Origin of the sequence: Streptomyces sp. NPDC058469 (genome assembly GCF_042721125.1) — a bacterium.
Classification (GTDB): Bacteria; Actinomycetota; Actinomycetes; order Streptomycetales; family Streptomycetaceae; genus Streptomyces.
In genome coordinates this window covers 1-98,769 of sequence record NZ_JBHXME010000014.1, presented here as the reverse complement: position 1 = coordinate 98,769, position 98,769 = coordinate 1, and the positions used below count along the sequence as shown (strand labels likewise).

80 protein-coding genes and 2 pseudogenes are annotated in these 98,769 nt (G+C 71.1%); 32 read left to right on the top strand and 50 right to left on the bottom strand.

Going from position 1 to position 98,769, the window contains the following annotated elements; genetic code table 11:
* The 4 genes from pgi to ACFWP5_RS10490 form a co-directional block, all read left to right on the top strand.
* Positions 1-1,365: glucose-6-phosphate isomerase (pgi, locus tag ACFWP5_RS10505; protein WP_384153366.1), on the top strand; the 1,365-nt coding region annotated here is incomplete at its 5' end.
* Between the two features lies 1 nt (position 1,366).
* Positions 1,367-2,242, top strand: coding sequence for a phosphogluconate dehydrogenase (NAD(+)-dependent, decarboxylating) (gnd, locus tag ACFWP5_RS10500; RefSeq protein ID WP_384153363.1), 876 nt, complete (start codon positions 1,367-1,369; stop codon positions 2,240-2,242).
* Between the two features lie 7 nt (positions 2,243-2,249).
* Entirely contained in the window at positions 2,250-2,837 is a 588-nt protein-coding gene (locus ACFWP5_RS10495; RefSeq protein WP_384153361.1) for a histidine phosphatase family protein, read from the top strand.
* Positions 2,838-2,934: 97 nt separating this feature from the next.
* Entirely contained in the window at positions 2,935-4,398 is a 1,464-nt protein-coding gene (locus tag ACFWP5_RS10490) for a membrane-associated oxidoreductase (RefSeq protein ID WP_384153358.1), read from the top strand.
* Here the strand turns inward: ACFWP5_RS10490 and ACFWP5_RS10485 are convergent.
* Both ACFWP5_RS10485 and ACFWP5_RS10480 read right to left on the bottom strand, forming a co-directional pair.
* A complete protein-coding gene (locus tag ACFWP5_RS10485; protein ID WP_384153355.1) occupies positions 4,385-6,214 on the bottom strand; it encodes a bifunctional sugar phosphate isomerase/epimerase/4-hydroxyphenylpyruvate dioxygenase family protein in 1,830 nt (609 codons plus the stop codon). The two genes, ACFWP5_RS10490 and ACFWP5_RS10485, sit on opposite strands and share 14 nt — an antisense overlap.
* A 34-nt stretch (positions 6,215-6,248) precedes the next feature.
* The gene (locus ACFWP5_RS10480) at positions 6,249-7,136 is read right to left on the bottom strand and encodes a shikimate dehydrogenase (protein ID WP_384153352.1); all 888 of its coding nucleotides are present in this window, start codon (positions 7,134-7,136) and stop codon (positions 6,249-6,251) included.
* Between the two features lie 168 nt (positions 7,137-7,304).
* Between ACFWP5_RS10480 and ACFWP5_RS10475 the strand changes: the two genes are divergently transcribed.
* Together ACFWP5_RS10475 and ACFWP5_RS10470 are read left to right on the top strand one after the other, a co-directional pair.
* A complete protein-coding gene (locus ACFWP5_RS10475) occupies positions 7,305-7,970 on the top strand; it encodes a TetR/AcrR family transcriptional regulator (protein ID WP_384153349.1) in 666 nt (221 codons plus the stop codon).
* Positions 7,971-8,143: 173 nt separating this feature from the next.
* On the top strand, positions 8,144-9,484 hold the full coding sequence (locus tag ACFWP5_RS10470) for an MFS transporter (protein ID WP_384153346.1): 1,341 nt from the start codon (positions 8,144-8,146) through the stop codon (positions 9,482-9,484).
* Positions 9,485-9,548: 64 nt separating this feature from the next.
* On the opposite strand, the gene ACFWP5_RS10465 is transcribed toward ACFWP5_RS10470, so the two are convergent.
* On the bottom strand, positions 9,549-10,877 hold the full coding sequence (locus ACFWP5_RS10465) for an FAD-dependent oxidoreductase (RefSeq protein WP_384153343.1): 1,329 nt from the start codon (positions 10,875-10,877) through the stop codon (positions 9,549-9,551).
* 283 nt (positions 10,878-11,160) lie between these two features.
* Here ACFWP5_RS10465 and ACFWP5_RS10460 point away from each other — a divergent pair, with 283 nt between their 5' ends.
* Together ACFWP5_RS10460 and ACFWP5_RS10455 are read left to right on the top strand one after the other, a co-directional pair.
* The gene (locus tag ACFWP5_RS10460) at positions 11,161-13,191 is read left to right on the top strand and encodes a glycoside hydrolase family 31 protein (RefSeq protein ID WP_384153378.1); all 2,031 of its coding nucleotides are present in this window, start codon (positions 11,161-11,163) and stop codon (positions 13,189-13,191) included.
* A gap of 102 nt (positions 13,192-13,293) precedes the next feature.
* Positions 13,294-15,021, top strand: a complete 1,728-nt coding sequence (locus tag ACFWP5_RS10455; protein ID WP_384153340.1) for a hypothetical protein — start codon at positions 13,294-13,296, stop codon at positions 15,019-15,021.
* On the opposite strand, the gene ACFWP5_RS10450 is transcribed toward ACFWP5_RS10455, so the two are convergent.
* Positions 15,018-17,108 carry a tetratricopeptide repeat protein gene (locus tag ACFWP5_RS10450; protein WP_384153375.1) on the bottom strand — a complete coding sequence of 697 codons (2,091 nt, stop codon included), beginning with the start codon at positions 17,106-17,108 and terminating at the stop codon, positions 15,018-15,020. The genes ACFWP5_RS10455 and ACFWP5_RS10450 overlap by 4 nt on opposite strands.
* Before the next feature lie 98 nt (positions 17,109-17,206).
* On the bottom strand, positions 17,207-17,656 hold the full coding sequence (locus ACFWP5_RS10445) for a PPOX class F420-dependent oxidoreductase (RefSeq protein WP_384153337.1): 450 nt from the start codon (positions 17,654-17,656) through the stop codon (positions 17,207-17,209).
* A 98-nt stretch (positions 17,657-17,754) separates the two neighbouring features.
* Between ACFWP5_RS10445 and ACFWP5_RS10440 the strand changes: the two genes are divergently transcribed.
* The 3 genes from ACFWP5_RS10440 (at position 17,755) to ACFWP5_RS10430 (ending at position 21,004) form a co-directional block, all read left to right on the top strand.
* Positions 17,755-18,336, top strand: a complete 582-nt coding sequence (locus ACFWP5_RS10440) for a TetR/AcrR family transcriptional regulator (protein WP_384153334.1) — start codon at positions 17,755-17,757, stop codon at positions 18,334-18,336.
* Positions 18,333-19,709: an MFS transporter gene (locus ACFWP5_RS10435; RefSeq protein ID WP_384153331.1), complete on the top strand. Its 1,377-nt coding sequence runs from the start codon at positions 18,333-18,335 to the stop codon at positions 19,707-19,709. Before ACFWP5_RS10440 ends, ACFWP5_RS10435 begins: the two co-directional genes overlap by 4 nt.
* 65 nt (positions 19,710-19,774) lie before the next feature.
* Positions 19,775-21,004, top strand: coding sequence for a serine hydrolase domain-containing protein (locus ACFWP5_RS10430; protein WP_384153328.1), 1,230 nt, complete (start codon positions 19,775-19,777; stop codon positions 21,002-21,004).
* A 17-nt stretch (positions 21,005-21,021) separates the two neighbouring features.
* Here ACFWP5_RS10430 and ACFWP5_RS10425 read toward each other — a convergent pair whose 3' ends face one another.
* The 5 genes from ACFWP5_RS10425 to ribA are packed head-to-tail and all read right to left on the bottom strand — an operon-like array spanning position 21,022 to position 26,036.
* Entirely contained in the window at positions 21,022-22,170 is a 1,149-nt protein-coding gene (locus ACFWP5_RS10425; protein ID WP_384153325.1) for a saccharopine dehydrogenase family protein, read from the bottom strand.
* Positions 22,163-23,230, bottom strand: a complete 1,068-nt coding sequence (locus ACFWP5_RS10420; RefSeq protein WP_384153322.1) for a saccharopine dehydrogenase — start codon at positions 23,228-23,230, stop codon at positions 22,163-22,165. Before ACFWP5_RS10420 ends, ACFWP5_RS10425 begins: the two co-directional genes overlap by 8 nt.
* Positions 23,227-24,372 carry an NAD(P)/FAD-dependent oxidoreductase gene (locus tag ACFWP5_RS10415; RefSeq protein ID WP_384153320.1) on the bottom strand — a complete coding sequence of 382 codons (1,146 nt, stop codon included), beginning with the start codon at positions 24,370-24,372 and terminating at the stop codon, positions 23,227-23,229. Before ACFWP5_RS10415 ends, ACFWP5_RS10420 begins: the two co-directional genes overlap by 4 nt.
* Positions 24,369-25,340, bottom strand: a complete 972-nt coding sequence (locus ACFWP5_RS10410; RefSeq protein WP_384153317.1) for an ornithine cyclodeaminase family protein — start codon at positions 25,338-25,340, stop codon at positions 24,369-24,371. Before ACFWP5_RS10410 ends, ACFWP5_RS10415 begins: the two co-directional genes overlap by 4 nt.
* 33 nt (positions 25,341-25,373) lie before the next feature.
* Entirely contained in the window at positions 25,374-26,036 is a 663-nt protein-coding gene (ribA, locus tag ACFWP5_RS10405) for a GTP cyclohydrolase II (RefSeq protein ID WP_384153314.1), read from the bottom strand.
* 38 nt (positions 26,037-26,074) lie between these two features.
* On the opposite strand from ribA, the gene ACFWP5_RS10400 reads away from it, so the two are divergent.
* Positions 26,075-26,830 (top strand): creatininase family protein, encoded by a 756-nt coding sequence (locus ACFWP5_RS10400; RefSeq protein WP_384153311.1) that lies wholly within the window; start codon positions 26,075-26,077, stop codon positions 26,828-26,830.
* Positions 26,831-26,922: 92 nt separating this feature from the next.
* On the opposite strand, the pseudogene ACFWP5_RS10395 reads toward ACFWP5_RS10400, so the two are convergent.
* The 5 genes and pseudogenes from ACFWP5_RS10395 to ACFWP5_RS10375 form a co-directional block, all read right to left on the bottom strand.
* Positions 26,923-28,044: pseudogene (locus tag ACFWP5_RS10395) on the bottom strand (YbhN family protein); the annotation flags it as partial.
* Positions 28,045-28,055: 11 nt separating this feature from the next.
* Complete coding sequence (locus ACFWP5_RS10390; protein ID WP_384153372.1) at positions 28,056-29,081, bottom strand: trans-aconitate methyltransferase; 1,026 nt, start codon at positions 29,079-29,081, stop codon at positions 28,056-28,058.
* A 98-nt stretch (positions 29,082-29,179) separates the two neighbouring features.
* A complete protein-coding gene (locus ACFWP5_RS10385; protein ID WP_384153308.1) occupies positions 29,180-30,364 on the bottom strand; it encodes a glycosyltransferase family 4 protein in 1,185 nt (394 codons plus the stop codon).
* Complete coding sequence (locus ACFWP5_RS10380; RefSeq protein WP_019059043.1) at positions 30,361-30,759, bottom strand: 6-carboxytetrahydropterin synthase; 399 nt, start codon at positions 30,757-30,759, stop codon at positions 30,361-30,363. The genes ACFWP5_RS10385 and ACFWP5_RS10380 overlap by 4 nt, the downstream gene beginning before the upstream one ends.
* A gap of 151 nt (positions 30,760-30,910) precedes the next feature.
* Positions 30,911-31,891 (bottom strand): zinc-binding alcohol dehydrogenase, encoded by a 981-nt coding sequence (locus ACFWP5_RS10375; protein WP_384153304.1) that lies wholly within the window; start codon positions 31,889-31,891, stop codon positions 30,911-30,913.
* Positions 31,892-31,996: 105 nt separating this feature from the next.
* Between ACFWP5_RS10375 and ACFWP5_RS10370 the strand changes: the two genes are divergently transcribed.
* Entirely contained in the window at positions 31,997-32,767 is a 771-nt protein-coding gene (locus ACFWP5_RS10370) for a CDP-alcohol phosphatidyltransferase family protein (protein WP_384153301.1), read from the top strand.
* A 96-nt stretch (positions 32,768-32,863) separates the two neighbouring features.
* Here the strand turns inward: ACFWP5_RS10370 and ACFWP5_RS10365 are convergent, their stop codons facing one another.
* From ACFWP5_RS10365 to ACFWP5_RS10340, 6 genes are all read right to left on the bottom strand, one after another.
* Complete coding sequence (locus ACFWP5_RS10365) at positions 32,864-33,601, bottom strand: YcnI family protein (RefSeq protein ID WP_384153298.1); 738 nt, start codon at positions 33,599-33,601, stop codon at positions 32,864-32,866.
* Positions 33,602-33,639: 38 nt separating this feature from the next.
* Positions 33,640-34,245: a hypothetical protein gene (locus ACFWP5_RS10360; RefSeq protein WP_384153295.1), complete on the bottom strand. Its 606-nt coding sequence runs from the start codon at positions 34,243-34,245 to the stop codon at positions 33,640-33,642.
* Positions 34,246-34,589: 344 nt separating this feature from the next.
* Positions 34,590-35,798 (bottom strand): MFS transporter, encoded by a 1,209-nt coding sequence (locus ACFWP5_RS10355; protein ID WP_384153292.1) that lies wholly within the window; start codon positions 35,796-35,798, stop codon positions 34,590-34,592.
* Complete coding sequence (locus ACFWP5_RS10350; RefSeq protein WP_384153290.1) at positions 35,795-37,900, bottom strand: ABC transporter permease subunit; 2,106 nt, start codon at positions 37,898-37,900, stop codon at positions 35,795-35,797. Before ACFWP5_RS10350 ends, ACFWP5_RS10355 begins: the two co-directional genes overlap by 4 nt.
* 15 nt (positions 37,901-37,915) lie before the next feature.
* Complete coding sequence (locus ACFWP5_RS10345; protein ID WP_384153287.1) at positions 37,916-39,433, bottom strand: ABC transporter substrate-binding protein; 1,518 nt, start codon at positions 39,431-39,433, stop codon at positions 37,916-37,918.
* Positions 39,434-39,486: 53 nt separating this feature from the next.
* Positions 39,487-40,023, bottom strand: a complete 537-nt coding sequence (locus ACFWP5_RS10340) for a GNAT family N-acetyltransferase (protein WP_384153284.1) — start codon at positions 40,021-40,023, stop codon at positions 39,487-39,489.
* A 145-nt stretch (positions 40,024-40,168) separates the two neighbouring features.
* Between ACFWP5_RS10340 and ACFWP5_RS10335 the strand changes: the two genes are divergently transcribed.
* Both ACFWP5_RS10335 and ACFWP5_RS10330 read left to right on the top strand, forming a co-directional pair.
* Complete coding sequence (locus tag ACFWP5_RS10335; protein WP_384153281.1) at positions 40,169-41,125, top strand: ATP-binding protein; 957 nt, start codon at positions 40,169-40,171, stop codon at positions 41,123-41,125.
* Between the two features lie 49 nt (positions 41,126-41,174).
* The gene (locus ACFWP5_RS10330; RefSeq protein WP_384153278.1) at positions 41,175-41,567 is read left to right on the top strand and encodes an SCO5389 family protein; all 393 of its coding nucleotides are present in this window, start codon (positions 41,175-41,177) and stop codon (positions 41,565-41,567) included.
* 50 nt (positions 41,568-41,617) lie between these two features.
* Here ACFWP5_RS10330 and ACFWP5_RS10325 read toward each other — a convergent pair whose 3' ends face one another.
* From ACFWP5_RS10325 to ACFWP5_RS10305, 5 genes are all read right to left on the bottom strand, one after another.
* The gene (locus ACFWP5_RS10325; protein ID WP_384153275.1) at positions 41,618-43,483 is read right to left on the bottom strand and encodes a discoidin domain-containing protein; all 1,866 of its coding nucleotides are present in this window, start codon (positions 43,481-43,483) and stop codon (positions 41,618-41,620) included.
* A 137-nt stretch (positions 43,484-43,620) separates the two neighbouring features.
* A complete protein-coding gene (locus ACFWP5_RS10320) occupies positions 43,621-44,979 on the bottom strand; it encodes a GH1 family beta-glucosidase (protein WP_384153272.1) in 1,359 nt (452 codons plus the stop codon).
* 38 nt (positions 44,980-45,017) lie between these two features.
* Positions 45,018-45,857 carry a carbohydrate ABC transporter permease gene (locus ACFWP5_RS10315; protein WP_384153369.1) on the bottom strand — a complete coding sequence of 280 codons (840 nt, stop codon included), beginning with the start codon at positions 45,855-45,857 and terminating at the stop codon, positions 45,018-45,020.
* 10 nt (positions 45,858-45,867) lie between these two features.
* Positions 45,868-46,863 (bottom strand): carbohydrate ABC transporter permease, encoded by a 996-nt coding sequence (locus ACFWP5_RS10310; protein WP_384153269.1) that lies wholly within the window; start codon positions 46,861-46,863, stop codon positions 45,868-45,870.
* Between the two features lie 8 nt (positions 46,864-46,871).
* Positions 46,872-48,185: an ABC transporter substrate-binding protein gene (locus ACFWP5_RS10305; RefSeq protein WP_384153266.1), complete on the bottom strand. Its 1,314-nt coding sequence runs from the start codon at positions 48,183-48,185 to the stop codon at positions 46,872-46,874.
* A gap of 210 nt (positions 48,186-48,395) precedes the next feature.
* On the opposite strand from ACFWP5_RS10305, the gene ACFWP5_RS10300 reads away from it, so the two are divergent.
* Entirely contained in the window at positions 48,396-50,165 is a 1,770-nt protein-coding gene (locus ACFWP5_RS10300; protein ID WP_384153263.1) for a coagulation factor 5/8 type domain-containing protein, read from the top strand.
* 87 nt (positions 50,166-50,252) lie between these two features.
* Here the strand turns inward: ACFWP5_RS10300 and fusA are convergent, their stop codons facing one another.
* The 11 genes and pseudogenes from fusA to ACFWP5_RS10245 form a co-directional block, all read right to left on the bottom strand.
* The gene (gene fusA / locus ACFWP5_RS10295; RefSeq protein ID WP_384153260.1) at positions 50,253-52,307 is read right to left on the bottom strand and encodes an elongation factor G; all 2,055 of its coding nucleotides are present in this window, start codon (positions 52,305-52,307) and stop codon (positions 50,253-50,255) included.
* 269 nt (positions 52,308-52,576) lie between these two features.
* Positions 52,577-53,428, bottom strand: a complete 852-nt coding sequence (locus tag ACFWP5_RS10290; RefSeq protein ID WP_384153257.1) for an NlpC/P60 family protein — start codon at positions 53,426-53,428, stop codon at positions 52,577-52,579.
* 155 nt (positions 53,429-53,583) lie between these two features.
* Positions 53,584-57,447: a helix-turn-helix domain-containing protein gene (locus tag ACFWP5_RS10285; RefSeq protein WP_384153254.1), complete on the bottom strand. Its 3,864-nt coding sequence runs from the start codon at positions 57,445-57,447 to the stop codon at positions 53,584-53,586.
* 167 nt (positions 57,448-57,614) lie between these two features.
* On the bottom strand, positions 57,615-57,992 hold the full coding sequence (locus tag ACFWP5_RS10280; RefSeq protein WP_384153251.1) for a hypothetical protein: 378 nt from the start codon (positions 57,990-57,992) through the stop codon (positions 57,615-57,617).
* A 159-nt stretch (positions 57,993-58,151) separates the two neighbouring features.
* The gene (locus ACFWP5_RS10275) at positions 58,152-58,706 is read right to left on the bottom strand and encodes an ABC transporter permease (protein WP_384153248.1); all 555 of its coding nucleotides are present in this window, start codon (positions 58,704-58,706) and stop codon (positions 58,152-58,154) included.
* Positions 58,706-58,828: a hypothetical protein gene (locus ACFWP5_RS10270; RefSeq protein WP_384153245.1), complete on the bottom strand. Its 123-nt coding sequence runs from the start codon at positions 58,826-58,828 to the stop codon at positions 58,706-58,708. Before ACFWP5_RS10270 ends, ACFWP5_RS10275 begins: the two co-directional genes overlap by 1 nt.
* A gap of 11 nt (positions 58,829-58,839) precedes the next feature.
* Positions 58,840-59,597 (bottom strand): annotated as a pseudogene (locus tag ACFWP5_RS10265) (lactonase family protein).
* 153 nt (positions 59,598-59,750) lie between these two features.
* Positions 59,751-60,443, bottom strand: a complete 693-nt coding sequence (locus ACFWP5_RS10260) for a response regulator (protein WP_384153242.1) — start codon at positions 60,441-60,443, stop codon at positions 59,751-59,753.
* The gene (locus tag ACFWP5_RS10255) at positions 60,440-61,756 is read right to left on the bottom strand and encodes a sensor histidine kinase (RefSeq protein ID WP_384153239.1); all 1,317 of its coding nucleotides are present in this window, start codon (positions 61,754-61,756) and stop codon (positions 60,440-60,442) included. Before ACFWP5_RS10255 ends, ACFWP5_RS10260 begins: the two co-directional genes overlap by 4 nt.
* 93 nt (positions 61,757-61,849) lie before the next feature.
* Positions 61,850-62,701: an ABC transporter permease gene (locus ACFWP5_RS10250; RefSeq protein WP_384153236.1), complete on the bottom strand. Its 852-nt coding sequence runs from the start codon at positions 62,699-62,701 to the stop codon at positions 61,850-61,852.
* Positions 62,698-63,633, bottom strand: a complete 936-nt coding sequence (locus tag ACFWP5_RS10245) for an ATP-binding cassette domain-containing protein (protein ID WP_384153233.1) — start codon at positions 63,631-63,633, stop codon at positions 62,698-62,700. Before ACFWP5_RS10245 ends, ACFWP5_RS10250 begins: the two co-directional genes overlap by 4 nt.
* A 304-nt stretch (positions 63,634-63,937) precedes the next feature.
* On the opposite strand from ACFWP5_RS10245, the gene ACFWP5_RS10240 reads away from it, so the two are divergent.
* Positions 63,938-65,050, top strand: a complete 1,113-nt coding sequence (locus ACFWP5_RS10240; protein ID WP_384153230.1) for an arabinogalactan endo-beta-1,4-galactanase — start codon at positions 63,938-63,940, stop codon at positions 65,048-65,050.
* A gap of 64 nt (positions 65,051-65,114) precedes the next feature.
* On the opposite strand, the gene ACFWP5_RS10235 is transcribed toward ACFWP5_RS10240, so the two are convergent.
* Complete coding sequence (locus tag ACFWP5_RS10235) at positions 65,115-66,128, bottom strand: glycoside hydrolase family 26 protein (protein WP_384153227.1); 1,014 nt, start codon at positions 66,126-66,128, stop codon at positions 65,115-65,117.
* A gap of 287 nt (positions 66,129-66,415) precedes the next feature.
* On the opposite strand from ACFWP5_RS10235, the gene ACFWP5_RS10230 reads away from it, so the two are divergent.
* Together ACFWP5_RS10230 and ACFWP5_RS10225 are read left to right on the top strand one after the other, a co-directional pair.
* On the top strand, positions 66,416-67,117 hold the full coding sequence (locus ACFWP5_RS10230; protein WP_384153224.1) for an alpha/beta fold hydrolase: 702 nt from the start codon (positions 66,416-66,418) through the stop codon (positions 67,115-67,117).
* A gap of 136 nt (positions 67,118-67,253) precedes the next feature.
* A complete protein-coding gene (locus ACFWP5_RS10225; protein WP_384153221.1) occupies positions 67,254-68,255 on the top strand; it encodes a phosphotriesterase in 1,002 nt (333 codons plus the stop codon).
* Here the strand turns inward: ACFWP5_RS10225 and ACFWP5_RS10220 are convergent.
* On the bottom strand, positions 68,252-69,181 hold the full coding sequence (locus ACFWP5_RS10220) for an AraC family transcriptional regulator (protein WP_384153218.1): 930 nt from the start codon (positions 69,179-69,181) through the stop codon (positions 68,252-68,254). The two genes, ACFWP5_RS10225 and ACFWP5_RS10220, sit on opposite strands and share 4 nt — an antisense overlap.
* A gap of 157 nt (positions 69,182-69,338) precedes the next feature.
* On the opposite strand from ACFWP5_RS10220, the gene ACFWP5_RS10215 reads away from it, so the two are divergent.
* Together ACFWP5_RS10215 and ACFWP5_RS10210 are read left to right on the top strand one after the other, a co-directional pair.
* Positions 69,339-70,655, top strand: coding sequence for an amidohydrolase family protein (locus ACFWP5_RS10215; protein WP_384153215.1), 1,317 nt, complete (start codon positions 69,339-69,341; stop codon positions 70,653-70,655).
* Positions 70,656-70,711: 56 nt separating this feature from the next.
* On the top strand, positions 70,712-73,528 hold the full coding sequence (locus ACFWP5_RS10210; RefSeq protein ID WP_384153212.1) for an AAA family ATPase: 2,817 nt from the start codon (positions 70,712-70,714) through the stop codon (positions 73,526-73,528).
* 10 nt (positions 73,529-73,538) lie between these two features.
* On the opposite strand, the gene ACFWP5_RS10205 is transcribed toward ACFWP5_RS10210, so the two are convergent.
* The 6 genes from ACFWP5_RS10205 to ACFWP5_RS10180 form a co-directional block, all read right to left on the bottom strand.
* A complete protein-coding gene (locus ACFWP5_RS10205; RefSeq protein ID WP_384153210.1) occupies positions 73,539-74,390 on the bottom strand; it encodes a GNAT family N-acetyltransferase in 852 nt (283 codons plus the stop codon).
* A 135-nt stretch (positions 74,391-74,525) separates the two neighbouring features.
* Entirely contained in the window at positions 74,526-75,215 is a 690-nt protein-coding gene (locus ACFWP5_RS10200) for an alpha/beta fold hydrolase (protein WP_384153207.1), read from the bottom strand.
* An 83-nt stretch (positions 75,216-75,298) separates the two neighbouring features.
* Entirely contained in the window at positions 75,299-76,243 is a 945-nt protein-coding gene (locus ACFWP5_RS10195; protein WP_384153204.1) for an alpha/beta fold hydrolase, read from the bottom strand.
* A gap of 85 nt (positions 76,244-76,328) precedes the next feature.
* The gene (locus ACFWP5_RS10190) at positions 76,329-77,297 is read right to left on the bottom strand and encodes an RNA polymerase sigma factor (RefSeq protein WP_384153201.1); all 969 of its coding nucleotides are present in this window, start codon (positions 77,295-77,297) and stop codon (positions 76,329-76,331) included.
* Between the two features lie 243 nt (positions 77,298-77,540).
* Positions 77,541-78,935 carry an MATE family efflux transporter gene (locus ACFWP5_RS10185; protein WP_384153198.1) on the bottom strand — a complete coding sequence of 465 codons (1,395 nt, stop codon included), beginning with the start codon at positions 78,933-78,935 and terminating at the stop codon, positions 77,541-77,543.
* Positions 78,936-78,981: 46 nt separating this feature from the next.
* Complete coding sequence (locus ACFWP5_RS10180) at positions 78,982-79,995, bottom strand: LacI family DNA-binding transcriptional regulator (protein WP_384153195.1); 1,014 nt, start codon at positions 79,993-79,995, stop codon at positions 78,982-78,984.
* Between the two features lie 137 nt (positions 79,996-80,132).
* Here ACFWP5_RS10180 and ACFWP5_RS10175 point away from each other — a divergent pair, with 137 nt between their 5' ends.
* A complete protein-coding gene (locus ACFWP5_RS10175; RefSeq protein ID WP_384153192.1) occupies positions 80,133-81,287 on the top strand; it encodes a Gfo/Idh/MocA family protein in 1,155 nt (384 codons plus the stop codon).
* Between the two features lie 142 nt (positions 81,288-81,429).
* Positions 81,430-83,751 (top strand): LuxR C-terminal-related transcriptional regulator, encoded by a 2,322-nt coding sequence (locus tag ACFWP5_RS10170; RefSeq protein WP_384153189.1) that lies wholly within the window; start codon positions 81,430-81,432, stop codon positions 83,749-83,751.
* Positions 83,752-84,020: 269 nt separating this feature from the next.
* Here the strand turns inward: ACFWP5_RS10170 and ACFWP5_RS10165 are convergent, their stop codons facing one another.
* From ACFWP5_RS10165 to ACFWP5_RS10145, 5 genes are all read right to left on the bottom strand, one after another.
* The gene (locus ACFWP5_RS10165; protein ID WP_384153186.1) at positions 84,021-84,944 is read right to left on the bottom strand and encodes a trypsin-like serine peptidase; all 924 of its coding nucleotides are present in this window, start codon (positions 84,942-84,944) and stop codon (positions 84,021-84,023) included.
* A 75-nt stretch (positions 84,945-85,019) separates the two neighbouring features.
* Positions 85,020-85,409 (bottom strand): hypothetical protein, encoded by a 390-nt coding sequence (locus ACFWP5_RS10160; protein WP_384153183.1) that lies wholly within the window; start codon positions 85,407-85,409, stop codon positions 85,020-85,022.
* Between the two features lie 27 nt (positions 85,410-85,436).
* A complete protein-coding gene (locus ACFWP5_RS10155) occupies positions 85,437-86,171 on the bottom strand; it encodes a DUF4232 domain-containing protein (protein WP_384153180.1) in 735 nt (244 codons plus the stop codon).
* A 238-nt stretch (positions 86,172-86,409) separates the two neighbouring features.
* Positions 86,410-87,297, bottom strand: a complete 888-nt coding sequence (locus ACFWP5_RS10150; protein WP_384153177.1) for a glycoside hydrolase family 19 protein — start codon at positions 87,295-87,297, stop codon at positions 86,410-86,412.
* A 228-nt stretch (positions 87,298-87,525) separates the two neighbouring features.
* Positions 87,526-89,874 carry a penicillin acylase family protein gene (locus ACFWP5_RS10145; RefSeq protein WP_384153174.1) on the bottom strand — a complete coding sequence of 783 codons (2,349 nt, stop codon included), beginning with the start codon at positions 89,872-89,874 and terminating at the stop codon, positions 87,526-87,528.
* Between the two features lie 52 nt (positions 89,875-89,926).
* Between ACFWP5_RS10145 and ACFWP5_RS10140 the strand changes: the two genes are divergently transcribed.
* The 9 genes from ACFWP5_RS10140 (at position 89,927) to ACFWP5_RS10100 (ending at position 98,704) form a co-directional block, all read left to right on the top strand.
* Complete coding sequence (locus tag ACFWP5_RS10140) at positions 89,927-90,217, top strand: hypothetical protein (RefSeq protein ID WP_384153171.1); 291 nt, start codon at positions 89,927-89,929, stop codon at positions 90,215-90,217.
* Positions 90,214-90,813, top strand: a complete 600-nt coding sequence (locus tag ACFWP5_RS10135) for an acyltransferase (RefSeq protein ID WP_384153169.1) — start codon at positions 90,214-90,216, stop codon at positions 90,811-90,813. Before ACFWP5_RS10140 ends, ACFWP5_RS10135 begins: the two co-directional genes overlap by 4 nt.
* Positions 90,814-91,074: 261 nt before the next feature.
* Positions 91,075-92,247: a hypothetical protein gene (locus tag ACFWP5_RS10130; RefSeq protein ID WP_384153166.1), complete on the top strand. Its 1,173-nt coding sequence runs from the start codon at positions 91,075-91,077 to the stop codon at positions 92,245-92,247.
* Entirely contained in the window at positions 92,244-93,014 is a 771-nt protein-coding gene (locus ACFWP5_RS10125) for a WecB/TagA/CpsF family glycosyltransferase (RefSeq protein WP_384153163.1), read from the top strand. Before ACFWP5_RS10130 ends, ACFWP5_RS10125 begins: the two co-directional genes overlap by 4 nt.
* Positions 93,014-94,273 carry a nucleotide sugar dehydrogenase gene (locus tag ACFWP5_RS10120; protein ID WP_384153160.1) on the top strand — a complete coding sequence of 420 codons (1,260 nt, stop codon included), beginning with the start codon at positions 93,014-93,016 and terminating at the stop codon, positions 94,271-94,273. The genes ACFWP5_RS10125 and ACFWP5_RS10120 overlap by 1 nt, the downstream gene beginning before the upstream one ends.
* Positions 94,274-94,276: 3 nt before the next feature.
* Positions 94,277-95,410: a non-hydrolyzing UDP-N-acetylglucosamine 2-epimerase gene (gene wecB / locus ACFWP5_RS10115; protein WP_384153157.1), complete on the top strand. Its 1,134-nt coding sequence runs from the start codon at positions 94,277-94,279 to the stop codon at positions 95,408-95,410.
* A gap of 51 nt (positions 95,411-95,461) precedes the next feature.
* Positions 95,462-96,307 carry a chain length determinant protein gene (locus tag ACFWP5_RS10110; RefSeq protein ID WP_384153154.1) on the top strand — a complete coding sequence of 282 codons (846 nt, stop codon included), beginning with the start codon at positions 95,462-95,464 and terminating at the stop codon, positions 96,305-96,307.
* Positions 96,270-97,763 (top strand): oligosaccharide flippase family protein, encoded by a 1,494-nt coding sequence (locus tag ACFWP5_RS10105; protein WP_384153151.1) that lies wholly within the window; start codon positions 96,270-96,272, stop codon positions 97,761-97,763. Before ACFWP5_RS10110 ends, ACFWP5_RS10105 begins: the two co-directional genes overlap by 38 nt.
* Positions 97,760-98,704, top strand: coding sequence for a hypothetical protein (locus tag ACFWP5_RS10100; RefSeq protein ID WP_384153148.1), 945 nt, complete (start codon positions 97,760-97,762; stop codon positions 98,702-98,704). Before ACFWP5_RS10105 ends, ACFWP5_RS10100 begins: the two co-directional genes overlap by 4 nt.
* Positions 98,705-98,769 lie beyond the last annotated feature (65 nt).

The following is a 98,769-nucleotide window of genomic DNA, read 5'->3' as shown; positions in this document are numbered from 1 at the left end:
CGCGCCCCGCGTGACGCGGTGATCGAGGTCGACGGCGAGAACGTCGTCCCGCAAGTCCACGCCGTTCTCGACAAGATGGCCGGCTTCGCGGACCGGGTCCGCTCCGGCGAGTGGACCGGGCACACGGGCCGTCGTATCCGCAACGTCGTCAACATCGGCATCGGCGGCTCCGACCTCGGTCCGGCGATGGCCTACGAGGCGCTCCGCGCGTTCACCGACCGCTCGTTGACGGTCCGGTTCGTGTCGAACGTGGACGGCGCCGACCTGCACGAGGCGACCCACGACCTGGACCCGGCGGAGACGCTGTTCATCGTCGCGTCCAAGACGTTCACCACGATCGAGACGATCACCAACGCGACGTCCGCACGGACGTGGCTCCTTGAGGGCCTCGGCGGAGACGACAAGGCCGTGGCGAAGCACTTCGTGGCGCTGTCGACGAACGCCGGGAAGGTGTCGGACTTCGGCATCGACACGGACAACATGTTCGAGTTCTGGGACTGGGTCGGCGGCCGCTACTCGTTCGACTCGGCCATCGGCCTGTCGCTGATGATCGCCATCGGCCCGGACCGTTTCCGCGAGATGCTCGACGGCTTCCACCTCGTCGACGAGCACTTCCGCACCGCGCCCGCCGAGTCCAACGCGCCTCTTCTCCTTGGCCTGTTGGGCGTCTGGTACGGCAACTTCCACGATGCCCAGTCGCACGCGGTGCTGCCGTACTCGCACTATCTGTCCAAGTTCACCGCCTACTTGCAGCAGCTGGACATGGAGTCCAACGGCAAGTCGGTTGACCGGGACGGGGATCCGGTGGAGTGGCAGACCGGCCCGGTGGTGTGGGGCACGCCCGGCACGAACGGGCAGCACGCGTACTACCAACTCATCCACCAGGGCACGAAGTTGATCCCGGCGGACTTCATCGGCTTCGTCAACCCGGTGGACGGGCTGAGCGAGGGACTCAAGGCGCAGCACGACCTGCTGATGGCCAACTTCTTCGCGCAGACACAGGCGTTGGGCTTCGGCAAGACGCCGGACGAGGTGCGTGCCGAGGGCGTGCCCGAGGAACTGGTGCCGCACAAGACGTTCAAGGGCAACCACCCCACGACCACGATCCTGGCCCGCGAGCTCACCCCGTCCGTGCTCGGCCAGCTCATCGCGCTCTACGAGCACAAGGTGTTCGTGCAGGGCGCGGTCTGGAACATCGACTCCTTCGACCAGTGGGGCGTCGAGCTGGGCAAGGTCCTCGCCAAGCGCGTCGAACCCGCCCTGACCGAGGGCGCGGACGTGCCGGGGCTCGACCCCTCCACCGCCGCTCTCGTGGCCACCTACCGGACGCTCCGTAATTCCCAGGATTCTCAGGAAGTGAACTGACATGCAGCTCGGACTGATCGGCCTCGGCAAGATGGGCGGCAACATGCGCGAGCGGATCCGCCGCGCAGGCCACACCGTCATCGGCTACGACCGCAACCCCGAGGTCTCCGACGTGAGCGACCTGGCCGAACTGGTCAGCAAGCTCGAAGCGCCGCGCACGGTCTGGGTGATGGTCCCGGCCGGTGCCCCGACCCAGTCGGTCGTCGACGAGCTGGGCGACCTGCTCCAGCCCGGCGACACGGTGATCGACGGCGGCAACTCCCGTTGGACGGACGACGAGAAGCACGCGGAGGAGCTGGGCGCCAAGGGCATCGGTTTCGTCGACGCGGGTGTCTCCGGCGGTGTGTGGGGCCTGAAGAACGGCTACGCCCTGATGGTCGGGGGCGACGCCGAGAACATCGCGAAGGTCCAGCCGATCTTCGACGCGCTCAAGCCCGAGGGCGAGTTCGGCTTCGTGCACGCCGGCAAGGTGGGCGCCGGGCACTTCTCGAAGATGGTTCACAACGGCATCGAGTACGCCATGATGCAGGCGTACGCCGAGGGTTGGGAGCTGCTGGAGAAGGTCCACTCCGTCACGGACGTGCGTGAGGTGTTCCGCTCCTGGCAGGAGGGCACCGTCATCCGCTCATGGCTGCTCGACCTCGCGGTCAACGCCCTTGACGGCGATGAGCACTTGGACAAGCTGCGGGGCTTCGCGGAGGACTCCGGCGAGGGCCGGTGGACCGTCGAGGCGGCCATCGACAACGCGGTGCCGCTGCCCGCGATCACGGCGTCCCTCTTCGCGCGGTTCGCCTCGCGTCAGGACGACTCGCCGCAGATGAAGATGGTCGCCGCCCTGCGCAACCAGTTCGGCGGTCACGCCGTCGAGTCCAAGTAGGCGCGCCGTGGGGGATCTTCTGCTGGTCCGCCACGGCGAGACGGAGTGGAGCGTGTCGGGCCAGCACACCAGCTGGACCGACCTGCCCCTCACCCAGCACGGCGAGGAACAGGCCAAGTCCCTCGCTCCGCTCCTCTCGGGCCGGGCCTTCGCATCCGCACTCACCAGCCCGCTCGGCCGCGCGATACGCACCGCCGAACTCGCGGGCATCACCGGGGCCGTACCCGACCCCGACCTGCACGAGTGGGACTACGGCGCCTACGAGGGCGTCACCACCGTCGACATCCACCGCACCCGCCCCGACTGGTACTTGTGGACCGACGGGGTGCCGCCGGGCCCGGCCGGACACCCCGGCGAGTCCCCGGACCAGATCAGCGCCCGGGCCGACCGGGTGCTGAAGCGGGTGGACTCGGCACTCGCGGACGGTGACGTGGTCCTCGTGGCCCACGCCCACTTCCTGCGCGTCCTCACGGCCCGCCGCCTGGGCCTGTCTGCGGCGGACGGCCGCCTGTTCCAACTGGCCACCGGCACGGTCAGCCGCCTCTCCACCGAGCACGACCGCCCGGTGATCGCGGAGTGGAACACCCGACCGTAACGGCACAACTCCAAGGCCCGGACCACGCGTTGACGTGCGGTCCGGGCCGTTGTCGTCCCCTGTGCCCGCGGCCTCCGCGCGGCTAGAGTCCCGCTTGATGGAGATCAACGATCTGACACCGGCCGAGGAGCAGGTGTGGCGGGCCTTCCCGCTCGGCGAGTCCGTGGACTTCCGTACGGCGGAGGACGAGGACGTCACCCTCGGCGAGACCTGGGACCCCGAACGGACCGTCCGCGCCGAGGTGTTGCGGGCCCTGTTGCTCAACGGGCCGCAGGAGGCGGGCGAGATAGCGTCGCTGAGCCTGGCGGGCGCCCGGATCAGCGGCAGGCTCGATCTGCAGTACGCGACGATCGACCACCCCGTCCGGCTGCGGTACTGCCACTTCGACGAGGTGCCCCGCTTCTACGCCTGCCGACTGCGCGAACTCAACCTCGGCGACTCGGTGTTGCCGGGTCTCACCGCCCATGCGATGCGGGTGGACGGCGTGCTGCGGATGACGCGGTCGCGGTTCCGCGGAGTGGTGCGGCTCGCCGGGGCGAAGATCGCCGGGAGCCTGTACATGGAGAGCGCGGAGATCATCGCTCCGGACGCGGAGCAGCCGGTGCTCCAGCTCAATCAGGCGGCCGTCGGCGACGATCTCCGGGCGGCCGGACTGCGCACCCGAGGCCAGATACGGCTCAGCGGCGCGAGTGTCGCCGGGTCGATCGACCTGAACACGGCGCACCTCTCCAACCCCGGCGACTCCGCCATCGACGCCGAGATCCTCACCGTCGAGGGCAACGTCCTCGTGCGGGAAGCCCGCGTGGACGGCTGGATCGGCCTGCGCGGAGCCCGGATCGCGGGCCGGCTGGACCTGTCGTACACGACCCTGTCGAACCCCGGCGGCCCCGCGCTGCTGGCGAGCAGCACCACGATGGGGGAACTCTGGCTACGCCAGAGCCCGCCCGCCCAAGGCGGTGTCGTGCTGCGCAGCGCCCAGATCGACGTCCTGCTGCTGGAGCCGGAGGTGCTGCCGGACCAGGTCTTCCTCACCAGCCTCGCCTACACCTCGCTCATCCCCCACGAGCCCGCCGAGCGCCGTCTGGCCATGCTGGAACGCGACGGCGACGGCTATGTCCCGCACGCCTACGAGGAGTTGGCCGCCGCCTACCGCCGCATCGGCGACGACCAGGCCGCCCGCCTCGTCCAACTCGCCAAGCAGCGCCGCCTGCGCGCCACCCGCCCCTGGTACGGGCGCATTTGGGGCTACGTCCAGGACGCCACCGTCGGCTACGGCTTCCGCCCGCTGCGCGCCTGCGCCTGGTTGCTGTCGCTGCTGGCGATCGGCTCCCTCGCCTACGGCCTGCACCACCCCCACGCCCTCAAGGCGTCCGAGGCCCCGCACTTCAACCCGGTCTTCTACACCCTCGACCTGCTGCTCCCGGTGATCTCCTTCGGCCAGGAGGAGGCGTTCGCGCCGGACGGCTGGTACCAGTGCCTCGGCTACGCCCTGATCATCACCGGCTGGATCCTGGCCACGACGGTCGTCACCGGCGTGACCAGAACCGTCAGCCGCCAGTGAGACGCTTCGCCGTGTGCTGGGCGGCCAGGCGCACCGGCGCGTTCTGGGCGCCGTAACCCCGGTAGTCCGGCTCGCGCTGGACCAGTTCGAAGAAGACCCGCCCGACCGTCCGCGTGTAGCAGTGCCTGAACTCGCCGCCCGCGTCCCGGTCGTAGAGGATGCCGAGGTCCTGGTACGTCTCCAACTCGCCCTCGGCGAAGTCGAATCGGGCCGCGAGGTCGTCGTAGTAGTTCGCGGGCATGCGCAGCAGTTGACCGCCGGACTCGCGGAAGCGGCGGGCCGCGGCGACCACGTCCTCGGTCGCGAGGGCGATGTGCTGGGCGTGGGCGCCGTCCTCGGTCGGGGCCGCGCCGACGCTCAGGGCGATACGGACGCTGCCGTCGGGGTTGGTGACGGCGCGGCTGCGCAGCAGGCCGTAGGGGTCGGCGACGTCGACGCTCTCCTGCGCTTGCAGACCGAGGACGCTGCGGTGGAAGAGGGTCGCCTCGTCGAAGTGGTGCCAGGGCTGGGTGAGGGCGAGGTGGTCGATGCGTTGAATGCCTGTGCCTGTGCCTGTCCTTGTGCCTGTCCTTGTGCCTGTGGGCAGTTGACTGGCGGTGTCCGTGAAGTCGGCCCGCCAGCCCGGGAGTTCGGGGGTGGTGCGGGCGCAGAAGAAGAGTTCGGTGCCGTCCGGTGCGGCGACCGCATCGAGCGGGGCGTCCTTGGGGGCGCGACGGCGGGGCAGGACCGGCGCGAGGAGTGCCTCGGCGCGGCGGGCGGCGCCCTCGGGGTCGGGTGACTCCAGGCCGATCGCTGCGAGGGCGGTGCCGTCCCGTCGTAGGGCGGGGCCGGTGTTGACCAGGATGCGGGCGTCGCCCTGCTGCCACAGGTCCACCGGTTTGCCGTGGTGACGGGCCGTGCGGGTGAAGCCGAGGGCGCCGAGCAGGGCCGAGACGGGTTCCGCGTCGGGCGTGACGAGTTCGGCGAAGGCGATGCCCGTGGGGACGACGGGGGCGGGCGGACGCGACAGACCGACGGACTCCTGGAGGACCAGCAGCGAGCGTTGGGCATCGACCGCCGTGGGGCCCGCTTCCGCTTGCCGGAACACGTCGTTGAAGATCTCCAACGAGAGCGGGCCGTCGTAGCCGGCGGTCAGGGCGTGCCGTACGAGTCCGGCGACGTCGAAGCCACCCTGACCGGGGAAGCAGCGGTAGTGGCGGCTCCACTGCAGGACGTCCATCGCGAGGAGCGGGGCGTCGGCGAGTTGGAGGAAGAAGATCTTCTCGCCGGGGATGTCCGCGATGCCCTTGGGATCGGAGCCGCGCGACAGAATGTGGAAGCTGTCGAGGCAGGTGCCGAGTGCCGGGTGGTCGGCCCTCTCGACGATGCGCCAGGCGTGGTCGTACGTGCTGACGTGACGTCCCCAGGCGAGCGCCTCGTAGGCGACGCGGACGCCGAACTCCTGCGCGAGGTCGGCCAGTTGGCTCAGCTGAGCTGCGGCGAGCGCGTCGTCGTCCTCGGCGAGGGGGGAGACGCTGGAGCAGACGAGGACGGTGTCGGTGCCGAGCCTGCGCATCAGCTCGAACTTGTGCCGGGCGCGGCGCAGATTGCGGGCGAACTCGGCCTCGGGCACCGCCTCGATGTCCCGCATCGGCTGGTAGAGATCGATGGTCAGCCCGAGGTCGGCGCACCTGGCGCGGATCTCCTCCGGTGTGAGGGGGCTGGCGAGCAGGTCGTTCTCGAAGATCTCGACGCCGTCGAAGCCGGCCCGGGAGGCGGCGGTGAGTTTCTCGGTGAGGGAGCCGCTGAGGGAGACGGTGGCGATGGATGTCCGCATGTCGGTACCTCTCTTCACTGCTCGGCGCGGCTCTTCACCGCGGGGTCGGTACGGCGTCGGCCAACTCGGCGATGTCCGCGAGCATCCGCGCGCTGTCGGGTTCCCGGCCGGTGAACAGCCGGAACGCGTCCGCCGCCTGGAAAACCGCCATGCCACCGCCGTCGAGAGTGGCGCAGCCCAACGCACGGGCGGTGCACAGCAATTGGGTCTCCAGCGGGCGGTAGACCACTTCGGCGACCCAAAGTCCCGAGTGCAACAGCCGTGCGGGGAAGGGCAGTCCGGGGTGGGCGGCCATCCCGGTGGGCGTGGCATGGACGATGCCGTCCGCGGTGGCGAGCAGTTCGGGCAGCCGCTCGGGCGTGGCGCCGGCCGCGCGGCCCGGGCCGAAGTGACGGTTCAGGGAGTCGGCGAGGGCGGTGGCGCGTTCGGGCAGCGCGTCGACCACGGTGACGCGCTCGGCGCCGAGGGTGAGCGTGGCGTGCGCTACGGCCGCGCCCGCGCCGCCCGCGCCCAACTGGACGACGCGCTCCATGGGCGCGTCGGGCAGTCCGCGCGCAAAGGAGGCGGCGAAGCCGGTGACGTCCGTGTTGTGGCCGATCGCGCGACCGTCCACCCCGAAGACGACGGTGTTGACCGCGCCCAGCGCCTCGGCCTGCGGGGCGAGCCCGTCGAGGTGCTCGATGACGAGCTGCTTGCACGGGTGGGTGATGTTGAGCCCGTCGAAGCCCAGGTCACGGGCGGCCCGCACCAGCTCGCCCACCGCCTCCGGGCCGACGCCGAGCACGTCGATGTCGATGAGCCGGTACACATAGCGCAGCCCCTGCCGGTCCGCCTCGCGCTCGTGCAGGGCCGGGCTGAGGGAGGGACCGATGCCGGAACCGATCAGCCCGACGAGATACGAGTCCTTGAAGACGTCGGCCACAGTGGCCCTCCTGAGTGGCTCGCTAATGTACGAACTAGTACGTTAGCTATATCAGCATCGCCCTGCTGCGGGAAGCCCCCGGCCGGAAACTCGATCACCCACCACCGGCCCCTGCTTCTACAATCGGCCGCACACCGCGCCCGCGCCCGAAGGAAGCCAAGGAACCCGATGACCAGCGTCGAAGAACCGGCACGACCGAACGGGCGCATCCGTGACGCGGCCCGCACCAAGGCCGAGATCCTCGACGTGGCGACCCACGAGTTCGCCCGGGCCGGCTACGACGGCGCCCGCGTCGACGAGATCGCCGCCCGCACCCGCACCACCAAGCGGATGATCTACTACTACTTCGGCGGCAAGGAGCAGCTCTTCACGGCCGTCCTGGAACGGTCCTACGGCGTGATCCGCGAGGCCGAACGAGGCCTGGACGTCGAGCACCTGGACCCGGTCGCGGCCATCCGCCGACTCGCGGAACTGACCTTCGACCACCACGAGCAGCACCCGGACTTCATCCGCCTGGTGTCCATCGAGAACATCCACGGCGCCGAGCACATCGCCGCCTCCGAGAAGCTCGGGAAGATCGGCTCGCCCGCCCTGGACGTGATCCGCCGCATCCTGGAGGCGGGGCAGAGGTCCGGCCTGTTCACGGCCGACGTGGACGCCGTCGACCTGCACGCGATGATCAGTTCCTTCTGCTTCTTCCGGGTCGCCAACCGGCACACCTTCGGCGCCCTGTTCGGCCGCGACCTGGTCGCGCCGGAGCAGCGCGAGCACTACCGGACCATGCTGGGCGACATGGTGATCGCCTATCTGACGGCGGAGCGGGCAACGCACTGAGGTCGCTCGGCGACCCCCCTTGACACCCGGGAAACGCGAGCGCAACATCCCTACCCACCGAGACTAACTATCCAGTGGGTTAATTAGCCGCGATCCGGCAGCGCCTCCCCGTGACCCCCGTATCCGTCTCCGCTCACTCCGCCTGCGGTGGAGTTTCCCCGAAGGAGCAAGCCGTGTCCGTCCCCGCCAAAGCCGTCGGGCAACCGAAAAAGGCCGCCACTGCCGCCTGGATCGGCAGCGCCCTGGAGTACTACGACTTCTTCGTCTACGGCAGCGCCGCCGCGCTGATCTTCCCCAAGGTCTTCTTCGACGACTCGGACCCGGCCACGGCGACCCTGCTCTCCCTCGCCACCTTCGGTGTCGCCTACGCGGCCCGGCCGGTCGGCGCGCTGTTCCTCGGGCACTTCGGCGACCGGGTCGGCCGTAAGAAGGTCATGATCTTCACGCTGCTGCTGATGGGGCTCTCGACGTTCCTCATCGGCTGTCTGCCCACGCGGGGCCAAGTCGGCACGCTCGCCCCGGTGTTGCTCGTGCTGTGCCGGGTCCTCCAGGGCATCTCCGCGGCGGGCGAGCAGGCCAGCGCCAGTTCCATGACACTGGAGCACGCGCCGCCCGACCGGCGCGGCTTCTTCACCAGCTTCACGCTGAGCGGCACCCAGGGCGGTCAGCTCATCGCCACGCTCGTGTTCCTCGCCGTTGCCCAACTCCCCGACAAGCAGCTGCTGTCCTGGGGTTGGCGCGTTCCGTTCTGGGCGAGCGTGCTGGTCGCGGTCGCGGGGTACTTCATCCGTCGCACCCTCCAGGAGACCCCGGCCTTCGCCGAGCAGGCGGCGACCGAGGGCGTCGTGAAACTGCCGCTCGTGGTGCTGCTGCGCGAGCACTGGGCGGACGTCCTGCGGGTGATCGCGGGCGCGCTCATCGCCTCCGTCTCCACGATCTTCACTGTGTGGGCGCTGGCCTACGCGACCAGCGACTCCGTCGGCATGTCCCGCTCGTCGATGCTGTGGGTGGGTGCACTCGCCAACCTCGTCGCCCTCGCCGCGATCCCCCTGTGGGCGACCCTGTCCGACCGTATCGGCCGCCGCCCGGTGTTTCTGATCGGTGCGGTCGGCAGCGCGATCACGATGTTCCTCTACCTCTGGGCGATATCGACGGGCTCCTACGCGCTCACCCTCATCCTCGGCATCGTCGCCTTCGGCATCGTCTACAGCGCCGCGAACGGCGTGTGGCCCTCCTTCTACGGCGAGATGTTCTCGACCCGGGTCCGGCTGTCGGGCATGGCCGTCGGCACCCAGATCGGCTTCGCCGTGGCCGGGTTCGCGGTCACGTTCGCCGCGCGGATCGCGGGTCCCGACGGCACGGACTGGTCGTCGGTGGCGCTGTTCACGGCGGCCCTGTGCGTCCCGCCGGTGATCGCCGCGCTGTCCGCCCGCGAGACCCACACGGTCCCGACGGAACTGCTCGGCACCCGGTCACCCCGGGAGACGTCCCGGCCGGAGACGGTGACGGCCTGATCGTCGCTCGCCAAGTACCGTACCCCCGGGCTCCGTTGACCGGGGGTTTCGGCTTCGGGGTCACTCAGGCCGTGTCGGAGCCGCGGTACGCGTACATGTCGGCCAGGAACTTGCGGCGCAACGCGGGGACTTTGCTGCTCACGCTGAAGTAGCTGCGGGCCGCGAAGAGCGCGAGGCGGCCGGTGACGGGACGGTAGAGGGGGTCGTCGCCGCTGGTGCCGTTGTTGTCGAGGGACTCGGCGACGCGGGTGAAGCCGTAGGGGATCATCTCGGTCTCGTAGTCGCCGATCGCGGTCAGCAGCGGCTTGGACTTCCGGGCGGCGGCGGTCAGTTCGCGGCACAGGAGGGAGGCGTCGCGCAGTGCGGTGTTGGCGCCGACGCCCTGGCCGGGGGTCATCGTGTGGATGGCGTCGCCGAGCAGGGTGACGGTGGTGGTCGGCCACGGGTCGACGGGGACCGAGGTGGCGATCCGCAGCGGGAACGCGGCCTCGGGGTCGGAGAGTTCGAGGATTCGGCGCAAGTCGGGATGCCAGGTGCGGGTCGACTCCAGGACGGTGTCGACGAGTTGCCTGCCGCGCTGCCGATGCGTGCCCTCGGGGAAGTGGTCGTGGGCGCTCCAGACCGACAGGTTGATGTAGTCGCGCGTGTCGTCGAACCGCAGGCCGGACCAGCTGTCCAACAGGGCTTTGTCGGCGGGATTCTTGGGCCGCCCCTGGTCGTCCCACTTGAATTCCATGACGTGGAGCATGCCGATCAGGCCCTTCGTAGCGAAGATCAGCGAGAGGCCGTTGAGTACCTCGTCCGACAGCAGCGCACGGGTCTCGGGCGTGAGGGCGGTCTTGGTGGCGATGGCCGTGATGCCGGCGTCCTTGATCTCCGCGTGCGGCAGGAACTGGCGTCGCACGGCCGAGCGCGTACCGTCCGCGGCGACCAGGACGTCGCCGGTGGCGGTGGTGCCGTCGGTGAAGTGGGCGGTGACCGTGCCGTCGGGGTGCTGCTCGTAGCGGGTGAACTCCTTGCCGTAGTGCACGACTTCGTCCATGCCGGTGAACAGCACCTGCCGCAGGGTCGACCGGGAGACGGAACGTTCGCTGTCGACCGCGTCGCGCGCTTCGGGCAGTTCGAAGGTGGCGGTGGTGCGCAGGGACTGGGTGAGCACGTTGAGGTGGCGCGGGTCCCGTGCGCAGGTGGCGACGAAGGTGTCGAAGAGGTCGGGTGGCAGGCACTCCTTGAGGGCCCGGTTGCCGGTGGGGTCGATGCCGACGCGGTAGCCGTAGAGGCCGTCGCGGCGGGAGCCGTAGCGCTCGTACACGGCGACCGAGACGCCGGCCTTCTTCAGTCCGTGCGCCAGGCACATCCCGCCGGTACCGCCGCCGATGATCAGAACGTGCACGAGAACCACTTTCCTTGATGGTCATACATCTTGATTATCAAGCCATTTATAGCCTGCAAGGAAATGTCTCGACTGTCAAGGGAAAGGGCGGCGCGAACCCTCCCCGCATGAGGGCGCCCCCGTTGACAGATGACGTTTCGCGCAAGAACATCGGCCGGAACGAGCAGAAAAGAACAGCGCTGCTGCACGGCAACCCCATGGCTCTCCCGTCTCCCGCAGAAGGACATGAGTGGTGCGCATCTTTTCCCGCAGGTTCGGCTGCCTCCTCGCGACCGCCCTGACCATGGCGTTCCTGCCGTCGACGGCCCACGGCACCCCGGCGACCGTGCCGGACCGCGCGACGGTCTCCGAGTCCCCGGCCGGGGTGTCGCTGAAGGTCCCGCCGGCACCAGGCTCCCCCGGCTACTCCGTCACGGTGCCGACCACCGGCCAACTCGCCCTGACCACAAGGAGATCGGGCCACACCGTGCTCGCGACGGCCGCGGACGCCCTGCGCTTCAGGGCCGGTTCGGACTCCGACTGGCAGCACGCGACGACGCTCACCGGGTGGAGCTGGCGCGACGGCGTGCTCACGCTCACGGCGGATACGACGCTCACCGGCACGGAGATCGAGGCACGGCTCACCCCGGCCGCCGACCGCTATCAACTCGACTGGGACGTCAGGGGAGTTGCGGCGACGGAACTCGGCCTCACCTACGGCCTCTCCCCCTCCGGCCACTGGTACGGCCACGGCGAGACCAGCACCCCCTCCGGCGGCCCGTACACCGACCAGCCATGGCCGCTGGACGCCGGGCAGGTCGAGCAGCCGGACTTCGGCCCGGCGTCGTACCAGATGGTGGATCCCTTCTGGTACACGGAGAGTTCGGCCGGTCTGTACGTCGACACCGGCGACACGATGGACGTCTCCCTGAACGCCGGCGAGGACGGTCTGGGCCGCTTCGGCGTCGACTCGGGCAGCACCTACCAGGCCACGGTGTTCGTCGAGTCGACACCGCGTGCGGTCTACGACGACTACATCGGCATCGTCGGCACACCGCGCCAGAGCGACGCGACGTACGAGCAGTACGAGAAGCCGCTGTGGAACTCGTGGGCGCAGTTCTACACGGGCGTCAACCAGGAGAAGCTCCTCGCCTACGCAACCGCCCTGCACGACAAGGGACTTGGCGGGCACACCGTCCAACTGGACGACAAGTGGGAGTCCAACTACGGCAACATGACCTTCGACCCGAAGGCATACCCCGACCCCAAGGCGATGTCGGACCGGATCCACGCCCTGGGCTACGACTTCGGCCTCTGGGTCACCCTCTGGATCAACCTCGACTCCACCAACTACCAGTACGCGGCGGACCACGACTACCTCCTCCACGACGCGGCCGACCCGACGAAACCGTGCACGGTGACCTGGTGGAACGGCACCGCGGGGATCGTCGACCTCGGCAACCCGGCGGCGAAGGCCTGGTACCAGGGCAACTTGAAGACCCTGACGGCCACTTACGGCGTCGACGGCCTCAAGTTCGACACCCGCTTCTTCGACGACCAGTGCGCCCCGCGCGCCGGGTACACCGGCACCGACTACCAGCGCCTCGGCTCCGAACTCGCCGACTCCTACGACCTCCAGGGCGCCGGCATCCGCGTCCACTGGGGCAGCGCCGCGCACCAGGCCGGCTTCGTCGTCCGCCAGATCGACAAGGGCACCGGCTGGAACTCCCTCCAGGCGTCCGTCTCCCAGAACCTCGCGCTGTCCACCATCGGCTACCCCTTCGTCGAGACCGACATGATCGGCGGCTCCATGGGTCAACCCGCCCCGACGAAAGAGGTGTTGGTGCGCTGGGCACAGTCGGCGTCGTACATGCCGCTGATGTACGCGTCGACGTCCCCCGCGGGTACCACGGATGTGACGACCGGTCAGCAGGTGCCCTACGACGGGCAGACCGTCGCCCTGTACCGCGAGGCGATCGCCCGCCACGAGCGGCTCGCGCCGTACATCTGGGACCAGGTGCGGCACACGCTCAAGACCGGCGACCCGATCGTGCGGCCACTGTTCTTCGACTTCCCTCAGGACAGGGCGAGTTACACGATCACCGACGAGTGGATGCTGGGCCCGGCGGTCCTCGCGGCACCGAACCTCACCGCGTCGGCCACGCGGGACATCCACCTCCCGGCGGGCACGTGGTACGACGTCAACCGGGGTAGGACGGTCAAGGGACCGGTGACGCTGACGTCGTACGCGACGCCGCTGACGGTGACACCGGCCTTCGTGAACCTGCGTGCGCGGGGCGCCGCCAAGGCGCTCGCCGCCCTGCGCCGCCAGTAAGGGCCTCCGCGTGCCCCGGCCGATTTCAGGGGCGGCCGGTGCACGCGGGCCCGGGGCTGACTATCGTTGCCCGATCACACGTGCGAAAGGTGGTCGAGGGGCGTGACGGGGGCCGAGGAGTGGATACGGGTGCCGGTCGGCGACGACGCCGGGCGGTGGGCGACGCGGGGGCGCGGCCGCAAGGTGCTGTTCGTCGTGCACAACGTGACGTCCGCGACTCGGCTGCTCGACGTACTGCCGCTCTTCCACGACGACTTCCGGGTGCAGTTGCTGGTGACCTGCACGGGGTCGTCGGCGTTCCGGGCCGGGGTCGCGGAGTTGCTGGCGGAAACGGGGGTGCCGGTGGTGCCCTGGGACCAGGCTGTTCAGACATCGGTCGATTTGGCGGTGTCGGCGAGCTTCGGCGGTCAACTCCGGGCATTTTCAGGTGTATTGGCCGTGTTGTCACACGGTGTCGGATATACTAAGAGGCTAGGGACACCCAACACCCAACACCCAACACCCGGCGGCGAGGCGGCGGAAGTCGCGGCTCCGGTTTTCGGGTTGTCGCCCGAGTGGTTGCTCGACGAAAGCGGACGGCCCGTCGCGGACGCGCTGGTGCTGTCGCACCCCGAGCAGTTGGAGCGGTTGCGTGCCGTCTGCCCCGAGGCCGCGCCCACGGCCGTACTGGCCGGTGATCCCTGCTGGGACCGCATGCTCGCGGCCCGCCCGTACCGGGAGCGCTACCGGCGGGCGCTCGGTGTCGGGCGCGGTCAGCGGCTGGTGGTGCTCAACTCCACCTGGAACCCGGAATCCCTGTTCGGCGACGACATACTGCCCTCCCTGCTCCCCCGTCTGACCTCCGAACTTCCCGTCGACGAGTACCGTCTCGCCGCCGTCCTGCACCCCAACATCTGGCACGGTCACGGCCCCGGCCAGATCCGCGCCTGGCTCGACCGCGCCCGCCGCGCCGGTCTCACCCTCGTCGACCCGCTGCACGGCTGGCGCCAGGCGCTACTGGCCGCAGACGCGGTCATCGGCGACCACGGCTCGGCGACCTACTACGCCGCCGCACTCGGCACGCCCGTCCTCCTCGGCGCCGCCCCCCTCGCGGGCCTCGCCCCCGACGCCCCGGTGCACGCCTTCGTCCGTACGGCCCCCCGCCTGGACCCCACCCTCCCGCTCCGCCCCCAACTGGCCCAACTCATCGGCAGGCATAGCCCGTTGGCCGACCCCGCGGCTTTCACCAGCTCCGTACCTGGCGAGTCGGCGACCCGCCTCCGGCGCCTCTTCTACGACATCATCGGCATCCCCGAACCGGACGCGCCCGCGCTGCTCGAACCGCTCCCGCTCCCGCCGTTCGAGCCCGCGGCGCACACGGTCCCGCTCCAGGTGCTGACCGAGTTGCTGGGCTCGGGCGAGGTCTCGGTCGTCCGGCACGCGGGCCCGCACCCGGCGCCCGACAACACGGGCGAGGCTCATACGGCGGTGCACGAGGACACCCGTGAGCAGTCCCAACTCTCCCTGGCCGACGTGGTGTTCCGGCACGGCACGGCCGAGGATCCGCGCTTCGGATCACCCGCGCTCTGGACCACGGAGACACTCGCCCGGCACCCGCAGTGCGCCCTCGCCGCGTACATCACCGGCCCCGGCACCTGTACGGTCCGCACCTCGGACGACACCCTGCTGCATCTGCGCGCCGAGCCGGGCGCGGACGCGGACCCGGCGGCCTACGCCTCGGCCCTGTACGCCTGGCTCGCGTCCGGCAAGTCACTGCACGAGGTCGTCGCGCGGGGGCTGACCGTGCACACGGGAGAGGCCGTGCACCGGGTCCGGGTCACCCGTGGCTAGCCGTCGCAGCGCTCGCGCAGCCTGCGGAGATACTCCAGGTGCTGTTCGGCCTTCTCGTCGCGGAGGGCGGCGGCGGCCTCGTCGATCAGGGCGCGGGCGGCCGTGAACTCGCCGCCGTTCAGGCGGGTTTCGGCGAGGTCGGTGAGGGTGCGGGCCGTGTTGTAGGCCTCGCCGCTGGCGCGGAAGAAGGCCAGGGCGCGGTCCAGTCGCTCGACGGCCTCGGCTCGGCGGCCGAGTCCGCGCAGGGCCCGGCCGCGGTGGCGTTCCAACAGGGCGCGGGCGCGCGGCAGATCGGCGGCGCCCTCGTCGGCGGGACCGATGCCGTCGAGGACGCGGTACGCCTCGTCGAAAGCCGCGTACGCCTCGTCGAAGCGCCACTGGCGCAGTCGCAGCAGGCCGAGGAACTCGACGGCGGAGGCATGTCCGCGCACATGCCCTCCGGCCCGTTCGTCCCGTGCCGCCGCGAGCGCCTCGGGTTCCGCCTCGTCCCAGCGCCGCAACTCCATGAGGCTGTGGGCGAGTTGGGCGTGCAGGGCGCCGGCGATGCGGGTGCCGGGGAAGTGGGAGTCCGCCGTACGGACTCCTGCTCGCAGGGCGGGCAGCAGTATGTCGTGCTGGCCGGCCTTGAGTTGGAGCGGCCACAGGGCCTGGCCCAGCAGGACGACGGTGTCCCAGTCACCGAACTCCTCGGCGGCGTGCACCGCTTGGACCAGGTTGGGCGCCTCGGCGACCAGTGCGGCGACGCCCGCGCCCCGGTTCTCGTACGAAAGCGGTGTGGCTGCGGCCGGGACGCGCCAGCTCTCGGGCAACGCGGCCTGTGCCGCGGCGAGTGCGAGCTGCAGATAGCCCTCGACGGTGCGGGACACGGCGGCGGAGCACGCGGCGATGCCGTCCGTGGCGGCGGCCGTGCGCGCGGCGTGCGCGCGGACGGCGGGCCGGTAGCGGTAACGGCCGTCGTCCGTCAGCTCGATGAGCAGGGCACCGGTCAACTCGTCGAGAAGCCGGGCGGCTTCGACCTCGTCGATACCGGCGGCCCGCGCGGCTGCGGCGGCATCGAGAGCGGGCCAGTCGTACAGGCCGGCCAGGCGGTAGAGGCGGGCGGCGTCGGGGGTCAGCAGACGGTACGAGTCCTCGACGGCGGAACTCACCGGGTCGCTCTCGGACCCGGCGGGCGTCTCCGGTGGTAGGGGCGGTGCGGTCAGCCGGGGTGCGGCGGCGCGCAGCGCGTAGGGCGAGCCGGCGCAGCGGTCCAGTACAGCGGGCAGCGTGGCGCGGGCGGCGCTGACCGCAGGTTTGCCGACCAGCTCGGTGAGCAGCCGTTTCGCGTCCCGGCGGCCCAGCGGGCCGACCGGGATCCGCAGGGCGTCGAGGCCGATGAGCGGATTCCGGGCCACGACGAGGGTGACCACGTCCGGAGCCGGTGCCAGCAGCGGCTGCACCTGGGCGGAGGAACGCGCGTGGTCGAGCACCACGAGAGCGCGGCGGGCGGCCAGGGAGCGCCGGAACAGGGCGGCCCGGTCGGCGACCGAGGGCGGTATGTCCTCGTCGGGCAGGCCGAGTTGGCGCAACAGCGTGGCCAGGACCGGTTCGGGGCCGAGGGCGCGCAGGTCGGCGTAGAGCTGCCCGTCGGGGAAGCGGGCCGCCTGCCGTGCGCCCCAGTGGAAGGCGAGGGTGCTGGTGCCGATGCCCTCGGGGCCGTGGAGGAGCGCCAGTCGTGGACGGGCGTCGAAGGCGCGGGTCGCCTCCTTGTCCAGGAGTTTCAGGGCATCCTGACGGTCCGTGAAGGAACGGGGTGCCGGTGGGAGGCAGTGGCGTCCCGGACCGGTGAGAGGCTCCGGGATGCGTACGCCTCGTGCGAACCGGGCCCAGACGAGGGCGAGTTCGGGGTCGCTGTGGACACGGTCGTGGACCATGCGCGCGACGGCGTTCACCTCGTCGGGGGTCGCCGGCGCCGTCACCTCGCGTCCGGCGAGGCGACGGACCATTCCGCCGGCCGACTCCCAGGCCAACTTGCCCGCCTCGCTCGCCATCCCGGAGCCGACGGCCCCGAACACCGCACCGATGGCGCTCGTGGACAGCAGATCCATCACCTCGTGCACTCCCCCGTCGTCCGCTCTCCGCACAGCGGATCAACCTTAGCGCCGGTGAAGGACGGTGACGATGGGTCACCTCTTTCCGGGATGGCTCAACCCCGGTTGGCTCCCGCCGGAATCCCGTACGCCCGCTCCACCCGCAACCGCAGCACCAGCCGCCGGTCCCGCACCATCGCCGCCCGATAGTCGTCCCAGTCCGGATGCTCGCCGAGGACATCGCGGTAGAGCTTGATGAGTTCCTCGACCGTGTCGTCGTGCGGGTCGGCGGCGACCGGGGTGAGGTCGGCCGTGCCCTCGGCGACCGTGTAGGCCCATCGGTCGGGGCTGGTCACGTGGTAGGAGGCGCGGGGGTCCCGGCGCAGGTTGCGGGTCTTGGCGCGGTCGTCGGTGATCGACACGCGGATGATCCGCTCGTCGGGGTAGTAGGCGTGGCTGACGTTCGACAGCTGGGGTCGGCCGTCGCTCTTGAGGGTGACCAGTACCCCGCCGTGGCCCTCGGAGAGCAACTGGAGCAGTGCGTCCTGCGTCGCGTCGTGAGTCATGCGTCCATCAACCGTGTGAAGCGGGTCACGCATTCCCCGAGCTGGACGCCAGGGAGTAGACATTGTCTACGGATCACCGGTAGACAGTGTCTATGAGCATGAGCGAACCGGAAGCAGGACTACGGGGCCGCCTGGTCGACGTAGGTGTGGAGCTGGTGGCCCAGGAGGGTGCGCAGGCGTTGACCCTGCGCGAGATCGCCCGCCGGGCCGGCGTCTCGCACGGCGCGCCCCGCCGTCACTTCCCCACCCATCTGGAGCTGCTGTCCGCGATCGCGCGGCGGGGCTTCGCCGATCTCGCGGAGCGGGCGACGGCCGCGCTCGGCGACGGTACGGCACCTCCGCGCGCCCAACTGGACACGCTGGGCCGGGTCTATCTGGAGTTCGCACTCGACAACCCCGGCATGTACGAGCTGATGTTCCGTCACGATCTGCTGGAGAGCGGTCACTTGGGTCTGCGGGACACCAGCCTGCCGCTGTTCGGCGTCCTGGTGGACCTGGTCGGCCGGGCCCGTCCCGACGTGGACGCCCGCCTCGTCGCGGGCGCGTTGTGGGCGAACCTGCACGGCGTCGCCCAGCTCTGGCGCTGGGGCAGCCTCCAACTCGCCACCGGCGCCGATGACTTCGTACCCCTGCTGCGGTCGGCCCTCGACGCGCACCTCGGTCCGGAGGCAGCCGTATGACGGTGTATCAGACGAAGCCAACGCACCGGCGGCTCGTGCTGGCGAGCAGTGTGGCGGGAGCGGCGATCGTCGCGCTGGACGGGACCGTGCTCACCGTCGTACAGCCCACGCTCCAGCGGGAGTTGGGGGCGTCGCCGGCGCAGGTCCAGTGGACGAGCACCGCGTTTCTGGTGGCCGTGGCAAGCCTGTTGGTGTCGGCCGGGCGGATCGGGGACCGGTACGGGCATCAGCGGGTGTTCGGGCTCGGCATGCTCGGCTTCGGTGTCGCCTCGGCCGGAATCGCTCTGGCGCCCGGTGTCGGCTGGGTGATCGGACTCCGTGTCGTCCAGGGGGTGTTCGGGGCACTGCTCCAGCCGGCCACGCTCGGCATGCTGCGTGCCGCGTTCCCACCCGACCGGCTCGGCATGCCGATCGCCGTACGGACGAGTGTGATCGGGGTGGCGGCCGCCGCCGGGCCGTTGGTGGGCGGGGCGTTGGTGACCGCGGTGGGCTGGCGGGCCGTGTTCTTCCTCAACGTCGTGCCCTCGCTCGTGTTCGGCGTGCTCGCCCTCACCGTGCGGGAGTCGCACCGCGGACAGGCGTCCGCCATCCGGTTCGATCTGCCCGGCGCCCTGCTGCTCGCGCTCTCCCTCGCCTCTCTCATCCAGGCGCTGGTGGATCTGCCCGGCTCGGCCGCCGGGTTGGCCGTGTCCGTGCTGGCCGGTGTCGCCTTCGTACGGCATGAGCGTCGTACGGCGCATCCGCTGCTGCCGCCTGACGTCATCGGCTCGGCGGCGATCCGCGGGGCGCTCGGGATGCTGCTCGCCGCGTCGGCCGCCTTCTCCGGAACCCTGTTCGTCGTCACCTATTTCCTGCAGGACACGGTGGGGCTCAGCCCCTTCCAAAGTGCCCTCCGGGGGCTGCCGTTGGCCGCCGCGATGGTCCTCTCCGCACCCGCGACCGCGGTGGTGCTGCGCCGGGTCGGGGCCCGTCGTACGGCCGGAGTGGCGATGGTGGTCGTGGCGCTGGCCGTTCTCGTGCTGTCCCGGGCCTCGGACACGGTCACGGTATGTGGGGGATTCGCCCTGTTGGGGGCCGGGTTCGGGGCGGTGATGGTGGCGGCGACCCAAGTGGTGGTGCGGGAAGCCGCCGTGGAGTCGGCCGGGGTGGCGGGCGGGCTCAAGCAGACCGCGGTGAACGTGGGTCCGACGCTCGGGGTCGCCGCTGGAAGTGCGCTGATGGCCGCGAACGGCCGCGGGTTGGCGCTCGGAATGCTCGCCGCGGTGGCCCTGACCGGCGCTCCCGCCTGCCTCGTGCTGCCCGGACGGACAGTCGCGTCGCTCACACATCCCCCCGTTACAGGAGACCGCGCAGGTGTTCCTGCGCGACGATGAGTTCCGAGGTGTCCGGGGCCGGGTATGCGGGACCCCACCTCGTGAACGCAATTCGGAGGAGAGCCATGGCACAGCTGCGACAAGAGGTCGACCCGGACGAGGTCGGACTGGATCACAAGGCGTTGGACCGCCTGGACCAGCACTTCGCCCACTACGTCGACGTGGAGCGCCTGCCGGGCTTCCTGGTGTCCGTGGCCCGCGGCGGTCGCGTCGCCCACCTCACCGCCCACGGGCACCGCGATGTCGCGGACCGACTCCCCGTCACGCCGGACACGTTGTACCGGATCTACTCCATGACCAAGCCGGTCACCGCGGTCGCCGCGCTGATCCTGATGGAGGAGGGCAAGCTCTCCCTGGACGACCCGGTCAGCCGTCATCTGCCGGCCTTCGCCGACATGCGGGTCTACGACAGCGGCTCCGGCGCCGACGTGAAGACGCGGCCGGTGGAGCAGCCGATGCTGATCAGGCACCTGATGACCCACACCTCGGGCCTGACCTTCGCCTTCTACCACTCGCACCCCGTCGACGCCCTCTACCGGGAGGCGCGCCTGGAGTCGTCCGTGCCGCCGGGCGCGAATCTCGCCGAGGCGATCGACGTGTACGCGAGCCTGCCGCTCCAGTTCGAGCCGGGCACACAGTGGAACTACTCCGTCGCCTCCAATGTGCTGGGCCGGGTCGTCGAGGTGGTGTCCGGGCAGCGGCTCGACGAGTTCTTCGCCGAGCGGATCTTCCGGCCGCTCGGCATGCCGGACGCCGGCTTCCAGGTCCCGGGCGAGAAGGCCGACCGGCTCTCCGAGTTGTACGGCGACGCCGACGGCGGCGGTATCGTGCCGATCGCCGGGCTGCCGCTGCGGGGCGGCCGGCCGCGGTTCCTGTCGGGGAGCGGCGGGATGGCCGCGAGCCCGTACGACGTGCACCGGTTCGCGGAGTTCCTGCGGCGCCGGGGCGAACTCGACGGCACACGGCTGCTCGCGCCCGAGACGGTCGACCTCATGGCCAGCAACCACCTTCCCGGCGGCGCCGACATGCGCGCCTTCGGCAGCCCCGCCCACCAGGAACCCGGCAACGACGGCATGGGCTTCGGCCTCAGCGTCTCCGTCGTCATCGACCCCGAGCGCACCCAGTCCCCCACGGGACTCGGCACGTTCGGGTGGAGCGGCGCGGCGACGACGACGTTCTGGGTGGACCCGGGCCGTGACCTCACCGTGCAGTTCATGACGCAACTCCGGCCGAAGCACTCACTGAAGATCATCCCGGAGCTGAAGCAACTGGTGCACGAGGCGGTCACGGACTGAGGCTCAGCCACTCACCGCTACTGATCCACCCGCAAGGTGAACTCCAGCCCCTCCCCCGCCAGTTCACTCAGCCACTCCCGTGACCGTTCCGCCGTCTCCGCCGCCCGGTTCAAGCCGGACGGCAGGTCGTCGGACAGGATGTGGCGGACGGCGAGGGAGAGCGGGCGCGAGACACAGCGGGCCATCGCGCTCTCCTCCTCGTCGCCGACCAGGTCGAGGAGGTAGCTGCCGGACCAGGTCTCGCCCGCGTCGCCCCGGACGTCCAGGGACACCGCGAGGACGACCCGGTCGTGATCGGCGTCCGTGGTGGGGTAGGTCGCCGCCAACTCCCTTGCCAGCGCGGCGATCCGGGTGTCGTCGCCCGCCTTCAGTTCCTCGAAGACCGCGTCCCAGGCGCGCAGCCAGCCATCGAGGCGCAGGGTGCCGCGCACGAACGTCCGCGGCGTCCAGCCCGCCGGCAGCCCGTACTGCTCGATGAACGGCACGCTGTCCCGGTTCGGATAGACCTCGAAGGTCTCGCCGTCGACGACATGCGGCCGGGTCACCTCCCAGGGGCGGTCGGCCGTGGTCTCTTCGCCGTCCTCCAGGTAGCGTGCCGGCGAGCGCAGCGCGCCCAGCACTCCGGCCGGCGCCCAACTGAAGCGGTACCGGAAGTCGTTGGGCACCGCGGGTACACCACCGCAGTACGAGGTGAGGCTGTACGAGGCCTCGTCGCCGATCGCCTCCCGGGCGCGGGCGACGAGGCTGTGGGCGAAGAGGTGGTCGATGCCGGGGTCGAGACCGGCCTCGGTGAGGACGACGGTCCCCGCCTTCTCGGCCGCCGGCACCTGTTCGAGGACGGCGTCCGAGACATAGCTGGAGCAGGCGAAGTGTGCCTGCCGTCGCACGCAGGCGGCCAGCAGCGCGGCGTGTTCGGGCGCGGGCAGCATGGAGACCACGACGTCTCCGGGCGCCAGTTCGGCCGTGAGCGCTGCCAGGGTGAACGCACGTGGTTCGGCGCGTCCCGTCAGGCCCAGGTGGTCCAGGGCCTGCGCGGCACGCTCCTCGGTGCGGTGCCACAGCCGTACCCGCTCGGCGGCGCCGCACAGCAGGGCGAGCCCGCTGCCCGTGGACAGCCCGGCGCCGATCCAGTGGACGGTCCCGCTCGCGCGCACCACGTCAGACATGGCCCAACTTCCCTTCCGCGACGGCGATTCCGAGTTCACGGGACTTCGTACGGAAGAGGTCCAGGCAGCGTGCCCACGCCCCGTTCGTCTCGAAGTCCAGCAGGTGGGGCAGCAGTGCCGCCGAGAAGTCGGTGCTGGACTCCCTCGGCAGGAGCGACGGCAGGTTGTCGATGGCGATGAGGTCGAGCGGGGGACGCTCGTGCAACTGCCGTACCGGGGCGTCCCATTCGGTTGTGCGGTCGTAGACCGGCAGGACGTTGAGGGGTGAGCCCACGTCGCAGGTGACGTCGGAGACGGTGCGGAGCCGGCGGGTCGGATCGTCCAGGTCAGGCTCGCGGAGGAAGGGCGGGACGGGGGTCGTCGCCAGGACGCAGTTGACCAGCACGTCGTGGGCCAACAGGGCCGGGCGGTCCAGGTTCTGGGTCTCGGGCAGGTCCCAACAGGTCGGTTCGATCCCGGCCGTGGAGAACGCGACCCGCGCTCCCCGTCCGCTGCGGCCCAGCGCGCCGATCACCAGTGCGCTGAACTCCGTGTCCCCGGTGGCTGGTCGGAGCGTCTTGTCCAGCTCCTCCTTCGAGGTGGGCGTCAGCGGTGCGACCAGCCGGCCGCGATGCTGGAGGACGGCCAGGGCCGCGCCCAGGTAGCCGGCCCAGAAACCGAACGCGGCGAGGCGGCGTCCGTCGTCGTCCACCAGGTATTCGAGGTCGAGCAGCGCTCCTCCCCCGGCCGCGAACCGCCTCAGCAGGTCGGTCGCCCCCGGCTGGCCCTTGTAGGCGTGGCCGAAGAAAATGTGACGGTGGGTCAACTCGGTGGGCTTGTCCGGGAGTTCCTTGAGGCCGAGGATCACCGTGCCCTGCGGCGCCGACACCCAGGAGTCCGCGGGCGCGACGCGGGCGCCGATCGCCTCGTACTCCTCGATCGGGAAGATCCGCTGCGGGGACTCCTCGACCGTGAGGGTCACCCCGCTCTCGACGAGTCGGCGGGCGTCGGAGGGGACGACCGGGGTGCGGCGTTCGGTCGTTCGGGGCTCGTGGCGCAGCCACAGATGGAGCTCGGTCATACCAGGTTGACCTCCGGGCGCGGGGCGTCGGCCGCGAACCGGCCGGCGCTCAGGGGGCTGACGTCCACGAAGGGTACGTGGCCGAGGTACAGGTCGCGGACGACCTCGCCGACGGCCGGTCCCTGGAGGAAACCGTGGCCGGAGAAGCCGGTGGCGTAGAGGAAGCGGGAGACCGAAGTCGCCTCGCCGATCAGGGCGTTGTGGTCCGGCGTGTTCTCGTACAGACCCGCCCAGCCGCCGGTGCGGCGCAGGTCGAGGAGGTCGGGGGCGCGGCGGCGCATGGCCTCGGCGAGGCGGGGGATCCAGCGGTCGTGGGTGTCGGTGGCGAAGCCGGGACGCTCGTCGGGGTCGGACATGCCGACGAGGAGGCCGGGGCCCTCGGTGTGGAAGTAGAGGCTGGTGGTGAAGTCGATCGTCATGGGGAGGTTCGGCGGCAGTCCCGTCACCGGTTCCGTGACCGCGATCTGGCGGCGCAGCGGTTGCACCGGGAGGTCCACGCCCGCCATCGCGCCGATCGCCTTGGACCAGGCGCCGGCCGCGCAGATCACCGTGCGGGTGTCGATGCGGCCGAGGGTCGTCACCACCGCGGTGATCGTGTCGCCGTGTGTCTCGATGCCGGTGACGTCGGTGTGGCGCAGGATCGTCGCGCCGTGACCGCGGGCGGCGGCCGCGTAGCCGTGGACGACGGCCTCGGGGGTGCAGTGGCCGTCGTCGGGCGAGTAGGCGGCGGCGAGCAGGCCCTCGGTGCTGATCAGCGGGGAGAGGCGGCGGGCCTCGGCGGGGTCGATCACGCGGCTGGGCACGTTGAGGGAGTTCTGCAGCCGGACGCCCGCCTCGAAGGACGCGACGTCCTCGGGCGTCGACAGGAGGAACAGGTAGCCGACGCGACGTAACCCGATGTCGTAGCCGGTGTCCTCCTCGAAGCGTTCGAAGGCCTCCAGACTGCGCGCGCCCAGCTGCACGTTGAGGCCGTCGGAGAACTGCGCGCGCACTCCGCCGGCCGCCTTGGAGGTGGACCCGGCGGCGAGTTCGTCCCGTTCGACCAGGACGACGTCCCGGACCCCGGCGCGGGCCAGGTGGTAGGCGATGCTGGTGCCGATGACCCCGCCGCCGATGACGACGACCTCAGCCTGACGCTTCACGGGCGCTCCTTCTTGGCCGCGTGGATGACGGCCCAGGCCGCGGCCGCGTCCTGGATGCCGAGTCCGACGCTGTTGTAGTAGACGATGTCGTCGGGTCCGGTGCGGGCGGTGCGGCGGCCGGTGAGTACGGCGCCGAGCGGGATCAGGTCGTCGGGGGCGAGCAGGCTGTCGCGCAGGGCGTCGACGATCGGTCCGGCGTGCTCGGCGGCCGTCTCCGGGTCGTCGACGACGACGGCCGCCGACCGCCGTAGGACGTCCAGGTCGACCTCGCTGCGGGTGGGTTCGAACGAGCCGACACTGACGACCGTGCAGCTGGGCGTGAGCCAGGCGCCGTGCACCACGGGGGTGGTGCTGAGCGTGCAGGCCGCGACGACGGACGCGCCGGTCACGGCCTCCTCAGCGGTGGCCACCGCCTCGACGGGGAAAGGCAGGTCGGCGGCCAGGGTCTCGGCGGCGCGGGTGCGGCGCTCGGGGTTCGGGCTCCACAGGCGTACGGACTTCAGGTCCCGGACCCGGGCGATCGCGCGGACGTGGGCGAGGGCCTGGGTGCCGGAGCCGAGGACGGCGAGGTGCGCGGCGTCGGGGGCGGCCAGGGTGTCGACGGCGACGGCGCTGCCCGCGGCCGTGCGCTGGGTCGTCACCGCCGTGCCGTCCATGACCGCGACCAGCTGCCCGGTGACCGGGTCGAGGGCGCTGATCACCGCGTGGATCGTGGGCAGTCCGGCGTGCGCGTTGGCGGGGTTGACGCTGCCGAACTTCGCCACCGCCCCGGTGTCCGCCGACAGCCGGGAGACGTAGGCGAAGACGACGCTGTCGTCGAAGCGGCTCGGGTGCATGATCTTGCCGGGCAGGTCGGCTTCGCCGTCACCGAGCGCGGTGAAGGCCGCGCGCTGCGAGGCGATGGCCGCATCGGCGTCGAGCAGGTCCGTGACCCGGTCGCCGGAGAGGAAGAGGACGTCGTCGGTCATTCCCTCTTCCTGTCCGGACCGCGCTCACCCGAATCAGGACCAGTGCGCCACCGCGTCCAAATGGGGCAGGTGGTGGTCGAGACGCTCCCGCTTGGTGCGGAGGTAGGTGATGTTGTTCTCGCAGGGCGGGATCAACAGCGGTACCTCTTCGGAGACTTTGATGCCGTGTTCCAGCAACGCCTCGCGTTTGCGCGGGTTGTTGGAGAGCAGGCGGACGCTCGCCACGCCCAGGTCGTGCAGGATCTCGGCGGCGACGCCGTAGTCGCGGGCGTCGACCGGGAGGCCGAGGGCGAGGTTCGCCTCGACGGTGTCCAGGCCCTCCGCCTGCAGGGCCATCGCGCGCAACTTGGCGAGCAGGCCTATGCCGCGGCCCTCGTGCCCTCTCAAGTAGACGACTATGCCCCGGCCTTCGGCGACGACGGCACGCATCGCGGCGTCCAACTGGTCGCCGCACTCGCAGTGCTGGGACCCGAAGGCGTCGCCCGTCAGGCACTCCGAGTGCAGCCGGGTGAGTACGTCGTCCGTGCCGATGTCGCCGTAGACCAGGGCCACTTGCTCGTCACCGCGGTCGTGGTCCAGGTAGCCGATCGCCTGGAATTTGCCGTACACGGTGGGCAAGGGAGCATTCACGACGCGTTCCACGCCCGTGGACTGTGGAGACTTCTTCTTGCCGAGTACGCCAATGTTTTCTGTCATGATCTGGTTCCTAAGCAGAGACGAAAGGCCGTGAAAAAATGAATGGTTCGGGCTCACGGACGGCGGCATACGGACTGGTGCCGGCGGACACCACGGAGGACGTGAGGTCTAGGGGGGCAGAAGTATCAACACAGGTCGCCGTCCTTCCGGTCGGCAGTTTCGAGCAGCACGGCCCGTATCTTCCGCTGGCGACCGACACGTTGGTCGCCTGTGCCGTGGCCCGGGAGATCGCCGCGGCGTACCCGGTGCATCTCCTCCCTCCGGTGACCATGGCCTGCTCGCACGAGCACGCGGCCTGGCCGGGGACCGTCAGCATCTCTTCCGTGACCCTTCATGCGGTGGTGCGGGACATCGCCGACTCGCTCCGCCGCTCGGGGGTGGAGACCCTGGTAGTGGTCAACGGTCACGGCGGAAACTACGTGCTGGGCAACGTCGTTCAGGAGTCCTCCGCGCGCGGTGAGCGGATGGCGCTGTTCCCCGCCGCCGAGGACTGGGAGACGGCGCTGGAGCGGGCCGGGGTGCTGACCTCGTTGCTCACCGATATGCATGCGGGGGAAATCGAGACCTCCATTCTTCTGCACGCTCATCCCGAATTGATCCGTCCCGGTTATGAGACCTCCGATTTCGTCGCCGACGACCGTCGCCATCTCCTGACGCTCGGTATGTCCGGCTATACCGAGTCGGGCGTCATCGGGCGCCCGTCCCTCGGCTCGGCGGAAAAGGGGAAGGCACTGCTGGCGAGCCTCGCCGATTCCTTCGGCGCGTATTTCTCGATGCTGACCGCGGACGCCTGAGCGGGCACCGGGTCCGGTACGGCACCGCCGGGCCCGGCGATGCGCAGGCCCGCGCCCCAGCGGGCGACCAGGACCAGCAGGCCCGGCAGGGCGGCGACGAAGCTGAGCACGCCGTAGATCACGGAGACGGACAGGCCGCTGGTCGCGCCGAGGCCCGCGGCGCCGAACGCCCAGGCGGTGACGCCCTCGCGGGGGCCCCAGCCGCCGACGTTCAGCGGCAGGCCCATGGCGACCAGCGCGAGGATCGCGATCGGCAGCAGCTGGGCGACGGTGGCGGCGGAGCCGGCGGCCCGGGCGGCGACCACGAACATCGCGAGGTGGCCGGCCAGGATGACGAGCGAGGAGAAGGTGACGCCGGGCCAGTTGGCGCGGGAGAACAGTCCGGCGCGCACCTCGCCGAGGGTGGTGCGCAGGGCGCGGCCCCGGCGGGTGGCGGTGGCCGGACGGTTCATCCGTACGGCGGCCACGACGGCCAGTGCTCCGACGGCGGCGAGCAGTACGAGCGGGGCGATGCCGCGGACGTCGGCCATCACCGGGGAGTCGAGGCCCAGCAGGATCGTCACCCCCACGACGGCCAGCGCGATCTGGCCCGCGACGCGTTCCAGGACGACGGCGCGTACGGCGCGGCCCATGTCGCCGGCGCTCTGTCCGTGGCGTACCGCCCGGTGCACGTCGCCGAGGATGCCGCCGGGCAGGGCCGCGTTGAGGAACAGGGCGCGGTAGTAGTCGGCGACGGCCGGGCCGAGCGGCAGCTTGATGCGCAGGCCGCGCGCCACGAGGGCCCAGCGCCAGGCGCTGAACACCGTAGTGACCACACCGATCGCGAGCCCGATCAGGAGCGTCGGCGCGTCGATGCGGCGCAGCCCGTCCAGGAAGACGCCGGTGCCGAGGCGCCAGAGGAGGACGCCGAGGATGGTGACGCCGGCGACCGTGCCGAAGTGGGTGCGTACCGCGCGGGAGTTCACCCGGTTCAGGATCGCGCGGAGGACGCGGCGGGCGCCGGAGGCGCGGTCGGTGCCGGGGCGCGGGGCGGCGACGATCACCCCGATGCGGTCGCCGGAGACGGCCGAACTGTGCAGTGGCGGGGTGTGCTTGGGCCGTAGGCGCACCGCCTCCACGGCGGTCTCGGCGCGCACTTCGAGGGCGACCGGCACGGACCGGTCGACGCGGACCCTGCGCGTCCTGGTGCCCGGTCGCGGTGCGACCGTCCGCATCGTCTCGACGCTCATGAGGTGCCCCCCGTCGGCCGGGCCAGTGCCAGCAGGTCGCTGTGGTGGACGAGCACGGTCAACTCCCCTGCCGCGCAGGCCGCGAGGCGCCGTTCCAGATAGCGGTCGGCGCGTTCCTTCAGCTCGGGGCGTTCCTCGACGGCCGCGCCGACCCAGCCGCGCAGCCACTCGGCGGTGAGCGCGGCCTCGTCCGGACCGAGCCGCCAGGCGCTCGGGTGGACGCGGACCGTCGCGCCGTGCGCGGCGAAGGCCTCGCAGGTGACGGTGACGGCGTCCGGACCGAGGAGGCCGTCGCGCCGCTGGTGGGCGTTGAACGCATCGGCGATCTCGGCGTCCACCGGGTCGGCCGGGGTGAGTTCGACCTTGCCCGCCACCGACAGCGTGAGCAGCGCCGGACAGCCGGCGCCGACACACGCGGCGACGAGGGCGTCGACCTCCTCGCGGGTGAGGACGTCCAGGAGCGCGGAGGCCGTCACCAGCGAGGCGCCGACCAGCGCGTCCGGGGTCAGCCGGGCCACGTCACCGCGCCGGGTCTCCACCGTGACGCGGCTGCCGTCGGCGGCGGCGCGGGGTGAGGCGACGGCTGCGAAGTGCAGAAGATAGGGATCACGGTCGTGCAGGATCCAGTGCTGGGCGCCGTCGAGGCGGGGCGCGAGCCACCGTCCCATCGAGCCGGTGCCGCAGCCCAGGTCGTGGATGACGACCCCGGAGCGCCCGGGCAGGTTGGCCAGCCGGATGCGCAGCGGGTCGAGCAGTTCGGGCGCCCGCGCCACGGCGTCGGCACCCTCCCGCAGCTCCAGCCACTCGGGCGCGTAGCGCGGCGGATCGTCGGGCCCGACGTCCCGCAGCCGTACGGTGGCCCGCTCGCCGGGGCGATTCGCGGGCCCGGCGCCGGGAATCACGGAACCGGGCCCCGTCTGCTCGTCGGCATCCACTGAAACCGTCCCCGCCATCACGTCCTCCGGCCCCGGCTGTCCAGCCGTCGCGTCGTTCGCTTCGGACTGCACCGGGGCGACCAGCATGCCCAGCGGTACGCCCCTGGGCCCCGGCTGCGCCGGAATCCGTGCGGCCTGGCCGCCCTGTGCCGCGGCCCGTGTGGACTGCGTGGACTGCGTATTCCTCATGCCGCCCTCCGGGGTTCGCTGGGGAGCCGGGTGAGTACGCCGGCCAGGCTGCGGGCCGTGGTGGCCCACCCGTCGAGGGCCGCGCGCCGGCCGCGGGCCGCCGCCTTGAGACGCCGGCGTACGTCGGCCTCGCCGAACCAGCCGCGCAGTTCGGCGGCGAGGGCGGCGGGGGCCTCCGGCGGGACGAGGATGCCGGGCACCCCACCGTCGGGGGCGCGGCCGACCGCCTCGGGCAGACCGCCGACATCCGTGGCCAGCACGGGGATGCCCCGCGCGAGGGCCTCGGTGACGGCCATGCCGTACGTCTCGGCGTACGACATGAGGACCATGAGGTCGGCGGAGGCGTAGCTGGCGTCGAGTTCGGCGCCGGCCTGCGGGCCCGCGAGGTGCAGCCGGTCCTGGAGGCCGTACCGCTCGATGAGGTCGCGCAGGTGGTCGACGTACTCCGGGTCGTTGCCGAAGCCGCCGACGCAGACGCAGGTCCACGGCAGGTCGGCCGCGGCGGCCAGGGACTCGATCAGCCGGTGCTGGCCCTTGCGCGGAGTCAGCGTGGCCACGCACAGCAGCCGCGAGACACCGTCGGTGCCGGAGGCGAGGGGGGCGATGTCGGCGCCGGGGGTGGCGACGTGGACGCGCTCGGGGGCCAGGCCGTGGTGGGAGACGAGGCGGCGGACCGCCCACTCGCTGGTGCCGATGACGGCCGGCACCGCGCGCAGGACCGTACGTTCCCTCTCGTCCAGCTCCGCGGCGACGGCGGCCTCCAGGCCGGTCTCGTCGCCGAGCGGGAGGTGCACGAGGACGGCCAGGCTCAGCCGGTCGGCCTCCGGGACGACGACCTCGGGGACCCCGCAGGCCACGATCCCGTCCATGAGTACGGCGGCCCCGTCCGGCAACTCGCGCAGCGTACGGGCGAGTTCGGCGCGGGCAGCCGCTCCGGGCCGGGGCCACTCGCCGTCCACGGCGTGCTTGTGGACCTGCCAGCCGAAGCCGGGCAGGTCCAGGCTGACGCGCCTGTCGTAGGCGTTGCCGCCGCTCGGCGCGGCCGGGTCGTCGACACCGCCCGGCATCACGAAGTGCACGGTGCGCAGGGACATGGGGATGATCTCGGCATTCCGGGAGGCCGCGCGCTGTGCGGGCAGGAATCCCAGCGCGGGGGCGCGGTCGATGGTCACGTCGTTCACAGGGCACGCTCGTAACTCGCCCAGGCGACGTGCGACTCGTGCAGGGTGACCTGGAGTCCGGTGAGGCCGCGGGCGCCCTCGCCGAGCGCGCCCTTCTCGATCCGCTCGGCGAGCCGGTCGGCGATGACCTTCGCGAGGAACTCCGTCGAGGTGTTGACCCCGGCGAAGTCGGGCTCGTTGTCGAGGTTTCTGTAGTTCAACTCGCTCACGACGGCTCCCAGTTCCTGGGTGGCCAGTCCGATGTCGACGACGATGTTGTCGTCGTCCAGCTGCTCGCGCCGGAAGGTGGCGTCCACCAGGAACGTGGCTCCGTGCAACCGCTGTGCGGGCCCGAACACTTCGCCGTGGAAGCTGTGGGCGATCATGATGTGATCGCGAACGGTGATGCTGAACAACGGACGACCCTCCAGGTGCGGCGCGTCTGGTCCCGCGGCTGATCCCTGCCGGGGGATGCCGTGTAGTACGGCTCCACGCCTCCCCCTGTTCAGCCGTCTCTCACTCTTTTCTCAGGTCAGACGCTCTTGCTCGTACGGAATTGAACGATTCTCAGCCGATGTCGGCGTAACCGACCCGGTGACACAGCGCCGGGATCTCCCCCGAGGCGAGCCTGGGCAGCAGGTCCGGCAGCTCCTCGAAGTCGCTCTCCCCGGTGACCAGCGCGTCCAGCGCCGGGTCCGCGAGCAGGTCGAGGGCGAGGGCGAGCCGGTCGGCGTAGCTGCGGTTGGCGCGGGCCGGGGAGACGGTGCCGACCTGGCTGCTGCGGATGACGAGGCGGCGGGAGTGGAAGGCCTCGCCGAGCGGGAGGCTCACTTTCCGGTCGCCGTACCAGCTCAGTTCGAGGACGGTGCCCTCGGCGGTGAGGAGTTCCAGCGCGCGGGTGAGGCCCTGTTCGGTGGCGCTGGCGTGGACGACGAGATCGCAGTCGCCGAGCGCGTCCGCCGGCAGCGCGAAGCCGACACCGAGCGCCTCGGCGGTCTTGGCGCGCGCGGGATCGGCGTCCACCAACTGCACACGCACGCCCGGGAAACGGCCCAGCAGCGCGGCCACCGAGCAGCCGACCATGCCTCCCCCGACCACCGCGATCCGGTCGCCGACCAGCGGCGCCGCGTCCCACAGCGCGTTGACGGCGGTCTCCACGGTCCCGGCGAGGACGGCCCGCCCGGCGGGCACGGACTCCGGCACGGGTGTCACGGCGCTCGCGGGGACGACGTAGCGCGTCTGATGCGGATAGAGGCAGAAGACGGTACGGCCGACCAGCGAGGCCGGGCCCTCCTCGACCACGCCGACGTTGAGGTAGCCGTACTTGACCGGACCTGGGAAGTCGCCCTCCTGGAAGGGGGCCCGCATGGTCGCGTACTGGTTCTCGGGGACGCCCCCGCGGAAGACCAGGGTCTCGGTGCCGCGGCTCACGCCCGACCACAGCGAGCGGACGAGCACCTCACCCTCGGCGGGGTCCGGCAGGACGACGTCGCGTATCTCGCCGTGACCCGGCGCGCCGATCCAAAACGCCCGCGCGGTGCGCTTCATCGGAATCCTCCTGAACGATCGGGAAGCTGTTCACGTACGGGTAACCACAGGCCGCGCACAGTACGCGGCGTTGATCGACTCTGTCATACGGCCGGAGGGTGTGCGGTGGCCCTGAACAACACATACGAAGCAAGGCTGGTCCAGCAGGAGACCGCTGTGGGAGCGGGCGTTCAGATCCTGTTGCTGGCGTTGCTCGGCACGGCGATCGGAATGGGGCCGGCCGGCTGGCTGACCGGCCTGGCATTCGCGATCGCCACCTGGGCCGTGCTCTCCAAAGCGCTGCACCGAACCCGGACCCGTTCCTTCGGCCCGGCCAACCGGGTCACCCTCGGCCGGGCGATCCTGGTCGGCGGGGTGACCGCGCTGGTCGCGGACTCCTTCGAGAGCTCGCCGCCGGTCACGCTGCTGGTCGGACTGACGGCGGTGGCCCTGATCCTGGACGGCGTCGACGGCCAGGTCGCCCGGCGCACGGGCACCTCCACCGCGCTGGGCGCGCGCTTCGACATGGAGGTCGACGCGTTCCTGATCCTGGTGCTCAGCGTGTACGTCGCGACGCAGATGGGCCCGTGGGTCCTGCTGATCGGGGGCATGCGCTACGCGTTCGTCGCCGCCGCCCGCGTCTGGCTGTGGCTGAACACCCCGCTGCCGCCGAGCACGGCCCGCAAGACCGTGGCCGCCACGCAGGGCATCCTTCTGCTGCTGGCCGGCGCGAACCTGCTGCCCCACGCGGCCAACATCGGCGTGGTGGCGCTCGCACTGGGCACGCTGGTGTGGTCCTTCGGCCGCGACATCCTGTGGCTCCGGCGCACCTCGCGCACCTCCCGCGTCGAGGAGGTTCCGGTGGAGGAGAAGCTGCTGGAACTGGTCTCGCAGTAGGGACGGTTGCGCCGAAGGGCCCGGATCACTGGTGATCCGGGCCCTTCGGCGTGCTACGACGTCCGTCCTGCAACCTCTGCTTCCACGACGTCCGTTCTACGGCCGCGGGGCCCGGCTGCGCACGACCGCGAAGGCGCCTGCCGCGAGGCCGAGCACGCCCACGATCAGCCCGGCGATGCCGAGCCCGCGGGCGGTCGAGTCGCTGCTCGACGAGGAGGCGGAGGTGGACTTCGTGGAGGTGGCCTCCGCCGTGGTCGAGGCGGCCGGGGTCTCGTCGCCCTCCTCGCTCCCCTTCGCGGTGAGCTTCAGGACGGGCGCCGGGTTCTCCGGCTCGCCGTCGCCGGCCGCGGCCTCCTCGATCCAGCGGACGACATCGCCGTCCGAGTAGGTCTGAAGCGTCTTGAAGGACAACTGGTCGGTGTCGTCGGGCAGTTGGCCGAAGGCGACGTCGAAGTCCTCGTACTGCCCGGCCGTGATCTTCCCGCCGGTCCAGGTGATCTCGGAGACGGCGTCGGTGATGGTGCCGTCGTCGGTCTTGACCGGCGTCTTGAGCTTGCTGGTGGTGACCTTCGCGGTCCAGCCGTTCTGCGGGGTGACCAGTACACCGAGGACGGGGTGGTCGGTGGGCAGATAGACCTGGACCTTGGTGGTGCTCGCCTTGTCCTCCTCGTTGGGGACGCGGAAGGTCAGCACGCCGTCCGTGGCGCCCTTGGCGTAGCTCTCGGGGTGGACGGTGACGTGCGCCGAGGCGACCCCGGCGGCGGCCAGGACTCCGGCGGTGGCGAGCGCGGCGACGGTGCCTGCGCGGCGCAGGGTGGTGCGGTGTGCGGACATGGTGAGGTGATCTCCGTACGGGAAAAGGAAGTTGGGGGTCAGACCGGGTACGGGATCGGAGTTGGTGGTCCTCTTCGGCTGACCGCGTGCCGCAGGAGGAGTTGGCGCAGGGGGGCCGCGTCGGCGGCGGCGCGTCCGGGGCGGCCGACGGTGCGGGCGGGCTGTGGTGCGGGGGCGTCCCGCCACCAGGCGACCAGGCCCGGCACGAAGGCGACGGCCCAGCGCAGCAGCGACCACAGCGCGGCCTCGCCGCGCCTCAGCCACCAGGCCGCGAGGAGCGCGGCGACGACGTGGGCGGCCACGGCGTGCGGGGTCATCGCCTCCGTCTGCCGCATGGGACCCATGGCGTGCCCCGACATGTGCGCCATACCGGCCATCGCCATGCCGGTACGGGGCCGCGCGACATCGAAACCGAGGTGAAGCCCGGCCTGAGTGGCGAGCATGGCGGCACCGATGCCGGGCAACGACCGCTCCCGCCCGCCGAGCAGCCACCCCATGACGAACACGACGAGGAATCCGGCGCCGTCCGCCCACAGCGGGGGCGTAGCGCCGGTGGCGAGCCCGTGCCCGGCGGCAGCCAGGAGCACACACACCGCGGCGAACACCGCGGCGCGCAGACTCCGAACCGCCCGGGAAGCGCTCATGGTGACGGATCCTCCCACGCGCCGCTGCCGCCGCAGCCGTCGATGGCGGTTTAGGGGGCAGCTCATATCTGGTTCATGGCTTGGTACGGCGGTGGCCCGTGGGGCGTTCAGACCGGGTGGGGAGACTCGTGCGGGCATTCGTTGATTTACCGGGACACGGGGCCGGTCCGGTTCCGCGGACACGGCGACCCCCGCGGCTCAACTCCCGCGCGGCAACGACCCGTTCGCCACGGCCGGTACGGCGGCGGGCTCCAGCCAGGGCGCCCCGCGACGCGTCCGACTCCGGTCGGGAGACCCGTGCGCGGTCGCACGGACATGCGCGGATACGGCGGCCCGGGCACGATTCACCTTCGCCCCGGCAGCAACCCGATCGCCGCGACCGCTACGGCGGCCAGCACCAGCCAGGGGACGGCCGCGGGCAGCCCCGTGTCGAGGAGTGTGCCGGTGGCCGCGCTGCCGAGGAGGACGATCAGGCCGGAGACGGAGGACAGGGCCCCGGTGTAGAGGCCGAGACGACCGGGTTCGGCGAGGTCCGGGACCCAGGCGCGGGCGACGGCGGCGATGAGCATCTGGCCGAGGGTGAGCAGAACGACGAACGCGGCGGCGGGCAACAGCCCTGCCGCGCCGGTGCGTTCGGCGGGCCGGGCCACGGCGACGGCCGCGAACCCTACGGCGATCAGCAACAGCCCCGCCGCCATGGACCGGCGCGGATCGAGCCGCTCCCCCGCCCAGCGGGTGACGGGCAACTGCGCGGTCACCACCAGCAGCGAGGACAGCGCGAACAACCAGGCCAGCGGCGCCTGCGAGCCCGCCGCGCGCTCCACCTCCTCGGGGAGGGCCAGATAGAGCTGGTTGTACGCGAGGAGATAGGCGCCGTAGGCACAACACAGCGCCAGGAAGGGCCGGTTGCGCACCAGGGCCCGTACGCCGCCCTTCTCCGTGACGCGCGCCCGCCCGGGAATGTGCTGCGGCAGCAGCCACGCGTGCCCGGCGAGAACGAGCACGAAGACGCCGGCCCCGGCCAGACATGCCACGCGGAAGTCCACCGCGAGCAGCAAAGCACCGAGCAACGGCCCGACGAAGGCGCCGGCTTGACCCGCGACGGTGAACAGCGCGAGCACCCGCACCCGGGATCCCCCGCCCGTCTCCTCCCACTCGACCGCCTGCCGCGCGACCTCCGACTCCACGGCCGGTGAGAACAGCGCGGCGGCGAACCCGATGAGCAGTACGGCCCCGACGACGGCCCAGGTCTCGCCGGCGTACCCGAGCCAGCCCAACCCGGCGATCCGCAGCACGCACCCCGCGAGCACCACGGGCCGTACGCCGTACCGGTCGGCGAGGGCTCCGCCGACCACGAACAGTCCCTGCTGGCTGAAGGTCCGCAGCCCCAGCACGAGCCCAACGAGCCAGCCCGCCATGCCGATTGCGTCCGTCAGGTGCGCGGCGAGGAACGGCAGCACGGCGAAGAAGCCGATGTTGAAGGCGAGTTGGGTCAGGATCAGCAGCCGGAGCAGCGGTGAGAGGCGGGTCCGCACGAGGGCCACGGTGGTCATCGGGCGGCCAACTCCCTTTGTACGGCGGCCCCCTGCATGCTTCCGGCGGCCGTGACCGCCAGGGCGCCGAGCAGGGCGAGGACGGTGGCGGGGGCGAGGACGGCCCAGGGGGCGCGTTCGGCGTAGGGCTGGTTCTCGGCGAGGAGCAGGCCCCACTCCGGGGAGGGCGGTTGCGCGCCGAGGCCGAGGAAGCCGAGCGAGGCGAGGGCGAGGGCGACACCGGGCAGGCGGAGCAGGGCGTGCCGGGTGACGGGTGGCAGGACGGCGGGCAGCAGTGCGTGGCGCAGGATGTACCAACGGTCCGCGCCCAGGCCCCGAGTGGCGGTCACGTGCAGGGTGGCGCGTTCCTGGACCAGCAGTGCGGAGGTGTGCGCCGCGAGCGGGGTCCAGGCGAGGGCGGCCACGGCGAGGGCGGGCGTCGCCGCTCCACTGCCCGCGACAGCGGTGACCAACAGCGCGGCGAGGACGGGCGGTACGGCGTTCACCGTGTCGACGAGCGGCCCGGACAGCCGGGGCGACAGCCCCAGCAGCACGCCGGTGCCGAGTGCGACGGCACTGATCGCGAGGGCGAGCAGCAGGGTGTCGACGGCACCGTGGGCGACCCGCGCGAGGAGGTCCCGGCCGAGCGCGTCGGTGCCGAACGGGTGTGCCCAGGTGGGGTGTTGGAGGCGCAGCCCGGTGTCGAGGGCGAGGGGATCGCGGGGCAGGCCGAGCGCGACGACGCCGAGGAGGAGGGCGCCGTGGACAAGGGGCAGGGTGCGTCGGGCAGTTGGGGTGCTGGGGCCGTGGAGGGAGGGGAGGGCGTCGGCGCGCAGTGCGGAGCCGATGAGGAGGCGTGCCGCGAGGCGGGTGAGTCCGGCGGCGACGGCGGCGAGCAGGAGAAGGGCGAGGGTGCCGGCCTGGAGAACGGGCAAGTCCTGGGCCAGGGCGGCCTGGAGGGTGGTGCGCCCGAGCCCGGGGATGTCGAAGATCTGCTCGACGGCGACGGCCCCACCGGTCAACCCGACGACGAACAACCCCATGTTGGGCAACAGCCCCGGCAGACACCGCCGCAGGGCCTGCCGCGCGATACGCCCCCCGGCCAACCCCCGCGCGGCAGCGGCCCGCACCCACGGCTCGCCGAACGCCCCCGGCAACAGATCATCGAGCAACCGCCCGAGCACGGCCCCGGCGGGCAACCCCAGCGCGAGCGCCGGCAACACCACCCAACGCGGCCCGTACCACCCCAGCGCGGGCAACCACCCGAGCTGCACCCCGACCACGGTGGCCAGCACCGACGCGGTAAGAAACTCGGGCAACGCGGCAAGCACGGCGGAGCCACTACCACCGACCCGCCCCGCAGGACGACCGATCCGCCGCCGGGTGCGGAACTCCGGCCGCGCCCCGGGGACCCTGGACCCGCTGCCGCAGAGGCGCCCCGGGGAACAACCGACCCATCGCCACGTACGGAACTCCGGCCGCGCCACAGGGACGACCGACCGGCCACTACCCGGCAACCCCGCGATACGACCCTCCCGCCACCGCGTGCGGAACTCCGGCAGCGTCGCAGGGGTGGTGGATCCGTTGCCGTCAGGCAGCCTTGCCCCGCGTCCGCCCCGGCGCCGCGCGAGGAACTCCGGCCGCGCCACAGGGACGGCGGACCCGCCACCGCCCAGCCGCCGTGCGAGGAACTCCCGCGGCACGCCCAGGAATCCGGAGCCGCCTCCACCCGACCGCCCCACCGCACGCGCACCCTGCCGCAACGTTCGCGCACACACCACCCCGGCCGTGACGACGGCCACCGCGGCCGCCGTGCCCATCAACAGCAGGGACGCGCCCAGGGCTTGGAGGACGCCGGGAGTGACCTCGGCGCCGGAGATCCATGACCGGCCGGCGTCGCCGTGCGGCAGACCGGCGAGCCACTGGCCGAGCAGGTGCAACGGGCCGTTGTCGAGGCCGAGTTGGGAGCGGACGGCGGCGAGGACCTCGGGGTCGGGGTCGCGTTCCGCCGAGCGTGCCTTGAGGACGGTGAGGGCCGGGTCGGTGCGCGAGAGCCAGGGCAGGAGACCCACGGCGCACACGAGGGCGGCCGCGAGGAAGGCGCGCCACAGGAGTGCGGCCATGCGGTGCGGCATGGGTCAGCGCCGGGTTCCGGGGCCGACGAGGGTGCGCTCGTACGGGTCGAGGAGGACGCCCTCGACGGAGGTACCGACGCCGGTGACGACCCGTTGGTGCACGAGCGGTACGACGGCGTCCGCGCCGAGGATCTCGGCCTCGGCCGTCGTCGCGGCGCTCTGCCGTGCGGAGGTGTCGGAGGTGCCCTCCGCCTTCGCGACGGCTTGGTCGACGTCCTTGTCGCACAGCAGGGCGAGGTTGTAGCCGCCGTCACAGGTGTAGTCACTGGCGAGCACGGCCACCGGATCGCCCGTGTCCACCAGGGTGTTGCGGGCGACGACGAACGCGTCGAACTTCCCGGCCAGCGCGTCGCTCTCGATCCGCGAGTACTCGCGCACCTCCAACTCGACCTTGAATCCCGCCTTTTCCAGCTGCTGCTTCAACACCTGCGCGACTTCCGGGAGTTCGGGCCGGTTGTCGTACGTCGCGAGGGTGATCGTCCGCCCGCCGGGCGCCGCGGCCTTCGCCCGCCCGACCGGTTGCTCGCGCTTGCCCGCGGCCCAGGTGACTGCGGGGCCGTAGATGCCCGTACCCGCGTCGGCGTGACCTTCGTAGACGCCCTTGGCGAGCGCTGAGGTGTCGACGGCCTCGCGGGCGGCGGCGCGGAGCTTCGGGTCCTTGAACAGGCCTGTTCTGGTGTTGAGTTGGAGGCTCGTGGTGCGGGTGGTGGCGGTCTCGCGGCGGGTGGCCGCGTCGAGGGTGGCGGCCTGGGCGACGGGTATCGCCTCGGCGAGGTCGACCTGCCCGGTGCGCAGCGCGTTGGTACGGGCGGTGCCGTCCGCGATGAACCGTGCGTCGATTCCGGAGGCCTGGGCGAGGCCGCCCCAGTAGTCGTCGAAGCGGTCGAGGGTGGCCGCCGTGGAGCCGGTGACCTTCGTCAGTTCGAAGGGACCGGTGGCGGTGCCGACCGGATCGACGCGGCCCTTCGATTCGTACGCCTTCGGGGAGAGAACGGCGAGGGCGGGTCCGGCCAGCCTCAACGGCAGTACGGGATCAGGGGAGTTGGTGGTGATGCGCAGGCGGTCGCCGCCCGCGGACTCGGCGGCGAGGGCGACACCGGAGAGCGCGGCGGGGGCCGGCTTCGCCTCGGCGGCACGGTCGAGGGCCGCGGCCACACGGGCCGGGGTGACCTCGGTACCGTCCTGGAAGGTGGCCTCGCGCAGGGTGAACAGCCAGCTGCGGTCACCCTCCCGCCGCCAGGACCGGGCGAGCGCGGGGGCGGCGGAACCGTTGGCGTCCAGCGAGGTCAGGCCTTCGGTGACACCGAGGCGGCTGAGGATGGTGGCGTCGGCGCCGTACGGGGAGAGGTTCTCGGTGGGCGGGAACGCGAGCGCCACCCGCAGCCGGGGCCCGGACGTCGCGCCCCCGGCGCTCTCCCCGGACTCGTCACCGGCGGAGGCGAAACAGCCGGTGAGCACCGGTGCGAGGGCAAGGACGAGGAGAAGCCGGGACCGTCGCATCGGTCCCGTACACGTACGCATTCGGCCACCTGTCCTCGTTCGTCTTGTACTCGTTCGTCGGAGTCGCATCGCGTCTATCGCTCCATCGCCAGTTCGAAGTGCACGATCCCCTGCCCGCCGCCCGGATCGTCGCGCTCGTCGTGCACGACCTTGCCGAGCGACCGCCAGAAGGCCTCGGCGCCGGGCACGGCGGGATCGGTGTGCAGATATACGGCGTGGTAGCCGCCGTCGGCCGCGGCGAACGCGAGGAGTTCGGCGACGAGGTGCCGGGCGAGGCCGCGACGGCGGTACGCGGGACGGACGTAGACGCGGCGCAGTTGCGCGGTCTCGCCGGAGGGGTAGCGCTCGGCGAGGCCGCGCGGGTTCGGCGGGTGGGCCGGGCCGCGGGAGTCGAGGGCGCCGGTCGCCACGATCGTGCCGTCGGCGGGGTCGAGCGCCACGAGGAGTGTGTGGCGGGCCGGGGCGAGATAGGCGGCGGCCGGGTCTATGACGTCGCCGTGCCAGCGGGGCACGTAACCGGTGTGGAAGTCGCGGTAGACGGTGTCGAGCATCACGGCACGCGCACCGTCGATATCGTCCGGGCCTGCCGCCCTGATGCAGTAGTCAAGCACTTGCACATCATATGCATTAAGACTCCCAGCCCTTGATCACCCTTGGATCACTCGTGATCCACTCGATTTGACAGCCTCGCGGCCACCCCCTAAAACCTAGCCACATGACATTCATTTTCAAAACCACGAAAGTGGCGGGCCGGTAGTGCGCGTCGCGTTCGTCGGCAAGGGCGGCAGCGGAAAGACCACGCTGTCGGCCCTCTTCGCCCGCCATCTGGCCGGCGCCGGCGCCCCCGTGCTCGCCATCGACGGCGACATCAACCAGCACCTGGCCGAGGCCCTGTCCCCCGGCACCGAACCGGTCAGCGCCCCGCCCCTGGCCGCCCACCTGGCCGAGCTGAAGGACTTCCTGCGCGGCACCAACCCACGCATCGCCTCCCCCGAGGCCATGATCAAGACCACACCCCCGGGACGCGGCTCACGTCTGCTGCGCCTCCTCGGCGACGACGAGGTGCACGCCCGCCATGTGGTCCGGGCGGGTGACGTACCGCTGATGGTGACGGGCGAGTTCGAGGAGAGCGACCTGGGGGTGGCCTGCTACCACTCCAAACTCGGCGCGGTGGAGCTGTACTTGAACCATCTCGTCGACGGCCCCGGCGAATACGCCGTCGTCGACATGACGGCGGGCGCCGACGCCTTCGCCTCCGGCCTGTTCACCCGCTTCGACCTGACGTTCCTGGTGGCCGAACCCACCCGCAAGGGCGTCTCCGTGTACCGCCAGTACCGCGACCACGCCCGGGAGTTCGGCATCCGCCTCGCCGTGATCGGCAACAAGGTCACCGACGAGGACGACCTGCTCTTCCTCAAGGAGGAGGTGGGGGACGACCTCCTCACCCACCTGGTCCACTCCCCTTGGGTACGCGCAGCCGAACAGGGCCACGGTCAGGGCGACTTGAACGCCATGGAGCCGCACAACCGCCACGCTCTGAACATCCTCCGCGAGGCCGTCGACGCCCACCCCAGGGACTGGCCGACCCTGCACCGCCACGCCGTCGAGTTCCACCTCCGCAACGCCCACGCGTGGGCGGACAGGGCAACGGGCCTGGACCTCGCGGCGCAGGTGGACCCGGAGTACGTACCGGGCCCGACGCCACAGTTCTGATCACCACCTGCTCACTGTTCGCCAACAACCAGACAGGACACCCCTTTTCATGTCTCTCGACGTCTCCCCGAAGCTCCTCGCCGAAGCCGAGCACGGTGACATCCGCGAGGCGGACTTCGTGGACACGGTCCGCACGTCCCTGCCGTACGCCTACGACCTCATCGCCGGCCTCGCCACCGAACTCCGCGACGGCACAGCCGAGTTCACCGACAACCAGACCCCGCCCCCGTCCGAACAGGAACGCGGCCAGCTGCTGCGGGCGCTGGCCAGCGACGCGATCCGGGGCAGCCTGGAGCGCCACTTCGGCGTGGCCCTGGCCTTCCAGAACTGCCATCGGGTGGCGGCGTTCCGGCCGGGTGCACCGGGCGGGGAGACGTACGCGCGGTTCACGTCGGCGCGGTCCCAAGTACTGAACCAGTCACCGGAGTTCAGGGACTGCTGACGGGCGGCGAACGGGCCGGTCCGGTTCCGCGCTCCGGGCCGGCCCTGCTGTCACCTCTTCTGTTCGACCCGCACCCAGTCCACCTCCGCCTGCACTCCCCCGGCCGCGACCTTGTCCACGCTCGACTGCGGAAGCCCCCAGTACGGCGTGGTCACCTGGTTCCAGCCGGCCGGGTACGCGCCGCCCAGCGCGAGGTTGAGGATGACGTACTGGTTGTGGTCGAAGACCCATGCGCCTCGGGTCGATTCGAGCTTGTTGCGGGTGGTCTCCTGGACGAGGGCGTCGTCGACGTAGAAGCGCATCGCGGTCGGCGTCCATTCGACGGCGTACGTGTGCCACTGGTCGGCCGTGCCGCCGTTCGGGTACGTCTGGCGGGCGCCGATGTTGCCGTCGGCGGAGTAGCCGGGGCCGTGGAGCGCGCTGCTCGTCCAGGTCGGGTAGCCGATGTTCTCCATGATGTCGGTCTCGCCCGAGGCCGGCCAGGACACGGACGGGTCGTCGACGTTGCTGCCGAGCAGCCAGAAGGCGGGCCAGTATCCGTCGCCGACCGGCAACTTCATGCGGGCGCTGACCTTGCCGTAGCTGAAGTCGAACTTGGTGTGGGTGTCGATGCGGCCCGAGGTGAAGTCGTAGGTGCCGCCGCCCGCTGGGGTGCAGCCCTTGCAGTACTTCGCCGCGAGGATCAACTCGCCGTTCTGTGTACGGACGTTGTCCGTCGAGTCGACGTACGCCTGGGACTCGCCGTTGACCGGGCCCATCTCCGTGCCCGTCCTGACCACCCGCCACTTGGAGCGGTCCAGGGCCGCCGACGTGAAGTCGTCGAAGAACGTCGTCTGGTACGTGCCCGACTGGTCGCCGGGGAGGGCGGGGTAGGCCGCCGCCGCGTTGCCGCCGGTGCCCCAGACCTGGAACTCGTAGAGGGAGTAGCCGAATTGGGCCGTGTAGGGGGCCGGGTTGTAGAAGGAGCGGCGTTCCTTGCCGAGCATGCGGACGTAGCGGCCGGTGACCGGCTGGGGCAGGGTGACCGTGTCGTGACGGCCCGTCGCGTCGGCGGGGGCCTGGACGTTCGCCCGGCGGGCGGCGATGTCGGCGGCCGACGGTTCGTAGACCGTGCGCCAGGTGGTGTTGTCGTCCGAGACCTGGACCAGGTAGTCGACGGCGTAGGCGGATTCCCAGTAGAAGTCGACCGTGCCGATCGTCGAGGTGGCGCCGAGGTCCACCGAGACCCAGCGGTCGGCGTTCCAGTCACTGGACCAGCGGGACGCGTCGTCCTTGAGGTTGGCGGGCCAGCCGCCGTCGGTGACGTACGCCGGTGAATTGCCGTTGTGCTGGTAGTAGTTGGAGTACGCCGGGTGGTTCAGGGCGAGATTGGTGCGGGTTGTGGACGCGGGGGCCGGTTCGCCGCCGTAGACCTTGAAGGAGTACAGCGAGTAGCCGTAGGGCGTGGCGCGTTCGAGGCCGCGCAGGCGGACGTAACGGCCCGTCACCTCCTGGGGGTACGTGCTCGTGGTGACCGAACCGCCGGTGCCGGCCGTCTCGGTGTAGAACGGCGTCCAGTCGGTGCCGTTCTTCGAGACCTCCAGGACGTATCTCTTGCCGTAGGCCGCCTCCCAGTCGAGGGTGACGCGGTCGATGCGGAGGGTGGTGCCGAGGTCGAGGCGGATCCAGGCGTCGTCGGCGAAGTTGCTGGACCAGCGGGTCGCGCCGTCGCCGTCGAAGGCGAGGCCGGGGGCGGTGCCGGCGTTCTCGCTGCCGGAGGCGGTGACGCCGGCCGGGTTCACGGCGTAGGCGGCGGCCGCGCGGTCGGTGTCCCAGGTCGCGGCGGCCGCGGCCTGCGGGGCGGGGGCCGCGAGGGCCGGGGTGGCGGAGAGCAGGGCCAGCGCGGTGAGCGCGGTGAGCAGGGTGCGTGCGGGCATGCGGGTCTCCTTGAGGGGCGGATCTCCTTCTGGGGGCGATCTTGCTGACGTGCTCATGACATACATGGGGACGATGGGGAGGGTGGTGCCCCGGTGGGTGCGGGCTCCCCCGCCCGCGCCCACCGGGGCGGCCTTGCTCAGGCCGCGCGCCGGGCCCGGCTGCGGTGGTCGCGGATGATGTCCGCGTACCGGCGGCCGGAGCCCTTGATCGTGCGGACCTGGGTCTCGTAGTCCACGTGGACCAGTCCGAACCGCTTGTCGTAGCCGTACGCCCACTCGAAGTTGTCGAGCAGCGACCAGGCGAAGTAGCCCGCCAGCGGGGCGCCCTTGCGGGCGGCCGAGGCGCAGGCGGCGAGGTGCTGGACCAGGTAGTCCTGGCGTTCCGGGTCGTCGACGGTGCCGTCGGGGCGTACGACGTCGGGGAACGAGGAGCCGTTCTCGGTGACGTAGATCCTGTGGGGGGCGTACTCCTCGGTGAGGCGGAGCAGCAGGGTCTCGATGCCGGACGCGTCGATCTCCCAGTCCATGCCGGTGCGCGGGACGCCGAGGCGGCGCACGGCGCGCGTGTAGGGAGCGGGGCCGGTGGGGTCGTCGGCGACGGTCGCCGGGAAGTAGTAGTTCAGGCCGAGCCAGTCCAGGGGTGCCGCGATGGTCGCCAAGTCGCCCGGCTGTTCCGGGAGTTCGACGCCGTACGTCTCGACCATGTCGGCCGGGAAGCCGCGGCCGTGGACCGGGTCGAGCCACCAGCGGTTGACGTGGCCGTCCTGCCGGCGGGCGGCCTGGACGTCCTCGTCGCGGTCGCTGGCGGGATACACGGTGGAGAGGTTGTTGACGATGCCGACCTGTGCGGACGGGACGGCGGCGCGGATCGCCTGGGCGGCGAGGCCGTGGCCGAGCAGCAGGTGGTAGGAGGCGCGGACGGCGGCGGTCAGGTCGGTCCAGCCCGGCGCCATCTTGCCTTCGAGGTGGCCGATCCAGGCCGAGCAGGAGGGCTCGTTGAGGGTCGTCCAGTGGGTGACGCGGTCGCCGAGGCGTTCGGCCATGACCGAGGCGTACGCGGCGAAGTGCTCGGCGGTCGCGCGCTCGGGCCAGCCGCCGCGGTCCTGGAGCGCCTGGGGCAGGTCCCAGTGGTAGAGGGTGACGGAGGGGGTGATGCCCGCCTCCAGGAGTCCGTCCACCAACTCGTCGTAGAACGCGAGGCCCTTGGGGTTCACCGGGCCGTCGCCGCCGGGGACCACCCGGGGCCAGGCGATCGACAACCGGTAGGCGTTGGCGCCGAGTTGGCGCATCAGGCCGATGTCCTCGCGCCAGCGGTGGTAGTGGTCGCAGGCGACGTCGCCGTTGTCGTTGTTCGCGATCTTTCCGGGAGTGTGCGAGAAGGTGTCCCAGATCGACGGCGAACGCCCGTCCTCGGCGACGGCGCCCTCGATCTGGTACGCCGCTGTGGCCGTGCCCCACAGGAAGTCGTGCGGGAGTGCGGCGAAGTCGATGGTCACTGAAGTTCCTTCACAGTCAGCCGATTTGGTCGGGTCGGTCACTTGACGGCGCCCGCCGTCAGCCCGGCGACGAGATAGCGCTGCAGCAGCAGGAAGCCGGCGACCACGGGCACGCTGACGACCAGCGAGGCGGCCATGATCTGGTTCCAGTACACGTCGTTGAGCGTGGAGTAGCCCTGGAGTCCGACGGCCAGCGTGCGGGTCGAGTCATTGGTCATGACGGAGGCGAAGAGGACCTCTCCCCACGCGGTCATGAAGGCGTAGACGGCGACCGCGACGATGCCGGGGATCGCGGCCGGTACGACGACCCGCAGCAGCGCGCCGAGCGGACCGCAGCCGTCGACCAGCGCGGCCTCGTCCAGGTCCTTCGGCACGGAGTCGAAGTAGCCGATCAGCATCCAGATGGAGAAGGGGAGCGAGAAGGTGAGATACGTCAGGATCAGGCCGCCGCGCGAGCCGAACAGGGCGATGCCCGTGGCGTTGCCGATGTTGACGTAGAGGAGGAACAGCGGGAGGAGGAAGAGGATGCCGGGGAACATCTGGGTGGACAGGACGGTGACCGTGAAGACGCGCTTGCCTCGGAACTCGTAGCGGCTGACGGCGTACGCGGCGAAGACCGCGATCACCACCGAGCAGACCGTCGCGGCGACGGACACGATCAGCGAGTTCATGAAGTACTTCGCGAGCGGGACCGTCGACCAGATGTCGATGTACGGGCGGATCGTCAGACCGCTCGGCAGCCAGCGGAACTTGCCCGTGACGTCCGAGAGGGGTTTGAGGGAGCTGGAGAGCATGACGTACACCGGCACCAGGACGAAGCCGGCGAGCAGGGTGAGGAAGATCCGCCGCGACCAGATGAAGGAGCGGGGCGGGGCCATCGGCGACGCGCTAGACATCGGCCGACCTCCGTCCACGTGAGGTGAGCACCAGGTACACGCCGGTGACGACGAGCAGGAACAGGAGCAGCAGGACCGACATCGCGGAGCCCGTGCCGAAGTTCCAGGTGACGAACGAGGCTTGGTAGATGTGCACCGAGATGAGGTCCGCGGCCTCGGGGGCCGACCTGCCGAACAGGACGTACGGCGTGTTGAAGTCGTTGAACGTCCACAGGAACAGCACCAGGACCAGCACCTGGTTGACGGGGCGCAGCGACGGCAGGGTGATGCGGCGGATCTGCTGCAACCGGCCGGCGCCGTCGATCGACGCCGCCTCGTACAGCTCCTTGGGGATGTTCTGCAGGCCGGCCATGACGATGAGGAAGGCGAACGGCCAGCCCTTCCACACGTGCACGATCAGCAGGGCGTAGAAGCTGTTGTCGCCGATCAGCCAGAACGACGGCTTGCTCGTGATGTGCAGCTGGTCGTGCAGGACGTGGTTCACCAGGCCGTTGTCGTGCTGGAACATGAACACCCAGGTGATGACGGCCGCGTAGACCGGCAGCGCGTACGGGATCAGGAAGAGCGCTCTCAGCAGACCCCGGCCGCGGAAGTTGTCCTGCATGTAGATCGCGGCGACCGTGCCGATCAGCCAGCAGAAGCAGACGGACAGCAGGGTGAAGACGACGGTGACGAAGAAGGAGTGGAGGAGCGACTTGCCCACGGGGGCGCTGAAGTCCACCGAGACCTTGTAGTTGCCGAAGCCTGACCAGGGCGCGGTGCCCCAGTCGCGGATGTAGAACTGGGTGAGCTCCTTGAAGCTCATGACGATGCCGATGACCATCGGCACCAGGTGGACCAGGAGTTCGAGGATCAGGGCGGGCAGGAGCAGCAGATACGGCAGTCCGATGCGGCGGATCCGGTCGGTACGGCGGCGGCGCGGGCCGGGGGCCGGCGTGGCGGAAGGATCCTTCCCCACGGCGGCCTCCGGGGTGACAGTGCTCGTCACAGTCGCACTCACTTCGCCGGCATCTGCTGCTGAGCCTTTTCGAGCTCCGCCTTGACGGACGCGGTCGTGACCGCGCGTCCCGCGGCGGCGTCGGCGAACAGGTCCTTGACGGCGGTGCCGACCGCCGTCTCGAACTGCGACTCGTCGGCGACCTGCGGCAGCGCGGCGGCACTCTTGGCGAGGGTGTCCTTGAGGACGGCGTTCGCGGGGGTGTTGAACGCGGTGTCCTCCTGCGCGGTCTTCACCGGCGGGATGGTGCTGTACTCCGTGTTGAGGATCTTCTGCTCGGCGTCGCTCGTCATGAACTTCACGAACTTGGTGGCACCGTCGAGGTTGTCGGTGTTCTTGAAGATCGACAGGTTGATGCCGGCCACCATGGAGTTCATCTGCGCGCCCGTGCCCGGGGTGCCGGACTGCACGGGGACCGGGGCGATGCCGTATGAACTGTCGCTCATCCCCTGGGACTTGAGGTTGGAGGACGCCGACTGCCAGAGCAGCATCGCGGTCTTGCCCTTGGCGAAGTCGCTGACGGACTGGTTCTGCGCGTACTCGGCGTTGCCGACCGGGATGACCTTGTCCTTGGCCATCAGGTCGACGTACTGCTTGACCGCGGCCACCACACCGTCGTTGGTGAAGTCGGCCTTGCCGTCGGCGGTGAAGAAGTCGGCGCCGTGCTGCTTGGCGAAGACGAAGGCGTGGTGGATGTTCTCGGAGACGTTGGCGCCCTCGGCACCGAGCGCCTGCTTGCCCTTCGCCTCTATCTTCTTTCCGTCGGCCACCAACTCGGCCCAGGTGGCGGGCGGCTGGGAGATGCCCGCGTCGGCGAAGATCTGCTTGTTGTAGTAGAGCGCGTACGCCATCGAGTACAGCGGGACGGCCGCCGGGTCCTTGCCCGTGGCGCCGGTCGAGCCGAGCGCGGAGTCGACGAAGCGGTCCTTGCCGCCGATCTTCGCGAAGTTGGCCGCGTTCCACGGGAGGAAGGCGCCGGTGGCCTGCAGGGAGGCGCTCCAGGTGTTGCCGATGTTCAGGACGTCGGGGCCCTGGCCGGAAGTCGTCGCGGTGAGGATGCGGTTGAGCAGGTCGGACCAGGGCACGACCTCCAGCTTCACCGTGATGCCGGTCTGCTTCTTGAACTTGTCGAGTTCGGGCTGGAGGACCTTCTTGTCGATCGCGATGCTGGCGCCCTGGTTGGAGGCCCAGTAGGTGAGCGTCTTGGGCGAGTCGTTGGATCCCCCACCCGTGGAACCGCCTCCGCAGGCCGTGGCCGCTAGGGCGAGTGACATGGTGACGGCGCCTACGGCCGCGGCTCGGATGCTGCGCATACTCCGGGTGTCCCTTCAGGGAATGCACTCACGACTTAATTTAGGACGTGAGTTAAACCTCGGAAGCCAGAGGCGTCAAGAGTTTGGACGCCACTCGTCGAACTCGGTCGTACCTCTTGACGGCCGCGTTCACGGACCTGAAGCATTCCCCCGCGAGAGAGCGCTCCCAACCCCACCGGCGTTCATTTCATGAACAAGGAGAGCCGCGACATGTCCTCAGTTCCACGCAGAACCGTTCTCGGTGCGGCCGCAGCCGTGTCCGCGCTGGCCGCCCTGCCGACGCCCGCGTCCGCCGCCCCCACAACTCCCGCCGCGAACAAGCCACTTGCCACCCTGCCGGGCGGAGGCGATCTCGGCCCCAACGTCATCGTCTTCGACCCGTCCACCGCCGGCATCCAGGCGAAGCTGGACCAGATCTTCGCCCAGCAGGAGACGGCCCAGTTCGGCACCGGCCGCTATCAACTGCTGTTCAAGCCGGGCACGTACAGCGGGCTCAACGCCCAACTCGGCTTCTACACCTCGATCTCGGGCCTCGGCCTCTCCCCCGACGACACCACGATCAACGGTGACATCACGGTCGACGCCGGCTGGTTCAACGGCAACGCCACGCAGAACTTCTGGCGTTCGGCGGAGAACCTCGCGCTCGTGCCCGTCAGCGGGACCAACAGGTGGGCCGTGGCTCAGGCGGCCCCCTTCCGCCGGATGCATGTGCGCGGCAGCCTCAACCTCTCGCCCAACGGCTACGGTTGGGCCAGCGGCGGCTACATCGCCGACAGCCGGATCGACGGCCAGGTCCAGCCGTACTCGCAGCAGCAGTGGTACACCCGGGACAGCGTGATCGGCAGCTGGCTCAACGGCGTCTGGAACATGGTGTTCTCAGGCGTCCAGGGTGCTCCGGCGCAGGGCTTCCCGAACCCGGTGTACACCACCCTCGCCACGACACCGGTCTCCCGCGAGAAGCCCTTCCTGTACCTGAACGGCACCGAGTACCGCGTCTTCCTCCCCGAGAAGCGCACCAACGCGAGCGGCGTGACCTGGGGCAACGGCACACCGCGCGGCACCTCGCTGTCCCTGTCCCAGTTCTACGTCGCGAAGCCGGGCGTCACGGCGGCCACCCTCAACCAGGCGCTCACCCAGGGACTTCACCTCCTGCTGACCCCGGGCATCTACCACCTCGACCAGCCGATCCAGGTGAACCGCGCCAACACCGTTGTCCTGGGCCTGGGTTACGCGACTCTCGTCCCCGACAACGGAGTCACGGCCCTCAAGACCGCCGACGTCGACGGCGTACGGCTTGCCGGGTTCCTGATCGACGCGGGCACGGTCAACTCCAACACCCTGCTGGAAGTCGGCCCCGCGGGCACGACGACGGACCACTCCGCCAACCCGACCACCGTGCAGGACGTGTTCGTCCGCATCGGCGGCGCGGGCGCGGGCAAGGCCACCACCAGCATGGTCATCAACAACCGCCACACCATCGTCGACCACACCTGGCTCTGGCGCGCCGACCACGGCACGGGCATCGGCTGGGACACCAACCGGGCCGACTACGGCCTCGTCGTGGGCGGCGCCGACGTGCTGGCCACCGGTCTGTTCGTGGAGCACTTCAACAAGTACGACGTGCAGTGGAACGGCGAGCGCGGCCGCACGATCTTCTTCCAGAACGAGAAGGCGTACGACGCCCCGAACCAGGCCGCGATCCAGAACGGGTCGATCAAGGGCTACGCCGCGTACAAGGTCGCCGACAACGTGACCGTGCACGAGGGCTGGGGTCTCGGCAGTTACTGCTACTACAACGTCGCCCCTACGATCGTGCAGCACAACGGCTTCGCCGCCCCGAACCGCTCGGGCGTGAAGTTCCACGATTTGCTCGTCGTCTCGCTCGGCGGCCAGGGCCAGTACGAACACGTCATCAACGAGACGGGCCCGGCGACTTCGGGCACGTCGACCGTACCGTCCACGGTGGTCTCGTACCCCTGAGATCCCCGGAGTCCCTGAGTACGTGGAGTCCCTGAGTACGTGGCGGGTGCGGGCCGAAGCTCCCCCTTCGGTCCGCACCCCCCACCGTCACCGGACGGTCACCCCACCCGGCGCCGGTGCGTACCCCGTCGGCCGGGCGGTGAACGTCCCCCGGCCCTGTGTCCGGCTGCGCAACCGCGTCGCGTAGCCGAAGAGTTCGGCCAGGGGCACGGTCGCCGTGACGATCGCCGAACCCGTGCGGGTCGTCGAGCCGGTGACGCGGCCGCGCCGTGCGGCCAGGTCGCCGAGCACTCCGCCGACCGCGTCCTCGGGCACGGTGACGGTGACCTCGACGACCGGTTCGAGGAGGACCGTCGTGCAGGCGCGCAGGGCTTCCCGCAGGCCGAGGCGGCCGGCCGTGCGGAACGCCGTTTCCGAGGAGTCCTTCACATGGGTCGCCCCGTCGGTCAGCGTCACGCGCAGCCCGGTCACCGGGAACCCGCCGATCGGCCCCTCGGTGAGGGCGTCACGGCAGCCGGCCTCCACCGAGCGGACGTACTCCTGCGGCACGCGCCCGCCGACGACCGCCGAACGGAACGCGAAGCCGAGGCCCTCCATCGGCTCGACGTCGAGCACGACATGCGCGAACTGCCCTGATCCGCCGTCCTGTTTGACGTGCCGGAAGACCAGTCCTGACACCCCGCGCACGACCGTCTCCCGGTAGGCGACCCTCGGGCGGCCGACGTTGACGTCCACGCCGGTGGCCCGGCGGATCTTCTCCACCGCGACCTCCAGGTGCAGTTCGCCCATGCCGGACAGGACCGTCTGGCCGGTCTCGTCGTCGGTCCGGACGACCAACGACGGGTCCTCCTCGGCCAGTCGGGCCAGAGCCGATGCCAGTCGGCCGGTGTCGGTGCTCCTGCGGGCCTCGACCGCCACGGAGACCACCGGGTCGGCGACCGCGGGCGGTTCGAGGACGAGCGGGGCGTCCGGTGCGCACAGGGTCGAGCCGGCGCGGGCGGACTTCAGTCCGGCCACGGCGACGATGTCCCCGGCGACCGCCCGCTCCAGCCGTTCGTGCCGGTCGGCCTGCACCCGCAGGATGCGCCCGATCCGCTCGGTGCGCCGCGCGCCCGGGTCCCACACCGTGTCTCCCTTCTCGATCGTGCCCGAATAGATCCGCAGGTACGTCAGCCGCCCGGTGCCGGTCGCACTCACCTTGAACGCCAGTGCGGAGAGCGGCAGTCGAGGATCGGCCGCCCGCTCCTGCTCGCCGCCGTCGTACGTCCCCCGTACCGCCGGCACGTCCAACGGCGAGGGCAGATACGCCACTACGGCGTCCAGCAGCGGTTCGATGCCGCGGTTGCGGTAGGCCGAGCCGCACAGCACGACCACACCGTCGCCGGTGCGGGTGAGGTCGCGCAGGGCGGCGCTCAACGTCTCGGCGGACAGGGTCGATCCGTCGTAGAACTCCTCCAGCGCACCCGGGTGCAGCTCCGCCACCGCCTCCTCCAGCAGTCGTCTGCGTCGCCGCGCCTCCTCCAACAGGCCTTCCGGGACCGGGAGTTCCCGCACCGTGTCGCTGCCGTCGGCCCACACCAGGGCCCGTAGCCGCAGCAGATCGACGACGCCGGTGAACCCGTCCTCCGTGCCGATCGGCAACTGCACCACCAGCGGCGCCGGGTGGAGCCGTTCGCGGATCGAGGCGACGGCCGTGTCGAGGTCGGCGCCCGCGCGGTCCAGCTTGTTGACGAAGGCGATCCGCGGCACGCCGTACCGGTCGGCCTGGCGCCACACCGACTCGCTCTGCGGCTCCACGCCCGCGACGGCGTCGAACACCGCGATCGCGCCGTCGAGGACGCGCAGCGAACGCTCCACCTCGTCGGCGAAGTCGACATGGCCCGGGGTGTCGATCAGGTTGACGCGGTGACCGTCCCAGGCGCAGGTGACGGCCGCGGCGAAGATGGTGATCCCACGGTCGCGCTCCTGGGGGTCGAAGTCGGTGACGGTCGTGCCGTCGTGGACCTCACCGCGCTTGTGCGTGGTGCCGGTGAGGTAGAGGAACCGCTCGGTGACGGTGGTCTTGCCGGCGTCGACGTGGGCGAGGATGCCCAGGTTGCGGACGGCGGAGAGCGGGGTGGTGAGAGGGCGTTCGGTGCGCACGGCCCGTGGCCTTTCGAAAGTGATTCCGTGCAGGGCGGCGCGATTCCCGTGCGGGAGGGGGCAGTTGACGGAGCGTCAGATGGTCGTCACGTCACGGGCATCCGGTACCGGCCGCGCAGCGGGTACCGGGCGGCCGGAGACACGAGGATCACCTCGTACCGGGAGCGGGGAACGACGACAGCGGTGCGGTGACACACGGCCGGGCTCCCCTCACTCGTCGACGGATGTGGCGAGTGTAGGGGAGCCCGGGGTGTGGAGCACGGGATTTATCAGGTGCAGGTGGGGACGCCGTCCAGCCAGGCCGGGCCCTGGATGTAGATGTTGGTCACCCAGGCCTTGTAGTCGGGCAGGTAGGACCAGGCGTCGTTGGTGTAGCCGTCCGAGGTGACGACCTCGGCGTGCTTCTGGCATTCGACGCGGATGCTGGTCGGGCCCGGGAAGGCGTAGACGCGGGTGGCACTGACGGAAGGTGCCGTCTTCGTCCAGACGCCCTCGCCCCAGGTCTGGAAGACATGCCCGTTCACCGCACCGGTGTTGACGCGGACAGCCCCGAAGTAGTCGCCGCCCAGGCGCACGTCACTGACCATCAGATGCGTGCCGGACTGCCTGGCCTCGACCATCTTGCCCGCGCCGAGGTAGATCGCGATGTGGTGCAGGTCCGCGGAGTCGCCGTAGGCGAGCAGGTCGCCGGGGAGCAGCGGGGCCAGGCCCTGGGCGGCGGTGAAGCGGGCGGCGGCACGGGTGGTGTAGTACTGCCGGCTCGCGTCGCCGTTGAGAATGTCGGAGCCGGCGGCCTGCGCGTAGGCGTAGCGGACGAGGCCCGAGCAGTCGAAGCCGAGCCGCTCGGGGTCTTGGTTGCTGGCCGGGTCGGTGGGGTCGACCTGGCCGTAGGTGGCGCCGGGCCGCGCGCCGTGGCCGCCGCCCCACGTGTACCAGGTGCCCGCGTCGACCTGGGCGCAGGCCGCGGCGATCGCGCTCTGTGCGGCGGCCGAGCCGCCGGGTGCGAGCACACCGCAGCCGCTGGCCGCCGGTGCGGCCGGGTCGGCGACGGCCGCTGGTGCCCAGAGGATGAGGGCGAGTAACCCGATGAGTGTGCCGATGATTCCGGTCCGCCGGAGCATGCCGGGACCCCCGTTTCCTGTGGTCCGTAACTGGTCGTGCACCAGCCTGCCGAGCCCGGCCCGGCCGGTCGAGGACCCGGCGTCACCCCACCCCGAAGGGCAACGGGAAACCCTTGGGAAACCCCCTCCCGCCAGGGGCACTTCGCCCTCCGCGCTCAGGGCTTCGCACACGCGGGGGTGAACGACACGGGCAGTCCCGGCATCAGCGTCCTGCGCTCCTCGGGGCCGATCGCCTTGCGCAGACGGCAGATTCGGGTGAGCCGGGCGCCGAGGTCCAGGTCCCACAGGCGGACGGTCCCGTCGTTGCTGCTGCTCGCGAGGGTCCGCCCGTCGGGCGCGAACGCGACGCCCCACACCGCGTTGGTGTGCCCGGTGAGCGTGGCCCACGGCCGCCGCCCGGACACGTCCCAGAGCCGTACCGTACGGTCGCTGCCGCTGCTCGCGAGGAGGTGGCCGTCCGGCGAGAAGGCGAGGCCGCGCACGGATCCGGTGTGGCCGGTGAGGGAGGCCTCGAAGCGGCGGTGGCGGACGTCCCACAGGCGGACGGTGCCGTCGTTGCTGCTGCTCGCGAGGGTCCGGCCGTCGGGGCTGAAGGCCACGCCCCTCACCGCGCCGGTGTGGCCGGTGAGGGTGGCGAGCGGGCGGTGGGTCGCCGTGTCCCAGAGGCGGACGGTCAGGTCGTCGCCCGCGCTGGCGAGGGTGCGGCCGTCGGGGCTGTACGTGACATCGTTGGCGGAGTCCGAGTGGCCGTTGAGAACGGCGAGTTGGCGGTGGCCCTGGACGTCCCACACGCGGACCGTGCGGTCGGCGCCCGCGGAGGCGAAGGTGCGGCCGTCGGGCGCGAACGCGACGGAGAAGACGTCCCCGGTGTGGCCGGTGAGGGTCGCGAGCGCGCGGTGCGAGCGGACGTCCCACAGCCGGATCGTGCCGTCGGAGCCCGCCGAGGCGAGGGTGCGGCCGTCCGGGGAGAACGCGACCGAGAACACGCTCTCGCGGTGGCCCGTGAACGTTGTCACGACCCGGCGTTGGGCCACGTCCCACAGGCGGACGGTGTGGTCCGCGTCGGCGGTCGCGAGGAGTTTGCCGTCCGGGCTGTACGCGGCCTGCGAGACCTCGGTGAACGGGCGGGCGGTCAGCACCGGGCCGCGCAGGTCCCACAGCACCACCGACTGGTCGAAGCCGCCGGTGGCGAGGGTCGTTCCGGTGGAGTTCACGGCGACGGACATCACGTAGTCGGTGTGCCCGGCGAGGACCGCGGCCGGCCGTCCGGTGCGCACGTCCCACAGGCGGGTCGTGCCGTCGCCGCCCGCGCTGACGACCGTGCTGCCGTCAGGGGTGTAGGCGACGGCGTTGACGTCGTCGCTGTGCCCGGTGAGCGTGGCCGTGGCCCGGTGCGAGGCCACGTCCCACAGGCGTACGGTCCGGTCGACGCCCCCGGAGGCCACGCTCCGCCCGTCCGGCGCGAACGCCACCCCGAGCACCTCGTCGGTGTGCCCCTTGAGCACGGCGAGTGGGCGGCCCCGGTCGGTGTCCCAGAGCCGTACGGTCCGGTCGGAACCGCCCGAGGCGAGGGTCCGCCCGTCCGAGGCGTAGGCCAGCGTGTTGACCCGCCCGGTGTGCCCGGCGAGCCGCACCACGGGCGGGTTGTCGCTGCCGATGTCCCACAGTTGGACCGTTCCATCCTCGCCGGCGATCGCGAGGGTACGGCCGCGGGGGTCGAAGGCGAGGGCGCGGGCGCCGGTGGTGCTCGCGGGCAGCAGGGCCCGCACCCGGTGGTCGGCGGTGCCCCAGATCCGTACCGGCCCGTCGCTGGACGTCGCCGCGAGGGTGGTCCCGTCGGGGCTGAAGCCGACCGAGCGGACCCGTCCGGGAAGGGTGAGCGTGGCGGTCGTACGGTGATCGGTGGTGCGGCGCAGTTGGACTGTGCCGTACGAGCCGGCCGTCGCGAGGAGTCTGCCGTCGGGGGCGAAGGCGACCGCGTTGACCGGGCCGTGGTGGCCGACGAGGCGGGCGGAGAAGGCCTGGGCCTGGGTGCTGAGCAGGGCGCCCCGGGCCTCGGGGGTGCGGTCGGCGCGGTAGGCCTCCTCGGCGAGCAGCATCGAGGCCTCGGGCTGGCTGCCGGCCAGGGAGGTGGACTGCACGGCGAGGGCCTGGGAGCGGGCGACGCGTTCCTGGTCCAGGGCACTGGCGCGCTGCTGGTAGGCGAGGCCGCCGGCGGTCACAGCGAGGCAGAGGAGGACGGCGAGGGTCGCGAACAGGGCCTGGCGGAACCGGATCTGACGTCTCGCCAGATGCCGGCGGGTGTCCTCCTCCGCCTGGCCGGCCTTGAGGAAGGCCTCTTCGCGGAGGCCGAGGCGGGTGCGGCCGTCGAGTTCGTCGGCCCAGGCGCGGACCGTGTCGAGGCGGGTGCCGCGGTAGAGGGCGGACGGGTCGCGGTCCTCGCGCTCCCATTCGGCGGCTGCGTGGGCGAGTTGCTGGTGGATGAGGAGTCCGGCCCGGTCGGCGTGGATCCAGTCGCGCAGCCGGGGCCAGGCGTGCAGCAGGGCCTCGTGGGTGATCTCGACGGTGTCGCGGTCCACGGTGATCAGCCGGGCCCGGACGAAGACGTCGAGGGCGGCCGAGGCGGCGTCCGCGTCGGCGAGTTGTTCCATCAGGGCACTGCGGCCGGCGCGGCGTCGGGTCGCGGCGGTCCCCTCGTCGGAGACGTGGACGAGGCGGGACAGGACGCGCCGGATGGTCTTCTGCTCGGCCGGGTACAGCTGGGCGAACACGGTCTCGGCGGTGCGGGCGATGGCGCCCTGGATGCCGCCGGTGCGCTCGTATCCGGCCACGGTGAGGGTGGTGTCCTCGCGCTGCTGCCAGGTGGCGAGGAGGGCGTGGGAGACGAGGGGCAGGGCGCCGGACGGGGTGTCGTCGGGGGCGGTGGCGCGGTGCGCGGTGCCCGGTTCGTCGCGCAGGCCGGCGTCGCGCAGGAGGAGGGGGACCAGGCCTGGTTCGAGGGTGACGCCCGCGAGTTCGGCGGGGCGGGTGATGGATTCCCGCAGTTCCGCCACGGACATGGGGAGCAGGACGAACAGTCCGTCGGTGAACACCGGGGCGAGTTCCGGGAGTTCGAGGCAGCGTCCGGTGAAGTCGGCGCGGACGCCGAGCACGACGACGGCGGGGTCCGGGCCGGTGGACAGCGCCCACAGGACCCGGACGAAGGCGCGTCTCTCGCTCTCGTCGGAGCAGAGGGTGAACAGTTCCTCGAACTGGTCGACCAGCAGCACCGGCAGGGCCGGTGGCGGGCGGCGGCCGCCGGCACCGGGCGGGGCGCCCTCCGAGCGGGCCCGGACCGCTTCCAGCAACACCTCGGGGCGGTCGGCCAACTGCGGTGCGGTGAGGTCGAGATCGCTGCCGAGGACCTTCGCCGTACGTTCGAGGAGTTCGTCCAGCGGATGGGCGGTGGGCGTGAGCGCGACCACCGGCCAGCGCTCGGCGCCCGGCATCGGGAAGCCGCCGGGGCGGCGTAACGCCGGGACGAGACCGGCGTTCAGGAGCGAGGACTTGCCGGCGCCGGACGGGGCGACGAGCAACAGCGGTCCGCCGCCGACGCGTTGGAAGACCCGCTCGACGAGCGCGGCCGTGGCCCGCTCCCGGCCGAAGAACCAGGCCGCGTCCTGCGGGGTGAACGCGGAGAGTCCGCGATACGGACAGGCGGGCGTACCGGTGTCGGTGGACGGCCCGGCGCCGCGCTCGGCCGGGGCGGCCTCGCGCACCAGCCGGAGCAACTCGCCGTCGGCGCGCAGGATGTGGTCGCACTGGCGGGCCACGTCGACGGTCGCCCGCTTGACGCCGGTCTCGATCTTGCTGAGATAGCCCTTGCTGTAGTGCGTCTGACGTGCGAGATCGGCCAGCGACAGTCCGCGCTCCCGGCGCAGCCGTCTCAGCTGCGCGGGAAAGGACGGCGTGGCCTGTGCGGTGCTTCCCGGTTGGTCGGACCGGTCGGCGCCCGCGTGGTCGTGGTGCTGATCCCCCAAGGCATCCCCCCTGGCACTGGCCTGCCCGGATCGTGAGACGGCGGATGCCCAGGCTACTGCGGGGGTCGGACAGGGAGAGAGGACTTTCACCCGGAGTGGCGAAAACGGAACTGCCGGGACCGGTGTGGACCGGTCCCGGCAGTGCTCCCCCGTGGCGAAAGTTCCCGCTACGGCCTGTTGAGGGTGATGGAGTTGATGGGCGTGAAGTTGACGCGGAGGCCGTTGTCCTGGGCGATCGTCGTGGTGCAGTTCGTGCCGTTGGACCCGTTGCACAGGCTCGCGGACGCGCCGCCGGTCTGGTTGTTGAGGATCCAGTGCTGGCCGAACTGGTTGCTGAGGTTGTGGGCGCCGTAGCTGTAGTACACGTTGGTCGGGTGCGGGTTGTCCGCCGGGACCACGCCCTCGCCGTAGATGCAGACCGCCCCGGACGGACATCCGTCCCAGGGGGTCCCGTCGGCGGGCTTCGCCTGGGCCGCCCCGCTCATCGCCACCAGAGCGGTGGCGGCGGTCGCGAACGTGGCGGCGGCGCGGAACATCGTGCGCATGTTTCCCCCTAGTGGGTCTCCTGCGTCGTCGCAGGCCGTGCTTCGTGCTGACGGGGATCAGCCTGTCCCGGGGGAGTTCCGGGGTCGACGGGTTTCCTGTTGCCCGTCCGGGGGACGACCGGGAAACCCGGTGTGATCAGGGGTGTTGTGGCCCGGCGGTCAACCGGCGCGTCGCTCGGACGACCGCCGCGGACCGAGCCCCAGTCGCTTCAGCGCGTATTTGTCCAGCCGGCTCAGCACTCCGTTCAGGATGAGGGTCATCACCACCAGGACGATCAGGCCGACGAACTCGGTCGCGGCGTCGAGGTTCATGGCCGAGGTGAACAGTTCGTGGCCGACACCTTCGGAGGAGGCGATGAACTCGCCGCCGATGACGCCGAGGATCGCGAGCGGGCCGCCGGTCTTGAGGGCGGCGAAGAACGGGGCGGCGAGGGTGGGGATCGTGACGTAGCCGAGGACGTGGTGGCGGCGGCCGCCCATCACCTGGACGATCTCGACGAGTTCGCGTTCTCGCAGGCGCAGGCCGAGATAGACGTTGCAGAAGACGACGAAGGACACGCCCGTCACCGCGATGTTGATCTTCGACCAGGGGCCGATGCCGAAGAACAGCAGGAAGAGTGGTGCGAGGGCGATCTTGGGGATGCCGTTGACGGCGGCCACCAGGGGTTCCAGGACCCGGCCCGCGAGCGGGAAGGAGCCCAGGAGGAGGCCCATCACCGTGCCGTCTCCGGAAGACCCTTGGAGAGCGCTGTCACGAAGCCGGTCGGGCTGTCGTGGAGGAACTGCACGGAGCCCGCCTGGAGGGCGGACGGTCCGGTCGCGGCGGTCAGCGTCACGTACTTGATCTTCAGTCGCAGTCGAGGAGTTGGAGCTCCGCCGTGAGCTCGGTCAGCAGATACGCCTTCCGTCCGTCGGGATGGAAGACGAGCCGTCTGGGCCCCGCACCGGCGTCGGTGACATACGCGCCAGGGCCTCCGTCACCCGAAGACAGCGCACCCGTCCTACCGTCGAAGCCGTAGACGAAGACGCGGTCGGCGCCGAGGTCCGGGACCAGGGCGTGGCGGCGGCCCGGTGCCACGACGACCTCGTGCGGGTGCGGGCCCAACTGCCGTGGGCTGGGCCCCGATCCGGTGTCGGCCACGACCGAGACCGTGCGCCGAGCCCGCCGTCTCTGCGGATCGGGAGGGAAACGGCGAGGCCCGCCTCGAAGTTGGCGACGAGCAGGGTGTCGGAGGGGCGGTCCACGCCGAGGTACGACAGTCCGCCGCCGGCCGTTCCTCCGCCGTCCGTACTCACCTGGCCGGTCTCCGTCAGCGCGCCGGTCGTACGGTCGACGGCGAGGACGTGGACGAATCCGCCGTCCAGCTGGCTGCCGACGTAGAGCACCGGACGGTCCGGGTGCGCCGTCGCCCAGCCCGAACTGACCTGGGCCACCGGCCCGATGGACGTCAGGGTCCCTTGAACGGGGTCGAACCGGACCCCGTAGACCTGCCCGCCGTTCCAGGTGCCGACATGGAGCAGATCGGGTCTCACCTGCGGCGCGGCCTCGGCGCTCGATGCCGCGACGGTCAGCGGCACGGTTGCCGCGGTTGCCGTCGCCGCCATGGCGCCCAACATCGTTCTGCGGGTCACAGCCCGTTTGATCTCGACCATGGGCAGCAACAGTTGTCCCGATGTGCCGCAACGTCCACATCGTGTACGAAGCTGTGCGTGCGGATGGTGCAACCTAAGGTTTCACGATGCCGGGGACAACTCGGTCTACTGGTCAGGGGCGTTGGGTCGGGCGAGTCCGAGGTCGTAGGCGAGGATGACGGCCTGGATGCGGTCGCGGGCGCCGACTTTCGCCAGGACGCGGCCGACGTGGGTCTTCACCGTGGACTCGGACAGGAAGAGGCGCTCGGCGATCTCGCCGTTGGTCCAGCCCCGGCCCATGGCGACGAGGATCTCGCGCTCGCGTTCGGTGAGGGAGCGGATGCGGGGGTCGTCCGTCGCAGGCACCGTCGTGGGTCCTTCCGGTGAACTCTTCGGCAGGTGCTGGGCGTAGGCGTCCAGCAGGCGGCGGGTGAGTGCGGGGGCGATGACCGCGTCGCCGGAGGCCACCGCGCGGATGCCGGCGAGGAGTTCCTCGGGGTGGGCGTCCTTGAGGAGGAAGCCGCTGGCTCCCGCGCGCAGTGCCTCGTGGGCGTACTCGTCGAGGTCGAAGGTGGTCAGGATGAGGACACGGGAGCGGTCGCCGGCCGCGACGACCCGGCGGGTGGCCTCGATGCCGTCCATACCGGGCATCCGTACGTCCATCAGGATCACGTCGGGACGCAGTTCGGCGGCCATCCGCACCGCCTCGCCGCCGTGCGCGGCCTCGCCGACCACCTCGGTGTCGGGGGTGGCCTCCAACAGCATGCGGAAGCCGAGGCGTTGGAGGGGCTGGTCGTCCACGATGAGTACGGTCGTCATGCCGCTCCCCCGATCGTGTCGAGCGGGGTGAGGTCGAGGGTGGCCCGTACCGTCCAGCCGCCGCCGGGGGCAGGTCCCGCGGTGACGGTGCCGTGGTAGAGGGCCGCGCGTTCTCTCATGCCGGCGAGTCCGTGTCCTTCGTCGTGGCTCGGCCGGGGCCCGGCGGTGGCCGTGCCCGGGCCGGTGTCGTGGCAGTCGATGTGCACCCCCGTGTCCTCGACGCTCACCGCCAGGTCGACGCGGGTGTCGTGGCCCGCGTGCTTGAGGGCGTTGGTGAGGGCTTCCTGGACGATGCGGTACACGGTGAGCTGGACCCCGCGATCCAGGGCGGCCGGGTCGCCGCCGGTGCGGTACACGACCTGCGGACCGGCCGCGCGGATGCGGGCGCACAGGGCGTCGAGGTCGGCGATGCCCGGCTGGGGGCTGAGTTCGGGGGCGTCGGGCGTGGAGGTCTGCACGCGCAACACGCCCAGCATGCGGCGCAGTTCACCGAGCGCCTGGCGGCCGGTGTCGCCGATGAGGAGCAGGGCCTGTTTTCCCCGCTCGGGGGCGAGGTCGGTGGCGTAGGCGCCGCCGTCGGCGAGAGTGATGATGACGGAGAGGTTGTGGCCGATGATGTCGTGCATCTCCCGTGCCACGCGCGTGCGTTCGGCGGCAGCGGCCAGCTTGCTGCGCTGGTCGCGCTCGATCTCCAGGCGGGCCGCGCGGTCGCGCAGTACGGCGAGCTGGGCGCGCCGGATCCGTACGACGAGGCCCAGCGCGACGGCCGCGGTGATCGTGCTGAAGAGGACGAACAGCGCGTCCAGGAACGGCACTTGGGACGGCAGCCGGATCGCGAACACCCCCAGGGCGCAGGCGGCGACGGCGCAGGCCGCGGGCAGCCGCCGCAACTGCCCGTGCAGCACCAGGCTGTAGAGGGAGATCAGCAGGGCGACATCGGCGCGCAGCCAGGCACCCAGGCCCAGTTGGACGAAGAACACCGCGGCGATGACGGCGAAGGCGAGGGTCGGCCTTCTGCGTCGCCACAGCAGCGGCAGTACCAGGCCTGCCTGGAGGGCGATGGTCGCGGGCCAGGGCAGATGGATGAAGCTGTTGTCGAAGCCGCGCCGTCGGCCGTCGTCGTCGTTCACCAGGTCCGGTACGCAGAACATCACCGCGACCACGACGATCAGAGCGGTATCCAGCACCCACGGGTGTTTCCGGTCGCCCTGCTTGATCCGCCGGCCGAACCGGGACAGCCCGCCGGCCATGGGGTGACTCCACGGGAGGTCCGCCTCCGCGAACGGCGTGTGGGCGGGGTCGTCGAGGCTCATCGGTGTCACCTCTCCATTGTGGGGTCCTACGGCGGCGCGGCATCCGACCGGTGACCAGGTCGGATGCCGCGTCGTCCGCGAGGAACGTCGGCCTCAGGCGTCGGTCCGCACCAGCCGGTACGCCGCTCCGGCAAGGGCGAGGGCCGTCCAGACGAGGAAGACCAGGAGCCCGGCGGTGGGTGACAGCGTCGTCGAGTCGTGGGTCAGCGCGAACATCGCCTCGCCCGCGCTGCTCGGCAGATACGGGCTGATGTCGTCCTGCCAGGAGCTGGGCAGCAGTGAGATCAGCCCGGGCACCAGCATCAGCGAGGCGACCAGGACCGAGATGCCCCCGGCGACCGAGCGCAGCATTGCGCCCAGCGCGGTACCGATCACACCGACGAGGCCTAGGTAGAGACCGGCGCCGAGCAGGCTGCGGACGACTCCGGAATGGGAGAACGTGAGGGCCGCGGGGGTGCCGGAGACGATGCCGCTCACGATCGGGAACGCGACGAAGACCCCGACGAGGGCGACGCCGAGCGCGACCACGCCGAACACGGCGGCCTTGGACCACAGCACCGGCAGGCGGCGCGGCACGGCGGCCAGCGTGGAGCGGATCATGCCGGTGGAGTACTCGCCGGCGGTGACCAGGACGCCCAGCACACCGAGGGCGAGCTGCGCGAAGTTCGTACCGAAGAGGGAGAGGTCGAGCGCCGTGGAGTTGACGTCGTCCGGCCGCAGATGACCGGAGCTGTAGGAGGACTTGTAGTGCGCGGCGGCGATCAGGCCGAACGCGATCAGGAACAGCAGACCCAGGCCCAGGGTGATCCAGGTGGAGCGCAGGGACCACAACTTGGCCCACTCGGAGCGCAGCACCCGGCGCCCGGTGACCTTGTACGGCGGACGGGCCGCTTTCACCGGTGCGGGTGCGGGTGCGGCGCTGTCGGTCGCGGTGATGGTGCTCACGCGGCCCTCCCGGGGGTCTCGACGGTGGTGGAGCCGTGGTATTCGACGGCGTCCCGGGTCAGGTCCATGAACGCCTGCTCCAACGAGACGGTCCGCGCGCTGAGTTCGAAGAGCGGGATGCCGTGCTCGGCGGCCTTGAGACCGATGGCCCGCGCGGTCAGCCCGGTGACGTGCAGTTCCTCGGAGCCGACCTCGCCGCTGATCTCGACGCCGGGACCGGCCAGGACCTCACGCAGCCGGGCCGGCTGCTCGGACCCGACGGTCACGGTGTCGCCGCCCGCGTGCCGGACCAGGTCCTGCACGGTGGTGTCGGCCAGCAGCCGCCCCCGTCCGACGACGATCAAGTGGTCGGCGACCAGCGCCATTTCACTCATCAGGTGCGAGGAGACGAAGACGGTACGACCGTCCGCCGCGAGACCGGTCAGCAGGTTGCGGATCCACAACACGCCTTCGGGATCAAGGCCGTTGACCGGTTCGTCGAGCATGACGGTCGCCGGGTCGCCGAGCAACGCGGCGGCGATGCCGAGCCGTTGGCCCATGCCGAGGGAGAAGGCGCCGGCCCGCTTCTTCGCCACGCTCTGCAGCCCGGTCATCTCGATGACCTCGTCGACCCGGCGGCGCGGGATGCCGTGCGTGTGGGCCTGCGCCATCAGGTGGTCGAACGCGGAGCGGCCCGGGTGGATCGACTTGGCCTCAAGGAGCGCTCCGACTTCCTGGAGCGGCGCGCTGTGCTCGGCGTAGGCCTTGCCGTTGACCGTGACGGTGCCGCTGGTGGCCGCGTCCAGGCCGACGATCATGCGCATCGTGGTGGACTTTCCGGCGCCGTTCGGGCCCAGGAAGCCGGTGACCGTGCCCGGTTTGACGACGAAGTCAAGCCGGTCGACCGCCGTCTTCTCCCCGTACCGCTTCGTCAGTTGCTGTGCCTCGATCATCGGTTTCCCTCACGCTCACGTGCCGCCGCCCCCACTGGGCTTTCCCACTGGTAACGCTAGGAGTGCGGGGGCTCGAAACCGTCGTACCGGGGGGTCATTGAGGTCGCGGGTGTAGTACCTCGGTACCACTGTGCGCTCTGGGTTGTGTACGTTCCCATCTCGGTCGCCCATACACCACGCCCACCAACTGCGGGAAATACAACCGACACACATATTTACAGCGCCTGTTACCTCTCCTACTGTGAACGTTCTCAGAACCAACCCGCATGCGCATGTCAGTCGACCCAAGGAGGTCGGGATCCCCGTGAGAAGCCCGGGCCGCATAGTCAAAGCCGCCTTGCTCCTGGCCGCAGTCGCCCTGCCGGCCGCGATGCTCACCCCCACGAACGCCGCCGCGGCGAACTCGCTCACCATGCTCGGCGCCGACGTCTCGTCGGCGCAGCGCGCGATCGACCTCGGCGCCAAGTACTACGACTCCAGCGGGACCGCCAAGGACCCGCTCGACATCCTCAAGGCCGCCGGCGTCAACTACGTCCGCCTGCGGATCTGGAACAACCCCGCCAGCGGCTACAACAACAAGGCGAAGGTGCTGGCCTACGCCAAGCAGGTGAAGGCCAAGGGCCTGAAGCTGCTGGTCGACTTCCACTACTCGGACACCTGGGCCGACCCGGGCAAGCAGTACAAGCCCGCGGCCTGGTCGAGCCACGGCATCAGCGCGCTGCAGACCGACGTCTACAACTACACCTACGACGTCTGCAACAGCCTCAAGTCCCAGGGCACCACCCCGGACAGCGTGCAGATCGGCAACGAGATCAACGTCGGCATGCTGTGGGACGACGGCAAGGTCGTCAACAACAACTTCACCAACATCGGTCTGCTGCTGAAGTCGGGCTACAACGCGACCAAGGCGTGCAACAGCTCCACCCAGGTGATCATCCACACGGCCGACGCGGACAGCGACTCGAACGCCCGTTGGTTCTACGACGGCATCAAGGCGCAGGGCGTCAACTGGGACATCACCGGCCTGAGTTACTACTGCATGTGGCACGGCACGCTGGCCAACATGGGCAGTGTCGTCTCGGACATGAAGTCGCGTTACGGCAAGGACGTCATCATCGCGGAGACGGCCTACCCGTTCACCTCGTCCGACGCGGACAGCACGGCGAACTCGGTGACTTCGGGCTGCTCGGGCTATCCGCTCACCTGGGCGGGCCAGGGCGCGGAGTTCACCGCCGTGCAGAATACGGCCCGTAGTGCGGGTGCGATCGGTGTCTTCTACTGGGAGCCGACCTGGTACGCGGTCACGGGCAACGGCTGGGACCCCGCCAACATCGCGACCAGCGGGGACGGCTGGGACAACATGGCGATCTTCAACTGGACCGGACAGGTGAATCCGAGCGTGAAGTGGACGCCGTAGCAAGGTAGTTGGTCGACTCATGAACGGCACCGCCCCTTTCCCCGGGCGGTGCCGTTCTTCGTGCTCACGGCTGATGCTCCGTCAAAGCCCGGTATACGGCTGAGGACTTGGGGTTGGCGCGGCAGCGCCACACGCCGTGGGGGCAGTAGTCGCTGATGGTCTGGTAGAGCGGGTGTTGGCCGGCCATCCAGGTGAGCATGCCGCGCATGTAGGTGGGGTTGTCGCCGTTCTCGTACAGGCCCCACTCGGGATAGGCGATGGGCTTGTGGTGGGCGCGGGCGAAGTCGACCTGCGCCAACAGTCCGTACGGCTCGGTCAGTTGTCGGGCAAAGGACAGACCGCGGGGGGCGTCGTAGGCGTCCATGCCGATGACGTCGACGTAGTGGTCGCCGGGGTAGCAGTCGGTCCAGGGGATCGCGTCACGGCCGCGGTTGGGGGTGAAGTCGAAACGGAAGCGCTGCCCGGGGACGGATCGCATCGCTGTGACGATGCGCGTCCAGTACCGCTTCCAGGCCGTGGGGTCGGGCGAGCACCGGTGGGTGTAGGTGGTGCCGTTCATCTCCCAGCCGAGGACGATCTCGGTGTCGGGGACGCCGAGTTGGACCAGGCGGTCGGCGAGGGCGCGGAAGTGGTCGTCGTAACGTCCGTCCGCTCCGTCTCCCAGTTCGGTGCGCACCACGCTGTCGGGCAGGTGCGCCTCGTTGCGGTCCAGCATCGGCACGTTGAGGACGAGGAGCCGGTCCTGCTCCTTCCGACGCCAGTCGGCCCACAGGGCAAGGTCGTTGGAGGCGCCCTCGATATCGCTCCAGTTGTCCCCGGGCAGATACGCGTGCCCGACCCCTGGCTCGGGCCGACCGAGCCAGGCCCCGAACCCCGCGACGCGGCGGACGGCGTCGGCACCGTAGCCGACGTAGGCACCGTAGGCCGTCGGCGGACCGGCCGCCTGCGCCGGGGCGGCTTGCGCGGGCGGGGCCGGGGACTCGGCACCGGGTACGCAGGCCGGCCCGGCCAGCAGGACGAGCGCGAGGGCGACGGTGAACAGGGCCGACAGGTTGCGGCGCGTCCCGTGCGGGGCCACTGGACGGCTCTCCTTCTTCGGGGGGTGTGGGGGCGGCGGGTGCGTGGGGACAGATGCGGTGAGTACGGGGGTTGCGGGGGTTGCTCCGACGCCCGAGCAACGTATCAGCGTGGGGCGGAAGATGATGACGTAGCGCGCTATGGGGGATATGAGCGCCGAACGTGGAGCACGGTGTGGACACGGGGCTCCTGGCCGCTGTTCCGTCCTTGCCGGGATCGCGCCCACGCGAAAGGACTGCGCGCCGACGCGAAAGACGGCAGCCGTGTGACCTTGGAAGAGTCAGCTCCATGAATGCGGAACTGGTGAAGAACGTGGTGCTCGTCCACGGCGGGTTCGTGGACGGCTCCGGGTGGCGGGGTGCGCACCGGCTGCTGACGGGTTCCGGGTTCCGGGTGAGCGTCGTGCAGAACCCGACCCGGTCCCTCGCGGGCGATGTCGCGGTGACCGAGCAGGTCCTGGATGCGTTGGACGGGCCGGCGATTCCGGTCGGGCACTCCTACGGCGGGGCCGTCGTCACCGAGGCCGGTAATCACGACCGGGTCGCCGGGCTCGTATACATCGCGGCGTTCGCGCCCGACAAGAGCGAGTCCGTGAACACGTTGATCGCCGACCCTGAACCTGGGGCGCCGGTGCCGCCGATCCTGCCGCCGGTCGACGGGTTCCTGTTCCTCGACCGGGAGAGGTTCCACGCGTCCTTCGCGGCCGATCTCCCGGTGGCCGAGGCCGAGTTCATGGCCGACTCGCAGGTGCCGTGGGGGCTCGACGCGCTCGGCGGCGCGATCGGCGAACCGGCCTGGCGGCACAAGCCGAGCTGGTATCTGGTGGCGACCGACGACCGGATGATCCCGCCTCCCGCGCAGCGGGCCATGGCCCGGCGGGCCGGCAGCACGGTCACCGGCAGCGACGCCGGCCACTCCGTGTACGTGTCCAGGCCGGACGCGGTGGCCGACCTCATCAGGCAGGCCGCGGCCGACGCCACCGACGCCTGACGCCCCCTGCACATCCGACACCCGCTGCACCCACTCGCGGCGACTGTCACGTCACACCCACGCACCCGACAACTCCCCACCCCCGGCCGCCCGTTCACCAGGCACGTACCGAGCGAGCACGCACCGAAGGATCAGCATGACGACCCCCCAAGTCACCCAAATCCCTCAAGCTCCCCAAGTCCAAACCGTCCACGGCCCCGTAGCCGTGACCGACCTCGGCTCCGTCCTGATGCACGAGCACGTCTTCGTCGTCAGTGAGGAACTCCGGCAGAGCCTCCCCGAGACCTGGGACGAGCAGGAGCGCATCGCCGATGCCGTCTCCCGGCTGAAGGCCCTCGTCGCGACCGGCGTCTCCACGCTCGTCGACCTGACCGTCATCGGGCTCGGCCGCAACGTGGCGCGTGTCGCCCTGGTGAACGAGCAGGTGGACCTCAACATCGTTGCGGGGACCGGCATTTACACGCTCGCCGACATCCCCGACTTCTTCCGGTACCACGGCCCGGGCACCCTGCTCGGCGGCCCCGAGGGCATGACGGACCTGTTCGTCCGCGAACTCACCGAGGGCATCGCGGACACCGGCATCAAGGCCGCGTTCCTCAAGTGCGCGATCGAGGACGGACTCACCCCGGGTGTCGAGCGGGTGATGCGCGCGGTGGCCCAGGCCCATCTGCGCACCGGCGCCCCGATCGCGGTGCACACAAGCGCCGCCGCCCGTACGGGACTTGTCGCACAGGACATCCTGCGCAGTGAAGGCGTGGACCTCGGGGCCGTCGTCATCGGGCACAGCGGTGACACCGCCGACCTCGGCTATCTGCACCAGCTCATCGACAACGGCTCGTACGTCGGCATGGACCGCTTCGGTCTCGACGTCCTGCTGCCGGAGGACCAGCGGGTGGCGACCGTCGCGGCCCTCGCACGCGAGGGGTTCGCCGAGCGGATGGTCCTGTCGCACGACGCGTCCTGCCACCTCGACTGGTTCCCGCCGGGCGTACGGGAGCAGATCGCGCCCAACTGGCACCACACCCACCTGCACGACGAGGTACTCCCGGCCCTGCGTGTCGCCGGCGTCACCCAGGCGCAGCTCACCACCATGCTGGTCGACAATCCGCGGCGGTACTTCACCCCGCCCAACTCCTAGCCGTTGCGCCTGGCTTCGCGCGGGGTAAGCCCGAACTCCGCGCGGAACGCGGTGGCGAAGGATGCGTGGCTGCCGAAGCCGCTGGCGTGGGCGATCTCCGCGATCGAGTACGTGGTCCAACTGGCGCCGGCCAGACGGGTTCTGGCGACGTTCAGCCGTTCGCGGCGGATCAGGTCGCGCGAGGTGGTGCCCGCGGCCTGGAGTACCTGCTGGACGTAGCGCGCGGACCAGCCGAGCGCCCGCGCGATGCCGGCGACGTCCAGGTCACGGTCGCAGGCGTGCTCCCGGACGTAGCGCCGGATCGCGGCCTCGACCGTCGCCCGCTGTCCGGTGGGCGCCGAGTCGACGCCGCCCTCCGCGGCCAGGCACACCAGGTCGAGGAGGCGGTCGCAGGCGATGTCGAAGGTCGTCTCGGAGAGGTGCTCGCGCTCCTCGTGCAAGGTGGTGGTCAACTGCCGTACGACACGGCCGAGTCCGCGCTCGCCGCCGAGCAGATGCGGTCCCCCGGCGGCGAGCGCGCTGCGCGCGGACAGATGCCGGCCGGACACGATCAGGGAGATGCTGCGGAGGCCGGCGCCGTGCGCGAACGTCAGGGGCCGGTCGATGTCGCACAGCGCCATGACACCGGGCCCGATCTCGCCGGAGGCCGCCCCCTGTTCCACCCAGGCCGACCCGGAGAGCGGGACGAGGAGTTCGTACGTGCCCCGGGGATCGGTGCGGATGTGCCGGGTGTCCCGGTCGACGACTTCCTCGCCGCCGGAGCACAGGGCGAGACTGTAGGTCTTCGACCGCTGCCACTCCAGGCGCCCGGTCCATGGCGCGCGACGGTCCGGCACCTTGATGCGGCTCGCGCCGTGGAAGCCGGTGAAGACCTCGTCCCAGGCGCTCGCGGAGGAGACGGTCAGAGCTTGGCTCCAGGAAGACACACCTCATCCTATCCACGCCAAACCGGCGATGCTCATGACAGTAGGGCGATCCGTTTCCCCACTCCTGTGATCGAGTTCACGCCGCCGGGATCGAACTTTTGGACCGGTCCCGCATCTTGCTCTCGTTGACAGCACTCCTTCCGGAAGCGAGCTCTCCATGTCCGTGCCACGTCGCTTTCTCGCCCCCGTGGTCCTCCCGGCCGACCCGTCCTGTTCCGTCCTGCGCGACGCCGTGGTCGACGTCGGCCCGGACGGCCGCATCACCCACTGCGGTCCGGCCGCCACCGCTCCCCCGCTCCCGGCCGGTGTCCCGCTCACTTCTCTGTCCGGCATCCTCGCTCCCGGCCTGGTCAACACCCACGCGCACTCCCCGATGACCCTCCTGCGGGGACTCGGCGGCGACCTCCCGCTGTCGTCCTGGCTCCAGGACGCCGTCTGGCCCGCCGAGGCACGCATGCGCCCCCGCGACGCCCGCGCGGGCATGCTGCTGGGCTGCGTCGAGATGCTGCGCTACGGCGTGACGACCAGCGCCGAGATGTACGCGCACGCCGAGCAGGTCGCCGACGCGGCACTCGAAGCCGGGAGCCGGGTCCTGATCGCCCCCGCCTACTTCGACCGGCCCGGCGACGACTGGCACACCGATCTCGCGGCCATCGGCAAGTGGATCGACACGGACAGCCTGCGCTTCGGGCCGGGTGAGCGCGTCGAGCTCTGCTACGGACCGCACTCCGCCTACACCCTGCCGCCCGAGGCCCTGCGCGCCACGGCGGAGGAGGCGGCTCGACGCGGCGCCCTGGTGCACATCCATGTCGCGGAGACCCTCGCCGAGGACGTCGTGCAGCGGGAGCGGCACGGTTCGGTCCCTCAACTGCTTCAGGAGACCGGGCTGTTGGACGGACGGCTGCTCGCGGCCCACGCCGTGCATCTCTCCGACGACGACATCCGGCTGCTGGCCCAGGCGGGTGCCGGTGTCGCGCACTGCCCCGGCTCGAACGCCAAACTCGCCTCCGGTACGGCCGATCTGCACGCCCTGCGCGCCGCGTCCGTCCCCGTCGGCCTCGGCACCGACGGGCCCGCGAGCAACGACGACCTCGACCTGTGGGAGGAGGCCCGCCTCGCGATGATGTTCTGCCGTCTCGCCACGGCCGACGCCATGGCGCTCACCGCCGCGGACGCCTTCCTCATGGCGACCTCGGCCGGAGCCGCGGCCCTGGGCCGGACCGACATCGGGGCCCTCCGCCCGGGGAACTGGGCGGACATGATCCACCTCTCCGCGGACGGACCCCACTTCACCGCGGGCCTCGACGTCGAGGACGGCCGCCTGCTCGCCAACCTCATGTGGGCGGCCGGTTCCCGCGCGGTCCAGGACGTCTGGGTCGCCGGCGAGGCCGTCGTCGTGGGCGGCGAGACGGTCAGGGTGGACCGCGTCGCCGCCCAGCACGCAGCCGCCGAGGCGGCCGCACACATCGCGTGAACCGACTCAGACGTTTGGACCGTTCCTGTTCGCGCCCGACCCCTCCGGGAGACGTCATGGCATCGGCATCCCTCACCCCGCCGGCCCTCATCGGACGATCGGCCGAACTGGCCGTCCTCGACGGGCACTTCGGCACCGCCCGCGCGCGGGGAGCCGCGCTGATGCTGACCGGGGAGGCCGGGGTGGGCAAGACCGCGCTGCTGGAGGCCGCGGCGCTGCGCACGTCCGAGGCGGGCTTCCGGGTGCTGCGGATCTCCGGGTGCCCGTTCCAGAGGGGGGTCAGTTTCGCGGCGTTGAACCAGCTGCTGCAACCGCTGGCCGAGGGGATTCCCGCGCTGCCGGCACGGCAGGCGGAGACGCTCCAGGCGGTCCGCGGGCTGTCCGAGGAACAGCCGACCGAGCTGCTCGCCATCGCGAACGCCGTGCACGCCCTGCTGGAGCGGACCGCCGCCGAGGCCGGTCCGCTCGCGCTGATCGTCGACGACGTGGCCTGGGTGGACCGGCCCAGCGCCACGGTCCTGGGCACCCTCGCCCGCGCCCTGCGCACCGGACCGATCGCCCTGCTCGGCGCGTCCCGGACCGGCGACGAGTCCTTCCTCAGCAACATCGGGATACCCGAGTACGAGGTCCGACCGCTGGACGACGTCTCGGCGAACGAGCTGGTGGCCGAGCGGTTCCCCGCGATGACGCCCAGGGTCCGCCGACGGCTGGTCGCGGAGGCCCGGGGCAACCCCCTCGCTCTGCTGGAACTGCCCGTGCCCCTCAACGACTCGCAGCAGCGGGAGCGGGGAACCCTGCCCGCCGTACTGCCGTTGACCGAGCGGCTCAAGGGCATCTTCTCCACCCGGGTCGCCGCGCTCCCGGCGGCCACCAGGAAGCTGCTCCTGCTCGCCGTGCTGGACGGTTCGGGTGAACTGCACATCCTCCAGCGGGCGTTGGGCGAACCGGACGGTCTCGCCGGGCTGTCCCCCGCCGAGCGCGCCGGGCTCGTCCAGGTCGACGGTGTCACCGGCAGGCTGGAGTTCCGGCATCCGCTGACCCGTTCCGCGGTGCTGGACCTGTCGACCAGCGAGGAACGCCGGCGGGCACATCTGGCGCTCGCCGCGGAACTCCCCGAGGGCTCCGAGCACCGGGCCCGGCACCTCGCCGACGCTGCCGTGGGCCCCGACGACCAAGTGGCCGCCCTGCTGCACGAGGTGGCGTACGGCACCCTGCGCCGCGGTGACGCCGTCGGCGCCATCACCACCCTGCTGCGCGCCTCGGAGTTGAGCGCCACCGGCACGGACAAGGCCCGTCGGCTGGCGGAGGCGGCCTGCCTGGGCGCCAACATCACCGGGGACCTGCGCAACGTCCGCGCGCTGCTGGACAACGCGGACCACGCCGACCCGTCCGGCGTCGACTCCCTCGCCGCCGCCACCGCCGCGGCCAGCCAACTCCTCAACGGCGAGGGCGATGTGGACACCGCCCACCGGCTGCTCATCGGCGCCATCGACACCCATGGGTGGCCCGAGGGCAACGAGACGGTCGAGGACATCTTCCGCGAAGCCCTGAACACCCTTCTCATGGTGTGCTTCTACAGCGGCCGGCCGGAACTGTGGCTCTCCTTCGAGAACGTCGTGAAGCGACGGCGTCCGCCCACTTCGGGCCGCCTGCTGCCGGTGATCCTGAGCACTCTCGGCGATCCGGCGTACGGCGCGCTGCCCTTCCTCGACCGGCTCGACCACCTCATCTCCGGCCTGCACCAACAGACCGATCCCGTACGGATCTTCGGCATCGCGCTCTCCGCCTCCTACATCGACCGCCTCCCGGGCTGCCGGGGCGCACTGCGCCGGATCATCGACGACGGCCGCGACGGCGGGGCCGTGGCCCTGGCCATCCAGGCGCAGTTCCTGCTGGGCAACGACGCCTACACGGGCGGCCAGTGGGACGACCTGCTGGAGATCACCGAAGAGGGCCTCGGCTGGTGCGAGACGTACGACTACCGGCTGACGGCCTCAACAGGTCACTTTCAGCGTGGACTTGTGGCCGCCGCGCGCGGCGACGGCACCACCGCGCGCGAGACCGCGGACCGGCTCGTCTCCTGGGGCAACCCGCGCGGGCTGGGCGCGCTGCGGATCTACGCCTCGCACATCCGGGCCCTGTCGGCGCTCGGCGGCGCGGACTTCGAGGCCGCCTACCGCCACCTGCGGGCCCTCGGCACGCCCGGCGAGGTGCCGCGGTTCATGCCGCATGCCCTGTGGCTCCTGCTGGACTTCACCGAGGCCGCCGTGCACACCGACCACCACGAGGAGGCGGCCGCGCACGTGGCGGCGATCCGCAAGACCGACATCCCTTTGATCTCACCCCGGTTGGCCATGCTGACGGACGCCGCCGAGGCGATGGCGAACCCGGACGTCATCGACCACGACCTGTTCGAGGCGGCCATCGCCACACCCGGTGCCGAGCGCTGGCCGTTCGACTGGGCGCGGATCTGCCTGGCCTACGGCGAGCGGCTGCGCCGCGCCAAGGCGGGAGGCGCGGCCCGTGTGCACCTGGACGCGGCGCTCGGCACGTTCGAGCGACTGGGTGCCGCCCCGTGGAGTGCGCGGGCGGCCAACGAGCTGCGGGCGAGCGGGATTCCCGTCAAGCCCCTCCAGTCCCTCCAGTCCCTCCAGTCCGCCGAGTCCGACGGGCTGGACCGGCACGCGCTGCTGACCCCGCAGGAGCGAGTTGCGGCCCAACTGGCCGCCACCGGGCTGACGAACAAGCAGATCGCCGCGCGGCTCTTCCTGTCGCCGCGCACGGTGGCGGCCCATCTCCGCAGTGTCTTCAGGAAGTTGAACGTCACCTCCCGGGGCGGCCTGCGCGACGCGCTGACCGGCCCGATGCGGTGACGCCTCCCGCTCAGCTCGCGCCGGGCTCCAAGTGCCAGCTCCAGTTGGGGCGTTCGTAGGCCACCTCGAAGCCGAGGCGGAGCATGTTGTGCAGGGAGCTGTTGTGGGTGCCGGGCTGCTCGGCGCCGGTCTCGGCGACCAGGACACGGCACCCCAACTCCCGTGCCGTGCGCGCCCGGGCGGCGAGCAGCGCGGTCTGCCCGCCACGCCCCCGCGCGTGGGGCAGGACGGCACCGGCGAACATCTGTGCCGTGTCACCGCGGACGAGCATGGTGCCGGTGCCGACCAACTCCCCCCGCAGCCAGGCCCCGTAGGGATACCAGCCCGGCCGGGTCACAGTCGCGGCGCCCATCTCGGCGTAGTGCTCGACCGGTGTTCCGAAGGCCCGCATCATCACCGTGCCCCATTCCAGGGCGTGTTCGGCCTCCAGCGGGATGACGCTGATGCCGTCGGGCGGCACGTCCAGGGCGTCGGCGCGGGCGACGGCCTCCTCGGTCGTGCCGACGAGTTTCGCCCAGGACGAGTCCTGGACGATGCCCTCCCGTGCGCAGATCTCCGGCCAGTCCTCGGGCAGGAAGGCGGGCGCGATCTGGAAGGTGGCCTGCGGGGTGCGCGCCGCGCGGTAGAAGTCGCAGACCTCTTCGACGAGTTGGGCCGTGATGGGGGCGGTGACGCCGAAGCCGAGGGCCTTGCTCCAGAAGCGGGTGATGTCGTCGCGCATCGACAGCACCACACCACCGCCGAGCCGGGTGGCGGTCATGCCCAGCGCGGCACGGACGGGCTCGGGGGTCTCCGTCTGGAATCGGTAGAGGGCCTCCGCCTCGGACTGCTCGGCGACGGACGGCTGGACGACGGTCGTCATGGATCTGATTCCCTCTCGGGTGCTCTCGGCTTCGCTCGGGAAGCGACGCGGACAGCCCGCCTGTGAACAGGCGGGCTGAAGCGGGGAGTTGACAGGCGGTCAGTGGCTGGTGGTCAGTGGTCGGCGGGAACGCCGTCAGGCCTGGTGGGCCGCGGCCTGCTTGATCAGCTCCGCCACCGCCGCGGGCTGGGAGACGTAGATGGCGTGGCTGCCGGCGGCCTCGGCCACGGTCGCTCCGGCGCGCTCGGCCATCTGGTGCTGGACCGGCGGCGGGATCATGTGGTCGTCGGTCGCGACGAGGTACCAGCTGGGCTTGGCCCGCCAGGCCGGCTCCGTGATCGGTCCGTTGAGCGCGTCCAGGCCCCACGGAACCTGCGAGTCGGCCAGGAACGCGGCGTCCTCGGCCGGCAGGTCGCCCGCGAACGACGCGGCGAACTTGTCACGGTCCAGGAAGAGGAAGCCGTCGACCGGCGGCAGGATCGGCGGCACCGGCGCGCCGGGTGCCGGGTCGGCGACCAGCGTGCCGACCGACTCGTCCTTGTCCGGCGCGAAGGCCGCGATGTAGACGAGCGCGGCGACACCGTCGTGGCGGCCGGCCTCGGTGATCACGGCGCCGCCGTAGGAGTGGCCGACGAGGACCGCAGGACCGTCCAGGGCGTCGAGGGCCCGCTGGGTGAAGGCCACGTCGTCGACGAGGGACAGGGTCGGGTTCTGTACGACGCTGACGTGGTAGCCGTCCTGGGTGAGCAGGCGGTGCACCGACTGCCAGCCGGAACCGTCGACGAATCCGCCATGCACGAGAACGATGTTCTTCACGGCACTCATGCCGATGCTCCTTGTTTGTCGGAAACCCTGCGGACAGGTCCAAGCTAGGCCGGACCGTCCGTCGGGGGCTTCGACCAAATGACCTAGTTGCCGGCAAGGGTCTCGACATCGCCGGCAGAGGACTCGACGTTGCCGGCGGGGGCCTCGACGAAGGCCGTCACCGCCTTCGCGAAGGCCTCCGGCTCCTCAAGGTGACCGAAGTGCCCGCTGTTCTCGAAGATCACCAATTCCGAACCCGGGATGAGTTCGTGCAGCTCCTCAGCCCAGCGCACCCCGCAGATGACGTCGTGGCGGCCGACCAGGACGAGGGCCGGCACGGTGAGCGAGCCGAGGTCGGCGCGGTCGTCGATGACGTCCGGGGTGAGGTCCTCGTCCAGCCCGGAGATGTGGGTGGCCACCACGGCGGCCCGCGCGGGGCCGAACTCGTCCTCCCGGCCCCAGAAGTCGGCGAAGTACGCGGGGAAGATCCCACGCGCCACGGCGGTCATCTGCGCGTCGTCGGAGATGGTGGGGATGCTCTGGAACGCCTCCACGACCTCGGAGAGCCCGGGGTTGTCGGCGTGCCGGGCGGCGAACTCCTGCACCAGGCGCATGGCCTCGGCGCCGTGCTCGGGCCCGGTCACCGGAGCGCTGTCGTAGAGGATCACGCCGGCGATGCGCTCGGGGTGGTGCAGGGCGTGGTACTGGGCGACGAAACCTCCGTGCGAGTGCCCGAGGAGGTGCACCTCGGGGACGCCGAGGTGCTCGATCAGCGCCGAGAGGACGCGGCTGTAGCGGGCCCGGGTGTAGCCGTTCGGGTGGGAGGGCAGGCGGCCGGAGGCGCCGGTGCCGATGGGCTCCGGGTAGACGACCGTGAGGTGCTCCTCCAGCGCGGGCATGCGCAGGTAGTCCCAGAAGATGCCCGGCCCGCCGGAGTGCGCGACGCAGACCGGTCCGGTGCCGTGGACGTGGTAACTCAACGTGACCCCGTCGATCTCGACGGTGTGGGTCCCGGTGGCGAGCGGGTCGGTCGAGGGGGTGGCGCTCATGGGATCTCCCTGTTCGGCATACGGCGATGACACGGACAGGACGCGGGAGGAAGGACGAAGTTCGAAATGGATCGTGTGACGCCGGTCACGCCATGAGGAAGTCCGGGACGGGTACCGGCCGGGGATGGACGAGACGCAGCCGATGCACCCGCCCGGCGCCGTCCAGACTCATCAGCCAGGCCACGGCGGGCGGGCAGTGCTGGGGGTTGTCGTCGGGATTGCTGATGTCCATCTCCCAGACGACGAGCGACCGCCCGGCCACGGCGTGCGCGAGGTGCTGCCGTACGCCGGCCTCCAGATCGCACTCCATCCCACGCACCAACAGGCTTCTGCCGCCCACCGGTTGGTCCCCCCGGACCAGCGCGGCCTCGGGCGACCAGCGCTCGGTGAGCAGCTTGCCGAAGTGCCCGCTCTCGGCCGCGTCCAGCGTCTCGCGCGCCTCGATGCGGCTGGCACGGGTGCGCCGCCCTGCGTCACCGTGCGGAGCGTCGGCCGTGGCGGCGAGGGCCAGCGCGAGCTTGGCCCGCCCCTGACTGAGCCGACTCCGGACCGTTCCAACGGGAACGCCACAGGCCTCGGCGATCTGCTCGTACGACGTGACACCGACACTGAAATGCCGTAGCACGAGCGGCAGCCGCAGCGCGGGAGACAACTCCTCGACGGCCTCCCAGATCCAGTCCCGCATGGCGTGCCGCTCCAGCCACCGCTCAGGACCGGATTCCGCGACGGGCACATGCAGATCATCGAGCGGCCGGAAGTCGACGGCCCCCCGCAGCAACGAACGGGCATGGTTGCGCACGATCATCCGCAACCAAGCCCCTACGGCCTCCGGGTCCCGCACATCCCCCACGCGCCGGAGCGCGGTCACCGCCGCGTCCTGCACCACGTCGTCGACATCGGGCCCCGGCCCCAGCACACTCACCGCGACGGCCCGCATCCCGGCCCGGTGCCGCTCCAGCAACAGCCCTAGGGAGGCGACATCCCCGGCCTGCGCGGCCAGGGTGAGCGCCGCGTCCTCGATGCGCGTCATCTCACCCAGGTTCCGGCTGCTCATGCTGCCCCTCTTCCGGCATCCCCGTCGTCCGTACGACCGTAATGGGCGCGTGCCGTGACGTCACATCGCGCGGACGCTCGGCGGGGACGGCGTCGCACCAGGTGCCCGCTGCCGGCACCCGGGTCTAGCACACCGTCGATAGGCCCCGGACCAAAGAAGTTCAGCGCCTGTTCAACGACTTGGACCGGTCCCTACGTCCGTTGCGGCACGCCCTGTTGACGACCAGCGGGCTTCGGCAGCTGCTCAACGTCCCCGCCCGGGCTCCTGTGCCGCGCCCGCGCCGGTGTTCGTGCCAGACACAACCGCCGGGACGACCGCCGGGACGACCTCGCCGACGATCCGGGCGCTGTGCCGCCGGAAGGAGACGAACTTGGTGACGGCCTGGAGGAGGTTCGCGCAGGCCAGCGCGGTCCACAGGCCGGCCAGGCCCTCCGCGTCGGCGACCGGCACGGCGAGGGCCGCGAGCACGCCGAAACACACAGCCGTGGACACCAGGCTGGGCACGGTGCGCTTGAGCCCGACGAGACCGAACCCCGCCACAGCTTGCAGGGCATCGCTGACGACCACCGCGAGGACCAGCGGCAGCAGCCCTATCACCTGGTGCGCCAGCCCCGCATCCCTGGTGAACAGGCCGATCACCGGGTCCCGCAGCACGACCAGTACGACCCCGAGCACGACCACCGCGCACAGGGCGACCCCGATCCCGGCGTCCACACTGCGCCGGATGCGGGCGAGGTCGCGTTCCTCGGCGTATCCGGCGATCAACGGCACCGTGGCCTGTCCGACCGCCACGGCGGCGGTGAAGACGACGTTCACCAGGGACTCGGAGACGCTGTGCACGGCCGCGCTGTCGGTACCGATGCGGGCGGCGGCGAAGGTCAGCACGCCCAGCACGGAGAACTTCACCAGCACGGTCCCACCGAGCGGCACCCCGACCCGGGCCAGCCGCAGCACCTCGCGCGGATCGGGCCGCCCGGGTCGGATCGGCCGCCCGGCGAGCACGGTACGGCGGCGTAGCGCGTACTGGTTGAGCCCGGCCCCGACCGCGCTGGAGCCGAGCATGGCCACCCCGGCCCCCGCCAACCCGAAACTCGGCAGCGCCCCCGGCCCCCCGACCAACACCACCGACAACGCCACGGACACGGCGGTCCCCAAGAGCCCGGACCGCATCACCTGCGCCGACCGCCCCAACGCGACCAGCACGGACGAGGCCGACGAGTTGACGGCGATCAGCAACACGCTGCCCGCCAACATCCAGGGAAACAGCCCCAGTTGGTCGAGCACGACGCCCGGCACCCCGAACGCCCCACCGAGCAGCGGCACCCCGGCCACCGCCGCCGCACACACCCCACCCACGGCGAACGCCAGCCACATCCCGCTGCGCACCAGCGGCAACAGCCCCTCGGGGTCGTCCCGATGCGGCGCCACGAACGGCATCACCCCGCGCAACGCCCCCGCCACGGTGGCGGTCGCCGGGCTGAACACGGCGATCGTCACGGCGAACGCGGCCAACGAGACGGTGGCATGCCGCCCCAGAAGCGCGGTGTCGACAAGCGACCCGGCCGACGCGGCAAGCGTGCTCACATACAGCGGCGCGGCGGCCCTGGCGATGGTCCCGAATGCACTGCGCTCACTCACGCCCAGTCATCCTGCCATTCAACTGCCGCTCCGTGCGCGTGAGTTGCTACGACATCACGGTCGCGGACGGCGGCCCCGTGCTCCCCCGCACCTCAAGCCGCGGCGCCGACAGCACCGTCTCCCCCGCCCGCCCCGGATCCGCCATGCGGTCGACGAGGAGTTGCGCGGCGCGGCGGCCGATGTCGTGGCTGGCGTTGTCGACGGTGGTGAGCCAGAGGTGTCGTAGACGCGCGAGGTACGTGTTGTCGTAGCCGACGAGGGACAGGTCCCGGGGCACTTGGAGGCCCGACTCCTCGGCCGCCGACAGGGCGCCGACGCACGCGATGTCGTTGAAGGCGAAGACGGCCGTCGGCGGGTGAGGGGCGGCGAGGAGGCGGACCATCGCGCGGTAGCCGCCCTCCTCGGTCAGGTCGCCCTGTTCGACCGTCGTGAGGTCGGTCAGTCCGTGTTCGTGCATGACCGTCTCGAAGGCGGTGCGGCGCAGCTCGCCGACGACGCCCTGGCCGGCGATGTGGGCGATGCGGCGGTGGCCGAGGTCGATGAGGTGCTCGGTGGCCAGGCGTGCGCCGTGCGAGTCGTCACCCGCGACGACGTCGACGTGGGGCAGGACCGGCTCGCGGGCGCCCGCGACCACCGTGGGGATGTGGGTCGCCGCGGCACGCAGTTCGTCCGTGGCGGGGAGGGTGCCGACCGCGATCAGGCCGTCGACCCGTAGTTCCGTGAAGGTGCGGGTCAGGTCCTCGCCGAGGCGACGGTTCAGGCGGCCGTCGGCGAGGAGCATGTGCAGGCCGCTGTCGTGGAGCCGGGAGCCCAGGCCGTCGAGGAGTTCCACGAACCAGGGGTTGCGCAGGTCGTTCAGCAGTACGCCGACCGAGCGGGTGCGGCGCTCGCTGAGGCTGCGGGCGGCGGCGTTCGGCCGGTAGCCGAGTTCCTCCACGGCGGCCAGCACGGCCCGCCGTTTCTCCGGTCGCACCTGCGCGGAGCCGCGCAGCACCAGGGAGACCAGCGACTTCGACACACCGGCCCGTTCGGCGACGTCGCGGATGGTCGGAGATCTCATGGTTGGACCGTTCCATGCGGTCGCGCCCCCTGTCAAAGGCCTGGACTCCAGGGATTGACAGCCAGGTATTGACATCAGGACGAACGGGTTCCAGTGTGACTGGGACAGTTTATGGACCGGTCCAAAGAAGGGCAGTCATGGTCACCTCGCTCGGTGTCGCCGTCGTGGGCTTCGGATGGATGGGGCGGGTGCACACCCAGGCGTACACCCGCGTCCCGCACCACTTTCCGCAGCTGGCCCTGCGGCCGCGGCTCGTGACGGTCGCCGAGGAGGTCCCCGGGCGGGCCGAGCAGGCCGCAGAGCAGTTCGGCTTCGCCTCCACCACCCGTGACTGGCGCGAGGTGGTCGACGACCCGCGCGTGCAGGCGGTGAGCATCACCGCGCCGAACTTCCTGCACCGCGAGATCGGCGTCGCGATGGCGGAGGCCGGCAAGCACATCTGGATCGAGAAACCGGTGGGCCTGTCGACGGCGGACGCCTCCGCCGTGGCCGACGCGGTGACCAAGGCCGGCGTCCAGGGCGCGGTCGGCTTCAACTACCGCAACGCGCCCGCCGTGGAGGCCGCCCGCGATCTGATCGCCTCCGGCGAGCTGGGCACGGTCACCCACATCCGCGTCCGCCTCTTCAGCGACTACGCGGCCCACCCGGACGGCGCCCTGACCTGGCGCTACGAGCTGGAGCGCGGCGGCCACGGAGTCCTGGGCGACTTGGCCTCGCACGGCGCGGACCTGGCCCGGTTCCTCCTCGGCGACATCACGTCCCTCGCCGCCGACACCGCGATCTTCCTGCCGCAGCGCGCCCGCCCCACCGGCGCGACCGCGGGCCACGCCCTGGCCACCGGCGGCGAGTTGGGCCCGGTCGAGAACGAGGACTACGTCAACTGCCTGCTGCGGTTCGCCTCCGGCGCCCGCGGTGTCCTGGAGGCCTGCCGGGTCTCGGTCGGCGAGCAGAACAACTACGGCTTCGAGGTGCACGGCACCAAGGGCGCGGTGTTCTGGGACTTCCGCCGGATGAACGAGCTGGCGGTCAGCCGCGGCACGACCTACCAGGACCAGCCCGTCACCACGGTGTATGTCGGCCCGGGCGACGGCGAGTTCGGCGCCTTCCAGCCGGGCGCGGCGAACGCGATGGGCTACGACGACCTCAAGGTGATCGAGGCGTACCGCTTCCTGCGCTCCGTCGCCGAGGGCGAGCCGTACGGCGCGACGCTCCCGGATGCCGTACGCAGCGCGGCGGTTGTGGACGCCATGGTGCGTTCCGTCGAGACCGGCACCTGGGTGAGCCCGGCGTGAACGGCGCGCGCGTCGCCTGATCGGCGCGCCACCGGGCGCCCGCGCGATCTCGCGCCCACCCGCCGGACTCGACTACCGTTCACGCTCGGGAGTCACTCGCCTACGCTGTGGTGACCGGTTGGCGGACGGGTATGGGGGCGGCATGGGATACGGCTTCGGACAGCGGCGGGGCGGTCAACTCCCCGTGGAGTTGACCAGCTTCGTCGGACGCACCGAGGAACTCGCGATGCTCCACGGCGAGTTGGCGCGCTCGCGGCTGGTCACGCTGGTCGGTCCGGGCGGTGTCGGCAAGAGCCGTACGGCACTGCGGGCGGCCCGCGCGGTCGCGGACCGGTTCGCCGACGGGGTACGGCTGGTGGAGCTGTCGGCCCTGCGCGACCCGGAGTTGGTGCCGCCGACGCTCGCGGGCGTCCTCGAACTGCCCGAGCAGTCCGGCATGACGCCGTTGGACGCGATCGTGGAACATCTGCGCGGCCGGCGGATGCTGATCGTCCTCGACACCTGCGAGCACCTGGTCGACGCGTGCGCGATGCTCTGCGACATCCTGCTGCGCGAGGCCCCCGGACTGAGCGTCCTCGCCACCAGCCGGCAGCCGCTCGACGTGCCCGGCGAGCGCTGTCTGCCGATCGCCCCGCTGGCCCGCGCGGATGCCGTCGACCTGTTCGCGAAGCGCGCCGCCGCCGTCACCGGCGGACCCGCCCTGGACGGCGCCGACCGGGAGAGCGCCCTCGCCCTCGTCGACCGTCTCGACGGCATCCCCCTCGCCCTCGAACTCGCCGCCGTACGCCTGCGGGCCGTACCGCTCGCGGAACTCGTCGCCCGCCTGGACCGCCACTGCGAGGTCCTGACCGGCGGCCGGCGCACGGCACTCACCCGCCACCAGACCCTGCGCGCGGCCATCGACTGGTCCTACGACCTGTGCACACCCCAGGAACAACTGCTGTGGGCACGGCTGTCGGTGTTCGCCGGTTCCTTCGAACTGTCCGCCGCCGAGCGGGTGTGCGCGGGCGGCGACCCGGGCGGCGCGGTCGGACTCGACGGCGAGCAGGTCGTCGAGGCGCTGATCGGACTCGTCGACAAGTCGGTCGTCCAGCGCATCGGCGAGGACGGCGGCCGCTACCGGCTCCTGGACACCATCCGCGAGTACGGCACCGCGCGCCTGGCCCGCACCGACGACGCCGAGGCCGTACGAGGACGGCACTTCGCCCACTACGAGGAACTCGTCGGCCGTTTTTGGAACGGTCTGATGGGCCGGGCCCAGGTCCAACTCCACCACGCCGTGCGCGCGGAGATCGCCGACGTACGGGCGGCCCTGGAGTACGGCTGCGGCACCGAGGGACGGGCGACGGACGCGCTGTGGCTGGCGACGCGGCTCGGGGCGTACTGGCGGGCGGCGGGAACCCTGTCGGAGGGCCGGTACTGGATCGACAAGGGACTCGGCCTCGTCCCCCAGGACTCCGCGGAGCGGGCCTGGGGGCTGTTCATGACCGGGGTGTTCGGGATCTGGACGGCCGATCTGGAGACGGCGCTTGACCGGTTCCCGCAGGCGCACGAGGTGGCGCGCCGCGTCGGCGAGAGCCGCGTGGAGCTGTTCAGCGAGGGCTACTTGGGCGCTCTGACGCTGCTCGGCGGGGCCGTGGAGGAGGGGTCGGCGGCTCTCGAAGCGGTCCGCGGGCGGATGATCGCGGCGGACGACGCGCTGGGCATCGGCGTCGTCCACTACGAAGGGGCCCTGCTGTACGCCGCGTTGGGCTTCACGGACCGGGCGCTGGAGTGGTGCGAGACGGGCCTGGCGTATCTGGAGGGCCGGGGCGAACGCCAGTTGTACGGCTCCACGCTCTCCGTCCAGGGCGTCATCCTCTGGCTCGTCGGCCGGCCCGAGGAGAGCGCGACGGCGTTGCGCCGGGGGCTGGAGGCGGCGAGCGAGATCGGCGAGGTGCTGGTCGCGGCGCTCGCGTCCCTGGGCCTCGCCTGGCACGCGGCCGGGCAGAAGCGGTATGTCAGGGCCTGCTGGCTGCTGGGTTACGCGGAGCACGCGCGACGGCTGGGCGGCGACCCGGTCGGCATGCTGCCCCGGCTGCTGGAGGAACAGGAGTCCCAACAGCGGGCGGTACGGGCAGCGTTGGGCGCCGAACCGTACGAGCGGTGGCGGGAGGCGGGCGCCCGGATGTCGGGCCGCGAACTCCTGGACGCCGTACGGACCGACGCGGACGAACCGCCCGGCATCCCCGCGGCCCGCGCCGCCGCCGCGGACAGCCGCCCGGCCGACCCCCTCACCCGCCGCGAACGCGAGGTCGCCGCACTCGTCACCCAGGGCCTGTCCAACCGGGAGATCGCCGAACGGCTCGTCATCTCCAAACGCACCGTGGACGCCCATGTCGAGCACATCCTCGCCAAGTTGGGCATCGCCTCCCGTACCGAGATCCTGGCCGCGGCACAGCCCGAGGGCACCAAGTCGGCGTAGGTACCCGGTACCTACGTACCCCCTCCGCGATCCGCGCCGACGCCTACGTGCACCGATATCGCCACCGATCTACGGGAGTTCACGCCCCCCGCACCCGCCCGGCACCCCAAGCTGGTCCTACCGCCAGGGGAACGGGAAGTGTCGGGGCCGGCAGTGTTGGTCAACCCCACGGCTGTCATGGCAAGGCATCCGTCACCGCACCTCCCCTGGCGGTATGCGCGTAGGGCTGCCCCTGTCGGCGGGGGCAGCCCTCGTCCAGGGCCCGGAGATCAGCCGCGCTCGGCCCGCCGGTACATCGTCCTGGCCGTGGCGCCCAGGATCTCGCCGTACATCTTGGTCGGCTGGAAGGCGTCCAGCGCGCTGTTGACCGAGACGAGGGTGCCCTGCCCGGTGCTCTCGTTGAACCCGGCCAGCCACGGACCGCCGCTTGAGCCGCCGGTCATGTCGCAGGGGATCACCTGCTGGCCGTTCTCCTTCTTCTCCGTGCCCACGCAGCGCAGGAGTTCCTCGCCGAGCTGCGGACGGGTGGCGGGGTAACCGAAGGACGAGATCGTGCCGCCGACCGCCCGGTTGAACGCGATCGGCGTCCCGCCCACGACATCCGTGAGCCTACGACCGCTCTTGTCGGCGTCGACGACGAGCGCGGCCACGTCGTTCGTACCCTCCTCCGCGAAGGCGCGCGGAGTCAGGACGGCACGGACCGCGAAGGCGCCGTACGGCTGCTTGCCCTTGCTGTAGGCAGGCACGAACACCATCGACATGTTGGTGTTGACGGGCGAGGCGGACCGTCGGACGCAGTGCCCCGCGGTCATCACCACCGACCGGTTGGCGCTCTTCACCGCGGTCGCCGTGCACCAGGTGTCGGAGCCCCCGGCGTTGACCATGAACATCCGCCCCACGGTCTTCAGCTGTGGACCGGTCCACGTCTTGGTCTTCGGCCCGGTCGGCCCAAGGTCCACCGACTTTCCCACGGCCTTGATCCGGGCCGGGGTCCAGTAGGCGAGGGCGTCCTTGCGTTCCTGAGCGGTGAACGCGAAGGAGGACACCGGGTCAGGGGCAGCGGCGACACGGTCGGCGCCGGAGACGGCCGTGGCCGAGACGGGGACGGCGAGCGCGAGGGCCGTACCGGCCACGGCGAGCGCCGTGACGCGGCGACGGAGGCGCCGGCTCCCAGGGAGGGGGCTGTCGAACATGGGGGGATGTCTCCTCGACCGGTTCAGGTCATTCAAGTGGTTCAGGTGGGCATGGGGGTGGCTGCTGCGGCCCGGCTACGCGCAGTCCAAGAGAGGAAAATCCGGTGATTCGGGTTGCTTCGCCGGGCCGGCAGTCGTCTCCCGGAGGAAGGCGAGGAACTCCCCCACCGTGCAGCTCCAGAGCCGGCGTTCCACCAACGCGCTGTGCCGGCGGGCGAGTTCGCGGTCGTCGCCGTAGGCGAACCTGACGACGAGCGGACCGTCGCACTCTCGGATGTCGATCCCGCTCGGCTGCACCTCGTCGGCGGACCGCAGGCCGACCGCGATGCCGATGACCTCCCACGCCACCAGCCCCGCCCTCCTCCACGCACCGTCGGACGAGGTGCGCCACACCACCTCGAAGTGCTCGTGCGCGGGCGCCCCGGGATCGGGCCGCCGGTCCACGTTGTTCGATGTACTGGACACACCTATGTCCTCTCCGTGCGGTCCGGCCTACCAGCCGAGGGCGTCCTGGGGGTCGTTCAGCCAGTAGGTGGTGCGCAGCGAGCTGTCGATGTAGACGCCCTTGCTGGGCAGCGCGACCTTGACGCCCGAGCCCACGAAGTCGAGCGCGCGGTTCTGGAAGATCACCGAGAGGGTCTTCGCCTTGTAGCCGCCGGAACCGCTGCCGTCGGCGCTGGAGAGGCTGACGCCCGCGTAGCCCGACTGTCCGGGGCTGAGGGTGGTGACCGCCTGCGGCTGCGAGTCCTCGACGACCGGGGGGACGGCCTGGGCGTCCTGGAAGCGCAGGGCCGGGTAGCCGTACAGGTAGCAGGTCTTGGAGCCGGTGTTGGTGACGGTCAGCAGCAGATGGTTGACCGGACGCGTCACGGTCTGCGCGGTGACCTTGGTGTTGGCGCCGGTGCAGGTGTCGCTGCCGGAGGACGCCTTGGCTCCCTTGGACCCGCTGGATCCCTTGGAAGTGGTGCTGCTGCGGCCCGACTTCGAGACGGTCACGGCCGAGTCCGCACCGGAAGCCGCGGCCTTGATGCCCCCGTCGGTCTTGGTGCCCCCGGCGTCCGCCTTGGGCGTCGCGGTCGAGGAGATGCCGTTGTCGGCGGCGACGGTCGGGGTCTGCTTGGCCGCCGCGTCCTGGCCGGTTCCGCAGGCGGTCAGTGCGAGTGAGGCGGCCGCGGCGAAGGTCGCGGTGAGGAGTGCCGTACGGCGGCGGAAGATGGTGTCGGACATGATCGGGTTCCCCCTGGGTGCGCTGCTGGAAGGCGGGCCACCGGATCGTGGTGGGCCTCGCTGTCGAACAACCGCAGCTTGCGCGGCGATCCGTCCCAGCCGCCAGAACCGTCGGGGGTTACGGGAAGCTGGAACGCTCGCACAGGGGTTGACCTGCGGGGACGTACTGTCCCTGGAACGCGGGGGTGGGACGGGCACCGGCCGTTCGAGTGGTCCGGCCGGTGCCCGTGCCGCACTGTCAGCAGTAGAGGTTGGCCCCCGGGGTGGTCCCGAGGATCGACGTGAACCGCTGGTAGGCGTCCACGCGGCTCTGCACCTGGGCGGGGTTCTTGCCGTCGCACTCGATCGAGCCGTTGATGCTGCGGATGGTCTGGCCGAAACCGGCGCCGTTGACCATCGCGTTGTGCGGGGTCATGCTGCCGGGGCCGCTCTGGGTGTTCCAGTACCAGAGCGCGGTCTTCCAGGCCACCGCCGAGTCGTTCTGCACCAGCCAGGGGTTGCCCAGCAGGTCGATGCCCAACGCGTCCCCGGCCGCCTTGTAGTTGAAGTTCCAGCTGAGCTGCAGCGGACCACGCCCGTAGTAGGCGGCCTGACCGGCCGGGCAGCCGTACGACTGGCTCCAGTCGCAGTACGTCGGGTAGTTGGCGGTGTTCTGCTCGACGATGTACACCAACCCGCCCGTCTCATGGCTGACGTTGGCGAGGAAGGCGGCGGCCTCCTGCTTCTTCGTGGTGTCGCTGCCGGTGTTCGCGAAGCCCGGGTAGGCGCTCAGGGCGGCGGTGAGACCGCTGTAGGAGTAGAAGGAGTTCCGGCTCGGGAACATCTGGTTGAACTGGGCCTCGCTCACCACGAAGTTGCCCACGGGTGTGCCGGAGCCGTCGCAGGCGTACGGCTCCCAGAACCAGGTGCTGATGACCGGGTCGTAGCCCGGGTTGTCGTGCTCGGCGATGTACGCCTTGCCGTCGGTGTAGCGGACGATGTTGCCGGTGACGTACGACTGGCCGGCCACCCAGTTGGGATAGCTCGAACAGGAGGCGGCGGACGCGCCGGCGGCGGGTAGGACCACGGGCGTGAGGCTACCGAGGACGAGTGCGGTCAGTACTGCGGCGATGCGGCGTCTCGACACAGGGTTCAACTCCTCTGTGGAGCACGGCCGCACCCCGCCAAGGGCAGGGCGAAGCGGAGCCTTTGTGCGCACGGGCCGGTCGGACCGGTCACGGCGTGGGGGGCGGCCGTGGTGGGGGATGACGCCACTCACTGAACCGTATTGGTATGTACCAGTCAAGGGTATAGACCAGTCAACCCCACACCGGAGCGGCCGAGTTACGACCGGCCCGCGCTACGTCGACCCGTGTCACCTGCGCAAAGACGTCACCTCCAGACCGGGGGCGCCGGAGATCTCCGCCTGGGTGAACCGTTCGGTGACCCATTGCTTGCGCGAGAAGAGGCGGGTCTGGTCCGAGAAGTGGGGTGAAGTCGGGTTCGCCGACTGGCCGTAGGTGAGGAGGGTGTGGGCGCGGGGGCCGTCGGGGGTCAGTTCGACGGTCATCAGGAAGCTGCTGCCGAAGGCGCCGGCGGTCGGGGTGCCGGTGCCCGAGTCCGGGCCCGCCTCCACGACGTCGAAACAGCCCGCGTCACAGCCGGGCAGCGGGATGCCGTCCCACTTCTGTACGGCGCCGAGTGCGACGTCGACCGCGAGGTCACGGGCCGCGAAGTCCTGGACGGCGTCGGCCAGGGCGCGTTGGACGCGCACGTCGTCGCCGTCGACGCCGCGTGGCGTGGTGAGGGGCTGGGCGGGGTCGTAGGGGACGCGGTGCCAGGTGTCGAACGGGCCGTCGTCGACGAGGCGGTCATGGAAGGTGCTCCAGAGCACGATGCCCCGGCTGGTGGTGTCGGCGCGGGTGTCCCAGCGGGCGATAGTCGCGCACGCCTGCCGTACGTCGATCTGCCGGCCGTCCGTGGCCGTCAGGCTCGGGTGGGCGCGGCACATGGCGACCACGTCGTCGCGGCCCGTCTCCGCCGACAGGACGCGGTTGCCGAGCATCGACGCGCGCAGGGTGGCCTCGGTGAATCCCGGGGCGCCCAACCCGTCCGTGCCGTCCCGGCGTTGGGCGATCATGCCGAGTCCGAGCTGGGCCCGTTCGTCGAGTCGGGGATCGGTGTCGTACACGCCCGGGAGGCCCGTGACGGGCGCCTCCGGATTGACGTACTGGGGGCCGTTGTTGGAGTTGGCGACATAGTCGGTGCGGCTCGACCTCGGCTGGTGCGAGGGTCCGTAGAGGCCGGGCACGAGCGCGTCGGGGTCACTCCCCCAGGCGCAGGCCGACGTCGAACCGTCCAGGGCGGTCGGCCCCTCGTCGTCCGGGAGGGTGCAGCGCCGGAGTTGCTCGTCGGTGAGGTGCGGGACGGCCGAGGAGTCGGTGAAGTACGTGCCGCCGCTGGTGTCCGCCGCGAGGGTGTAGGTCCAGGGGACACCCTGGAACGTGTCCTGGGCGGCGCGGAGTTGGCCGAGGTTCCGGGCTTTGCCCATGGCCAGCCAGGTGTTCATGGAGCGCAGGTTGTCGGCGTTGGCGTCGCGGACCGCGTAGGCGGTGGTCGTGGTCCAGCCGGAGGACAGGACGGGGCCGAAGCGCGAGGAGTACAGGGTCCGTTGGACGGTCGACAACACGCCGTTCGCGCCCCGGACGGTGACCGGCACCGTACGGCGTTCCATCGGCACGGTCCTGCCGTCGAGCACGTAGCTGGTCGGGTCGCCGGGTGCGAGCTTCAACGCGTAGACGGAAGCGTGCTGGGCGTCGGTCGCGGTGTGTGTCCAGGCGAGGGTGCGGTTGTGGCCGATCTCGACCAGCGGGGTGCCGTAGAGGCCGGCGCCGGAGACGTCCAGCGTGCCGGGGATCGTCAACTGCACCTGGTAGAACCGGAAGTAGCCGACGGCCCAGGGCAGGTGCGGGTTGGCGAGGACCATGGCGTTGCCGGTACGGGTGGCGTCGCGGCCGAGGGCCCAGCCGTTGCTGCCGACATCGGCGGAGGCGAGGGCCGGGACGGCAGGGGTCGCGGCCGTCGCGCCGGAGGCCGCCGTGCCCTTGGTGTCGGCGCTCGTCGTCGGAGGCTTCGCGTCGCCGATGTCCGGGACCAGCGGTACCGTCGCGGTCACTCTGTTCACGTCGTAAACGACATTCCACAGGTCGAGCGCGGTGATCGGCCGCACCCAGGGTTTGCCCTTGCAGCTCGGGTCCGGCAGGTGGTCGACGCCGGTGTCCCGGAGATAGCGGTTGTACCCGGCGGCGTATCCCTCGACCATCCGGCGCAGCTCCGCCGTCGGCCCCAACGGGGCTTTCTGGGCGAGCAGTTGGCGGACGGCGCCCGCGCGCAGCTGTCCGGCGTAGTACGTGTCGCTCGCGAGGTTGGAGCCGTCCACCGCGCCTTCGCCGGGCTCTCCGTCGGGCCCGAAGAACCGGGACCGCTCCCCTCTCAACGTCACCACGTGGTCGGCGAGTTCACACACGTTGTCCTGCGCGAACGCGTACCCGTAGCCGTATCCGAGGCCGTCGAAGTCCCGGGCCAGGATGTGCGGTACGCCGTACTCGGTCCGGCTGATCCGGACGGTGTGCCCGCCCTCGGCCAGTGTCGCGGCGGAGGAGGACGCGGGTAACAGGGCGACGGCGCCCGAGGTGAGGCAGAGGACGGCCGCGACGGACCCCAACTTGCGTGCAAAGAAGGATCTATGACGTTTCGTCAGTTTTCCGGGCTCATTCATGACCGCCACCCTTCAGGGTGTGCCGACGGGTGGCATCGGGCTCGCGACGGATTTCCGGGCCGCGTGTCCGTCCCGGGATGTACACCTCGGGGGTCCGTCGGCGGCGTCGGCGGCCGAACCGCCGAGGCCAGGTCCCGGCGTCACGGACGCCGACGCGGTCGATGCGCACCGGCCCCGGATCGTGGTCAACTGTGCCGCGCGGAGGGCCCTTGCCGACGCCGAGGCGTACGCGGTGCTCGCGGCGGCGCTTCCGGCTCCGCCCGACGAGAAGAGAGGTTCAGGCCAGTGAGCTTCAGGATCCAGCCGACCGCCCAGGTCGACGAGACGGCCACGATCGGCGACGGGACGACGGTCTGGGATCTGGCCCAGATACGGGAGGGCGCCCGGCTCGGCAGCGGATGCATCCTGGGCCGGGGAGCGTACGTCGGCCCGGGGGTGCGGATCGGCGACAACGTGAAGCTCCAGAACTACGCCCTGGTATACGAACCGGCGGTGCTCGGCGACGGGGTGTTCGTCGGCCCGGCCGCCGTGCTCACCAACGACCACTTCCCCCGCTCGGTGGACCCGGGGGGCCGGCTGAAGCGCGGTGACGACTGGGAGCCCGTGGCGGTGGTGGTGGCCGAGGGCGCGTCGCTGGGGGCCCGTTCGGTGTGTGTGGCACCGGTGCGCGTCGGGCGTTGGGCGCTGGTCGCGGCGGGTGCCGTGGTGACCCGGGACGTGCCGGACTTCGCGCTCGTGGCCGGGGTTCCCGCGCGCCGGATCGGCTGGGTCGGCCGCGCCGGCGTCCGGCTGGTCGAGCGGGACGGCGAGCCGGGCGGCTGGAAGTGCCCCGAGACGGATGAGGTGTACGACGAGAAGGACGGCGAACTCGTCGAGCGCGCATGACTCCCGTCTCCCTCAAAACGCAATTCATCGAACATCTACTGGCATAACATGTGTGCGATCTGTGCAGACTAGGCACAATGAGCGCACAGACCAGTCGTGCCCAGGGGGGGTTACCGGGTGGGGGACACCTGTGCCTGAAGCGAGGAGCGGCATCCGCTCCGTCGCGTGACATCTGCCGTACGCCGCACGACCGTTCACGTCGCGGCGATCACCAGTCTGTCCACAACACAGGACCCACAGGGGGGTTGGTGTGTCCGAACGATGACCATCACACGTCTGGCGGCGCTCGGTCATGAGGATCCGCCGCTGCTCGCGCTCGCCCAACGGCTCCTCGCCGTAGCCGAGTCGGGGCTTCCGTCCATGCTGCTGCCCGGCGGCGAGGCCTTCGCCTTCACCATGGCCGGCCGGCGGAGACCCGACGGTTCCTGGGCCCTGGAGCGGCGCGGGACCAGCACCCGGTACGCGGCCATCACCGCGCTGGGGGTCCGGTTCCTGCCCGAGGACCGCCAGCGCGCGGCGCTCGGCGGGCGCACCGCCCAGGAGTTCACGGGCCTGCTGATCGAGTCGCTCCCCGCGGTGACCAACCTCGGTGACGCGGCGCTCATCGCCTGGGCCGCCGCCGACACCGGACACCCCAAACTGTCCGACGCCCTCGCACAGGTCGACACCCTGGACGAGGAGGGCCGGCCGCAGTACACCGTGGAGGCGGCGTGGGTGCTCTCCGCCCTCGCCGCGGCCCGGGACACGGTCGATGTGGAGAGACGTTTCACCGTGGCCCGCGACCGGCTGCTGCGGGCCCGGATCGGGGACAGCCCGCTGTTCCCGCACGCCACCGGACCCGACCTGCTGCCCTGGTACCGGGCACACGTGAGCTGCTTCGCCGACCAGACGTACCCGCTCCAGGCCCTGGCCCGCGCCCACGCGAGCGGCGACGGGGACGGCGACCCCGAGGCGCTGGCCGCGTCCGAGGCCTGCGCGGCCCGCATCTGCGCACTGCAGGGCGACGGCGGGCAGTGGTGGTGGCACTACGACGCGCGCACCGGCGGCGCGGTGGAGGGCTACCCGGTCTACAGCGTCCACCAGCACGCGATGGCCCCGACCGCCCTGTTCGACCTGACCGACGCCGGCGGCTCCGACTTCGGGGCGGCGGTCCGCAAGGGCCTGCGCTGGATGACGGACGTGCCCGAGCTGGCCGTACGCCCCGAGAAGCGGGAGCCGTTGATCCTCGACGAACTCGGCGCCACCTGGCGCAAGGTCTACCGGGGAGACCCGAAGAAGGCCGTACGCGCCGCCCGGGGGCTCGGCACCCGGGTCGCTCCGGGCCTCCGGCTGAAGTCCCTCGACCGGGTGTACCCGCCCGTCGCCGTGGACCGCGAATGCCGGCCGTACGAATTCGGCTGGATGCTCCACGCCTGGCAGGGGGGCCGGATATGACGGAGCGTCAGACTCTGTTCGGGGTCGAGCTGGACCCGCTGACCATGGACGAGACCGTGCAGCGCTGCCTCGAAGCGGTGCGGGACGGGCGGCAGTTGGAGATCGGGGTGGTCAACGCCGCGAAGCTGGTGAACATGCGGCGGGACCAGCGGCTCGCCGATGCCGTGGCCGGCTGCGATCTCGTCCTCGCCGACGGCCAGGCCGTGGTCTGGGCCGGCCGGATCCTGCGTGCTCCGCTGCCGGAACGGGTCGCCGGTATCGACCTGTTCCTGCGGCTGCTGACCGAAGCCGAGTCGACGGGCATCCCCGTGTACTTCCTCGGCGCCAGGCAGGAGGTGCTGGAACAGATGCTGCGCCGGGTCGCCGACCGCTTCCCCGGCCTGAAGGTGGCGGGCAGCCGGAACGGCTACTTCGACGACTCCCAGCAGGAGTCCATCGCGGACGCCATCGCGCTGAGCGGCGCCCACATGCTGTTCCTCGGCATGACCTCGCCGAAGAAGGAGATCTTCACCGCCGCCCACGGCGCCCGCACCGGCGCCCGCGTCGTGCACGGGGTCGGCGGTTCCTTCGACATCCTGGCCGGCGTCACCAAGCGGGCCCCGAAGTCCTGGCAGCGCTGGGGAGTCGAGTGGCTCTACCGCGCGCTGCAGGAACCGCGCCGCCTGGGCCGGCGCTATCTCACCACCAACGCCGCCTTCCTCCTCATGACGGCGCGCGAGTTCGTCCGCCCCACCCCGTCGATCCCGCCCGCGAACAGGAGCCGTTGATGCGTGTCGTCGTGGTCGGACAGGGATACGTCGGCCTGCCGCTGGCCATCCGCGCCGCCGAGGTCGGACACGAGGTGATCGGCTACGACGTCGACGCCCGGCGGATCAAGACCCTGGCCGCCGGTGAGTCCTTCGTCGAGGACGTCTCCTCCGAGCGGATCCGCACGGCGCTGGACCGCGGCGCCTACCGGCCGAGCGAATCGGCACGCGACTGCGGCGGTTTCGACATCGCCGTGGTGACCGTGCCGACCCCGCTGCACGAGGGCACCCCCGATCTGCGCTACATCAGGGAGTCGGCGGTCACCCTCGCCCGCTATCTGCGCCCCGGGGCCACCGTCGTCCTGGAGTCGACCACCTATCCCGGCACCACCCAGGAGCTGTTCGCCCCGATCCTGGAGGAGGGTTCGGGCCTCACCGCGGGCACGGACTTCCACCTCGGCTACAGCCCGGAGCGGATCGACCCCGGCAACGCCGTCTGGGGCTTCAAGGAGACCCCGAAGGTCGTGTCCGGCGTCAACGAGGCCTCTCTCAAGGCGGTTCAGGACTTCTACGGCCAACTCGTCGACACCACCGTGCCGGTGAACTCGCCGAAGGAGGCCGAGCTCGCCAAGCTCCTGGAGAACACCTTCCGGCATGTGAACATCGCCCTGGTCAACGAGATCGCGATGTTCGCCCACCACCTGGACATCGACGTCTGGCAGGCCATCGACGCCGCCTCCTCCAAGCCCTTCGGCTTCATGAAGTTCACCCCCGGACCGGGCGTCGGCGGCCACTGCCTGCCGATCGACCCCTCGTACCTGTCCTGGCGGGTGCAGCGCGAACTCGGCCAGAGCTTCCGCTTCGTGGAGCTGGCCAACGACATCAACAACCACATGCCCGAGTACGTGACGCGCCGTATCACGGACCTGTTCAACGAGAGACGAAGATCCGTGAACGGTTCGCGCATCCTGCTGCTCGGCCTGGCGTACAAGAAGAACACCGGCGACGCCCGCGAGTCGCCCGCGCTGCGCATCTCCCAACTGCTGCTCGACATGGGGGCCCAGGTCAGGGCGGCGGACCCGCACGTCGTCGAGAGCCTGCCGGTGGACACCCGGCTGGCGCGGGTCGAACCCGGGCCGGAGGAGCTGGCCGCCGCCGACGTGGTGGTGCTGCTCACCGACCACGACAGCTTCGACTACGAACTCATCACCGAACACGCCCCCTTCGTCCTCGACTGCCGGCGACGGCTGGCGTCCGGCCCCACGATCGAGGTGCTCTGAACCATGCCGCGCATCATCTGCGTCGCCGGGGCGCGCCCCAACTACATGAAGATCAAACCGGTGATGGACGCCCTGGAACGCCGGGGCGCCGAGGTGGTCCTCGTGCACACCGGCCAGCACTACGACCCGGCCATGAACGACGTGTTCTTCGCCGACCTCGGCATCCGTCCGCCCGACCGCTTCCTCGGGGTCGGCTCCGGCAGTCACGCCGAACAGACCGGCCGGGTGATGACCGCGTTCGAGCCACTCCTCGACGAGGTGGCCCCTGACCTCGTCGTGGTGGTCGGCGACATCAACTCCACCCTGGCCTGCGCCCTGGTGACGGCCAAGGCCGGACCGCTGCTGGCCCACGTCGAGGCCGGTCTGCGCAGCCGCGACTGGAGCATGCCGGAGGAGGTCAACCGCGTCGCCACCGACCGCGTCAGCGACTACCTCCTGGCCCCCTCCCCCGACGCCGCCGAAAACCTGCGCGCGGAGGGATACCGGGACGACCAGATCCACCTCGTCGGCAACGTCATGATCGACACCCTGCTGGCCAACCTGGAGCGGGCCAGAGCCTCGGACATCCTCAGTCGATACGGCCTGAAAAAGGGCGAGTTCGGCCTGGTCACCCTGCATCGCCCCGCCAACGTGGACGACCCCGAGGTCCTCACCGGGCTGCTCAAAGCTCTGGGCGAGATCGCCGGCCGCTGCCCGCTGGTGCTGCCGGTGCACCCGCGCGCGGCCGGGCGACTGGCCGAGATCGGGGTTCCCGGGGGGATCCGACTGGTGCCGCCCACGGGGTACTTGGACTTCATCGCCCTGCAGGACTCGGCCCGTGTCGTGCTCACGGACTCGGGCGGCATCCAGGAGGAGACCACCGCGCTGGGCGTGCCGTGCGTGACGCTGCGGGACAACACCGAGCGGCCCATCACGGTCGAGCAGGGCACCAACGTGCTGGCCGGCCGGGATCCGGCGCGCATCGTGTCCACCGTGCACCGGGTGCTGGACGCCCCGCCCGCCCCGCGCAGGCCCGACCTGTGGGACGGCCGCGCGAGCGACCGCATCGCCGACGTGCTGCTGGCGGGAGGCACCGCGAGCACCCGGCCCAGACCCACCGACCAGCCCCGACCCAAGGACCGAACGTTCCCCATATGATCCGCTTGCCACATACGCTCGTCGAACGTCTGGCCGTAAGGGGGGACCTCCATGGATCTCGCTGAGATCTTCCGGGTCATGCGCAGGCGCTGGTACGTCCTGCTGCCCGGACTGCTGCTGACCGTCGGCCTGATGGTCGCCGTGCGGCTGACGGTCCCGGTCACCTACCAGTCGCAGAGCACGGTGGTTCTCCTGAACTCCCAGAAGGCCACCGTGGCTTACGACGGCAACCCCTTCCTCAGCACCCAGACCTCGCTCACCGGCATGGCCGACAGCCTGGCCCGCAACCTCAACTCCGACGGCTCGATCCGGGACCTCAAGTCCCGTGGCGCCACGGGCACGTTCGAGGCCAAGCTCGCCGACAACGCGCAGGGGCCGCTGGTGTGGCTCACCGTGACCGGCACGGACAAGGCCGCCGTCCTGTCCTCGGACAAGATCCTCACCGCGTACGCCAAGGAGCGGCTGACGCAGTTCCAGCAGCAGCAGTCCGTCGTCCCGAAGGCCATGATCCAGATGACGACCATCGTGCCCCCGCAGAACCCGGTGGCGCAGACCAAGACCAGGCTCGAATACCTGGTCATGGCCGGGGGGTTGGGCCTGGTGCTGAGCCTGATCGCCACCTTCTACGCGGAGGCGCGCCGCCGGTCACGCCCACCGGTGCGGACGGAGGAACCCGCGCAGCCGGTCACCGCCCCCGAGCCGACGGCCGCGGAGTCGCTGGTGGACCAGACGATGGCCCTGCGGCCGCCGCCGGCCTGGTCCCGGTCCACCGAGAACAGGTCCGCGGCGGAGCCGGGGACCGGCAGATCCGTCATGACCGTGGCGCCCGCCGCCGAGCCGCTCGACGAGGAGTCGACTCATGGACAGCGTTCGCACACCGGACAGCGGGACCGCTGAAGCGAGCGACCCCTCCGCTCCCGCGCCCGACTCCTTCGGCCGGAAGGTCCGTTCGGCGGCCCGCTGGAGCCTGATCAACACCGTGGTGATGCGCCTCGGCAATTTCGCCACCGGCATCCTGCTGGCGCGCTTCGCCCTCGGACCGGCCGAGTGGGGCGTCTACGGCATCGCCCAGACGGTGCTGCTGGTCCTGCTCTCCGCGAACGAACTGGGCGTCGGCCTGGCCATCGTCCGCTGGGACGGCGACCCCCGCCGCTTCGCGCCGACCGTGCTGACCCTGGGCACCCTGTCCAGCGGTCTGCTGTACGCGGCGATCTTCGTCTCGGCACCGACGGTGGCCGGCCTGCTCGGCTCGCCCTCGGCCTCCGGCGTCCTGCGCGTGATGTGCCTGTGCCTGGTGATCGACGGCGTCGCCCAGGTGCCCGCGGGTTTCCTCACCCGGGAGTTCGCCCAGGGCAAACGGATGATCATCGACGCGCTCAACTTCGTCCTCAGCACCTCCGTGACCCTGGTGCTGGCCTTCGCCGGCTGGGGCGCGATGAGCTTCGCCTGGGGTGCGGTCGCGGGCAACATCGCCGCCCTCGCCGGCTGCGCCCTGGCCGCCCCCGGCACCCTGCGGTTCGGCTGGGACCGCGAACAGGCGCGTGCGCTGCTGAAGTTCGGGCTCCCGCTCGCGGGCGCGAGCCTTCTCGCCCTCGCCGTCGTCAACGTGGACACCATGGTCGTCGGTTCGACCCTCGGCCAGGTCTCGCTCGGGTTCTACGTCCTGGCGTTCAACATGTCCGGCTGGCCGGTGCGCATCATCTCCGAGGCGGCCCGCCGCGTCTCCTTCGCCGGCTTCTCCCGCCTCGCCGACTCCCCGCAGGCCCTCGCCCAGGGCTTCAGCCGCGCCCTGGGCGTCCTGGTCACGGGCACGGTCCCCCTGTGCGTCCTGCTCGCCGGCCTGGCGGGTCCGGTGGTCCAACTCGTCTACGGCGACGAGTGGTTGCCCGCCGCCAAGGCCCTGCCCTGGCTGATGGCCCTCGGCCTGGTCCGCATCGGCTGCGAACTCGCCTACGACTGTCTCGTCGCCACCGGGCAGCGCCGCAACCTCATCCTCGTCCAGGGCCTGTGGCTCGTCGCGCTCGTCCCCGTCCTGATCGCCGGCGCCCGCCTGCACGGCATCGTCGGGGTCTCCCAGGCGCACGTCCTGGTCGCCGTCGGTCTCGTCGTACCCGTCTTCCTCTACGCCCTCGGCCGGGCCGGGATCGGCCTGGCCCCCATCGCCAGGGCCTGCGCCTGGCCTCTGTTCGGAGGAGCGGTGATGGCGCTGGTGATCCTCGTCGCGAAGCGCCTTCTCGGTGACGGCACCCTCGTGCTCCTCGCCGTCGGCACGGCCGCGCTGGCCTGCTACGTGGTGTGCGTACTGCCCGGCCGCCGCTACCTGTTGGGCTCCCGGACCGCGGAGACCGTATGACGAGGCTCCGCCTCCTGCTCGCCGTCCTGACGCTCGCGCTGGCCACCGCCTGCTCCGGATCCACCGCCCCCTCCCCCGCGGCCTCGCCCTCCCCCGGCACCGGCAGCACGGCTCGGGCCGGCACCGCGGCGCCCGGGGAGTCCGGTTTCCCCGACGCCGGCACCACCGGCCCCCGCGTCGCGCTCACACCGCACTCCACCGGGAACCTCAGCGTCAAGACCGACGGGACCGTCATCAGGGGCTGGGACATCACCGGCTCGCTCGACGTCTACGCGGACGACGTGACGGTCATCGACAGCAGGATCACCTCCACCAACTGGTGGGGGATCAACCTGCGCCCCGGCCACAGCGGACTCCGTGTCCTGCACTCCACCATCACCGCCGTCCCCGGCAAGGGCCCGGACAACGGCGGCGAGGACTACGCGGTCTCCAACATGAGCGCGAGCTCCGTCGAGGTCGGCTGGAGCGACGTCTCCGTCTTCGGCAACGCCCTCTCCATGGGCCGGGGTCATCTCCACGACAACTACGTCCACGACCTCGTCCCCTTCCGCAACGCCGGCGGCGAGTGGCAGCACACCGACGCGGTGATCAGCGGCGGCAGCAACACCGGCGAGCTGATCATCCGTCACAACACCCTGCTCAACGCCACCCCCGTCGGCAAGGGAGCCTCCGCGGCTGTCGGCCTGTTCGCCGACACCGGCCCCGTCTCCCACACCGTCGTCGACGGCAACCTGCTGGCCGGCGGCGCGTACGCCCTCTACGGGGGCGGAGCCGGCGCCACCGGGATCAAGGTCACGAACAACGTCTTCTCCCGCCGGTACCACCGCAATTGCGGCGTCTACGGAGCCGTCACCGCCTGGAACACCGGCGGTCGGGGCAACGTCTGGCGCGGCAACCGGTTCTCCGACGGCACCCCGATCACCCCCGAGCCGGCCGGCTGAGGAAGAGAGCCATGAGACGCATCGCCCGTGCCCCCTGGGAACTCCTCAAGCGGACCTTCGGCTGG

Bases quoted from the DNA above. Each gene is read 5' to 3' on its own strand.
- ACFWP5_RS10305 (WP_384153266.1), bottom strand. From the start codon at position 48,185: ATGCGCAGCATCCGAGCCGCGGCCGTAGGCGCCGTCACCATGTCACTC.
- ACFWP5_RS10125 (WP_384153163.1), top strand. From the start codon at position 92,244: ATGACGGAGCGTCAGACTCTGTTCGGGGTCGAGCTGGACCCGCTGACC.
- ACFWP5_RS10140 (WP_384153171.1), top strand. From the start codon at position 89,927: ATGACCGCCACCCTTCAGGGTGTGCCGACGGGTGGCATCGGGCTCGCG.
- ACFWP5_RS10245 (WP_384153233.1), bottom strand. From the start codon at position 63,633: ATGATCGAGGCACAGCAACTGACGAAGCGGTACGGGGAGAAGACGGCG.
- ACFWP5_RS10350 (WP_384153290.1), bottom strand. From the start codon at position 37,900: ATGGCCGCACTCCTGTGGCGCGCCTTCCTCGCGGCCGCCCTCGTGTGC.
- ACFWP5_RS10360 (WP_384153295.1), bottom strand. From the start codon at position 34,245: ATGAGCGCTTCCCGGGCGGTTCGGAGTCTGCGCGCCGCGGTGTTCGCC.
- ACFWP5_RS10215 (WP_384153215.1), top strand. From the start codon at position 69,339: ATGTCCGTGCCACGTCGCTTTCTCGCCCCCGTGGTCCTCCCGGCCGAC.
- ACFWP5_RS10420 (WP_384153322.1), bottom strand. From the start codon at position 23,230: ATGACCGAGCTCCATCTGTGGCTGCGCCACGAGCCCCGAACGACCGAA.
- ACFWP5_RS10425 (WP_384153325.1), bottom strand. From the start codon at position 22,170: ATGTCTGACGTGGTGCGCGCGAGCGGGACCGTCCACTGGATCGGCGCC.
- ACFWP5_RS10225 (WP_384153221.1), top strand. From the start codon at position 67,254: ATGACGACCCCCCAAGTCACCCAAATCCCTCAAGCTCCCCAAGTCCAA.
- ACFWP5_RS10210 (WP_384153212.1), top strand. From the start codon at position 70,712: ATGGCATCGGCATCCCTCACCCCGCCGGCCCTCATCGGACGATCGGCC.
- ACFWP5_RS10230 (WP_384153224.1), top strand. From the start codon at position 66,416: ATGAATGCGGAACTGGTGAAGAACGTGGTGCTCGTCCACGGCGGGTTC.
- ACFWP5_RS10315 (WP_384153369.1), bottom strand. From the start codon at position 45,857: ATGGCCCCGCCCCGCTCCTTCATCTGGTCGCGGCGGATCTTCCTCACC.
- ACFWP5_RS10155 (WP_384153180.1), bottom strand. From the start codon at position 86,171: ATGTCCGACACCATCTTCCGCCGCCGTACGGCACTCCTCACCGCGACC.
- ACFWP5_RS10490 (WP_384153358.1), top strand. From the start codon at position 2,935: ATGGAGATCAACGATCTGACACCGGCCGAGGAGCAGGTGTGGCGGGCC.
- ACFWP5_RS10355 (WP_384153292.1), bottom strand. From the start codon at position 35,798: ATGACCACCGTGGCCCTCGTGCGGACCCGCCTCTCACCGCTGCTCCGG.
- ACFWP5_RS10445 (WP_384153337.1), bottom strand. From the start codon at position 17,656: ATGACTCACGACGCGACGCAGGACGCACTGCTCCAGTTGCTCTCCGAG.
- ACFWP5_RS10275 (WP_384153248.1), bottom strand. From the start codon at position 58,706: ATGGGCCTCCTCCTGGGCTCCTTCCCGCTCGCGGGCCGGGTCCTGGAA.
- ACFWP5_RS10100 (WP_384153148.1), top strand. From the start codon at position 97,760: ATGACGAGGCTCCGCCTCCTGCTCGCCGTCCTGACGCTCGCGCTGGCC.
- ACFWP5_RS10300 (WP_384153263.1), top strand. From the start codon at position 48,396: ATGTCCTCAGTTCCACGCAGAACCGTTCTCGGTGCGGCCGCAGCCGTG.
- ACFWP5_RS10110 (WP_384153154.1), top strand. From the start codon at position 95,462: ATGGATCTCGCTGAGATCTTCCGGGTCATGCGCAGGCGCTGGTACGTC.
- ACFWP5_RS10105 (WP_384153151.1), top strand. From the start codon at position 96,270: ATGGACAGCGTTCGCACACCGGACAGCGGGACCGCTGAAGCGAGCGAC.
- ACFWP5_RS10450 (WP_384153375.1), bottom strand. From the start codon at position 17,108: ATGGATCTGCTGTCCACGAGCGCCATCGGTGCGGTGTTCGGGGCCGTC.
- ACFWP5_RS10485 (WP_384153355.1), bottom strand. From the start codon at position 6,214: ATGCGGACATCCATCGCCACCGTCTCCCTCAGCGGCTCCCTCACCGAG.
- ACFWP5_RS10345 (WP_384153287.1), bottom strand. From the start codon at position 39,433: ATGCGTACGTGTACGGGACCGATGCGACGGTCCCGGCTTCTCCTCGTC.
- ACFWP5_RS10475 (WP_384153349.1), top strand. From the start codon at position 7,305: ATGACCAGCGTCGAAGAACCGGCACGACCGAACGGGCGCATCCGTGAC.
- ACFWP5_RS10280 (WP_384153251.1), bottom strand. From the start codon at position 57,992: ATGCGCACGATGTTCCGCGCCGCCGCCACGTTCGCGACCGCCGCCACC.
- ACFWP5_RS10325 (WP_384153275.1), bottom strand. From the start codon at position 43,483: ATGCCCGCACGCACCCTGCTCACCGCGCTCACCGCGCTGGCCCTGCTC.
- ACFWP5_RS10175 (WP_384153192.1), top strand. From the start codon at position 80,133: ATGGTCACCTCGCTCGGTGTCGCCGTCGTGGGCTTCGGATGGATGGGG.
- ACFWP5_RS10195 (WP_384153204.1), bottom strand. From the start codon at position 76,243: ATGAGCGCCACCCCCTCGACCGACCCGCTCGCCACCGGGACCCACACC.
- ACFWP5_RS10165 (WP_384153186.1), bottom strand. From the start codon at position 84,944: ATGTTCGACAGCCCCCTCCCTGGGAGCCGGCGCCTCCGTCGCCGCGTC.
- ACFWP5_RS10330 (WP_384153278.1), top strand. From the start codon at position 41,175: ATGTCTCTCGACGTCTCCCCGAAGCTCCTCGCCGAAGCCGAGCACGGT.
- ACFWP5_RS10205 (WP_384153210.1), bottom strand. From the start codon at position 74,390: ATGACGACCGTCGTCCAGCCGTCCGTCGCCGAGCAGTCCGAGGCGGAG.
- ACFWP5_RS10190 (WP_384153201.1), bottom strand. From the start codon at position 77,297: ATGAGCAGCCGGAACCTGGGTGAGATGACGCGCATCGAGGACGCGGCG.
- ACFWP5_RS10430 (WP_384153328.1), top strand. From the start codon at position 19,775: ATGGCACAGCTGCGACAAGAGGTCGACCCGGACGAGGTCGGACTGGAT.
- ACFWP5_RS10440 (WP_384153334.1), top strand. From the start codon at position 17,755: ATGAGCGAACCGGAAGCAGGACTACGGGGCCGCCTGGTCGACGTAGGT.
- ACFWP5_RS10130 (WP_384153166.1), top strand. From the start codon at position 91,075: ATGACCATCACACGTCTGGCGGCGCTCGGTCATGAGGATCCGCCGCTG.
- ACFWP5_RS10260 (WP_384153242.1), bottom strand. From the start codon at position 60,443: ATGACGACCGTACTCATCGTGGACGACCAGCCCCTCCAACGCCTCGGC.
- ACFWP5_RS10290 (WP_384153257.1), bottom strand. From the start codon at position 53,428: ATGCTCCGGCGGACCGGAATCATCGGCACACTCATCGGGTTACTCGCC.
- ACFWP5_RS10435 (WP_384153331.1), top strand. From the start codon at position 18,333: ATGACGGTGTATCAGACGAAGCCAACGCACCGGCGGCTCGTGCTGGCG.
- ACFWP5_RS10170 (WP_384153189.1), top strand. From the start codon at position 81,430: ATGGGATACGGCTTCGGACAGCGGCGGGGCGGTCAACTCCCCGTGGAG.
- ACFWP5_RS10180 (WP_384153195.1), bottom strand. From the start codon at position 79,995: ATGAGATCTCCGACCATCCGCGACGTCGCCGAACGGGCCGGTGTGTCG.
- ribA (WP_384153314.1), bottom strand. From the start codon at position 26,036: ATGACAGAAAACATTGGCGTACTCGGCAAGAAGAAGTCTCCACAGTCC.
- wecB (WP_384153157.1), top strand. From the start codon at position 94,277: ATGCCGCGCATCATCTGCGTCGCCGGGGCGCGCCCCAACTACATGAAG.
- ACFWP5_RS10410 (WP_384153317.1), bottom strand. From the start codon at position 25,340: ATGACCGACGACGTCCTCTTCCTCTCCGGCGACCGGGTCACGGACCTG.
- ACFWP5_RS10460 (WP_384153378.1), top strand. From the start codon at position 11,161: ATGGCGTTCCTGCCGTCGACGGCCCACGGCACCCCGGCGACCGTGCCG.
- ACFWP5_RS10255 (WP_384153239.1), bottom strand. From the start codon at position 61,756: ATGAGCCTCGACGACCCCGCCCACACGCCGTTCGCGGAGGCGGACCTC.
- ACFWP5_RS10120 (WP_384153160.1), top strand. From the start codon at position 93,014: ATGCGTGTCGTCGTGGTCGGACAGGGATACGTCGGCCTGCCGCTGGCC.
- gnd (WP_384153363.1), top strand. From the start codon at position 1,367: ATGCAGCTCGGACTGATCGGCCTCGGCAAGATGGGCGGCAACATGCGC.
- ACFWP5_RS10365 (WP_384153298.1), bottom strand. From the start codon at position 33,601: ATGTCCGCACACCGCACCACCCTGCGCCGCGCAGGCACCGTCGCCGCG.
- ACFWP5_RS10375 (WP_384153304.1), bottom strand. From the start codon at position 31,891: ATGAAGCGCACCGCGCGGGCGTTTTGGATCGGCGCGCCGGGTCACGGC.
- ACFWP5_RS10400 (WP_384153311.1), top strand. From the start codon at position 26,075: ATGAATGGTTCGGGCTCACGGACGGCGGCATACGGACTGGTGCCGGCG.
- ACFWP5_RS10200 (WP_384153207.1), bottom strand. From the start codon at position 75,215: ATGAGTGCCGTGAAGAACATCGTTCTCGTGCATGGCGGATTCGTCGAC.
- ACFWP5_RS10390 (WP_384153372.1), bottom strand. From the start codon at position 29,081: ATGCTGGTCGCCCCGGTGCAGTCCGAAGCGAACGACGCGACGGCTGGA.